Here is a 112,338-nt window from a genome sequence, read left to right as displayed (position 1 = left end):
AGGCCGCGCCGAAGAAGCGGGGCGGGTTCTTCCAGCCGCTGCGCGATCGGTGGAACGGGCTGCCCCGTGCCGTCCAGTGGCTCTGGATGCTCATCGTGGTGGCCATCGCGTTCGCACTGCCGTACCTGAACTTCTTCCCCCTCACGACGGAGCCCGGCAACGACTGGCCCCTCGCCTGCTTCGCGATGGCGGTCTACGCCCTCATCGCCGTGGGCCTGAACGTGGTCGTCGGCTACGCCGGACTGCTCGACCTGGGGTATGTCGCGTTCTTCGCGGTCGGGTCGTACACGGCCGCGATGCTGACCAGCCCGGACTCGCCGTTCACGCACATCCCGTACCTGTGGACCATCCCGGTCGCAATGGCCGTGACGATGACCTTCGGGGTGATCCTGGGCGTGCCGACACTCCGCCTGCGCGGTGACTATCTCGCGATCGTCACCCTCGGGTTCGGAGAGATCGTGCGCATCCTCGCCACGATCATCCCGGCGATGAAGGGGCAGGTCGGCTTCCAGAACGTCGGCCACCCGCCGGGCACCGACGCCAACGGCGTCCCGATCTTCTCGAACTCGAACGGTGTGCCCTGGTACTGGCTCACGCTGGTGGTCATCATCATCGTGCTGCTGCTCGTGGGCAACCTCGAACGGAGCCGCGTCGGACGAGCGTGGATCGCCATCCGCGAAGACGAGGACGCCGCAGAGATCATGGGTGTTCCCACCTTCAAGTACAAGGTGTGGGCGTTCGCGATCGGTGCATCCGTCGGCGGTCTCTCCGGCGCGCTGTTCGCGGGGCAGGTCGGGTTCGTCAACAACCAGAAGTTCGACGTGCAGACGTCGATCCTGTTCCTTGCGGCCGTCGTGCTCGGTGGCTCCGGCAACAAGGTCGGCGCCATCCTCGGTGGTGCGATCGTGGCGTACATCCCGCTGCGTTTCACCGCCATCGCCGACTACAAATACCTCATCTTCGGTGTCGCGCTCGTGCTGCTCATGATCTTCCGGTCGAAGGGCCTGATCCCGGCCAAGCAGAGGCTGCTGGCCTACGGACGGCACGCGATGGAGTACCTGAAAGCGAAACCGTCTACGACCGGGCCGAAGCCACGACCGACGGGCGATCCGACGAAGGGAGGCGTGGCATGACCGAAGACGCCGACAACCTGACCGAGGCCGGTGCCGACCCCACCGAGCTCGCAGAGCTCAACGTCGACCTCGAGGTCGCCGAAGCGGCCGCACCCGACCGCGAGATCGCGGTGGAGGTGGGCGACAAGCTCGTCGAGGTGAAGAACCTGACCGTGAAGTTCGGTGGCCTGCTCGCCCTCGACGATGTGACGTTCGACATCAAGCGCGGCGAGATCCTGGGGCTGATCGGACCGAACGGCGCAGGTAAGACGACCTGCTTCAATGCGATGACCGGGGTGTACAAGCCCACGAGCGGTGACGTGCTGCTCGAAGGACGATCGATCAAAGGACAGAAGCAGCACCAGATCACGCGGCTCGGTCTCGCGCGCACCTTCCAGAACATCCGCCTCTTCGGCGAGATGAGTGCGCTCGAGAACGTGGTCGTCGGTCTTGACGCCCGGCACCGCACGAGTGTGCCCGGCGCGCTCCTTCGGCTGCCGCGGCACACACGGGAGGAGAAGACCGCGATCGAACGCGGGATGGCGCTGCTCGAGTTCGTGGGGATCGCCGACCTGGCGAACACCGCATCCCGCCAGCTGCCCTACGGCTACCAGAGACGCCTCGAAATCGCCCGCGCGCTCGCGACCGACCCGAAGGTGCTCTGCCTCGACGAGCCGGCCGCAGGATTCAACCCGGCCGAAAAAGAGGACCTGATGGAGCTCATCCGCACCATCCGTGCCGATGGGTACACCGTGCTGCTGATCGAACACGACATGCGGCTGGTGATGGGTGTCACCGACCGCATCGTGGTGCTCGAATTCGGTCGCAAGCTGGCCGACGACATCCCTGTCGAAATCCGCAACGACCCGCGTGTGATCGCCGCCTACCTCGGAGAGCCTGAAGATGACGTTGCTTGAACTGAAGAACGTGAGCGTCGCGTACGGGCGCATCGAGGCCATCCACGACATGTCCTTCTCGGTCGACCAGGGCGAGATCGTGAGCCTCATCGGTGCGAACGGCGCCGGCAAGTCCACGACGATGAAGACCATCTCGGGCATCCTGAACCCGTCGAAGGGTAGCCTGATGTTCGACGGCGAGGACATCACGAAGATGAAGGCGCACATCCGCGTCGTCCGGGGAATCTCGCAGGCACCCGAAGGGCGCGGGATCTTCCCGGGCATGACGGTCATGGAGAACCTCGACATGGGTGCGTTCGGCCGTAAGGACCGGAGCGGCATGCAGGCGGACTTCGACCGGGTGTTCGCGTTGTTCCCGAGGCTCGCAGAGCGGCGCACGCAGGTCGGCGGCACGATGTCAGGCGGCGAACAGCAGATGCTCGCCATCGGCCGCGCTCTGATGTCGGCCCCGCGGTTGCTGCTGCTCGACGAGCCGTCCATGGGGCTCGCACCGCAGTTCATCAAGCAGATCTTCTCGATCATCACGGAGATCAACCAGCAGGGCACCACCATCCTGTTGGTCGAGCAGAACGCCAACCAAGCGCTCGCCCGGGCCAACCGCGGCTTCGTGCTCGAGACGGGTTCGATCACGCACTCGGGCACCGGCAAGGAGCTCCTGGCGAACCCCGCGATCAAAGAGGCGTATTTGGGAGTCGGCTGACGCCAAACTCGCGAGCACAGAGTTTTTCACGTTATGGCCGTCTGACAAACGGAAAAACCCTGTGCTCGCGAGCGTTCGGGCGCGTGGGCTGCGCGGCGTCGGTGCGGCGGTCGGGTACTTTAGTGCAAGGCATCGGCACGAACGACGAAAGGGCGGCAGGTGTATCTGAAGAGCCTGACGCTCAAAGGGTTCAAGTCGTTCGCACAGCCGACGACGTTCGCCTTCGAGACCGGGGTGACCTGCGTGGTCGGCCCCAACGGGTCGGGCAAGTCCAACGTCGTCGACGCCCTCGCCTGGGTGATGGGGGAGCAGGGGGCGAAGACCCTCCGCGGCGGCAAGATGGAGGACGTCATCTTCGCGGGAACCTCGACCCGTGGGCCGCTCGGCCGGGCCGAGGTCACCCTGACCATCGACAACTCGGACGGCGCGCTCCCGATCGAGTACTCGGAGGTCACGATCTCGCGCACGCTGTTCCGCAACGGCGGCAGCGAGTACGCGATCAACGGCCAGACCTGCCGGCTGCTCGACGTCCAGGAGCTCCTGAGCGACTCGGGGCTCGGCCGTGAGATGCACGTCATCGTCGGACAGGGCCAGCTCGACGCGGTGCTGCATGCGAGCCCCGAAGACCGGCGGGGTTTCATCGAGGAGGCGGCCGGCATCCTCAAGCACCGCAGGCGCAAAGAGAAGACGCTGCGCAAGCTCGAGGCCATGCAGGCCAACCTGACGAGACTCAGCGATCTGGCCGGCGAGATCCGTCGCCAGCTCAAACCTCTCGGGCACCAGGCGGAGATCGCCCGTGAGGCCCAGTCGATCGCAGCGATCGTCCGGGATGCACGCGCCCGGCTCCTCGCCGACGAGGTCGTCACCCTGCGCACCGCCCTCGACGCGCACGGCCGCACGGAGAGCGAACGGCACAGCGAACGGATCGTGCTGCAGGAGCAGCTGGAGCAGAAACAGTTGCGGGTCGCCCGTCTGGAGCAGGCCCAGGTGGGCGACGAGGTCGATGTGGCGCGCCGCGTCGCCTTCGGTCTCGAATCGGTGCAAGAGCGCCTCCGCAACCTCTACACGATGGCGAACCAGCGCCTTGCGTTGCTCGGTTCTCAGGCCGAGGCACAGGATGCGACGCCGGGTGTCAGCCCGCAGATGGTCGAGGACACGCGGCAGGAGGTCGACCGACTGCGGACGGTGGTCACCGAGGCCGAGGCCGCCTGGGTCGCGGCGCAGGCGAAGACGCGCTCCGCCCGGTCGAGCCTCGACTCGGTCGATGAGGAGATCGCTGCCCAGAGCGCGCTGGTGTCGCGCCACGACCTCGAGATCACAAAGCTCACGGGCCAGGCCGACGCCGCTGCGTCGCGCCTGGCTGCGGTGCGCGGCGAAGTGCTCCGCCAGCAGAACGCCCTCGACGCTGCCACCGAACGCAAGGAGAAGGCTCGGGCGGAGTTCGCCGCGCGCGAGTCGGAGGCGGCGATCTCGGATGGGAGCGAAGGCAACCTCGACGAGGCCTATGAGCTCGCGCAGGCCGATGTGTTCGAGGCCGAGGGCGAGATCGAGCGGCTCCGTGAGGAACTCCACGTCCTCGAGCGGGAGCGCGATGCCCTCGCCGCCCGCACCGGTGCCCTCTCGCTCGCGCTGAACCAGAAGGACGGCTCCGCCGCTCTCGTCGACGCGCGCCTGGCGGGAGTGTGCGGTCTCGTGGCCGAGCACATCCGCGTGCATCCCGGTTTCGAGGCCGCTGTCGCTGCCGCTCTCGGTTCGCTGGCGGATGCCGTGCTCGCCGAAGACCGCGACGCTGCCTTCGAGGCGGTCGCGCACGCATCCGCCGACGACCTCGGGCGCGTGGAGGTGATCATCGCCCAGGCGACGCCGCCGGAGGTCGACCTGACCGGGATCGACGGCGTCGTGCCCGCGCGTTCCGTGGTCGACGCGCCCGGGGGCGTGCTCGGTGTGCTGTCGTTCACCGCCATCGCCGACGACCTCGACGCCGCACGTGCCGCTTCTGCCGCGTTCGCGAAGCGCAAGCTGGGTGCGCCGGTGACGATCATCACGCGCGCCGGCGACGTGCTCACCGATTTCGTTCTCCGCGGTGGTTCTGGCGCGAAACAGAGCCGGATCGAGCTCATCGCCGACCGTGACGCTGCTCAGGAGCGCCTCGGCGAGGTGACGTCGCTGATCGACCGGGCGAAGTTCGCCCTGGCCGAGCAGCGCGGCGTCCTGCAGGTGGCGAAGGAGCAGTCGGCGGCGGCACTGGCCGCGCTGCGCGCGTTCGACTCGCAGCTCGCCGCCCAGACCGAGCAGCTGAACCGGCTGAAAGTGCAGCTGGAGGCCTCCCAGGCCGAGTTCGACCGCCTGGGCATCGCGCTCGGGCTCGCTGACGAACGGGTCGCGGATGCGGAGGCGGCGTCCGACAAGGCGAAGGCCGAGCTCGAGACGGCCCGCGCCCGCCCACGTCCGATCCTCGATGTGAGCGCCCGCGACGCCCTGTACGCGGAGCTCGAAGCCGCACGTGACGCGGAGGTCGAGTCGCGGCTCGGCGTGGAGACGGCCAAAGAGCGCGTTCGTGCCGAGCAGGCGAGGGGCGAGGCGCTCGCCCGTCAGCTGGAGGCCGAACGCGCGGCGGCGGAAGAGGCGGCCCGGCGTGCGGTCATCCGCAGGCGTCAGGTCGATGCAGCGACCCGGGTGCTCGAGGCCCTGCCTGCGGTGCTCGACTCGGTGGACCGTTCGGTTGCGCAGGCGCGGGTGGAGCTGGCCGCCGCGGAGGCCCGGCGCGCCAGCCAGAACGAGGAGCTCGCGGTGCTGCGCCGCGACGAAAGTGCGCTCCGGGAGCGCCTGCAGGCGATCACCGAGAACGTCCACGGCCTCGAACTGCAGATCTACGAGAAGAAACTGCACCTGTCGAGCCTGCTCGAGCGCGCGGGCAGCGAACTGGGACTGGTGGAGGACGTGCTCGTTGCGGAGTACGGTCCCGAGGTCCCGGTGCCGGTGGATGGGACTAATCCTCGCGAGCGCAGCTCGCTCGGCGCTGGCGTCGCGGAATCGCAAGGCGATTCTCTGAGCTCCAGCGCGGAATCGGATACGACTGCATTCGACCGGGAGCAGCAGCAGAAGCGCCTCGCCCAGGCGGAACGCAAACTCGCGCAGCTCGGACGCGTCAACCCGCTCGCGCTCGAGGAGTTCGCTTCCCTCGAGCAGCGCCACAAGTTCCTGACCGAACAGCTGACCGACCTGACGAACACCCGTCGCGATCTCCTCACGATCATCGAGGAGATCGACGAGAAGATGCAGTCGATCTTCCAGAGCGCGTTCGAGGACACGAAGGCGGCGTTCGGCGAGGTGTTCCCCATCCTCTTCCCGGGCGGGTCGGGGAGCATCCAGCTCACGGATCCGGACAATATGCTCACGACCGGCATCGAGGTCTCGGTGCGCCCGGCCGGCAAGAAGATCGAGCGGCTCTCGCTCCTCTCGGGCGGTGAGCGGTCGCTCGCCGCTGTCGCCCTGCTGATCGCGATCTTCAAGGCCCGCCCCAGCCCGTTCTACATCATGGACGAGGTCGAGGCCGCCCTCGACGATGCCAACCTGGGCAGGCTGCTGACGATCTTCGAGGATCTCCGGCAGTCCAGCCAGCTCATCGTGATCACCCACCAGAAGCGCACGATGGAGATCGCGGATGCGCTCTACGGCGTCTCGATGCGACAGGACGGCGTCTCCGCGGTGGTCGGGCAGCGGGTCGCGCAGGAGCAGGCCTCGTAGGAGCCGGCTCAGCGTCGACCTGAGGCGTACAGCTCCTAGGCGTACAGCTCGCGGATGCCGTCGAGCGCGACGTCGAGGCGCTCGAGTTCCCGGTTCGCCTGTCTCTCGCAGCGCGCGGCGAAGATGCCGACGCCGGTCGCGGCGGAGCGATTCAGCGCATGCCCGGCGATGGCGCGTCGCAGGTGGCGCGCGAGGAGGATCCCGTCCCGATGGTCGCCGAGCACATCCTGGGCGGTTTCGGCCGCGTAGGCGAGGCGCTGGGTCCGCGCGCCGAGTACTGCGACAGGTTCGCTCGAGACCGCGTCGGCCGCATAACGCAGGCGGCGGACCTTCTTGCGGAGCTCGTGGAGCGCGTCGAGCTGGAGGTCCGCTGCTGCCCGCGCGCGTTCGTCGACGCGCCCGACTTCTCGCCGGAGGGCCTGTCTGAACGACCGCCGGGCGGGCCGCTGCGCACGGTGGGGGTGCAGCGGGGGATCCACGGCGAACCGCGTGAGCCTGTCGAGAAGCGCCGCGTGCTCCGCACTGTCGAACAGGGCCAGCAGGCCGCGCCGCGCGTCGCGGTGCTCGTCCCGGGATTGTCCGGCCAGCGATTCCACCGCATCGATCACGGCGGGCGCCGTGTGCGCGAGAAGCAGGTCCTCTGTGGTCTTCGCCCGGACCTCCGGGTCACGGGCGGTTCCCAGTGCGGCGCCCAGCGCGCGCAGGTCCTGCCGCAGGTCATCGGTCTGCGTGCGGTCGAACAGCCGGCGGTAGACGGCGAGCACGCTGCGGATGCGCCTGACCCGGATGCGCGCCTGGTGGACCGAATCCGGTTCGTCGCGTCGCACGGCTTCCAGCTGCACGCGCAGTTCCGCGTCGAGGAAGACGAGTATGCGAATGATCGCGTCGCCGGCGCTCGCGGCCGTATCGACTTCCATGTCGAAAACGTAGCCCCCCTGCGACCGCCGCAGGAAGAGGCGCCCCACGAACAACTAGGGTGAATCCATGGCTGAACGCACCCCGTGGTCCCTCTCGAGCGCTTTGCGCGGGATGTTCGCGAAGAAGACGATCGACGACGACACCTGGGACGACCTCGAGACCGCTCTGATCACGGCGGACTTCGGTCCCGACCTGACCGAGGCGATGGTCGACGATCTGCGTTCGAAGGTCGAGCGGTACCGCACGACGGATCCTGCCGACCTGCAGCGGATGCTCCGGGAGACGCTGGAGGAGCGGCTGTCGAAGCTCGACCCCACACTCAAACTCTCGGAGCGGCCGGCGATCGTGCTCGTCGTCGGGGTGAACGGTGTGGGCAAGACGACGACGATCGGCAAGTTCGCCAAGTTCCTGCGCACCTACGACCGGACCGTCATCGTCGGCGCCGCCGACACGTTCCGCGCTGCAGCGGTCGAACAGCTGGCGACATGGGTGGAGCGGGCCGGGGCCCAGATCGTCCGGCCGCAGCAGCAAGGCCAGGATCCCGCATCCGTCGCCTTCCAGACCGTCGAGCGCGCCAAGACCGAGGGGATCGAGATCGTCCTCATCGATACGGCCGGCCGGTTGCAGACGAAAGGCGGTCTGATGGACGAGCTGTCGAAGATCAAGCGCGTGGTCGAGAAGCAGGCGCCCATCTCCGAGGTCCTGCTCGTCCTCGACGCGACGACCGGGCAGAACGGTCTCGCCCAGGCGGAGGCGTTCATCGAGCACGCCGGCGTGACCGGCCTGGTGCTCACGAAGCTCGACGGTTCGGCGAAGGGCGGCTTCGTCCTGGCCGTGCAGGAGAAGACCGGTATACCGATCAAACTCGTCGGGCAGGGCGAGGGCATCAACGACCTCACCGGCTTCACGCCCCACGTTTTCGCACAGCAGCTGATCGGCTAGGAGGATCCCATGGCGATCGAACACGACTTCTTCGGCATCATCGACGAGACCGCGAGCGGCGGTCTGGCATGGCAGGACACTGTCGAGCTCGGCGACCAGGCGGTCGAGATCGACCTGCAGGCGGATGCCGAGTCGAGGGTCACCGGATACGCGCTCGATTCCGCCGCCGCCCTTCTCCAGGCGCTCGAAGGGTTCGACGCGCGGGCCAGGGATGCGCTGGTCGCGCAGCTGAGCGACCGGGCCTCGGAGACGGTCAATTACGTCGACCAGCAGGTGGACGACATGGGCGAGAGCCTGCTCGATCTTCTCGTGCACAACTCGGGCGACCTCCAGGTCGATGTCCTGCGTTCGCTGCAGCTGATGCGCATCGCGCTCTTCCCGGAGAATTCGGACGAGGACGACGTCTTCGCCACGTTCGACTACTCGATCAGCCCGGACGACACGGACGCGATCCTCATCGTGAGCTTCGACATCCGCGGCGATGTGGTCGCCGTCGAGATGCAGGGCTGATGGGGGAGCCGTTCCAGCCGCGTCAGGACGCGCGGCCCGACGACGTCGCGTGGCCGGAGCTGTCCTGGCCGATGGATCCGGCGATCGAGCTGCGAGGGCGCGTGGTGACGCTGACCGGCGTCCGCGATCCGGAGCGCGACGCTCGCGAGCTCTACGAGGCCCTCGACGACGACCGGGTGTGGCGGCACGTCGCCGGCCGGCCGGCCGACATACCGGCTCTCGCCGGCCGCCTCGAGGATGCGCTGGTGCCCGGACCGAGCTTCCCGTGGATCGTCCGGCTCGCCACGCCGTATCGCGGTCTGCCCGAAGGCACGGTCGTCGGTCAGACCTCGTATCTCGATGTGTCGGTTCCGGATGCGCGCCTCGAGATCGGCTCGACCCTCTATCGGCACGACGTGTGGGCCTCCGCCGTCAACCCGGAGACCAAACTGCTGCTGCTCGAGAACGCGTTCGACCGGCTCGGCGCCGGTCGCGTGCAGTTGAAGACGGATATCCGCAACGAGCGTTCGCAGCGCGCGATCGACCGCCTGGGGGCTCGCTACGAGGGCGTGCTCAGACGGTACCAGCGGCGAGCGGAGGGCACGGTGCGCGATACGGTCCTGTTCTCGATCGTCGCGGAAGAATGGCCGGATGTGCGCCGTGGGCTGAACGAGCGCCTACGCTCAGCATCCGACCGTTAAACTGTCTGGACCATGGCTACTTTCGGAACCCTGTCTGACAGGCTCGCAGACACCTTCAAGAACCTCCGCACCAAGGGCAAGCTCTCGCCTGCCGACGTCGACGGCACCGTTCGCGAAATCCGTCGCGCCCTCCTCGACGCCGACGTCTCGCTCGACGTCGTCAAGTCGTTCACGGCGACCGTGCGCGAGCGCGCGCTCGGCGATGAGGTCAACAAGGCTCTGAACCCGGCCCAGCAGGTCGTGCAGATCGTCAACGAAGAGCTCGTCACGATCCTCGGCGGCCAGCAGCGGCGCCTGCAGTTCGCGAAGAAGCCGCCGACCGTGATCATGCTCGCCGGCCTCCAGGGCGCCGGTAAGACCACGCTCGCCGGAAAGCTCGCGAAGTGGCTGGCCAAGGATGGCCACACTCCCGTGCTGGTCGCCGCGGACCTCCAGCGCCCGAACGCCGTCACTCAGCTGCAGGTCGTCGGCGAGCAGGCGGGCGTGCCCGTCTTCGCGCCCGAGCCCGGAAACGGCGTCGGCAACCCGGTCAGGGTCGCCAAGGACGCGATGAAGTTCGCCGAGACCAAGCAGTACGACGTGGTCATCGTCGACACGGCCGGTCGCCTCGGTGTCGACGCCGAGCTCATGAAGCAGGCGGGGGACATCCGCAAAGCGGTCGACCCCGACGAGGTGCTGTTCGTCATCGATGCGATGATCGGCCAGGACGCGGTCGCCACCGCCAAGGCCTTCCAGGAGGGCGTCGACTTCACCGGCGTCGTCCTCACGAAGCTCGACGGCGACGCCCGCGGTGGCGCCGCGCTGTCGGTTGCGTCGGTCACCGGGCGTCCGATCATCTTCGCGTCCACGGGCGAGAGCCTCGACGACTTCGAGCCGTTCTACCCCGACCGCATGGCCAGCCGCATCCTCGACCTCGGTGACATCCTCACCCTGATCGAGCAGGCGCAGGAGGCGTTCGACGAGGAGGAGGCGCGCAAGGTCGCAGAGAAGTTCGCGACCGACACGTTCACGCTCGACGACTTCCTCAAGCAGATGCAGCAGCTCCGCAATATGGGCTCCATCAAGAAGATGATGGGCATGCTGCCGGGCGCCGGCGCCATGAAGCAGCAGCTCGACAACTTCGACGAGCGGGAGATCGTTCGCACCGAGGCGATCATCCAGTCGATGACGAAGGCCGAGCGCACCAACCCCAAGCTTCTGAACGGGTCGCGCCGTCTGCGCATCGCCAAGGGCGCAGGCTCCACCGTCACCGAGGTGAATTCGCTCGTCAACCGTTTCGAGCAGGCCGCGAAGATGATGAAGACGGTCGCCAAGGGCGGCGTGCCGAACGTTCCCGGTATGGGACCGATCCCCGGCGCGGGCTTCACCGGCGGTCGCGGCAAGCAGCAGCAGAAGAAGAAGGGTTCGCGCTCGGGCAACCCGGCCAAGCGTGCGGCCGAGAATGCGGCGCTCGCGTCAGGCGTCAAGCCGGCGACGTCGGCGGGCGGCTCTGGCTTCGGGCTCGGCGGCGGCGCCTCGGCCAAGCCGGGCGGCCCGACCGAGGAAGAGCTCGCGTCGCTGCAGAAGTTCCTCGGGCGCTGACGCTCGCCGAGCGCGCGAGCGTCGGTCAGCCGGTGATGTGGTCGGCGTCGAGAGCGCGCTCCACGACACCTGCGACCACGGACTGACCGGCGGCGTTCGGGTGGATGTGGTCCGCCTGGAGCAGTTCCGGATGCCCCGCCAGCGGCAGACCCAGGTCGAGGAATGTTCCGCCCACGCCGATCACCGCCTGCCGCACCAGCGCATCCACGGCTGAGAGGCGCACGGGCGGCCTGTCGTCGCCCCAGATCGCACTCGTGCCGACGATCGTCGCGTCCGGCAGGGCCGAGCGGATGCGGGCGAGGAGCTGGGTCGTCTTCGCGCGAAGCAGCTGGTCGCCGATCGTGAGGTCGTTCCGGGTTGCGGCGATCAGCACGATTCGCGGGTGCAGCTTCAGGGCTGTGTCCACCTGGGCGTCGTAGGTGAAGCCGCCCCAGCCCTCCTTCACGAAACCGGAGCCGCTGATGGCCACGTCGTCCAATGCCCACTTGCGGGTTGAGGCGACCTGCTCGGGCCACGCCTGGGCGGGGAGCACTCCGCGGCCGTGGGAGATCGAATCGCCGATCGCGACGGCCGTGACGGTGGCCGACGCATGGTGGACCGACGCCGCTTTCGCATCCGCTGCCGACGACCGCTCCGCAGCCACGGCGGCGCATCCGCTGAGCGCCGCGAGCGTCATCGATCCGACAACGATGACGAGCAGTCGGCGGTGAAGATTCGTCACGGTCCTCATCCTCCCGACAGTCCGTTACGCAGCTCGTGCGTGAGGGAGCCGACGACAGCTTGCAGGCTCCCGCCGTTCTGCTCGGCGACGCGCAGCTGCCGCTGGTAGCTCGCGCCGCGTTCGATGATGAGGTCGACCGTCGCCAGCTGCTCCAGGCACCCCAGTCGCTCGGCGATCGGTGAGAGGTCGACCACCAGGTCGCGCAGTTCGTCCGTCACGTGTCGCTCATCGCCTGCGGCGTTGAGGATGACGTCGGCGTCCATCCCGTAGCGAGCGCCCCGCCACTTGTTCTCGCGGACGAACCAGGGCTGCAGTGTCGCCGGCTCGATTCCGTCGTCGAGCCGGCCGGACATCCGGTCGACCAGGCAGTGGATGATCGCGGCGACGGCGCCGACCTCCTCCGCCGTCGACAAGCCGTCGCAGGCGCGCATCTCGACCGTGCCCCAGCGCGGCGAGGGACGGATGTCCCAGCGGACCTCGCTGTAGTCCTGCACGGTGCCGGTGTTGACGAGATCCTGCACATACTCCTCGTAGTCGGTCCAGTCCCGGAACTGCCACGGAAGTCCCGCCGTCGGCAGCTGCTGGAACATCAGCGCGCGGTTGGACGCATAGCCGGTCTTCGCGCCCGCCCAGAACGGGCTCGAGGCACTGAGTGCTTGCAGGTGGGGGTAGTAGGTGAGGAGTCCGTTGACGATCGGGAGCGCCTTGGCGCGATCGTCGATGCCGACATGCACGTGCATGCCCCAGATCATCATCTGCCTGCCCCACCACTGGGTGCGGTCGAGAAGTCTGTCGTAGCGCTCGTTCGGTGTGACCTTCTGGTCGAACCACTGGGCGAACGGGTGGGTTCCCGCGCACATCAGCTCGACGCCGAGCGGGTCGGTCACGGTTCGGACGAGTTGCATCAGCTCGCTCAGCTCGGCGACCGCATCCGGAACGGTGCGATGCACCCTGCTGATCAGCTCGACCGTGTTCAGCAGCAGTTCGTGGGTGATCTGCGGATGCTCCCCGCCGTCGGGCGTCCCGAGCGCCTCGAGCACCTCCTGGGCGATGTGCACGAGGTCGCCGGAAGAGCTGTCGACCAGCGCGAGCTCCCACTCGATGCCGACGGTCGACCGCTCGGATGCTGCGAAATCGATCTGCATCCGGTTCTTCCGCCCATCCGATTATTCAAAGCCCGGTGTATCTGACAGAATAGCTAGTTGAGTTCTGTTCCGCCCGACCCTCTAATCAGGCGAGAGAGAACCCCATAGACCTCCTGCCGAGTGTGCCCCCACGCTCACGGCAGTCAGTTCGTTCAAACACCTCATACAACACAGGAGAATTGTGGCTGTCAAAATTCGTCTGAAGCGCCTCGGCAAGATCCGCGCTCCCTACTACCGCATCGTCGTCGCCGACTCGCGCACCAAGCGCGACGGCCGCGTGATCGAAGAGATCGGCAAGTACCACCCGACCGAGGAGCCCTCGGTCATCGAGGTCAACTCGGAGCGTGCCCTGTACTGGCTCAGCGTCGGCGCCCAGCCGACCGAGCAGGTCACCGCACTGCTGAAGCTCACCGGCGACTGGGGCACCTTCAAGGGTGACAAGAACGCCACGAACACGGTCAAGGTCAAGGAAGCCAAGGTCGGGTTCGTCGCCGACGAGAAGAAGAAGCCGGTGCTGAAGCCCAAGGCCGAGAAGCCGGCCGCCGTGGTCGAAGAGGCCGAAGCCGTCGTCGAGGCTGAGGTCGAGGCCGAAGAGGCCGCCGAGGCCGAGGTCGTCGAGGCTGCGGAAGAGATCACCGAAGCCGCCGCCGACGGCGAGAAGGCGTAGCCTTGCTCGCTCCCGCTCTCGAGCACCTGGTCAAGGGGATCGTCGATCACCCGGCCGACGTGCACGTCGTAGCAAAGAATTCGCCCCGCGGCGAGGTCCTCGAGGTTCGTGTGAACCCCGAGGACCTCGGGCGGGTCATCGGCCGGGCCGGGCGCACCGCGAAAGCGCTGCGCACGCTCGTCGCCGCGCTCGCCGACGGACGTCGCGTTCGCGTCGACGTCGTCGACACCGACTACTGAGGTGTCCGACGCGAAGCCTGCCCAGAACCAACTTCGGGTCGGTCGCCTGACGAAGGCGCATGGGCTGAAGGGCGCCATCAAGCTCGAGCTGTACACGGACACTCCCGACCAGCGGTTCGTTCCCGGTGCAGTGTTCACGCTGCAGGTCCCGACGGGCTCGAAATGGCACGGCAAGACGCTGGAGCTCACGGAGCTCCGCTGGTACAACGGCCATCCTGTCGGCTTCTTCAAGGGCATCGACGACCGCAGTGAGGCCGAGACCCTCGTCAAGGCCATCCTCTGGGTCAACCAGGATCCGGCGGAGCTGCCCGAAGAAGAGGACGCCTGGTACGACCACCAGCTGGTCGGGCTCGCAGCCCTTCGCGACGGCGTGAAGGTCGGAACGGTCGCCCGGGTGGATCACCTGCCCGCACAGGACCTGCTCGCGATCAGGACCGACAACGGCGAGGTGCTGGTCCCGTTCGTCAAGGCCATCGTCCCAGCTGTCGATCTGGCGGCCGGAACCGTCACGCTCACGCCGCCGATCGGACTGTTCGAAGAACTGCCCGACGACGAGGAGCCGAACGACGACGGCCCGAGCGACGACAGCCCGAGCGACGACTGACGCCACGCGGGGTCATCAACTCGGCGTGGTCGTCGACTCGGCGTGGTCATCGACTCAGTGCGCTCTCCTCGTCGAGCCGGCGCAGCTTGTCGGGGTTCGCGATGGAGTAGATCCTCGACACCCGGCCATCCTCGACCGTGAGGGTCGTCACCCCGACGAGCTGTCCGTCCAGCTCCATCCGGATGGCGGGCTGACCGTTGATCCACGTTTCGGTCGCCACCAGCTCGCCCTCCGCCTTCGCCATGCCGGTGACCAGGTAGCGCGCGAGCCGCAGAGCGCCGATGACGGGGCGGCGTGCGGCGCCGCGCACCTTGCCGCCGCCGTCGGCGATCGACACGACGTCCGGCGCGAGCACGTCCATCAGCCCCTGCAGGTCGCCCGTGTTGAGAGTGGCCACGAGGCGCTGGACGACCTCTTCGTGCTCCGAGCGGACCACGCGAACCCTCGGCTGCCGGGCGGCGACGTGGTCTTTGGCCCGATGCGCGATCTGCCGCACCGTCGCCGGGGTCTTGCCGACCGCATCCGCGATCTCGTCGTAGGGCACGTCGAACACCTCGCGCAGCACGAAGACGGCTCGCTCGGAGGGGCCGAGCGTTTCGAGCACGGTGAGCATCGCTATCGACACGCTGTCGGCGAGCTCGACGTCGTCGGCCACGTCGGGGCTGGTCAGCAGCGGCTCGGGAAGCCACTCTCCGACATACTCCTCGCGCCGACGCGACACCGTGCGGAGGTGGTTGAGCGCCTGGCGGGTGACGACGCGAACGAGGTACGCTCTCGCATCCTGGATCTGCGACCGATCCAGCGCCGCCCACCGCATCCAGGACTCCTGGAGCACGTCCTCGGCGTCGGCTGCCGAACCGAGCATCTCGTACGCGACGGTGAAGAGAAGGGATCGGTGAACGACGAACGGGTCGTCATCGGTGCGCACCGTGCTGCCCATGACGGTGATCCTACGCGGCACCGGAGGCGACCGTTCGCTCGGCCAGCGGGGCCAGGCCGCACGCATCCGCGAAGCCCTCGGACCTGATGCCGAGTGCGATGTTCATGCGCGCGGTCATGTTCATGAATGCCACGCGCGCAGCGAGTTCGACGAGAGCGGCAGGGCCGATCTCGGACAGCAGCGCATCCGATAGCTCGTCCGTCACGGCGGGCGGGGTCTGGCTCGCCGCCTCGGCGTACTCCATGACCCTGCGCTCGAGTGGGGTGAAGACGGTCGACGTGCGCCAACGGGGGACTTCGCGGACCTTCGCCTCGTCGAGGCCCTGGTTGTGCGCCATGTAGTAGTTGAAGTCGAGGCAGAAACTGCAGCCGATCGTGGCGGCCGAGGCCATGCCGGCGTAGGACGAGAGGTTCGGGTCGAGTTCATGCCAGCCGTCCACTTTGCGGCCGATGCCCATGGCATCTTTCATGACCGCGGTGTTGTGCCACATCACGCCGATCGAGTCGGGCACGCGTCCGATCATCCTGCGCGCCGCGAATTTCACGAGCGTGCCATACACTCCGGTAACGGCGGTCGGGGGATGCGGGTCTCGCTGGTCATGTCTCCTCCAATGTCGACGGTGGATCAGCCTGTCGACATGGAGACACCGACGGGCGACCGGATGTGACATCCGGTCCGCGGCGCTCGACCGGGAGCGGTGGGTCGTTCAGCCCAGTTGGGCGACCGCGCCGGTGATGGTCTTCGCGACGTCGGCTGGATGGGTCTGCATGGCCAGGTGGGGGGAGGGCAGTTCGACGAACTGCGTGCCGGCGCGCTTGTAGCCGAATCGCTCCACATCCGGGTTGATGCAGTGATCGTTCGCCGAGACGATTCCCCAGGACGGCTTGGTCTTCCAGGCGGCGGCCGGTGCCGGCTCATCGAAGGCGACGGATGCGATCGGACGCTGCGAGACCGCAAGCACCTGGGCGATCTTCGGATCGAGAGTGCCGGTGAAGACGTCGGGGAACGCCGCGATGTCGACGGAGACATCCGTGCCCGCGGATCCGTCGGGAAGGGTGACCGGCGCGGTGACGAGGTGCTGTGCGAGCTCCGGTGCGGAGAATCCCGCCTGGAGCTTGGTGATCGTCTCGCCCTCGTCGAGCGCGAACGCTGCGACGAACACCAGGCCGACGACGTTCTCGGCGGTCCCGGCGATGGTGAGCACGGCGCCGCCGTAGGAGTGGCCTGCGAGAAGGGCCGGTCCGTCGATCTGCTCGACGAATTCTTTGATGTATGCGGAGTCCGTGAGGAGGGAGCGGTTGGGGACCGGGGGGACGCGAACCTGCAGGCCCTGGTCGAGGAGGATGCGCGTGACGGGTGCCCAGCTGGCACCGTCAGCGAACGCGCCGTGGACGAGAACGACGGTGGGGTCGGTTGACATGGCTCTGCCTTTCAGTGCGAACGTTCATCGGTGGTTCGGGTCTACGCCCGTGCGATGTCGTTCGTCAAGACAACCGCCGGCTCGGCTCTCCGTGCTCAGCGGACGACCGCGAGACCCCGTGCGCGCAGGACGCGCGCATCCGCGTCGAGCGAGGCGAGCAGGCGCTCGTGCGTCGCGATGATGTGGTGGTGGATGCGTTCCGCTGCGGCATCCGCGTCCCGCGCCGCCACGAGGTCCATGATCTCCCGGTGCTCCTGCCAGGCGACTCGGCGGGCATCCTCTGTCCTCACCTCGAGCCAGCGGGTGCGCGCAAGGCGGGTCATCGCCGAGGCGACGGTGTCGGCCAGGAAGTGGTTGCCGGACAGGCTCGCGAGTTCCACGTGGAAGTGCGTCCCTGCTCTGACGCCCTCGTCGTTCGGCAGCGTGAGATCGAACTCGCCGAGCCGCTCGCGAAGGGATGCGATCGCGTCGGCGGGCGCGCGCTCGCAGCTGAGGCGCACCGCTGACGTCTCGACGGCATCCCTCAGTTCGCTCAGTGCGCCGATCTCGCCCAGATCGATGGGTGTGACCTCCCACGCCCTTCCGGTCCGCTGCACGAGGCCTTCGCCTTCGAGGCGCATCAGGGCTGCGCGAAGGGGGGTTCGGGATGCGCCCAGTTCGGGTTCGAGACCGCGCTCGGTGAGTCGAGCACCCGGCGTGCGCTCGAGGTCGAGGATCTCGGCGCGGAGCCGCTTGTACACGTGCGATTGTTCGGGCATCGTCTCGCCTTCCGCTGGTATACCGCCGTGGTATACCGCTAGGGTATACCGAAAAGGCTCGATTCTGCCGGAAGGAGCAGCCATGACTCTCACCAGTACGCGCACCCGAACCGCCCGGCCGTGGCTCATGCTCTCCCTCGGCGTCGTCGCCCAGGCGAGCTCGACCGTCTTCGTCAGCGCGCCGGCCTTCCTCATCCCGCTCCTCCACACCGAACGCGGCCTGAGCCTGGCGCAGGCGGGCCTGCTCGCGTCCGCGCCGACGCTCGGAATGGTGCTGACGCTCATCGCGTGGGGTGCGCTGAGCGATCGCATCGGCGAACGCTGGGTGATCGCATCCGGGCTGGCGCTGACCGCCCTGGCCGCCATCGGTGCCGCGTTCGCATCCGGCTACCTCGGGCTGGGAGCATTCCTGCTCATCGGTGGGATGGCGTCGGCGAGCCCCAACGCGGCGAGCGGGCGCGTCGTCGTCGGCTGGTTCCCGCGGGAGCGACGCGGCCTCGCCATGGGCATCCGCCAGATGTGCCAGCCGCTGGGTGTCGCGGTCGCGGCCGTGACCATCCCGGTCCTCGCGTCGAGTGCGGGAATCCCTGCGGCGCTCGCGGTCCCCGCCGTCCTGACCGGCATCTCGGCCGTGCTCTGCGCGATCTGGATCGTCGATCCGCCGCGGCCGGAGCGGCGGACGTCGGACGAGGTCGAAGCGTATCCCCAGACCGGGTGGAATCCATACCGGTCGACGTCGCTGCTGTGGCGCATCCATGGTGTCTCGATCCTGCTGGTCGTGCCGCAGTTCGCGGTCTCGACCTTCGGGCTGGTCTGGCTGGTGACCGAGCTGGGCTACCCCACCCTCGCCGCGGGCCTCGTGATCGGAGGCAGCCAGTTCGTCGGGGCGGTCGGCCGAATCGGAGTCGGAGTACTGAGCGACAGGGTCGGCAGCCGGCTCGGGCCGTTGCGCTGGGTGGCGGTCTCGGCTGCGGTCGTCATGGTGCTGATGGCCGTAGCGGCCTCGCTCGGCGCGGTGTGGGCGGCGGTGATCCTGATCGTCGCCGCAGTCGTCACGGTCGCCGACAACGGTCTCGCCTACACGTCGGTGGCCGAGATCGCCGGTCCGTTCTGGGCGGGCCGCGCGCTGGGCGCACAGAACACCGGGCAGTTCCTCGCCGCCTCCGTCGTCGGGCCCGCCCTCGGCGGACTGATCGCCCTCGTCGGGTTCCCCCTCGCGTTCGCGTCGGTGGCGCTGTGCCCCCTGGCGGCCATCCCGCTCGTCCCGCGCGACCGGGAGCTCGCCATCGTGCCCCAGTAGGCCGCCCGATTAGAATTGGCCTCCATGCGCATCGACATCGTCACGATCTTCCCCGGGTTCTTCGATGTGCTCGACATCTCGCTGCTCGGCAAGGCGCGGCAATCGGGGATCATCGACCTCGGCGTCCACGACCTCCGCGACCACGCGCACGACCGGCACCGCACGGTCGACGACACCCCGTACGGCGGCGGAGCCGGGATGGTCATGAAGCCGGAGCCGTGGGGTGAAGCGCTCGACGGCATCCTCGCCGACAGCCCGGGGGATCCGGTCGTGATCTTCCCGTCCCCGGCAGGGGACGTATTCACGCAGGCCACCGCCAGGGAGCTGGCGGCCGAAAGGCACCTGGTGTTCGGATGCGGCCGCTACGAAGGAATCGACCAGCGCGTCTTCGACGACACGGCATCCCGCGCCCGGGTGCGGCTGATGAGCCTCGGCGACTACGTGCTCAACGGGGGAGAGGTCGCGACGATGGCGATGATCGAGGCGATCGGGCGCCTCATCCCCGGTGTCGTGGGAAACCCGGAGAGCCTGGTGCAGGAATCGCACGAAGACGGCCTGCTCGAATACCCGAGCTACACGAAACCCTCGACCTGGCGAGGCCGCGAAGTGCCTCCGGTGCTGCTGAGCGGCAACCACGGCGCCATCGACGCGTGGCGCCGCGAACAGCAGCTGGAGCGGACCCGCCGCGTGCGCCCCGACCTGCTCGGCTGAGCCCCGTGCCTCAGTCGCGGGCGGTGAGGACGATCGGGTCTCCGTCGGTGATCGCGATCGTGTGCTCGGAGTGGGCGCCGCGGGAACCGTCGGCGCTTCGCAGAGTCCAGCCGTCCGCATCCGTGACGATCTTGTCCGTGGTCTCCAGGAACCACGGTTCGATCGCGATCACCAGCCCGGGGCGGAGCGGATAGCCGCGCCCGGCGCGACCGTCGTTCGGCACGTGCGGGTCGCCGTGCATAGTGCGGCCGACGCCGTGACCGCCGAAATCGGTGTTGATCGAATAGCCCTCGGCGTGTGCGACCGCAGCGATGGCCGCCGAGAGGTCGCCGATCCTGTTGCCCGGATGCGCGACCGCGATCGCGGCGTCGAGAGCGCGACGCGTCGTGTCGATGAGGCGCGGATCGGCGGCGCGCGGTGAGCCGACGATGAAACTCACGGCCGAATCCGCCACCCAGCCGTCGACGGCTGCTGCGAAATCGAGGCTGAGCAGGTCGCCGTCGCGCAGCCGGTAGTCGTGGGGGAGCCCGTGGAGCACCGCGTCGTTGACGGAGGTGCAGATCACCTTGCCGAACGGACTGGCGCCGAACGACGGGTGGTAGTCGATGTAGCTCGACACGGCTCCGGCCTTGCGGATGAGGTCGTGGGCGATCCTGTCGAGTTCGAGCAGGTTGACCCCGACCTTCGCTGCCGCGCTCGTCACGCGCAGCACCTCGGCGACGAATAGGCCTGCCGGCTTCATGGCCTCGATCTCGGCCGGTGTCCTCAACTCGATCATGGACACAGTTTTTCATGCCGTCAGCGAACCTGCAGGCGCTGCACAGCCCGGCGAGGCTACTCTGGTGCCGTGATCCTCCGCAGGGCGTTCTACTGGTGGCTGTTCCCGTCGGCCGTGATCCTCCCTGCCTGGCTGCTGGTCGGCTGGGCGATCTTCGGAGGCGGCGGCTGGACGTTCCTCGGGCTGCTCATCGCGTGCCCGGTCCTCTTCATCGCCATGCTCGTCATCGGCGGCATCGTCCGCGCACGCAGGAGTGTGAGGGATGCGAAGGCCGTGTCGTGGTACGACGTGGGCCTGCTGGCCGCCTGGCACCTCTCGATCATCGCGTTCGGGTTCTTCATCGCGGGCGTCTCCGGCTGGATCGCCGTTCTCGGCATCCTCCTCGGACTGGCGACGTTCTGGGTGTCGCTGTGGGAGCTGCTCGTCGAAACCCGTGAGCGGGTGCAGCAGACCTTCGATGCCTACGAACGCGCCGCTCAGCCCGGCGCGATGGGGCGCCCCGACCCCGGCGTCGTCGACGGTGGCGAGTACATCGTGATCGAGGAACGCCGCGACGACGAGTGACCCGCGAGTGCCGAGTGGGCTGGCCGCCCGCTTTGGTAATGGCCGCCGGTTCATGACACAATAGATGTTTGTGCCGCGGCCGGGCTCTGCCACAGGGGAGCCAGCATTCTTCGCGGTCACCCCATAACTGACAAATCCGCCGCTCGTGCTCCCCGCACGACGGCCCAAGTCCGTCCTCGACCTGTGGCGGGTACAGAGAGCGAACACACATGCACATTCTCGATGAGCTGGACGCCGCGTCCCTCAAGCAGGACATCCCGGCCTTCCGCGCCGGCGACACCGTCAAGGTCCACGTCAACATCGTCGAGGGCAGCCGCTCTCGTATCCAGGTCTTCCAGGGCGTCGTCATCGGCCGCTCGGGCGAAGGCGTGCGCGAGACCTTCACGGTCCGCAAGGTCAGCTTCCAGGTCGGCGTGGAGCGTACCTTCCCGGTGCACTCCCCGATCATCGACCACATCGAGGTCGTGACACGCGGTGACGTTCGTCGCGCCAAGCTGTACTACCTGCGCGAGCTCCGTGGCAAGAAGGCCAAGATCAAGGAGAAGCGCGAGAACTGATCCTGCCGCAGCCGACCCGCGGTCGGCTCCCGGTAAATCCTGAGCTCCCGATCCCATAAACTGGGTCGGGAGCTCAGGCGGTTAAATGACAGAAGACACTTTGCCCACGCGGACAGACCGCGCGGCGGCAGACAAGCGCCGTAAGCAGCGCAGCGTCAAGCTCTTCATCCGTGACATCCTCATCATCTTCGTGGTGGCTGTCCTCGTCTCCTTCCTCATCAAGACGTTCGTCGTCCGGTCCTTCTACATCCCGTCGGCGTCCATGGAGAACACTCTTCAGATCAACGACCGCATCATCGTCAACGAGCTGGAGCCGAACCTCGTCCCGATCGAGCATGGCGACGTCGTCGTCTTCCGTGATCCGGGCGGGTGGCTTCCGCCGTCGGTTCCGACCAACCAGAACCCGATCGCTGCGGCATGGGATGCTGCGCTCTCGTTCGTGGGCCTTTCGGCGCCGGACAGCAACGACCACCTGATCAAGCGCGTGATCGGTCTGCCCGGTGACCACGTCACCTGCTGCAACGCTCTCGGCCAGATGAGCGTCAACGGAGTTCCGCTCAAAGAACCGTACGTGCTTCTGCCGCCCGGCTCGCAGGCGGTCTCGGGAATCACCTTCGACGTGACTGTTCCGAAGGGATCGCTCTGGGTGATGGGCGACAACCGGTACAACTCGGCCGACTCTCGTTACCATGTGAATGATCCCGGAAAAGGATTCGTGCCGATCAGCAACGTCGTGGGCCGTGCGTTCGTGATCAGCTGGCCGATCAACCGCTGGTCATGGCTCGACAACTACCCCGACGTCTTCCGAGGCGTGGAGGACGACCAGAAGTAATGCCCGCAGATCCGACCCTGCGATTCGAGCGCTCGCTGTTCCGCAACGGCGTGGAGTCGATCATCGCCTGCGATGAGGTCGGACGCGGCGCGCTCGCCGGCCCGGTGGCGGTGGGCATGGTCGTGATCGACCAGAGCGTCAGGCGGATGCCCAAAGGCCTCCGGGACTCCAAGCTCCTGCCCGAGCCGCACCGCGAGGCGCTGGCGCCGCTCTGCACACGATGGGTCCTCTATTCGGCGGTCGGCCTGGCCTCCGCAGACGAGATCGATTCGCTCGGTCTGAGCCGCTGTCTGGGCCTCGCCGGGAGGCGGGCGCTCGAAAGCCTCGAAGCGATGGGTGCTCCTATCGGGTCCAGCACGCTGGTGCTCGATGGCAACTGGGATTACCTCAACCCCGTGCTCGACACGCGCGTCGACGTGGTGACCAGGATCAAAGCCGATCGGGATTGCGCGTCGGTCGCTGCCGCATCCGTCATCGCGAAGGTCCACCGTGACCGCCTCCTGATCGACCGCGACGTCGTGACGCCCGGCTATGGGTGGGCATCCAACAAGGGGTACGCCAGCCGTGCGCACTTCGCGGCCATCGACCTGCTCGGACCCAGCGACTACCACCGGCTCAGCTGGCTCAAGGGCGACGTGCCGCTCGAACAGGTCGAGTGAATCCGGCATAGACTTGTCGGACGATGGATGAAGACGAGTTCGACGACTACGACCGTGAGGTCGAGCTGGCACTGTACCGCGAATACCGCGACGTCGTCTCACAGTTCAAGTACGTGATCGAGACCGAGCGGCGTTTCTACCTTGCCAACGAGGTGGAGTTCGTACGTCGAGACACGGAGCACGACTTCTACTTCGAGCTGACCATGAACGACGTCTGGGTGTGGGACGTGTACCGCTCCGACCGGTTCGTGAAGTCCGTTCGCGTGCTGACCTTCAAAGACGTCAACATCGAGGAACTGTCGAGCAAGGACTTCGAGTTGCCGAAGGAACTCGCGCTCGACGAGTGAGCCACCCCCAGCCCTTCACAACCCGGCCGTAACGCTCGCCCTCCACAGATTTCCTGATCGTCTGCTCGTCGGGATGCTCCTGCCGCGAACCTTGTAGCGGAGGCAGCAATGGCAGACAAAGACGACCTGGGCCGACGCGGCGAAGAAATCGCGGCGACGTGGCTCGAGGGGCAGGGCATGACCGTGATCGCGCGCAACTGGCGGTGCGCGTCCGGCGAGATAGACGTGATCCTGAGAGACGGAGACACGACGGTCTTCGCGGAGGTGAAGACGCGCACGTCGACCGCGTACGGGCATCCGTTCGAGGCGATCACGGCCGCCAAGGCGGGGCGGCTGCGGCGGCTGGCGGCCGAATGGTGCCGGGCGAACCCTGCCGCGGCGGAGATCCGTATCGACGTCGTCGCCGTGCTCGGTGCCTGGAGTCCGCGCCCGACCGTCGAGCATGTGAGAGGGGCCGTCTGATGGCGGTCGCGAGGACGTTCGCGGTCGCACTCAACGGGCTGGACGGCCATGTCGTCGAGGTCGAAGCCGACATCGCTCCCGGGCTGCCGGCGTTCGTGCTCATCGGGCTGCCCGACACCGCGCTCGGCGAGTCGCGCGAACGCGTCCGTGCTGCCGCTGTCAACGCGGGCTGCCCGCTCACGCAGCGCAAACTCACGATCAATCTCTCGCCTGCCGCCCTGCGCAAGCAGGGCTCCGGCTTCGATCTCGCCATCGCCGTCGCGGCACTCGCTGCGTCAGGCGATGTCGGTGTGGAGTCCGTCTCGGGCGTGGTGCATCTCGGTGAACTGGGGCTCGACGGCCGGCTCCGACCCATACCGGGAGTGCTGCCCTCGGTCGCGGCCGCGCGTCGAGCGGGATTCGCGAAGGTGATGGTTCCGACGGCGAACGCCGAAGAGGCCGAACTCGTCGAAGGGATCCGGGTGATCGCCGTAGCCTCGCTGCGTGACGCCGCGATCTGGCACGGCGCCGGCTTCTCGCCCGAGCCGGTCGACCCGGTCGGTCTTCCGGCTGCGGGCGCTCGCTCCAACGAGGACGACGGCGCACTCGACATGATCGACGTGCTCGGCAACGATGAGGCGATCGAGGCGCTCACCGTGGCGGCGGCCGGTGGGCACCATGTCTCGATGGTCGGGCCGCCCGGAGCAGGCAAGACCATGCTCGCGGCGCGGCTGCCGGGAATCCTTCCCGACCTGACCGACGACGAGGCGCTCGAAGTGACCTCGATCCTGTCCCTCGTAGGTGCGCCCATCGGGCGGGAGCTCATGCGGCGGCCACCGTTCGAGGCGCCTCATCACACGGCATCCGCGATTTCGATCGTCGGCGGAGGCAGCGGCCGCATCGTGCCGGGGGCGGTCGTCCGTGCGACCAACGGCGTGCTCTTCCTCGACGAAGCCCCCGAGTTTCCCGCGCGCGTGCTCGACGTTCTGCGTCAGCCCCTCGAAGCAGGAACGATCACGGTTCATCGGGCGAACGGCGTCGCTGCGTTCCCCGCCCGGTTCCAGCTGGTGCTCGCCGCCAACCCGTGTCCGTGCGGGCGGTACGGTTCGCCGGACGACGAATGCACCTGCACGCCGATAGCCCGCCGCCGCTACCTGGCCCGGCTGTCCGGGCCATTGCTCGACCGGGTCGACATCCGGCTGAGCGTCCGACGGCTGAGCGTTGCAGCCATGCGGGCCTCGAGAGCCGGTGGATCGCCGATCAGCGGGCACGAACCCGAGTCGACCTCAGGTTCCAGCGCAGCCATCCGGCAGAGGGTCGTCGAAGCGCGAGCCGTCGCGGCGGAACGACTGGCCGCGACGCCGTGGACCCGCAACGCGCACGTGAGCGGAAGCTGGCTGAGGACTGGCCCGAGACATCTTCCACATGCCGTCACGTCCTCTCTCGACCGGGCATTCGAGCGCGGAGCAATCACGATGCGGGGATTCGACCGCACGTTGCGATTGGCGTGGACGCTCGCCGATCTCGACTCGGCGTCGACACCGACGGCGCATCACGTCGGCGCGGCGCTGTTCCTGAGGCGGGGGATGGGATCGTGACCTATCTCGGACTGACCGATGGAGAACTCGCCGCCCATGTTTCTCGTGTCCTGGCGCCGGCCCCAGAAGCGAGGGAGGATGAGGGGCCGGACCGTCGTGAGCAAGAGCCACCTTCACTGCGAACCCGTTTCGCCCGGGCCGTCATGAGCGCGCTGGCCGAACCGGGCGACTCCGACGCCGGTGCGCTGGTCGGTGCGATCGGACCGGTCCGTGCCCTGCAGGCGATCGTGGAACGGTGGGCCGCGTCTCGTGTTCTCGCCATCGTGCGCGAGGCGGACCCGGCGGTCGCCGAGCTGCTCGGGCACCGACTGGAGAACGCCCTCGAACGGTGGCGACCGCGCGCCTCCCTGAGAACTGCTGTTCGGGCATTCGAGTCGGCCGGACATTTTCGCGCGGCGCTCGTGACACCCGAGGACGACCTCTGGCCGAGAGCGCTGGACGACCTGGGCGATGGGGCGCCACACGCCCTCTGGGTGCGCGGCGACCTCGCCCGGCTCGAGGAGTTGGTTCGCTCGGTCGCCCTCGTCGGCGCGCGCGCGGCGACGGGGTACGGCGAGCACGTCGCCATGGAAGCGTCCGCGGGGCTCGCCGACCGCGGGTTCGCCACCGTGTCGGGCGGAGCCTACGGAATCGACGGAGCAGTGCACCGGGCCGGCCTGGCGAGCGATGCGACGACCATCGCCTTCCTCGCCGGAGGCGTCGACCGGCTCTACCCGGCCGGCCACACGGATCTCCTCCGACGGGTCGGTGAGCGTGGCCTCCTCATCGCAGAACTGCCGTGCGGATCCTCACCGACGCGCTGGAGGTTCCTCATGCGCAATCGGCTGATCGCGGCCGCGAGCACGGCGACGGTGGTCGTCGAAGCCGGACGCCGGTCGGGCTCGCTCAACACCGCAGGTCACGCAGCCGCGATCGGCCGGCCGCTCGGGGCCGTTCCCGGACCAGTGACCTCGCCGGCTTCCGCCGGCTGCCATCGTCTCATCCGTGAATACGGAGCCGAATGCGTGACGACGCCCGACGAGATGGCCGAACTCACAGGCGTCGCCGGGCAACCGAAGATCGATGTGGGGGAACCGCAGGGGCGCGATGCGGGCTCGACCGACAACGCGGAAACGGTTCGCCTCCTCGACGGCTTGAAGACGCGATCGCCGCTCACCGTCTCCGAGCTCGTCGTTCGCACCGGCATGTCCGCTCGGGACGTCATCGGCGCGCTCGGTGCCCTCGAAACAACAGGTCGTGCATCGGAGAGGAGCGGCGGCTGGGTCAAGACCGCGCAAGGGTGAAACCCGACCGACCGGCGTCGATACCGCGATCCGGCGCTCGGCGCGCGAAGCTGGGATCGTGCATTTCGACCAGGCGATCGAGGACTACGCGGTCCACCTCGCGGTCGAGCGCGGCTACTCGCCGCAGACGGTGCGGGCCTACCGGTCGGACCTCAACGCCCTCGCAAAATACGCGCACACGCGCACCATCGACACGACCGACGGGGTGACGCTCGAACTGCTGCGCGACTGGCTCTGGAAGGCCTCCCAGGCCGGACTCTCCAAAGCCACGCTTGCGAGACGTTCGGCCTCGGCCAAAGGGTTCAGCGCGTGGCTGGCCCGGGCCAGCGGCATCAACGACCCGGCTGCCCGATTGCGTGCCCCCAAACCCGACAAGACGCTGCCGCGCGTGATCAACCGGCAACAGATCACCGGGCTGCTCGACACCCTGATCGTGCGCAGCGAAACGGGAGACCCGGCGGCGAAACGCGACCTCGCCGTCATCGAGCTTCTCTACGCGACCGGGATCCGCGTCTCCGAACTCACCGGACTCGACACCGACGACGTCGACCTCGAACGGCTCACGCTGCGGGTGCTCGGAAAAGGCTCCAAAGAGCGCGTCGTTCCGTTCGGCGTACCGGCCCGGACCGCGCTCATCGACTACCTCGGGAATGCGCGACCAACGCTTGCGGTCTCCACCTCGGGGCCGGCGCTGCTGCTGGGGGACCGGGGCGGCAGGCTCGGAACCCGTGCCGTGTACCAGCTCGTGGCGTCTCTCCTCATCGACCTGCCGGGTACCGGACCTGCCGGCCCGCACGCCCTGCGGCACACCGCCGCCACGCACCTGCTCGACGGAGGAGCAGACCTGAGGGCAGTCCAGGAGCTTCTCGGCCATGCCAGCCTAGGCACAACCCAGATCTACACCCACGTGTCGACGGAACGACTGAAAGAGAGTTACCGGATGGCGCACCCGCGCGCCTGACCGCATCCCCCCACTGACCGCATCCCCCCACTGATCGGATCACAGCAGTACGGACCGGATCACGGCAGCGGAAGGAGAACCGCTCGCGGCACCCGGTCGAAGAACAGCAGCGGCGAAATGTAGGCTCCGCGGAGCCGCACTCCGACATGCAGACACCCGGCGGCGCAGTGGCCCCCATCGGCGACCCGGCCGATGAACTCGCTTCGCGCCACGTGGTCTCCCTTCGCAACCACGCTCTCGATGGGCTCGAAGCTCACCAGGAGGTCGTTGCCGACGTCCAGCGTGAGAACAGGCCGATCGACGACCACGCCGGAGAACGTCACCGTGCCGTCCACGGGCGAACGCACCTCGGCGCCCGGAATGACGGTGAGGTCGATACCGCGGTGACCCGCCGAATACGCCGTGGCGGGCGCGACGAATGCGCGACCCACGACGACGGGCGGGGCGATCGGCCACGGCCACCGTGCATCCGCCCGAACAGTCGAAGCCGTCGTCGCGGAGCGGACCACCTGGTGCGGGCGAACGTCGCCGGAGCAGGCAGCCGCCGCGGAGGGGAGTGCGAGAGCGAGCGAGGTCAGGACAGCGACCGCGGCCAGATCTACCGCAGCCGCCGCCCACCGAGAAGGGGTATGTCGCCTCATGACAACCATCGTGGCTGACCGCAGACCTCGGGAAAGAGGTTCCCGCCGGTTATGGGGAGGGCCGTGAGTCAACCCGGATTGTGAGGGGGGAGGGTGCCCGACCGCCCAGCAAAATGGGGGTACCGTGTGCGCAAATGGCATCATCCAAGGGGGTCACGATGTCAGATGCTCAGGACGGCACGCAGAACACCGACAGGTCAGCGTCCTCGGACAACGAGGAATGGGAGGGGGCGAAACCCACGCCGGCGATGCGACGAAAGGTGACCGGTCTCGCGCTCGCGGCGGCCGTCGGCGGATTCCTCTTCGGGTTCGACTCATCCGTCATCAACGGTGCTGTGAACTCCGTTCAAGGGCATTTCGCGCTCAACGCTTTCGTCACCGGCTTCATCGTCGCCATCGCCCTGCTCGGCTGCGCGGCCGGAGCCTATATCGCGGGACGGCTCGCCGACCGGTGGGGCCGGCTCAAAGTCATGCTCCTCGGCGCCGTGATGTTCCTGGTCAGCTCGATCGGCGCCGGCCTCGCCTTCTCCGCCTGGGATCTGGGGTTCTGGCGCATCGTGGGCGGCCTCGGCATCGGAATCGCCTCGGTCGTCGCGCCCGCCTACATCGCCGAGATCTCACCCCGGCAGTCCCGCGGCAAGCTCGCGTCCCTCCAGCAGCTCGCGATCACCGTCGGCATCTTCATCGCTCTGCTCTCGGATGCTCTGCTCGCCGGAATCGCGGGCTCGGCTTCCAGCCAGCTCTGGCTGGGCCTCGAGGCATGGCGGTGGATGTTCCTGGTCGGCGTCATCCCGTCCGTCGTCTACGGGATCCTCGCGCTCAGGCTCCCGGAGTCGCCACGCTATCTGCTCGCGACCGGCCGGCGAGACGAAGCGAGGGAGATCTTCTCGACGCTGGTCCCCGAAAGCGATCTCGACCGCCAGATCGGCGACATCGAACGATCGATCGCCGAGGACAAGGAGGGCCTGAAGGCCACGTTGCGCGGCAAGGCCTTCGGCCTGAAGCCGATCGTATGGATCGGCATCACTCTGTCGGTCTTCCAGCAGTTCGTGGGCATCAATGTGATCTTCTACTACTCGACGACGCTCTGGCGTGCGGTCGGTTTCACGGAGAAGAACTCCCTGCTGATCACTGTCATCACCTCGGTGACCAACGTGCTGGTGACGATCGTCGCCATCATGCTCGTCGATCGGGTCGGGCGCAGGCCGATCCTGCTCACCGGCTCGATCGGGATGACGATCTCGCTCGGCACGATGGCGCTCGCCTTCAGTTTCGCCGACAAGGTCCATGGTGCAGTGACCCTTCCGAGCCCGTGGGGGCCGATCGCCCTGGTCGCCGCGAACGTGTTCGTCGTGTGTTTCGGAGCATCGTGGGGTCCTCTCGTCTGGGTGCTGCTCGGCGAGATCTTCCCGACGAAGATCCGAGCCAAGGCGCTCGGTGTCGCCGCAGCGGCGCAGTGGATCGCGAACTTCCTCGTCACCGTCACGTTCCCGCCGCTCGCCGACTTCTCGCTGGTGTTCACCTACGGGATGTACGCGGTGTTCGCCGCCCTGTCCTTCATCTTCGTCTTCTTCACGATCCCGGAGACGAACGGCATGGCGCTCGAGCATGCGGAGACCCTTTTCGCGAATGCCCGCAAGTCCCGCGGGGTGTCCGTCACCAGTTCGGGAGACAGCATCGGGTAGCGGCCTCCGGCGCCGGCGAAGGCGGGCGAAAGTGACGTCCTCCGCCGGATGGTAGTATTCATGGAGCACCCCGCTCGCCGGGGTGACTACGCGTGCCCACTGCGCTGATCACAACTGCTGATCGCAACTGCTGATCGCAGCGCCGCGTCGCATCCACACGGTCCATCACTGGAAACAGCGGTGGCGGATGCGCGCCGGGCACCAGGAGTGGCGGCCGTCCGGTCGTTGCTGAAAACCGATTGGCATCCGCGCTGAGAGCGCGGCGTGCCGGAACAGGAGTACGGCAAATGGCCGTCGTAACCATGCGCCAGCTGCTCGACAGCGGCGTCCACTTCGGACACCAGACCCGCCGGTGGAACCCGAAGATGAAGCGCTTCATCCTCACCGAGCGTTCGGGCAGCTACATCATCGACCTCCAGCAGTCGCTGGCCTACATCGACAAGACGTACGAGTTCGTCCGCGAGACCGTCGCCCACGGCGGCACGATCCTCTTCGTCGGCACGAAGAAGCAGGCGCAGAACGCGATCGCCGAGCAGGCGACCCGCGTCGGCCAGCCCTACGTGAACCAGCGCTGGCTCGGTGGTCTCCTGACCAACTTCCAGACGGTCTCCAAGCGCCTCGCCCGCATGAAGGAGCTCGAAGAGCTCGACTTCGAAGGCACCACGAGTGGTTTCACCAAGAAGGAACTCCTCATCAAGAAGCGCGAGCTCGACAAGCTGCACAAGTCGCTCGGCGGTATCCGCAACCTGACGAAGACCCCGAGCGCCCTCTGGGTCGTCGACACCAAAAAGGAGCACCTCGCGATCGACGAGGCCAAGAAGCTGGGCATCCCGGTCATCGGCATCCTCGACACGAACTGCGACCCCGACGAAGTCCAGTACCCGATCCCGGGTAACGACGACGCCATCCGCTCGGTCGGCCTGCTCACGCGCATCGTCGCCGACGCTGCCGCCGAGGGCCTGATCCAGCGTCACCAGAAGCCTGAAGAGGGCGCCGAGCCGACCGAGCCGCTCGCCGAGTGGGAGGCAGAACTCCTCGGTGCGTCCGGCCAGGAGCTCCAGTCGAGCCCCGAGACCGCGAAGTCGGTCGACGCCGACCTCAAGGAGGCCAAGGCCGAGCTCGGCACGACGACCGACGAGGCTGTCGCCCTCGAAGAGGCCGTCGAGGAGACCGAGGCTGCATCTGACGAGGCCGTCGCGGTCGACGCCGCCACCGAAGCGGTCGTCGAGGCAGAGGCTGCCGAGACTGAAACAGTCGTCGAGGCAGAGGCTGCCGAGACCGAAGCAGAAGCCAAGTAACTCCGGCTCAACTCTCGTACATTTTCGACAGAAGGTTCTCAGAAGAACATGGCAAACATCAGCATCGCCGACATCAAAGCACTGCGCGAGCAGCTCGGTACGGGCATGGTCGACACCAAGAAGGCGCTCGAGGAAGCCGACGGCGACCTCGACAAGGCCACCGAGATCCTGCGTCTCAAGGGTGCGAAGGGCAACGCGAAGCGTGCCGACCGCTCCACGAGCGAGGGCCTCGTCGCCGCCAAGGAGAACGACGGAACCGCGACGCTGATCGAGCTCGCGTGCGAGACCGACTTCGTCGCGAAGGGTGAGAAGTTCATCGCCCTGGCCGACAAGGTTCTCGACGCCGTCTCTGCGGCCGGCGCGACCACGGTCGAAGAGGGCCTCGCGGCGCCCGCCGGAAGCCAGACCGTCGCCGACCTGATCAGCGACGAAGCGGCCATCCTCGGTGAGAAGATCGAGCTCCGCCGTCTCGCCGTCGTGTCGGGGGAGCACTTCGCGATCTACCTGCACAAGACCTCGAAGGACCTGCCCCCGCAGGTCGGCGTCGTGGTCGGATACTCGGGTGACGACGCTGAGACCGCTCGCAGCATCGCGCAGCACATCTCGTTCGCCAACCCGGAGTACCTCGCCCGCGAGGACGTCCCTGCGTCGGCCGTCGAGAACGAGCGCCGCATCGTCGAGGAGATCTCGCGCAACGAGGGCAAGCCCGAGGCCGCCCTGCCCAAGATCATCGAGGGTCGCCTCGGTGCCTACTTCAAGCAGGTCGCGCTCCTCGAGCAGGACTACGCCAAGGACAACAAGCTGACCATCAGCGCTGTCCTGAAGGATGCGGGGCTGACCGTCACGGGCTTCGCCCGCTTCAAGGTCGGCGCCTGACCAACGTCTGAAGGAGTCCGGATCGTTTCTCGATCCGGACTCCTTTTCTCTGCCCGCAGCAGCTAGCTTTAGAAAAACCGGAACGGAAGGACTCCAACACGCATGTCTGATTCGCACAAGAGGCGCCGGGTCCTGCTGAAGCTCTCCGGTGAAGCGTTCGGAGGAGGACAGCTCGGAGTCAACCCGGACATCGTCAGCTCGATCGCCCGGGAGATCGCCCAGGCGGCGACCGATGTGGAGGTGGCGATCGTCGTCGGCGGTGGCAACTTCTTCCGGGGCGCGGAGCTCTCGCAGCGCGGCATGGACAGGGGGCGTGCCGACTACATGGGCATGCTCGGCACCGTGATGAACTCGCTGGCCCTCCAGGACTTCCTGGAGCAGGCGGGAGCGGAGACCCGGGTGCAGTCGGCGATCTCGATGACGCAGGTGGCCGAGCCCTACATCCCTCGCCGCGCAGAGCGGCACCTCGAGAAGGGCCGCGTCGTCATTTTCGGCGCCGGCGCGGGGCTCCCGTACTTCTCCACCGACACGGTCGCCGCCCAGCGCGCCCTCGAAATCGAGGCCGACATCGTGCTCGTGGCCAAGAACGGTGTCGACGGAATGTACAACGACGACCCGAAGAAGAACCCCAACGCGCGAATGATCGAGCAGATCTCGCACCAGGAGGCTCTCCAGCAGAACCTTCGGGCGGTCGACTCGACGGCGCTCAGCCTGTGCATGGACAACGGGATGCCGATGCGCATCTTCGGCATCGAGCCGGCGGGGAACGTCACCGCAGCGATCCTCGGCGCAGAAATCGGCACGCTGCTCAGCGCGGGCGTGCGCTGAGCGCGACGGTAAGCTTGACTGACGCCCACCGATTGAAGGAGTGACCGTGATCGCGGATGTGATTTCCGACGCCCGCCAGCGCATGAGCAAGACCGTCGAGGCGGCCAAGGAGGACTTCGGGACGGTCCGTACCGGGCGCGCGAACCCCGTGCTGTTCCAGAAGATCCTGGTCGAGTACTACGGCTCGCCCACCCCTCTCGCCCAGCTGGCTTCGCTCCAGAATCCGGAGGCGCGCGTGCTGCTGGTGACGCCCTACGACAAGTCGGCGCTCAAAGAGATCGAGCGGGCCATCGTCAACACGCCCAACCTCGGCGCCAACGTCGGAAACGACGGTGAGATCGTCCGGGTGACGCTCCCGGAACTGACGGAGGAGCGTCGGCGCGAGTTCGTGAAGATCGTGCGCGGCAAGGGCGAGGATGCGAAGGTAGCGATCCGCAACATCCGACGCAAGGCGAAGGACGACCTGGATGCGCTGAAGAGCGAGGTCGGCGACGACGATGTGTCCCGTGGCGAGAAGGAGCTCGAGCAGATCACGAAGACCCACGTGGATGCGGTCGACGAGGCTCTGAAGCGCAAGGAAGCCGAACTCCTCGAGGTTTAGGGCCCCTTCTATGACCGCAGTTCCTCCGGGCGAACCCGGTCCGCCCATCCCACCGCAGCGCGGCCGGGCGTCGCGCGCAGAGTTCCGGGCCCAGGTGAAGGCGACCCGTGCCGACATCGAGCGCCAGATGCAGGCTCGCAAGGCCCAGCTCGACGCGACGAACGAACGTATCGAGGCACGCACGGGCCGCAACCTGATTCTCGCGATCCTGATCGGGCTCGCGTTCGGGCTGCTGATGCTGTTCAGCCTGATCCTGATCAAAGAACTGTTCATGCTGGTCGCCGCCGCGACGATCGTGTTCTCGGCTTTCGAACTGACCCAGGCGCTGCGCGCGGCCGGTCGGGATGTGCCCCGGGTGCCGACGATGATCGCGTCTGTCGCCATCGTCCCGGCCGCTTTCTACGGTCATTCCGTCGGCCAGCTGGTGGCTCTCGCGGCCGGAATCGCGCTCGTCTGGGTGTGGAGACTCATCGAGGCGGCGGTGAAGCGCCCTCGCGTGTCGGGGAGGCTCCTCATCCGCGATCTCGGCTCCGGTGCTCTGATTCAGCTCTATGTGGTCTTCCTCGGCAGTTTCGCCGCTCTGCTCCTGGCCGAGGACGGCGGCCAGTGGTGGACCCTCGCCTTCCTCATCCTGGTGATCGCGATCGACACGGGCGCCTACGCGACGGGCCTCTCCTTCGGGCGGCACCCGATGGCGCCGACGATCAGCCCGAAGAAGACCTGGGAGGGTTTTGCGGGCGCGGCCGCGGCGAGCATCGTGGCGGGCATCCTCCTCTCGATCTTCATGATCGGCGAACCGTGGTGGTTCGGGATCATCTTCGGCATCGTTCTGCTGTGTACAGCCACCCTGGGCGACCTGGCGGAATCCCTGATCAAGCGCGATATCGGAATCAAGGACATGAGTTCGTGGCTTCCCGGGCACGGCGGATTCCTCGACCGGCTCGACTCGATCCTCCCGTCCGCGGCCGCGACCTACGCGCTGTTCCTCATCTTCAGATAAAGCATTTGGCAGAATAGGCGAGTGAGTACCTTCCCCCGCACCCGCAAATCGAAGCTCGGCTACGACGTCGACCAGGTCGAGGAGTTCCTCCAGCAGGCGAGGCGCGCCTATGACGCCGACCCCGACGGAGTGACGCTCCTGACGGCGGCCGACATCCGTCACACCGCCTTCACCATGCAGAAGGGTGGATACTCCACCTCGCATGTCGATTCGGCCCTCGAGCGGCTCGAGGACGCCTTCGCATCCCGTGAGCGGGAGGCCGCCCGCAGTGCGCTTGGGGACAGCGCGTGGTACGACGAAGCGCGCACGACGGCCCAGGTCATCCTGAACCGCCTCGACCGTCCGGAGGGGCACCGTTTCTCTCGCACCAGCGTCCTCACCTTCGGTTACAACCGGGCGGATGTCGACAAATTCGCGGGGCGTCTTGTGCGGTATTTCCAGGATGCGCGACCCATGAGCGTGGACGAGGTCCGCACCGTCACCTTCCGGCCACAGCGCGGCGGATACAAGGAAATTCAGGTTGATCTGCTGCTCGACAGCGTCACCGATGTGATGCTGGCCGTTCGCTGACAGTAACCGCGTCGTCTTGGTATCCCCGCGGATGTCCGTTATGGTTTTGTGATCGTGGGTAGACGAGAAGCCGAACTAGTACCACTCACGCCGTCCAATCCGGTCGGGGTGGCTGTCAGGCGACCCCATGTCCGTTCGAGGGCGAGCCTCTGGACCTTCGCGTTCACCGCAGCTGTGGGCTTCCTGCTCGTCAATGTCGTCGACCCGTATTCGGGCGCGACCGCCGCGACCTTCAGCCCGACGACCTCCCGTTTCGGCACCCAGCCGATCCAGCAGCTGTCGGTGGAAGGGTCGTACACGACGACGGTCACGCGTGAAGCGGTCTCGGTGAAAGCGAAGCCGAAGCCTCCTCCTCCGCCGCCGAAGCCGGCGCCATCGTCGTCCAGCGGCGGCAGCAGCAGCAACAACAGTGGCGGGGGCGGCGGAGCGCCCGCCGCGGGAACCCCCGATCCGGGCTCTGCGCAGGCGGTCGCCTACAAGATGGTCCACGACCGCGGCTGGGGCGACGATCAGTACAACTGCCTCGTGTCGCTCTGGAACCGCGAATCGGGCTGGAACGTCTACGCGTACAACGCAGGCAGCGGTGCCTACGGCATTCCGCAGGCGCTCCCCGGCAGCAAGATGTCCTCTGCGGGGCCTGACTGGCAGAACAGCGCGGCAACGCAGATCACGTGGGGTCTCGGTTACATCACCGGCCGGTACAGCACACCGTGCGGCGCGTGGGACCACTCGCAGAGCACTGGCTGGTATTGACGCCGTAGCTGGTACGTACGCCGTGCTGGCACTAACGCCGTAGCGTAGGGCCATGGAGATCGCACTGATCGCTGTGGTCGGGGTCGTCACCGTCGTCGCTGTGGCCGCCTTCTCGAAGCAGCTCGGCGTCGCGGCGCCGCTGGTACTCGTCGTCGTGGGTGTCGCCACGTCGTTCCTGCCGGGCTTGCCGTCGTCGCTCCAGGTGCCATCGTGGGTCATCCTCGGCCTTGTCCTCCCGCCGTTGCTGTATTCGTCGGCGGTGCAGGTGCAGCTCACGGACTTCCGTCGCAATCTGGGCACGATCTCGATGTTGTCCGTCGTCCTTGTGATCGCGACCGCTTTCGCTGTCGGCTTCCTGCTGCATGCTCTCCTGCCTGCGCTCGACCTGGGTTCGGCGATCGCGCTCGGTGCGGTCGTGAGCCCCACGGATGCGGTGGCCGCGACCTCCGTGGCGAAGCGTCTCGGCCTTCCCACGCGCCTCGTCGCGGTGCTCGAGGGTGAGAGCCTGGTGAACGACGCATCCGCCCTCGTGTTGCTGAAAGCCGCCATCGGGGCGACGGGCGCCGGGCTCAGTCTTCTGGCCATCGGCGGCGACTTCCTCTATTCGGTCGTCGTCGCGATCGGCATCGGCCTGCTCGTCGGTGTGATCAACGTGTGGGTCCGTGCGAAGCTCAAGGATTCGGTGCTCGAGACCGCGATCTCGTTCGTGGTTCCGTTCGTCGCCTACATCCCGACCGAGTCGCTCGGCGCATCCGGAGTGCTCGCTGTCGTCGTGGCCGGAATCTATACCGGGCACAGCGCCGCACGTTCGTTCTCCCCGCAGGCCCGCCTCAGCGAGCAGATCAACTGGCGCACGATCAAATTCCTGCTCGAGAACGGCGTCTTCCTCCTGATGGGAATCCAGCTGCATGAGATCATCAGCAAGGCGCAGGACAGCGTCCTGGGCGCCTGGGGTGCCTTCGGGATCGGGCTGCTGCTCTGCGTCGTGCTGCTGGTCATCCGCGCCCTCTTCGTCTTCCCGATCGTCTGGCAGCTCAAAGAGAACCAGAAGCGGGCGCCGGAGGTCAGCGAGCGCCTCTCCGACGGCCTGGAACGTGTGCGCACCGAACGGGAGAAGCGGCCGCCGCAGGATGAGCGGACAGAACGGCGCTGGAACCGGTTCACCCGCTACCTCGAACGTCGTGAGGCCGACGTGAGCGACCTGCAGGATTCGCCGATCGGCTGGCGCGGGGGAGTGGTGATCACCTGGGCGGGCATGAGGGGCGTCGTCACTGTCGCGGCCGCCCAATCGCTGCCCGACTCGGCGTATCGTTCCCCGCTCATCCTGATCGCCTTCACCGTCGCCATCGTCACACTGCTCGTGCAGGGCGGAACGCTGCCGGTGCTGATCCGGAGACTGGGCATCACGGGTTCGGACGCCGCCGCCGACCGGCGGGAGCTCGCGGGCCTGCTCGAGGAGATGAGCAAAGCCGGCCTGGCCGCTATCGACCACCCCGACGACGAGGCGCCCGAGGCCCGTACCTACGACCCGGACGTCGTCGAACGCGTGCGACAGGACACGATGCTCCGGGTCGAGGCGCAGTGGGAGCGGGCCGAGCGGGAGGAGTCCGACACACCGGTGTTCGGCCCTCATCAGCAGTACCAGGCGCTCAAAGAGCAGGTTCTCGAGGCCGAGCGAAACGCTCTGCTGGATGCGCGAAGCCGGGGCAGCTATTCGTCACGGGTGCTGCTCCATGCGCAGGTCATGCTCGACTTCGAGGAATCCCGCCTCTCCCATCGCGACAACGAGGTGTGAGAGCGCCCCGCCCTAGACTTGATGCATGCCGCGCAGCAACCGTCCACGAGGTCGAAAGCCCGGTCAGGACGAAGAGGAGGCTCTCGACCTGGCGCGGGTGACGCAAGGCTGGCGACGGACCGAGGTTCGACGGGGCTTCGCCTGGAACGTGCAGCCGGTCTCGCCCATCCAGGCGGTGAAGGTCTACATCTGCCCGGGATGCGGCCTCGAGATCGAACCTGGGGTCGCTCATCTCGTCACGTGGCGCGCAGACGGTCTGATGGGCGACGCGGCTGACATCGCCGCGCGGAGGCACTGGCACACGCACTGCTGGAGGATCAGTTGACGATCGAGATCAGAGGGGGCGTCGAGCTCCCCGCGCAGCGCGAGGACATCGAATTGCACACCAGTGACGGGCTCACGCTCGTCGGAGAGCTGGCGACCCCGCTCGATCGCCCGCCGGTGGCGACACTGGTGACCCTGCATCCGCTGCCGACCGGCGGAGGGTTCATGGACTCGCACATCCTCCGCAAGGCGGCTGCGCGGCTCCCTGCTCTCGCCGACCTCGCTGTGCTGCGCTTCAACACCCGGGGGACGCGCTCCCCGCGCGGCACGAGCGGCGGACAGTTCGACGGGGGGATCGATGAGCGCTACGACGTCGACGCCGCCATGGCGTTCGTTGCGGAACGCGGGCTGCCCCATCCCTGGCTGGTCGGATGGTCATTCGGCACGGAGCTCGCACTCATGTACGGCCGGGATCTGCCCGTGGACGGCGTCATCCTGCTCTCTCCGCCGCTCCACCGCGCCACCCCCGACCAGCTGGCCGCGTGGGCGGGCGACAGCCGGCCGATGGTGGCGCTGATCCCGGAGCACGACGACTACCTGCGACCTGCCGCTGCCGCGGAGCGCTTCGCCGGCGTGCCCCAGATCGACCTGGTGAACGTCGAAGGCGGCAAGCACCTGTGGGTGGGGGAGAACCAGACGCGACGCGTCCTGACCGAGATCGTGCGGCGGGTCAACCCGGCTGCGCTGCCGCTCGCGACCGAATGGTCGGGCCCGGTTGGTCAGGAGCCTCCGGCGGGGGCCTGAGGGCCCGCCTCAGAGTTCGTTCTGCCGCGGAATCACGACCTGCTTGATGATGAGCAGGATGGAAGCCGCGAACGGGATGGCGATCAGCGCGCCCAGGATTCCGAGGAGCGATCCGCCGGCGAGTGCGGCGATCACGACCACGGCCCCCGGGACCTGAACGGCGCGGTTCATGATGCGCGGGCTGAGGACGTAGGCCTCGACCTGCATGTAGATGAGGTAGTAGATCGCGGCGGCGAGGGCCGTCTGCCAGCCCGAGAGAAGGCAGATCGCCACGATGATGACCGAGCCGGTGATCGTACCGACGAGGGGGATCAACGAGAAGAAGAAGGCGATGAAGGCGAGCAGGATGGGGAATTTCGCCCCGATGATCGTCAGGAAGATGGCGCTCAGGGCGCCGTTCACGAGGGCGAGGGAGACCTGGCCCATGACGTACTTGCCGACCGAGTCGGTGATCTGGTCGGCCAGGTCGGCGAAGCGGGCGCGCTTCGAGGCGGGAACCAGCAGGTAGCTGGCGCGCTTGATGCTGGGCAGGGATGCGGTGAAGTAGACCGTGAGGATGATCACGATGATCACGCCGAAGATACCGCTGGCGATGCCGATGCCGGTCTGAAGGATGCCGTTGGTGATGTTGCCGACGTTGCTCTGCAGCCAGTGGGTGACGTTGTTGATGTTGTCCTGGTTGACGATCGTCGGGAACTGCCGCTGCAGCTGCTCGAACCACTTCTGGGCGTCGCCCTTCTGAACCCAGGTGACGACGCCCTGGACGAGCTGTGATGCCTGGCCGACCGCGATCGGCACGATCGCCCAGATCAGGGCGGTGAAGGCGCCGATGATGATGACCAGCACTGTGACGAGCGCGGCCCACCGGGGGAACTTGCGCCGTTCGAGGAACGAGATCAGCGGTTCGATGCCCAGAGCGATGAACAGTGCGGCCCCGATGTACGTGAGGATCGTCGACAGCGTGACGATCGACATCAGGATCAGGAGACCCAGGCCGACGCCTAGAGTTCCGATGAGGCCGAATCTGAACGCGTTCTGGATCTTCATCCGGACCTCCCCGTGGTCTAACCGTTGTTGTCCGCCGTCACCTTCTCAGCCTGCTGGAGTACACCACGCAGGTTCTCGAAGTAGCCGGCGACGGCTTCTCGCTCGATCCTAATCTGCGCGAGGCGGTCCTCCGCGTCAGCCACGAGGCGTTCTGTGCGCGTCTCGGCATCGGCGAGGAGGTCCGAGGCCCGCTTCTCGGCGTCGCCGACGATCTTCCGCGCGGTCGCTTCGGCCTCTTTGCGCGCGGCCTTGACCTCGGCTCGCGCTTCTGCCTCGATGGCGTCGGCCTCTTCACGTTTCGCGGTGGTCCGCTTGATTGCGTCGGCGAGCTGCTGGTTGGCCTCGTCCAGGTATTTCTGCGTCTGGGCGACGGCTTCCTGGTGGCGGGCGAGGTATTCCTTCTCGGCCTCGTCGCGTCGCGCCTTCAGTTCGACATCGAGGTCGATGCGGGCCTGCTCCAGCTCGCGGGTTCCAGCCTGTGCAGCATCGAGGGCCTCCTTGCGGACCTTCGCCAGCTCGGCTTCGAGTGCGGCTCTGGCCTCGGCGCTCTCCGCGGCGAACGAGGAACGGGTCGACGTGATCTCGTCTGCGAGGTCGGCACGCGCCTGCTCGAGGTCCCGTGCCAGTTCGGCCCGTGCTTCGGATGACTCCTTCTCGAGATCGACGCGAGCCTGCTCCGTCTCCTCCGCCAGGGCGACGCGAGTGTCTTCGGCCTCCCGTGTCAGGGCGATACGGGTCTGCTCGCGCTCGTTGGCGAGCTCGAGCCGGGTCGCTTCGCGTTCTTCGGCGAGGGTCGCCCTGGTCGTCTCGACCTCGTCGGCAAGCGCCGCCTTGGTCGTTTCGACCTCTTCGGTGAGTGCGCTCGTCTTCTGCCCGACCTCGGCCGCAAGCCGGCTCTTCGTACGCTTGACCTCGGTGGCGAGGCGGCTCTTCGTCTGCTCGACCTCGGTGGCGAGCGCGCTCTTGGTCGTCGTCACCTCTGCAGCGAGGTTCGCCTGCGTCTGCTCGACCTCGGTCGCGAGCGCCGTCTTCGTCTGCAGGACTTCGTCGGCCAGCGCAGCACGCGCGCCGTCGACTTCGGCGGTCAGGGCGTTGCGCGTCTCCGCGACCTCGTCGGCGAGTGCGTTCTTCGTCGTGCGCACGTCGGTCTCGAGTTCGGTCTTCGTCTTCTCGACCTCGGTCGCCAGATCGGCGCGGGCCTTCTCGACCTCGGCTGCGAGGCTCGCACGGGTGGTGGTGACCTCGTTCTCGAGCGCGGTGCGCGTCGAGGTGACCTCGCTCTCGAGGGCGGCCTTCGTGGTGGTGACCTCGGTCTCGAGGGCGGCCTTCGTGGTGCTGACCTCGGTCTCGAGGGCGGCCTTGGTGGTGCTGACCTCGCTGTCGAGCGCAGCCCGTGCGGCGTTGACCTCGTTGGCCAGCTCCGCACGTGTCGTCGTGACCTCGTTCTCGAGGGCGGCCTTCGTGGTCGTGACCTCGTTGTCGAGATCGGCCTTCGTCTTCGCGACCTGCGCCGTGAGGGACGTCGTCGTCTCCTCGACCTCGGTGGCGAGCGCGCTCTTGGTGCTGTCGACCTCGGCGGCCAGGGCGTTCCTCGTCTGCTCGACCTCGAGGGCCAGCGCCCTCTTGGTCTCCTCGACCTCGGTCGTGAGGGCGCTCTTCGTCTGCTCGACCTCCGCTGCGAGTGCGCTCGTGGTCGCGGTGACCTCGGCGGCCAGCTTCGCCTGGGTCTGTTCGACCTCGGCAGCAAGGCCGGTCTTCGTCTGCAGGACTTCGTCGGCGAGCGCGCTCCGGGTCTGGACGACGTCGTCCTCCAGCGCGCTCCTGGCCTGCTCGACCTCGGCCGTGAGGGCGGTTCGCGTCTGCTCGGCCTCGGCGGCCAGTGACCGCTTGGTCTGATCGACCTCGGTCTCGAGCGCCAGCTTCGTGGTCTGCACCTCATTGGCGAGGTCGGCACGCGTCTGGGATGTCTCGCCGGCCAGTGCTGCACGGGCACGTTCCGTCTCGGTGGCGAGGTCCGCACGAGCCTGCCGGGTTTCGTTGGCAAGGGCGGTACGTGCCTCGAGTGTCTCGGCCTCGAGTGCAACCCGCTTCTGCTCGATGTCGCGTGCGAGCGCAAGGCGGGCCTGCTCGGATTCCTTCTCGAACGCCGCACGGGCGGCGTCGAGGTCCGCGGTCGCCTCGGCACGTCGCTGGGCGAGCTCTCGCTCGATGTCCTCGGCCTCGGCCCGGGCCGTGGCGGCCTCACGGGTCGCGACGACCTTGAGCTCGGCCGCTTCGCGCTCGGCTTCGGCGCGCACAGCCGCCGATTCGCGTTTGCTGGTCGCGCGGAGTTCGGCGGCCTCCGTGGCGACGGCGCCCCGGATGGCGGCAGCTTCGCGCATGGCGTCCTGTGTGAGGTTCTCTTTGTCCTGGGTGGCCTTGGCGACGAGCTCGGCCGCCTCGATCTGTGCATCCTCGAGGGCGGTCGCGGCGCGGGCGCGGGCATCGGCGAGCACGCGCTCCGCCTGCTGCGCGGCGGCCTGCTTGATCTTCTCGACCTCTGCCGCCACGCCGCTGCGGAGTTTCTCGGCGTCGATGTCCGCCTGCGCGATCAGTCGCGTCGACTGTTCTTCTGCAACTCGAAGCGTGTTCTCGAGTTTCGTGCCGAGGCCGGAGAACGTCGGGCTCCCGACCTCCTCGATCTCTGCGTTGAGCTCCTCGACGCGGATCTGGAGACGCTTGATCTCCTTCGTCGATTCGGCAAACTGCGTGTTCGACTTGATGAGCTCGCGTCGGAGCCCCTGGATGGCCTTGTCGACCTCGTCCTTGTCGTAGCCGCGGAATACCTGCGTGAAGTTCTCGTCGTCGGTCGCCACTGTTTCTCCTGGTCACTTGACTGCAGGCATTCGGGGGGTGGGGCGCTGCAACCGATCCGATCTTAGCGAGCGCTTCTGGGTGTCGCATTTGAACCGTTCGCAGGCAACGGTTAGCAGGCTCTCAGGGTGGTCCGGTATCGTGGGGTGACTTTGTTGTTGCCGTTCGCCGGCGGTGTGTCCGCTGTGAGTGGTGTGGTCCAGAAACCCGATGAGGGCGGCAACCGCCGTCCGGCCGCATCACGGAATCGCTCAGCGAGAGCGGGCAGCACAGGAGGAGCTTTTTTGCGTTTCGTACTCGCCATCGTCGCCTTCGTGGTGGCCGCCGTGATGATCGCTGCCGGCATCGCCCAGCGCACGGTGTTCGCACCGCCGTCCCAGGTGTCCGCTGCTGCGACCGTCAGCGGGGAGCCGCGATTCATCGTCATCGACGGTTCCGTGCTCAATTCGCATCCCGGTCAGCAGACCCTGTACGTCGACGGCGCCAAGAACGAGTTCGTCGCATACGGCCGCACCGCCGACGTCACCGCCTGGCTGGGCGACCAGTCGTACGCGACCATGAAGTACGACGTCGCGAGCGGCAGCCTGACGAGCAAGAATGTGACGCCCGCGACCGAATCCCAGAAGCCGGCTCCGCTCCCGACAGCGACCCCCGGGGCGACGACGGGAAAGGCTTCCGCCACCGCGAAGGGTCCGAGCCCCGCCGGTTCCGACCTGTGGCTCGAAGAGTTCGACGGTACGGATGCGAACGTGACCCGGATGAACGTCCCCGACAACATCAGTGTGATCATCGCAAGCGACGGCACCGCGCCCGCACCGAACCAGATCCGGATCGTCTGGCCGCTCGATTCGAGCACGCCGTGGGCGGGCCCGTTGATCGTCGGCGGTGGGGCGCTCCTCGTCATCGGCCTCGTCCTCTATCTCTGGGGGCTGTACGCGCTGCGCCGATCGCGAGGACCCAGGCGTAAGGGTGGACCCAAGATGCCGAAGCTGCCGAAGGCGCCGAAGTACAAGCCGACGAAGGCGATCGAGACGACCCCCAAGGGGCGCCGTTCCTCGAGACGAGCCATGGTCGCCGTGCCGATCGTCCTGGTCGGCGCACTCGGCCTGTCCGGATGCTCGGGCGACTACTGGCCGCATCTGGGAGCGTCCACGCCGGTGGCGACCTCGACGCCGATCACCACGGAGCTGCCGAAGGCGAAGGATGTCCAGTCTCCCGCAGTGACGGGTCCGCAGCTCGAGCGGATCATGGCGAAGATCTCAGCCGTCGCGGCGGCGTCGGATGCCAAGCTCGACTCCAAGGGGCTCGCGACACGGTTCGCCGGCCCCGCGCTCGAACTGCGCCAGGCGAACTACGCCCTCCGCGCGAAGAAGTCGGACGAGCCCGCGCTCCCGGCCATCGCCCCCGGTCCGCTCGCACTGACGCTTCCGCAGGCGACCGACATGTGGCCGCGTGTGGTGTCGACGGTCGTCGAGGGCTCGAGCAAGACGCAGGCCCCCCAGGCGATCACGCTGGTGCAGGAGACCCCACGCTCGAACTACCTCGTGAACTACGCCGTCTCGCTGGAGCCCAAGGCGAAGGTCCCCGACCTCGCACCGGCGAGCATCGGAGCAGCCGTCGTGCCCCCGGACTCGAAGTTGTTGCTCCTCCCGCCGCAGCAGGTCGCGGCGGCGTACGGCGACATCCTCATGAAGGGTCCGAAGAGCACGTACTACCCTCTCTTCGAGGCTCAGGGCGACACTCTTCGCCCCGCCGTCGGCCTCGACTACAAGGTCAAGAAGCAGGCGCAGATCCCGAAGACGGCCTCGCTCACCTTCACCAACAGTGTGGGGGCGGGCAAGCCCATCGCGATGGCCACGAATGATTCCGGGGCGATCGTCTGGACGAATCTCGATGAGACCGAGACACTGAAGGTGGTCGAAGCCGGAGCCGAGGTCAATGCAGGCGCCAGCGCGGCCGCATTGAGCGGGGTGGCGTCCAGCAAGAAGGGCATCGCCTCGACCTACGGGTACCAGCTGGCGTTCTACGTTCCGCCTGCGGGATCCAACCAGAAGATCACGTTGCTCGGGTTCGCCCAGGGCCTCGTCTCAGCCAAGGAGGTTCAATGAGCCAGATTCCTCCCGCGCACCTGCGCGGGGCAGTCGATCTCTCGTCCCTGGTCAACCGTGCCGCGACTGCGGGTACCGCAGCCACCGGTGCGACGCCGGATTCGCCTCCCCAGTCGCTCCCTCTGCCCAGCCTGTTCTTCCAGGGCACGGACGCGAACTTCAACGACTTCCTCGATCTGTCGATGACCGTTCCGGTCATCGTCGACCTCGCTGCATCATGGGCTGAGCCGTCGCAGCAGCTCTCGAGCGTGCTGGAGCGCGTCATCCGCGACTACGACGGCCGATTCGTCCTCGTGACTGTCGACGTCGAGACGAATCCGCAGCTTGCGCAGGCCTTCCAGGCGCAGTCCGTGCCGGCCGCAGCAGCGGTGATCGCCGGTCGACCAGTGCAGCTCTTCGCCGGTGTCATGCCGGAGGCGCAGATCCGCGACGTCTTCGAACAGCTTCTCCAGCTGGCCGCACAGAACGGCGTGACAGGTCGCGTGACGGTCGAGGGCGATGGCTCCCCGGCTCCGGAGACCGATGCTCAGGCCGAACCGCAGCCGGAGCCGCTGCCGCCGCATCACGCGGAGGCGTACGAGGCGATCGAGCGGGGCGACTTCGAAGAGGCGATCGCCGAGTACAAGCTCGCCATCGCTCAGGACCCGCGCGACACGATGGCGGTCGCAGGTCTCGCCCAGGTCAGCCTGCTCGCCCGCCTCCAGGGCAAGACGGCCGACGAGATCCGCTCCGCCGCGGCCGCTGACCCTGACAATGCCGCGGCGCAGGAACTCGTCGCCGACCTCGACATCTCCGGTGGTCATGTCGATGACGCCTTCGACCGGCTGCTGACCCTCTTCCCACGGCTCGCCCCCGAAGAACGGGATTCGGTTCGCGCTCGCCTGCTCGACTATTTCGAGATCGTCGGTGTGGACGACCCGCGTGTGATGAGGGCCCGGGCTAGGCTGGCGTCGCTTCTGTACTGAACCACGCCAGACCTGACCCCGGGAGGCCCCGCATGGCGCGCGTCCTCGTCGTCGGCGGGACCGGGCTCGCCGGTCGCGCGATCGTGGCCGAAGCCGTCGGACGCGGCCACGATGTGGTCGTCGCAAGCCGGCGCGTGCCGGACGACGACAACCCGTCCTACGTTCCTGGCGCTGTCTACACGACCGCCGACCTGGTCACCGCGGACGGCCTGGAAGAGGCGGTCGACGGCATGGATGTGCTCATCGACGCGTCGAACGGAGCCGGGCGCGAAGCGGGCCACACCTTCACGATCGGTTCGCAGAACCTCCTGCACACGGCCGCACGTTTCGGTGTCGGCCACGCTGTGCTGCTCTCGATCGTCAACGTCGACCGTTCGGGCTACTCCTATTACCGGGCCAAGGCGGCGCAGGAGCGCACGTACCACGATTCGCCCATCGAAACCCGGATCGTCCGGACGACGCAGTTCCACGATTTCATCGCGTCGCTCTTCGCCGCCGGCGCACGGGCGGGGATCATCCCGGCGTTCTCGAAGGTGCGCTTCCAGACGATCGCGGTGTCCGACGTGGCGACGATCCTGGTGGATGCGGCTGAGGGCAACGGGCCGTCGAACTCGACACGCGCCGTCGGAGGTCCGCGCATCCAGTCGTCCAGGGCGCTCGCGGAGGCCTGGAAGCAAGCGACCGGCTCGCGGGCGGTGATCGCCGGCATCCGGCAGCCCGGCGCGCTCGGCGCCGCATGGCGTGCCGGCGACAATCTCGCCCCCGATCAGGCGATCGACGGGCTGGACTTCGAAAGGTGGCTCAGCTCGACGGTTTGAGCCACAGTCCTCCGAGCGGTGGCAGGGTGACCAGCGCGGATGCCGGTCGTCCGCCCCACGGCTCGGCGGCGGCCTCCACGGCGCCCAGGTTTCCGACACCCGATCCGCCGAAGACGACCGCGTCGGTGTTGAGCAGTTCCTCCCAGCGTCCGGCGATCGGAAGCCCGACGCGGTAGTCGGTGTGGGGGTTCCCCGAGAAGTTCATCAGCACCGCGATCGGGTTGCCATCCTTGTCCCAGCGCAGGAACGAGACCACGTTTCCGGCTGCGTCGCCGCCGTCGATCCACTCGAAACCCGCGGGGTCGTTGTCGAGCGCCCACAAGGCCGGGTTGTCGCGGTACACGCGGTTCAGCTGGCCGACCAGGTCGAACAGTCCACGGTGCGTCGGCTGGTCGAGGATCCACCAGTCGAGTCCGCGCTCTTCGCTCCACTCCGAGGGCTGGCCGAATTCCTGGCCCATGAACAGCAGTTGCTTGCCCGGATGCGCCCACATGAACGACAGGTAGGCGCGCACATTGGCGAGCTGCTGCCAGTGATCGCCGGGCATCTTGCTCAGCAGCGAGCCCTTACCGTGCACGACCTCGTCATGGCTGATGGGGAGGAGGAAGTTCTCGCTGAACGCATACACGAACGAGAACGTGATCTCGTTGTGGTGGTACGAGCGGTACATCGGGTCCTCCTGGATGTACTGGAGCGAGTCGTGCATCCACCCCATGTTCCATTTGAACCCGAAACCGAGTCCTCCGCTGGAGGTGGGCTGGGTGACGCCGCCCCAGCTGGTCGACTCTTCGGCGATCATCACGGTGCCGGGGTTCCTCTTGTACGACGTCGCCGTGACCTCCTGCAGGAAGCCGATCGCTTCGAGGTTCTCCCGGCCGCCGTATTTGTTCGGCTCCCATTCGCCGTCTTCGCGGGAGTAGTCGAGGTAGAGCATCGAGGCGACGGCATCGACGCGCAGACCGTCGACGTGGAACTCCTCCAGCCAGTAGAGCGCGTTCGCGACGAGGAAGTTGCGCACCTGGGAGTTCCCGAAGTCGAAGATCAGGGTGCCCCAGTCCTTCTGCTCGCCCCTGCGCGGGTCGGAGTGCTCGTAGAGCGGCTGCCCGTCGAACCGTGCGAGGGCCCAGTCGTCTTTGGGGAAATGGCCCGGCACCCAGTCGACGAGGACGCCGATGCCCGCGCGGTGCAGGCGGTCGATGAGGTACTTGAGATCGTCCGGATGCCCGAAACGGCTGGTCGGTGCGTAGTACCCGGTCACCTGGTAGCCCCAGGAACCGCCGAACGGATGCTCGGCGAGCGGCAGGAACTCGACATGCGTGTACCCGAGCTCACCGATGTAGTCGATGAGCTGGTCGGCGAGCTCCCGGTAGCCGAGACCCGGCCGCCAGCTGCCGACATGCAGCTCATAGACGCTCATCGGGCCGTTGTGCGGGTCGTGCGACGACCGCGCCGTCAGCCAGTCGCCGTCAGCCCACTCGTAGTGGCTCTCGCCGACGACGGATGCGGTCGCAGGCGGACGCTCCGTGAAGCGCGCCATCGGGTCGGCTTTGCGCACCCAGTTGCCGTCCTGACCGAGAAGGTCGTACTTGTAGATCGTGCCGGGCGCGATCCCGGGAATGAAGAGCTCCCACACCCCGGTGGTCCCCATGTTGCGCATGGCGTGCTGGGTGCCGTCCCAGTCATTGAAGTCGCCGACGACCCGCACGGCCCGGGCGTGCGGCGCCCAGACGGTGAAACCGGTTCCGACGGTTTCGGTCGCGACGCCGAAGTGGGCTTTGTGATGCGAGCCGAGTGCATCCCAGAGCCGTTCGTGGCGGCCTTCGCCGATGAGGTGCAGGTCGAGGTCGCCTATCGAGGGGCGGAACCGGTACGGATCGTCGGCCGTCCACGATGGAGCGTCGGGGTAGTGGGTCTCGAGCATGTAGTCCTGGGGCCCGAGCAGGCTGAATCCCTGCCAGATGCCGTGCGCGAGGTGCCCGAGCTCGACACGCGAACCGTTCGAGAGCACCGCGACGACCTCGCCGGCGAGCGGGCGCAACGCGCGGATCACCGTGATCGGGTCGTCGATGCCTTCGGCGCGGACGACGTGCTGGCCGAGCACCGAATGCGGATCGTGGTGGCTGCCGGTCGCGACTGCTGCGAGCAGCGAGTCGGGCAGCTTCGGGAGGGCGATCGCGGCCGCGCCTTCGGGGATCGGGCTCATCAGGGGGTCCCCTTCACACTCAGGATATGGACGGGCTCGGTGAACGCATCCAGTCGCACGTAGTTGTCGGCGCCCCAGGTCCATTTCGCACCGGTGACGATGTCTTTCACTTCGAACAGGCCGCCGAGGGGAACCCCGAACTGCGTGACGTCGAGGTGCACGGTCGTCTCGCGCACCGAGTGGGGGTCGAGGTTCGCGACGACGATGATCGCGTCGGGCCTTCCGCTGCGCGTGAACGCCCCCGAGAGGTATTTGCTGTAAACGAGGATCGCGTCGTCCTCGCTGCGGTGGATGTGGAGGTTGCGGAGCTGGCGGAGCGCCGGATGCTCGCTCCTGGCCCGGTTCAGCATCGTCAGGTACGGCGCGAGCGATTTGCCCAGGTTCTGGGCCCGCGCGTAGTCACGGGGGCGGAACTCGTACTTCTCGTTGTCGATGTACTCTTCGGCGCCGGCGCGGGCGACATTCTCGTACAGCTCGAATCCCGAGTACACGCCCCAGGTGGGCGCCGCGGTCGCGGCCACGGCCGCCCGGATCTTGAAGGCGGCCGGCCCGCCGAACTGCAGGTATTCCGTCAGGATGTCCGGTGTGTTCACGAAGAGGTTGGGCCGCAGGAAGTCGGCGGTGTCGTGGGCGAGGCCGTCGAGGAACTCGGCCAGCTCGTCCTTCGTGTTCCGCCAGGTGAAGTACGTGTACGACTGCTGGAATCCCACCTTCGCGAGCGTCTGCAGGATCGCGGGCCGGGTGAAGGCCTCCGCGAGGAAGACGACGTCAGGGTAGTCGGCGTTGACGTGGTGGATCAGCCACTCCCAGAAGGCGATCGGCTTCGTGTGCGGGTTGTCGACGCGGAAGATTCGCACGCCCAGGGAGATCCAGTACAGCACGATGCGGAGGATCTCGTCGCGCAGCCCGATCGGATCGTTGTCGAAGTTGATCGGATAGATGTCCTGGTACTTCTTCGGCGGGTTCTCCGCGTAGGCGATCGACCCGTCCGGAAGCGTGGTGAACCATTCGGGATGCTGCTTCACCCAGGGGTGGTCGGGCGCGGCCTGGAGGGCGAGGTCGAGTGCGACTTCGAGGCCGGCCTGCTTCGCCTTGCCGACGAAGAAGACGAAGTCCTTCTCCGTACCGAGGTCGGGATGGATCGCGTCGTGGCCGCCCTCTGCGCTCCCGATGGCCCACGGCGACCCCGGGTCGTTCGGCCCCGCGTTCAGGGTGTTGTTGGGGCCCTTGCGGAACTCGCGCCCGATCGGGTGGATCGGGGGAAGGTACACGACGTCGAACCCCATCGCCGCGACCTCGGGCAGGCGCTTCGCCGCCGATCGGAACGTGCCCGACTTCCACGACCCGTCCGGTTGCTTCTTGGCGCCCTCGGAGCGCGGAAAGAACTCGTACCAGCTGCCGACCCCTGCGCGAGAGCGCTCGACGAGGATACTGCGGGTCGGCGACAGGGTGGGAAGACTCACCACCGGACGGGCGTCGAGTACGCGCACGACACGGGTGTCGCCGGCCGCGGCCAGTCGCTCCTCCGGCGTCTTCGACGCGTCGGCGACGACCTTCGCGGCCTCGCCCAGGTGCCGGCGCTCGGCAGGGCTGCGGCGCTCGTCGTCGGCAGCCCTCTCCAGGATTCCGCGGCCGATCGTGAACATGAGCTCGACATCGAGCCCGGCGGGGACCTTCACCTCGGCGTTGTGGAGCCACGTCGCATACTCGTCGCCATACGCCTGGATCCGGTACCGCCACAGCCCCTCGGTCTCGAGCTGGACCTCGGCCTCCCACCGGTCGGTTCCGGGGGCGATCGGCTTCATCCGGTACTCGATCTGCTGACCATGAGGGTCGAGGAGCAGCAGGTCGACGCCGATCAGGTCGTGCCCCTCACGGAAAGCCGTCGCCCGGAACGGGACGACCTCGCCGCTGAACGCCTTCGCGGGCCACGCGCCATCGTCGACCTGGGGCGACAACGCAAGAATCGGGATTCGGCCGATCGCCGGGGTGAACGCTGAGGGCGCAGGCCCGTCGGCGGCCGGTGCAGCGTCCGCGCGGGCCTGTTTGCCCACCTTCTGATTCTCCGCAGTCTTTCCCACACCCTGACCGTACCGCGATGGCCCGCGACTTGGCACCCTTCGCTCCCGAGCCGGCATCCGGGGCTTGCGCGCATCCGATGCGACTCGCCTAGGCTGTTGGGGTGAAGGCGATCCGAAGGTTTACCGTTCGCGCAGTCCTCCCTGAACAACTCGGGGCGCTGGAAGAGCTCGCAGGCAACCTGCGGTGGTCGTGGCACGAGCCCACCAGACAGCTTTTCGCCCGCATCTCACCCGAGCTCTGGCAGCAGACGGGCCATGATCCGATCGCGCTCCTCGGTGCGGTCCATCCCGCCCGGCTTTCGGAGCTGGCGAACGACTACGGCTACGTCGAGTGGGCGAACCGGCTTCGCGACGACCTGCATGCGTATCTGAGCGAGCCGCGCTGGTATCAGGGGCTCGACGGGTCGGCCCCGCAGTCGATCGCGTACTTCTCGCCTGAGTTCGGCATCACCGCGGCGCTGCCGCAGTACTCGGGCGGACTCGGCATCCTCGCCGGAGACCACCTGAAGAGTGCCTCCGACCTGGGTGTGCCACTGGTCGGCGTCGGCCTCTTCTACCGCTCCGGCTACTTCTCGCAGGCGATCTCTCCGGACGGCTGGCAGCTGGAGAGCTATCCCGTGCTCGACCCGGACGGGCTGCCGCTCGCCGTCCTCCGGCAGCCGGACGGCACGGCCGTGCAGATCACGCTGGCGCTGCCGGAGGGCCGTGCCCTGCACGCGCGGGTCTGGCAGGCGGCCGTCGGACGCATCCGCCTCCTGCTCCTCGACACGGACATCCCCGCGAACGAGGACGCCCTTCGCTCGGTCACCGACCGACTGTACGGCGGCGGGGGAGAGCACCGGCTGCTTCAGGAGCTCCTCCTCGGGATCGGCGGGGTGCGCGCGCTCAAGGTCTGGGCCGAGCTCAGCGGCACACCGGTGCCCGAGGTCTTCCACACCAACGAAGGCCACGCGGGATTCCTGGGCGTCGAGCGGATCTCCGACCTGATCGGCGAAGGCCTCACCTTCGACGAGGGACTCCAGGTCGTTCGCGCCGGCACCGTGTTCACCACCCACACCCCGGTCGCGGCAGGCATCGACCGGTTCGAGCGCCCGCTCGTCGAGCGGTACTTCTCGACCGACCTGCTCCCCGGTGTCCAGGTGTCGGATGTGCTCGCGCTCGGCTGTGAAGACTACCCCGGCGGCTCGCCCGACGTGTTCAACATGGCGGTGATGGGCCTGCGGCTCGGCCAGCACGCCAACGGCGTCTCCAAACTGCACGGCCAGGTCAGCCGGCAGATGTTCCGGGGCCTGTGGCCGGGATTCGATGTCGACGAGGTTCCCATCGACTCGGTCACGAACGGTGTCCACGCGCCGACCTGGACCGATCCGATGCTGCGGGCGCTCGCCGAGGAACGTCTCGGTACGACGGACACGACAGCCGCCGACTGGTCATCGGGTGGCCTCGGCGACCTCGACCTCTGGTCGGTCCGCACCCGGATGCGCGAACAGCTCGTCGGCGACGCCAGACGCCGTGTCTCGGAAGCCTGGGAGAAACAGAACCCCGGCGGCGTCGCGCCCTCGTGGATGTCCGACTTGCTGGACCCCTCGGTGCTGACCATCGGCTTCGCGCGACGCGTGCCGACGTACAAGCGGCTCACCCTCATGCTTCACGACCCGGAGAGGCTCCGCGCCATCCTCCTGAACCCGGAGCGCCCGGTGCAGATCGTGATCGCGGGCAAATCGCATCCGGCCGACGAAGAAGGCAAGCGGCTCATCCAGAGGCTCGTCCAGTTCGCCGCCGAGCCGGACATCCGCACACGGCTGGTGTTCCTGCCCGATTACGACATCGGTATGGCGCAACTGCTCTACCCGGGTACCGACGTGTGGCTGAACAACCCGCTGCGGCCGCTCGAGGCGTGCGGGACCTCCGGTATGAAGGCCGCACTCAACGGAGCGCTCAACCTCTCCATCCTGGACGGGTGGTGGAACGAGTTCTACGACGGCGAGAACGGCTGGGCCATCCCGTCGGCGGATGCTGCGGGCGACGGCAGCGAACGCGACGCGCTCGAGGCGGAAGCCCTCTACGACCTCATCGAGAACCAGATCGCGCCGCGGTTCTACGAGCGCAACGGCGACGGGGTGCCCGAGGGTTGGCTGCACCAGATCAGGCACACGCTCTCGACCCTCTCGCCGGAGCTGAGTGCGGACCGGATGGTGCGCGAATACGTCGAGCGGATGTACGTGCCGGCCAGCGGGTTCGAGCGGCGCGTGAGCGACGACGGCTACGCGGGGGCGCGGGCACTGTCGGCGTGGAAGGCGCGCGTCCGGAGCGCCTGGCCAGGCGTCGCGGTCGTGCATGTCGAATCCGGCGGTGTGGATGCGATACCGCAGGTCGGCGACGAACTGCACCTGCGCGCGCGGGTCCAGCTGAACGGCCTGAAGCCGGAAGACGTCTCGGTCCAGGTCATCTACGGGCGGAGCCAGAACGGCGATCAGCTGACCCATGTGCGCATCCGCGACCTCGAGGTCGAGGAGAAGTCGGCGATCGGCGGCGCCTACGAGTACGTCGGCACCGTCGCACTGAGCCGCGCAGGCTCGTTCGGTTACACCGTGCGCATCGTACCGAGGAACGACCTGCTGCTCAGCTCTGCCGAGCTGGGCCTCGTCGCCATCGCCGGCTGACCTCCCACTTCCTGCGGCGAGTGGTCGCAAACTCCCCTTCCCGCCGCGATTTTCGGTGAGTTAGTGACGACTCGGCGAGCTGAGGGCGGGCCGCGTCCGGCTAGGGGCGAGCGATCGGGGCGACCGTGGCCGACGTCGCGGAGATGAGGTCGGCCGGGGTCAGTTCGACGTCGAGACCGCGCCGCCCGCCCGACACGAACACGGTGTCGAAGAGTTCAGCGGTCTCGTCGATCACCGTGCGCAGGAGTGTCTTCTGCCCGATCGGGCTGATCCCTCCCACGACGTAGCCGGTGCGGCGCTCGGCGACGGCAGCGTCCGCCATCACGGCGCGCTTCGCCCCCACCGCGGTCGCGAGTGCCTTGAGGTCGAGCCTGCCGTCGACCGGCACGACACCGACGACGAGACCGGCGTCCGTGTCGGCGAGAAGCGTCTTGAACACGCGTTCGGGCTCGACGCCGAGCGCCTCGGCAGCCTCCAGCCCGAACGACGGCGCCGACGGATCGTGCTCGTACGCGTGGACGGCGAACGGGATCCCGGCTGCGGTCAGGGCGACCGTCGCGGGCGTCCCGGCGGAGGTGCGCTTCGCCATCAGCTGGGCAGCGGGTCCGTAATCGGGTGCGGGCTGGGCGCTGCCCCTGGAGCGGCGACGACACGCGGGCCGTTCGCGCGGAACAGCTGCATCGAGGTGCCGCCGACCAGCCGCTCGGACCCCGGTGCGAGCAGCGTCGGGTCCTCGTCGATCGGAACCTCCGTCGCGCTGTCCCACAACAGGTTGTACGACTCGACCCCCGGCGCGACCGGCAGCGAGACGGTCACGTCGTCCTCCACGCCGTGGACGATGAGGAGGATCCGGTTGAACTCCTCCTTGTCCGGCGTGCTCGCCGCAAGGTACTGCAGGGTCCGGTTCTCAGGGGAGTTCCAGTCCTCGTCGTCCATCAGGGCGCCGGTCGCATCGAACCAGTCCATATGGCTCGCGTTCTTCGTCGTCTCACCGAACACGGCGTACTTGCTGGGGCGCAGGGCCGGGTTCGTGCGGCGGAGTTCGAGCAGCCGCCGCGTGGTCTGGTGCAGTTCGCGCTGCTCGCGCGTGCGGAGCCAGCTCAGCCAGGTGAGCTCGCTGTCCTGGCAGTACGCATTGTTGTTGCCCCGCTGGCTTCGCCCGAACTCGTCGCCGGCGGTGAGCATCGGCACGCCCGCAGACAGCAGGAGTGTGCCCAGGAGGTTACGCATCGCCTTGTGGCGGTCCAGGAGGATCGCTTCGTCGGTCGTCTGGCCTTCGACACCGTGGTTGAACGACCGGTTGTTGTCGGTGCCGTCACGGTTGTTCTCGCCGTTGCCCAGGTTGTGCTTGACGTCGTACGAGGTGAGGTCGGCGAGGGTGAACCCGTCGTGTGCGGTGATGAAGTTCACCGATGCGAGCGGACCGCGCTCGGGCGAGAAGGTGTTGGACGAGCCCGCGAGCCGTGTCGCGAATCCGCCGATGCCGGTCGGGGCGGCGCCCTTCGCGCGCGCCTCGGCGACGTCGGCCAGCCAGAACGCGCGTGCGCGGTCGCGGTAACGATCGTTCCATTCCGACCAGCCGAGCGGGAAATTGCCGGTCTGCCAGCCGCCGATACCCACATCCCAGGGTTCGGCGATCATCTTCACGTTCGCGAGGTCCGGGTCTTCGAGGATACCTCTGAGCAGCGGATGGTCGGGGGAGTAGTGCACATCGGCGTCGCGGCCGAGAGTGGCGGCGAGGTCGAAGCGGAATCCGTCGATCTGGACCTCGTTCGCCCAGTAGCGGAGGGAGTCGAGCACCAGTCGCACCGGCACGTCGTGACCGAAGTTGATGGTGTTGCCGCACCCGGTCACGTCGATATAGGCGCCGTGCTCGTCCTGGCGGTAGTAGTTCGCGTTGTCGATTCCCCGGAAGCTCGAGCGGGGGCCGCCGAGTCCTTCTTCGGCCGTGTGGTTGTAGACGACGTCGAGGATGACTTCGAGTCCCGCCTCGTGCAGGAGCTTGACCATCCCCTTGAACTCGGCGAGCACCGCATCCGGTCCTGCCGCCTGCGCCGCCCGCGAGGCGTACGGCGCGTGCGGCGAGAAGAAGTTCAGGGTGTTGTAGCCCCAGTAGTTCGTGAGTCCCTGGTTGATCAGCCGCTGCTCGGAGAGGAACGCCTGCACCGGGAGGAGCTCGACGGCAGTCACCCCGAGGTCACGCAGGTAGCGGGTGGTGGACTCGTGGGCCAGGCCCGCATAGGTGCCGCGCAGCTCTTCGGGGATGTCGGGGTTCAGCTTGCTGATGCCCTTGACGTGGGTCTCGTAGACGACGGTGTGGTCGAGAGGGGTCAGCGGTTTGCGGGAGTCGCCCCAGTCGAAGCCGTCCTCGACGACGTAGGACAGCCATCCGTTCGACCCGGTGTGCAGGAGCCCCCGCGCATAGGGGTCGATCAGCATGGTCTCCGGGTTGAACGTGTTCGTCGGGCTCGCCGGTCCTGACACGCGGATCGCGTATCGCCGCCCGGGAGTGAGCGAGCGCGACCGGCCGACCCACACGTTGTGCGAGTCCCTCGTCATGCTTACGGTCTTGACCAGCCAGTTCGCGTCCTTGTCGTCGAACAGGCAGAGTTCCATCCCGTCGGCGTTCTCCGACCAGACGCGCAACTCGCCGCCGCGTTCGGTGACGCGAACGCCGAGATTGCGCAGGTGATCGGCAGAAGTCATGCGATCTAGAGTAGTGAATGCAGGCTGAACGAAGAGGGAGTGGTGGTCGTGGCCGTCTACCTGGACCATGCGGCGACGACGCCGATGCTGCCGGAGGCGATCGCGGCGTACGCCGAGGCGATGGGCGTCGTCGGGAACCCGTCGTCGATCCACAGTCAGGGCCAGCAGGCGAAACGGATGCTCGAGGAAGCCAGGGAGACCGTCGCAGCGTCGCTCGGCTGCGACCCGATCGAGGTCGTGTTCACGTCGGGGGGCACGGAAGCGATCAACCTCGCGCTGAAGGGACTGTACTGGGCGCGCAACGACACGCGGCAGCCCGTGCGGCCGCGGATCCTGGCGCCGGGCGGTGAGCACCACGCGACCGTGGACACGCTCGAGTGGCTCGAGCGGTATGAGGGCGCGTCCGTCGAGTGGCTTCCGCTCGACGACCGCGGTGTGCTCGACCTGGATGCCGCGCAGGAGGCGTTCGCGCACGACAGCGACGCGATCGCCGTTGCGACGTCGCTGTGGGTCAACAACGAGGTCGGGACGATCGAACCCGTCGCAGAGCTCGCCCGGATCGGGCAGGACCAGGGCGTCCCCGTGCACCTGGATGCCGTGGCCGCCTACGGGCACCTGCCCATCGACTTCGCGGAACTGCGGCGTCGGACCGGGAGCACCGCGGCCGGACTCGTCGCGCTCAGCGTCTCCGCGCACAAGATCGGCGGTCCGGTCGGCATCGGAGCGCTCGTCCTCAGCCGCAGCGCGACGGTCGTCCCGCTCGTTCACGGCGGCGGCCAGCAGCGGAATGTGCGCAGCGGAACACAGGATGTCGCTGCTGCAGTGGCATTCGCCGTCGCGGCGGAGCGGGCGGTGCGCGACCTCGACGCCGAGCGGGCAAGGCTCGAGGGCCTGCGCGACCGACTCATCCGCGGCGTCGCCGAGGCCGTGCCGGAGGCCGTGCTGAGTGGAATGCCCGCGGGAGACCCCGGGCGCGTCGCATCCAATGTGCACTTCGTGTTTCCCGGAGCGCAAGGGGATTCGCTGCTCTTCCTGCTCGACGTCGCCGGCATCTCCGTCTCGACCGGGTCGGCGTGCCAGGCGGGAATCCCGGAGCCGTCGCACGTGCTGATCGCCATGGGGCGAAGCACCGAGGACGCCCGCGGCGCCCTGCGAATCACTCTCGGCCGCACGACGAGCGAAGCGGACGTGGATGCGGTCGTGGCCGCGATTCCCGGAGCGTACGCGCAGGCTGCGCGCGCGGGGCTGGCCGAACGGGCCACCCGGCTCGGCCGCTGAGCGCTCTCTCGGCGAGCGGCCAGCAGCGCCACGTAGACTTGCCGGGTGAAAGTTCTGGCAGCGATGAGCGGTGGAGTCGACTCGGCAGTGGCGGCGGCGCGTGCCGTAGAAGCCGGCCACGATGTCGTCGGCGTCCATCTGGCTCTGAGTCGTATGCCGGGAACCCTGCGCACCGGCTCACGGGGCTGCTGCACGATCGAGGATTCGATGGATGCGCAGCGTGCCGCGAACCTCATCGGCATCCCGTACTACGTCTGGGACTTCTCCGAGCGGTTCAAGCTCGACGTGGTCGACGACTTCATCGCCGAGTACTCGGCCGGTCGCACCCCCAACCCGTGCATGCGCTGCAACGAGAAGATCAAGTTCGCGGCACTCCTCGAGAAGGCGCTCGACCTGGGCTTCGACGCCGTCTGCACCGGTCACTACGCCTCGATCGTGACCGATGACGACGGCAATCGCGAACTGCACCGCGCGAGCGCGTGGGCGAAAGACCAGTCGTACGTGCTCGGCGTTCTCACCGCCGAGCAGCTGGCGCACGCGATGTTCCCGCTCGGCGCGACGCCGTCGAAGGCCGAGGTCCGGGCGGAGGCGGCCGCGCGTGGCTTCAGTGTCGCGAACAAACCGGACTCGCACGACATCTGCTTCATCCCCGACGGCGACACGCGCGGCTGGCTGGCGGAGCGCGTGGGAGCGGAGATCGGCGACATCCTCGACCGTGCCGGCAATCGGCTGGGCAGCCACGAGGGCGCCCATGCGTTCACGGTCGGTCAGCGCAAGGGCCTGAACATCGGCTTCCCGGCAGACGACGGCAAGCCCCGGTTCGTGCTCGAGGTGCGCCCGAAGGACAACACGGTCGTCGTCGGCCCCAAGGAGGCGCTCGACATCGCCGAGATCGCCGGCTCACGCTTCACCTGGGCCGGCCGGGCGCCGGAGGACCCGGCCACGCCGTTCGCGTGCGAGGTGCAGATCCGCGCCCACGCCGACCCCGTGCCGGCCGTCGCCGTCGTTCGTGACGGCGAACTGGTCGTACGCCCCGACGAGCCCCTCAACGGCGTCGCTCCGGGCCAGACCGCTGTCGTGTACGTCGGGACGCGCGTGCTCGGCCAGGCGACCATCGACCGCACCACCTCGGCCGTCCCGGCCTGACCGGAGGCAACGGCTCGCTCGGTAGCCGGGCCTCCCGACGTCGGCGGTGGTTTATATGCTTGCAGCGTGGCGATCGAGACGACGACGGACGACCTCGCGCAGGCGCGCGCCGAGGCCCAGCAGCTGACCACGCGCATCCTGGAACTGCGGGACGCGTACTACGAACGCGACACCGTGCTGGTGAGCGACGAGGAGTACGACCGCATGATGCGGCGGCTCGAAGAGCTCGAGCGGCTGTTTCCCGAACTCCAGAGCCAGGACAGCCCCACCCAGACCGTCGGCGGCCGCGCCCAGACCACGCTGTTCGCCCCGGTGCAGCACGCCGAGCGGATGCTGAGCCTCGACAACGTCTTCTCGCTGGGGGAGTTCGAGGCCTGGGCGGCAAAGGTGGAGCGGGACGCCGGCCGACGTGTCGACTACCTGTGCGAACTGAAGATCGACGGCCTCGCCATCAACCTCCGCTACCAGAACGGGACCCTCGTGTCGGCCGCGACCCGCGGTGACGGTGTGGTGGGCGAAGACGTCACGGAGAACGTGCGGCTCATCCCCGCCATCCCGACCCGGCTCGCCGGCGACGGGCCGTTCCCGGCGCTGGTGGAAGTGCGCGGCGAGGTGTTCTTCCCCGTCGCGCAGTTCGACGAGCTCAACGAGCACCAGCAGGAGGCCGGCGAGCGCGTCTTCGCCAATGCGCGCAATGCTGCGAGCGGATCGCTCCGCCAGAAGGCCGAGGGCAAGAACGCCGCCCAGCTCGCGCTCATGCACGACCGGCTGCGCCGCCTGCACATGCTCGTCCACGGCATCGGCGCCTGGCAGAACCCGCCGGTCGCCTCGCAGTCGCAGATCTACGAGCTGCTGGCCACGTGGGGGCTGCCCACCTCGACGCATTACCGGGTGCTCGACGCGGCCACGAAGGTCGACGAGTTCATCGAGTATTTCGGTGCACATCGTGGCAGCGTCGAACACGAGATCGACGGCATCGTCATCAAGGTGGACGAGCTGGCGCTCCACGACGAGCTGGGGGCGACCTCACGGGCGCCGCGCTGGGCCATCGCCTACAAGTACCCTCCGGAGCAGGTGAACACGAAGCTGCTGGACATCGTCGTCAGCGTCGGAAGGACCGGACGCGCCACGCCCTTCGCGGTGATGGAGAAGGTGCGCGTCGCCGGGTCCGAAGTGCGCCAGGCCACCCTTCACAACCAGGACGTGGTCAAGGCCAAGGGCGTGCTGATCGGCGACACCGTCGTCCTGCGCAAGGCCGGTGACGTCATCCCGGAGGTGCTCGGCCCGGTCGTCGAGCTGAGGGACGGCACGGAGCGGGAGTTCGTGATGCCGGAGTTCTGCCCGGAATGCGGCACGCGCCTGGCGCCCGCCAAGGAGGGCGACATCGACCTCCGCTGCCCGAATGCCGAGTTCTGCCCGGCGCAGGTGCGCGGCCGGGTGGAGCATATCGGCTCGCGTGGAGCGCTCGACATCGAGGCTCTGGGGGAGGTGGCCGCGGCGGCTCTCACCCAGCCGAAGTTCCCAGAGCGAGCGCCGCTCCCGACCGAGGCGGGGCTGTTCGGGCTGACGCTTGCCGACCTGTTCCCGATCGCGGTCGTCGTGCGCGACTCGGAGACCGGCCTGCCCAAGCTCACCGAATCCGGGGAGCCGAAGGTGGACACGCCGTTCCGTCGCCGCCGCCAGAAGAAAGACGGCGTCTACGACCCCGAGGCAGGCGGTTTCGACGGAGATGAGATGTCCGTGCCGTCGAAGTCGGCGATCGAGCTGCTGAACAACCTGTCGGGCGCTCGCACGAAGCCGTTGTGGCGCATCCTGGTCGCACTGAACATCCGGCACGTCGGGCCGGTCGCGGCACGTGCGCTGGCCGACCACTTCGGTTCGCTCGACGCCATCCGGTCCGCGACCCGCGAGGAGCTCGCAGCGGTGGACGGGGTTGGCGGAATCATCGCGGATGCGGTGCTGGCCTGGTTCGACGTGGAGTGGCACCGCGAGATCATCGAACGCTGGGCGGCCGACGGCGTGCAGTTCACCACCCCCGATCATCCGGGGCCGGGTGCCGCGCAGGCGGCGGGCGGCACACTCGCCGGGCTCACGATCGTGGCGACCGGAACGCTCGAAGGGTTCACCCGCGAGGGCGCGCAAGAGGCGATCATCGCTGCAGGGGGAAAGTCAGCATCGAGCGTCTCCAAGAACACCGACTACGTCGCGGCGGGTCCGGGGGCGGGCTCGAAGCTCGCCAAAGCCGAGCAGCTCGGCATTCCGATCATCGATGCCGATGGCTTCCGCCGACTGCTCGATGGGGGGCCGGACGCACTCTGAGACCGCGAGATCCCTGCTAAAATGCGGGTTCTACTCCCGAACAGGGGGTAGAACGAGTATCTGGCAGACGTTGGCCGACCGATAGCATCGAAGAGCACGCCTCGCCAGAGGCGGAGCAAGGGCTCTGCTCGTCGCTCTCGGAGGGACCCGGACGGAGTGCTGGTCGGCTTTGCAGCAATACTTTCAATTACCTCGGCGCTAACGGGAGTGGCCGGGGCCGGTGCTGTGCCCGGCGAGATGACGCACCAGACGCTCGGCCCGGCGGGCATCGTCTCCCACGACACGGCCCCTCAGTCCGGCATCGGCGACGCACCGGCCGGCAGCACCCGGACGGGGCTCCTCGCGGCCGGCACCCTCCGGGTCCTCAGCCGGCTGAGCGCCTCCGACATCCCCTCCTACATCGAATCGCACCGGGCCGCGCTCGATGCGATGCTCGTCAATCCGCCTCGGGCGAGTGACGTCGCCGCACTCTGGAAACTGATCGACCCTCGAAAACAGGAGGCACTCGTCAAGGCTGCACCGCACGTCATCGGCAACCTCGAGGGAATCCCGTATGCCGTGCGCGGCCGTGCGAACGTACGCGACCTGAAGCAGACCATGGCGGAGACCCGCGAAAACCTGTCGAACGAGTCAGGCAAAGCCGAGCGCCTCACGATGAAGCGAACGCTCGACACGCTCCAGAACATCACGAAGGCGCTCGCCCGGCACGACGGAGTCAGGCGGACCCTCATCGGTCTCGACGCCTCGTCCGACGCCCGCGCCGCGATCGTCATCGGCGACCTCTCCAGGGCGCACTTCATCAGCTACCTCGTGCCCGGGATGTACATGTCCGTCGACGAACAGATCGTCGACTGGGCGAAAGTCGGACAAGAGCTCTACGACTCGCAGACGGACTGGCTCCGACGACTCCTCGGTCCGCGCGGATCACAGGCGACGCCCGGCGTCGCGACCGTCGCCTGGATCGGCTACCAGACCCCGGAACTGATGAACATCGGCGGCCTCGACCTCGCGACCCAGGGCGCGAACAACCTCGAGCGATCCCTCGAAGGGCTGCAGAGCATCCGGCAGAACGATCCTCCCTACGTGAGCGTCTTCGCCCACTCGTACGGCTCGACGGCAGCTTTGCTGGCGCTTCAGCGGCACTCGGTGACCATCGACGCACTCGCACTGCTCGGTTCGCCGGGCAGTGACGCGCAGTCGGTGGCGCAGTTGAGCGTCAGGGATGGCAACGTTTTCGTTGGCCAGGCGCCGATGGATCCCATCGTGCACAGCGCATTCTTCGGCAGCGACCCCGGGGCCGCGACGTACGGAGCACAGAAGATGGGCGTGGCGGGCGGAGTCGACCCGATCACCGAGAAGACGCTCGCAGGCTCGTCGGGTCACAACGAGTACTTCGCGACTGGGAGCGAATCGATGCGCAACCTCGCGCTCATCGGGATCGACATGGGCGAACTGGTCATGGGCGGGGCGTCGGCCGGCAGCCCGACGGCGACCACGGCGTCGGGCGGCTCGAATAGGATTGAGGGATCCAAACACTGACGCAGCAGACGGAGACCCATGTCCGAAATTAGCGCCGAACAGGTCGCGCACCTGGCGAGTCTGGCCAGGATCGACCTGAGCCCCGAAGAGATCACCAGCCTGACCCGCGAGCTGGGCCAGATCGTCGACGCAGTCGCCAAGGTCACCGAGGTCGCCGGGCCCGACGTTCCCGCCACGAGCCACCCCGTTCCCCTCACGAACGTCTTCCGCGAAGACGTCATCGTCCCCGGCCTCACCGTCGAGCAGGCGCTCTCCGGCGCGCCCGACCGCGAAGGCGACTGGTTCCGCGTTCCGCCCATCCTGGACGAGGAGTAGCACATGACCGACCTCACCAGGCTTTCTGCATCGACCCTCGCCGACCTGCTCGCGACCCGCGACATCTCGTCGGTCGAGGCCACCCGTGCCCACCTCGATCGCATCGAAGCGGTCGACGAGGACGTCCACGCATTCCTCCACGTCGCCGGCGATGCAGCCCTGGCGACGGCGGCGGACATCGACGCCCGACGGGCCGCCGGCGCCCGGCTCTCGCCCCTGGCCGGCGTGCCGATCGCGATCAAGGACGTGCTGGCGACGAAGGACATGCCGTCGACGTCGGGCTCGAAGATCCTCGAAGGCTGGCTGCCGCCGTACGACGCGACCGTCGTACGCAAGCTCCGCGAGGCCGACCTCGTCCCGCTCGGCAAGACCAACATGGACGAGTTCGCCATGGGATCGTCGACCGAGCACTCGGCCTACGGTCCGACCCGCAACCCGTGGGACCTCGAACGGATCCCGGGAGGCTCGGGCGGCGGTTCTGCCGCCGCGGTGTCGGCGTTCGAGGCACCACTCGCCCTCGGCTCCGACACCGGTGGGTCCATCCGCCAGCCCGCGGCCGTGACCGGGTCGGTCGGCGTGAAGCCCACCTACGGAGGGGTCAGCCGGTACGGAGCGATCGCGCTCGCGAGCTCGCTCGACCAGGTCGGCCCCGTGTCGCGATCGGTGCTCGATGCCGCGCTTCTTCACGATGTGATCGGCGGACACGACCCGTTCGACTCCACCTCGCTCTCCGACACCTGGCCGTCCATGGCCGCGGCTGCCCGCGTCGGCCTGGCCGGGGGAGCCCTGAAAGGCGTCCGCGTCGGTGTCATCACCGAGCTCTCGGGCGACGGGTTCCAGGCCGGTGTGAAGCAGCGCTTCGACGAGTCGCTCGCGCTGCTCGAGTCCGCCGGCGCCGAGATCGTCGAGGTGGCCGCTCCCAGCTTCGAATACGCCATCGCCGCGTACTACCTGATCCTGCCGGCCGAGGCCTCGAGCAACCTCGCTCGTTTCGACTCGGTCCGCTTCGGTCTGCGCATCGACCCCGCCGATGGGCCGGTGACGGTCGAGCGAGTCATGGCGGCCACCCGCGACGCCGGATTCGGCCCTGAGGTCAAGCGCCGCATCATCCTCGGCACCTACGCACTGAGCGCAGGCTATTACGACGCCTACTACGGCAGCGCGCAGAAGGTGCGCACGCTCATCCAGCGCGACTTCGCCGCAGCGTTCGAGAAGGTGGATGTGCTGGTCAGCCCGAGCGCGCCGACGACGGCTTTCCGTTTCGGCGAGAAGCTGGCCGATCCGATGGCGATGTACCTCAACGATGTCACCACCATTCCGGCCAACCTCGCCGGTGTCCCGGGCATGGGCCTTCCGATCGGCCTGGCGCCCGAGGACGGGCTGCCGGTTGGCATCCAGCTGATGGCGCCGGCACGGGCCGACGCCAGGCTGTACACGGTCGGCGCCGCGCTCGAGCAGCTCCTCGAGCAGCAGTGGGGGCACACCCTCCTCAGCCAGGCGCCCGACCTGTCAGCCACCGAGATGTTCGCGAGTGAAGAGGGAGCCGTCTGATGGCCGCAGCGAAATTGATGGACTACGACACGGCCCTCGAACTCTTCGAACCGGTCCTCGGCTTCGAGGTGCACGTCGAGCTGAACACGACGACGAAGATGTTCTGCGGGTGTTCGAACGCATTCGGGCAGGGTGCGAACACCAACACGTGCCCGACCTGCCTCGGGCTCCCCGGCGGGCTGCCGCAGGTCAACAAGAAGGCGATCGAGTCGAGCATCCGGCTCGGGCTCGCGCTCGGCTGCAGCATCGCCGAGACGAGCAGGTTCGCGCGCAAGAACTACTTCTACCCGGACACGCCCAAGAACTTCCAGACCTCGCAGTACGACGAGCCGATCGCGTACGACGGCAGCATCACCATCGAGCTCGAGAGCGGTCGCGCCGTCACCGTCGCCATCGAACGCGCGCACATGGAGGAGGACGCCGGAAAGCTCACCCACGTCGGCGGCTCGACCGGTCGCATCCAGGGCGCGGACTACTCGCTCGTCGACTTCAACCGCGGCGGTGTTCCGCTCGTCGAGATCGTCACCAAGATGATCGAGGGCGCAGAAGCGGACGCACCCGAGGTCGGACGCACCTACGTCGCCGTCATCCGGGAGCTCGTCAAGGCGCTCGGCATCTCGAACGCCCGGATGGAGGAGGGCAATGTGCGCTGTGACGCCAACGTGTCCCTCCGCCCGCGCGGATCCTCGGTGCTCGGCACGCGCACGGAGACGAAGAACGTGAACTCCCTCCGTTCCGTCGAGCGTGCGGTGCGCTACGAGATCCAGCGCCAGGCGGCCATCCTCGCCGCGGGCGGCACCATCACGCAGGAGACCCGCCACTGGCACGAGGACAGCGGCACGACCAGCGCCGGCCGGCCGAAGAGCGACGCCGACGATTACCGGTACTTCCCCGAGCCCGACCTCGTGCCGGTCGCTCCGTCGCGCGAATGGGTCGAAGAACTCCGCGCGACCCTGCCCGAGCCGCCCGCAGCGCGCCGCAAGCGCCTTGCGACGGACTGGGGTTTCACGGCCCTCGAATTCCAGGACGTCGCGAACGCCGACCTGCTCGATGTCGTCGAGGCGACCGTGGCCGCCGGTGCGAGCCCTGCCGCGGCCCGCAAATGGTGGACCGGTGAGATCGCGCGGCTGGCGAACGCGCAGGGCGTGGATGCGTCCACGCTCGTCTCTCCGGAGCACGTGGCGGCTCTCGCCCGGCTCATCGACGACGGCACCCTCACCGACCGGCTGGCTCGGCAGGTGCTCGAAGGCGTCATCGCCGGCGAAGGATCTCCCCAGGAGGTCGTCGACGCCCGCGGACTGGCGGTCGTCTCCGACGATGGAGCCCTCATCGCCGCGATCGACGAGGCGCTCGCCGCCCAGCCCGACGTGCTCGAGAAGATCCGCGACGGCAAGGTGCAGGCGGCCGGGGCGGTGATCGGCGCGGTCATGAAGGCGATGAAAGGCCAGGCCGACGCGGCCAGGGTGCGCGAACTCGTCCTCGAGCGGGCGTCCGCCGGAGTTTGACAGAATCAGGTCATGGGAGTCTTCACACTCGGCGGCCTGACCACTGTTCCCGCGGCGACGCGGCCTGACCTGCTCAGCGGCCCGACGGCATCCGCTCTCGCCGATGCCGGCCTGCTGGCCGAGGTCGGGGTCGTCGAGATCGACCCCGACGTCTCGGACACCGCCGCGACGAAGGAGCGGTTCGGCCTCGACGCCGGCACGCTGGCGAACTGCGTCGTCGTCGCCGGGAAGCGCGAGGGCGTCGAACGGATCGCTGCGTGCGTGGTGCTGGCGACGACGCGTGCCGACATCAACTCGGCCGTCAAGCGGCTTCTCGACGTGCGCAAGTGCTCGTTCCTGCCGATGGATCGTGCGGTCGAGCTGACAGGCATGGAGTACGGCGGCATCACACCGATCGGCCTCCCCGAGGACTGGCGGGTGTTCGTCGACAGCCGCGTGGCGGCGACGGATGTGGTCATCATCGGGTCGGGCGTGCGCCGGTCGAAGCTGCTCCTCCCGGGCGCTCTGCTCGGCCAGGTGCCCGGGGTGCGCATCGTCGACGACCTCGCAATGGACGCGCCGGCCGGATGACGCGCCTCACCGACCCCATCCGTGTCCGGCTCCTCGAGACTCTTGCCGGGCAGCGCAGCGGCGTGCCGGGGTGGGTGCAGGAATTCGAACGCGGCGAGGATGTCGGGTTCTTCGGTCCGGACAGCGCCGCCTGGGCCGTCCACGGTGCCATGCCGACCCTCGTCGCGGGCATCCGTGCCCTGCTCATGCAGGCGCTCCACCCGGGGGCGCTCGCCGGCGTGCGGGACTGGTCGCGCTACCGGGAGGATCCGCTGGGCCGGCTCGCGGGGACCATCCGCTGGATCCACACCGTCACCTACGGCGACACGATGCAGGCGAGGCAAGGCTCGGAGTGGGTCCTCCGGCTCCACGAGCGCGTCGTCGGGACCTACATTGACGCACGCGGGGTCACCCGGGACTACGCCGCCAACGACCCCGACCTTCTGTCGTGGGTCCACCTGGCCTTCACGGATTCGTTCCTCTCGGCCCACGAGCTCTGGGGACCGCCGGTTCCGGGCGGCTCCGACGGCTATGTGGCCGAGTGGGCGACCGCAGGCGAACTCATGAACGTGCCGAACCCGCCCCGTACGCGGGCCGACCTGAAGGCGCAGCTCGCGGCTTTTCTGCCCGACCTCCGCGGCGGCGCGGATGCGGACGAGATCGTGCGTTTCGTCCGTCAGGCTCCGCTGCGGCGCGCCCTCCGGCCGTCGTACGCCGTGCTGTTCGCCGGCGCCGTGCACTCCCTGGAGTCGCCGTACCGCGAACTGCTCGGCCTGCGGGAGCCGCGACTCGGCCCGATTCCGCTGCCGATCACCGGTGCGACGTCTCTCGTGCTCCGCGGGGCGGGCCGGATGCTCGGCCCGAGGAGCGCAGGCGAGATCGCCGCCCGGCGTCGGCTGGAACGATTGAGCGCTAGCGCTTCTTGAGCGCTAGCGCTTCTTGATGTCGGAGACGGCGTCGAGGTGCGCCTTGGCGTCCGACTTGGCGTGTTTCTCCAGGCGCTTCTCTTTCAGGGTCTTGGACGCGGCCGTTTTCGAACTGTTCTTCTTCGGTGACTTGTCAGACATGGTGACTCCCTTGATCGGGAGCCGAACGGCTCCGTAATGCTGACCTTATGCCTTTTCCCTGAGTGCCGCTCCGACTCGCAGGCAGTCTTCAGAGGTGATGCGTGAACGGCGGAAAAGGCGTAGACATATCTCGTCGGGCTGTTCACCGATGAGCAGCCGTTCGCGACCCGTTCCGGCCGGCACGTCGGCCGCAGTGTTGGGAGACCCGATGACGAACACTGTTCCCGGTTCACGCCCCGAATCCGTCGACAGCAAGGGGCTGAAGTCCGGCGCTCTCGGACTCGTCTCGAGTGTGGTGGTGGGCGTCGCATCCACGGCACCCGCCTACAGTCTCGCTGCGAGCCTCGGATTCATCGTCGTCGGCGGCACGCTCGCTGCGGGCGTCCACGCACCCGGTATCGTGCTGCTCGCCTTCGTACCGATGTACCTGATCGCCGTGGCCTACCAGGAACTGAACAAAGCGGAACCCGACTGCGGCACCACCTTCACCTGGGCGTCGAGAGCGTTCGGTCCGATCACCGGCTGGATGGGCGGCTGGGGGATCATCATCGCCGACGTGATCGTCATGTCCAACCTGGCCCAGATCGCCGGTTCGTATACATTCACGTTCGTCGGCACGCTCTTCTCGCTGCCGGCGGTGACGGCGCTGGCGTCGAACACGGTCGCAACTCTCATCGCCGGCCTGCTGTGGATCGCCGCCATGACCTGGATCTGCTACCGCGGTATCGAGATCTCGGCACGCGTGCAGTACGTCCTTCTCGGGTTCGAGGTCGTCATCCTGCTGTTCTTCGCCGGATTCGCGCTGACCAAGGTGTACACGGGCAACGCCGAGCCGTACTCGCTGATACCGCAGTGGAACTGGTTCAACCCGTTCGGGCTCGACTTCGCGCAGACGATCGCGCCGGCCATGCTGACCGCGATCTTCATCTACTGGGGTTGGGATACGGCAGTCTCGATCAACGAAGAGACGAAGAACCCCGAGAAGACCCCGGGTCGCGCGGCAGTGATCAGCACCCTTCTCCTCCTGGTCACGTACGCCGTCGTCACGGTCGCCTCCATCGCGTTCGCGGGGGTGGGCGACAAAGGCATCGGCCTGGCGAACCCGGCCAACTCGGCAGACGTGTTCTCGGCCATCGGACCGACGTTGTTCGGTTCCGGCCCGGTCGGCACGATTCTCATGACCCTGCTCGGCTTCTCGATCCTGACCTCTGCGTCGGCGTCGACCCAGACGACCATCCTCCCGACTGCACGCACGGCCCTGTCGATGGCCGTCTACAAGGCCATTCCCGAGCGGTTCGCACGCATCCACCCGCGGTTCCTGACGCCGACCTGGTCGACGATCGGCATGGGACTCGTCTCGGCACTGTTCTTCGTGCTCTTCACATGGATCAGTCCGAGCCTGCTGCTGGCCCTGATCGGTTCGATCGGCCTGATGATCGCGTTCTATTACGGTCTGACCGGCTTCGTCTGTGTCTGGTTCTATCGCAAGACGTTGTTCAGGTCGTTCCGCACCGTGATCTTCCGTGGCGTGTTTCCGTTCGTGGGCGGCGTCATCCTGCTCGCCGTGTTCATCTACGGCCTGATCCAGTTCGTCGCCCCCGACTGGCTGCAGGATGCGAACGGCAACAACGTGACCATCTTCGGTATCGGGGCCGAAGCGGTCGTCGGCGTCGGCGGTCTGCTGATCGGCCTGGTGCTGATGGGCATCTGGTGGCTCATCAAGCCCGACTTCTTCAAGGGCGAGACGCTCCCGATGCGCTCCGACGACCTCGTGCTCGCGAATGTCGAGGGCGGTCTGGCCGGGTTCGGTCTTCCCGATTCGGGTGAGTTCGCAACGGTCATCGCTCCCGACCTGTCGAACCTGCCTCCCGGGCAGACGGCGATCAACATCGAGACGGGTGAGCGGGTGAACACCCCGTCGGAGCTGCCTCCGACCGACACGCACTACGGGAAGGCCCCGGAGGAGCGCGAGTGAGCTGTGCATAGGCTGTCTGCATGACGATGACGCCACCGAGCGAGCCCGAGGGAACCGAGCCGGCGGATGCAGCGCGCCGCCGCGTCATCGAGTGGGAGGATCCGGCGCCCGGGTTCGCCGTGATGCCCACCATGTCGGGGCTCGACTACCTGAGGACGCTGATCCGCGGCGAGCTGCCGCCTCCGCCGATCATGGCTCACCTGAACATGGCACTGGTGGATGCAGACGTCGGTACGGCCGTGTTCGTGTGCGAACCTGACGAGTCGCATTACAACCCGATCGGCACGGTGCACGGCGGCGTGGTCTGCACCCTCCTCGACTCGGCACTCGGATGCGCGGTGCAGAGCACGCTCGCGCAGGGCCAGGGCTACACGTCGATCGAGATCAAGGTGAACTACCTGCGACCCGTGTTCGCCGGGACAGGGCCGCTCACGTGCGTCGGAACGGTCACCAAGCCCGGCAACCGCGTCGCGTTCGCCGACGGGGTGGTGACGGATGCGTCGGGCAAGGCGGTCGCGACGGCCACCGGTTCGCTGCTCGTCTTCCCGATCTAGTGCGGCGACGGCTGCTCAGCCTGGTGCTTGAGAAGCTGCTCCCGCACTTGGCGCCGCATGACCTTGCCGATCAGCGACCTCGGCAGCTCGTCGACCTGGGTGACGTGCTTCGGCACCTTGTACGCCGTCAGGTTCTCCCGGGCGTAGGCGCGGATGGCGGCCTCGTCGAACGAGGCGCCGGGCTTCATGACGACCGCAGCCACCACATCCTCACCGCCGCGCCCGTGAGGGACACCGACGACCGCGACGTCCGCGACGCCCTCGACGGTCCGCAGGCAGTCCTCGACCTCGGTCGGCGCCACGTTGAAGCCGCCGGTGATGATGAGCTCCTTGATGCGGTCGACAATCCTCACGAAGCCGTCGTCGTCCATCGTCACGATGTCGCCGGTGCGGAACCAGCCGTCGGCGTCCAGAACTTTGGCTGTCTCGTCGGGTTTGCGCCAGTACCCCGAGAACACCTGCGGGCCACGCGCGACCAGTTCGCCCTCTTCGCCGAAGGGCCGATCGGTCTGCGGGTCCTCAGGATCGACGACGCGCAGTTCTGTGCTCGGCATGGCGAGCCCGACCGTGCCCGCCTTCCGTGTCGTCCCGACCGGGTTAGCCATCAGCACGGGGGAGCATTCCGACAGCCCGTAGCCCTCGACGAGATAGCCGCCCGTCTCCTTCTCCCACATCGACACGATCGTGTCGGGCAGGTTCATCGCACCCGAGATGGCGATGTCGATGCCGCTGAGCGACACCTTCTTCTCTTTCGCGGCAGTGGCCAACCGCTCATAGATGGGCGGGACAGCCGGCAGGAACGTCGGCGGCCGCTTCTTGATGACGTCGAGCACGAGGTCGGGGTCGAACTTGGGGAACAGCACGAGCCGGGAACCCATGCTCATCGCGAACGTGAGGCAGAGGGTCAGGCCGTACGCATGGAACAAGGGGAGGACCGCGTAGACGACCGAGCTGCCGCGCTCGATCGCGGGAACCCAGGCGCGAGCCTGTGCCGCGTTCGATCCGAGGTTCCGGTGGCTGAGCATCGCACCCTTCGGCACGCCGGTCGTCCCGCTGGTGTACTGGATCAGGGCGAGATCTTCGGCCTCGGGGCGCGGGTGCGTCGCCTGGATCGCACGGTTGTCGAGGAGCTTCTCCCAGGGGATGGTGCCGCGCACCTGCGTGGTCAGCTGGCCGCGGGCCTTGCGCGCGGCCGCGACGGGTAACCGCAACGCGAACCGCTTCGTCGCCGGCATCGCGCGGGTGATGTCGACAGAGATGATGGTGGCGACGCCGAGATCGGCGGGAAGGTCCTGCACCATGGCGCTCGCCTTGTCCCAGACGATCGCGAGCTCCGCGCCGTGGTCCTCGAACTGGTGCCGGAGCTCGCGGGGGGTGTAGAGCGGGTTGTGCTCCACGACGATCGCCCCCAGCCGCAGCACGGCGTAGAAGGCGACGACATGCTGAGGACAGTTCGGGAGCACGAGCGCCACCCGGTCGCCCTTCCGCACCCCGAGATGCCGCAGGCCCTCGGCCGCGCGGGCGATCTGGTCGCCCAGGGCGGCGTAGGTCGTGGTCGCCCCGAAGAACTCGAGCGCGACGTTCCTGCCGTAGGTGGCGACGGAGTCGTCGATCAGGTGCGAGAGCGAGCCCTCGGGGAGAACGATCTCGTCAGGGACATCAGGGGCGTAGCTGGCCCGCCACGGCCGATCGGCATACGTAGTCACGAGCAGAGCCTACGCGTCGCGCACGGCCTCGGCGATGGGCGTCTCCCCTTCGATGACCTCCCACTGTTTCCCGATCGAGTGCGGTTCGTCCATGCAGGCGGCGATGAGTGCGGCGACATCCGCACGGGCGATCGAACCCCGCGGCACGGTCGGACCGAGGCGGACCCGACCCGTGCCCTCGTCGTACGTGAGAGCGCCGGGTCGGAGGATGGTCCAGTCGAGGCCGGACTGCCGGAGCACCGCATCCGCGTCGCGCTTGGCGGCGACGTACGCCGCCCACTGCTCGTCCGCATCCTCGGCGACGGGGTTGTCGACTCCCCACGCCGAGACCTGGATGAAGCGGCGCACCCCGGCGATGATCGCCGCCTGCACCGACTTCACCGAGCCTGCATAGTCGACCGTGCGTTTCCGCTCCACGCCCGAGCCGGGGCCGGCCCCCGCGCTGAAGACGACGACATCGCAGCCGGCGAAGGGAACGGCGAGCTGCTCCGCCGAAGCCGCCTCGATGTCGAGGAGCGCGCCCTCGCCGCCGAGACGGAAGACATCTTCGCCGTGCTCATCGTTCCGCACGACGCCGACGAATTCGTCGCCCCTGTCGTAGAGGATGCGCATCAGCTGCTGCGCGACTTTACCGTGGGCACCGACGATGGCAACGCGAGTCATGGCACCATCTTCCTCCCCACGGTCCGCTGCGCCCAAGGCGAACATCCTGTCGCGCGGATGCGCAACCTTGGTAGCCTCACGAATGATCGCGGGTTCACGCGGTTCGTCCTGAGACCGTTCCGCTGCTGACACCGTTCCGCCGCTTACACCGGGAGAGCATCCGAATGCTGCAGTTCCTCGACCTGCTGACGCGCTTCGTCGCGCAGTCGTTCGACCTGCTGCGCGGCGCATCGACGCCGGGCGCTGCGCTCGCCGTCGCCGGTGCGGTCGGAGCGATCGGGCTTGCGACCCTCCTCGTCGTCGCCTCGGTGCGGTACATCGTCGCGCTCGCCGCATCCCATGTCATCGGTGACGCGCTCGCGCATCCGATCGAACCCGCGGACCGCGGTGAACTGCTCAGCCAGTCCGATCCGGACGCCGACGGGCATGCCCGCCCCCGAGCGCCGGCACTGTCCCTGTCGGTCGCATAGCGCCACCCTCGCGCGCCCGGATGCCGGGCCCTGCCTGCGCGCGCCCGTGCGGCCATACGGTACCCACCCATCCGTAGACCCAGGGACACCCTCACATGGACTTCTTCTCATTCGCGCCCGTCGCGGCCATCCTCGACGGGGCGTATCGCTTCGTCGCCTCACTCGCCGCGGCGGTCGAACCCGCCGTCGGACCGGCGAGCGGCCTCATCGCCGTCGTCATCCTCACCCTGCTCGTTCGTGCACTGCTGATCCCGGTCGGGCGCTCGCAGGTGCGCGCCGAGTTCACCCGCAGGCGCCTCGCCCCGAAACTCGCCGAACTCCAGAAGAGGCACGGCAAGGACCGCGAGACGCTCGCCCGCAAGACCATGGAGCTGTATGAGAGGGAGAAGGCGTCGCCGCTGGCGGGCTTCGTTCCGCTGCTGCTGCAGATCCCGGTCATCACCCTCGTCTACGCGCTGTTCACGCACGCGCAGATCGCCGGCCACGCCAACGCCCTCCTCGCCGAGCAGGTGCTGGGCGCACCGCTCGGGACGAGTTTCGTCGGCCTCGCCGGGGCGGTCGGGTCGGTCTGGCCGTCGATTCTCGTCTACGTCATCGTGCTCGTGCTCATCGCCGGCGTGACCACGGTCTCGCGCCGCGTGCTCGCGCTCCCGCTGCCCGACGGTGCAGCGCCGGGCGGGTTCGCGAAGGCGCTGTCGTTCCTGCCCTACGTCACGGTCGTGTTCGCGGCCTTCGTGCCGCTGGCGGCCGCGGTCTACATCCTGACCTCGACGGCGTGGACGGTTGCGGAACGCTTCACGCTGCGACGGATGCTCGACCCGGATCGCGGCGCCCGTTCCCGTCCGGCAGTCGGGTGAGCCGGCACGACCCCTGCGTCCGCCCTCTGCGGTGGCACAATGGGCGCCATGAGGAGAAGCAAGACGCGTCCCGTCCACGACCCGCACGATCATCCGTTCGGGGTGGGCGTGCAGGTCCATGTGCCGGAGGCGGCGTGGGGCGAGCTCGATGCCTGGGAGGGTGAGCCGACCGGGGTGATCGTCTCGACGGGCACCGCAAGGCCGGACGGCGCGAATGTGCCCGGTCCGTCCGGACCGGTCTGGGTGGTCGCCTTCGATGAGCCGCAGTACCGGCGTGACGGTCGCGGGCCGTTCGACCAGGCCGAGATTCCGCAGTCGAGGCTGGTGGCCGCCGACCCGATCAGCGACGACGCCTGGCCCGGCGCGTGAGCACGGGCAGCGAGTTCGGCGTCGGTCTCGTTCGGGGCATCAACGTCGGCCCGACGACGGCCGTCGCGATGTCCGACCTGGCCGCGTCGTTCGAGGTGGCAGGCTTCTTCGGCGTGCGCACGATGCTGCGCAGCGGCAACGTCGTCTTCGAGGCGCCGGGTGTGGTGGGAGGTCCGGGGGACGACCGTGCGGGCGTCGTCGAACGGGAGCTGGCGAAGCGCTCGGGCGTGTCCGCCCGGGTGCTGGTCGTTCCGGAGAAGGAGTTCCGGCGTATCGCCGCCGAGAACCCGCTGCTCGATGCGGGGGACGACTTCTCGAAGCAGGTCGTGACCTTTCTCGGTGGCGAACCGATGCCGAAGGCGCTCGACGTGCCGGCCGCGGAGTCGATCGCGCCGGAAGTGGTCGCTGTGGGTCGTCAGGCCATCTACCAGTGGTGTCCTCTGGGGGTCTCGAAGACCCGGCTCACCGCATCCTTCTGGCGACAGCTGAGCCCGGCGGCGACGGCCCGCAACTGGCGTACGGTCCTGCGGATCCTGGAGGAGCTGGACGCCCGAGGCTGAGGGGGGTGAGGAGGCTGAGGACGCCGAGGAGGGCTGCCCGCGTCAGGCCTGCGAGAGCTCGGCGATGGCGGCGTCGGCCGGCGGGTCGGATGCTGCCGTGGCGGATGCGGCGGGCAGCCGCACGACGACCTCCAGTCCGCCCCTCTCCAGCGCCGTCGCTCCGACGGTGCCGCGGTGGGCGGTCGCAATGGTCTCGACGAGTGCCAGGCCGAGGCCGAAGCCTTCGGTTCCGACCCGTTCGTCGAGGCGCGTGAACGGCTGGAAGATGTCGCCGACCCGATCCGTCGAGACGGGTGCCCCGGTGTTGATGACGCGCAGGGTGGCGAAGCCGTCCGACGTGCTGAGCTCGATGCGCACGTCACCGTGCGGGACGTTGTAGCGGATGGCGTTCGAGACCAGGTTCGACACCAGACGCTCGAGGAGCAGGCGATCGCCGTCGATGGTCGTCGCCTCGACCCGTTCCTCGTGCGAGAGCGTGCCGAAGTCCGAACGCTCCACGACGCCGTCCACGACCGCGCCGAGCTCGACCGGCTCGGGCGAGCGGATGGTGCCTTCGTTCTGGGCGAGAGCGAGCAGGGTGGTGATCAGCGCATCCGCGTTCGCCACCTCGGCCCGCACATCCTCGCCCATCTCGACCAGCTCGGCGTTCGACGGCGACCTCTTCGCGAGGACGACGTCGAGCGTCGTGCGCATGATGGTCAGCGGCGTCCGCAGCTCGTGGCTGGCGTTCGCGATGAAGCGACGCTGAGCGACGAAAGCGAACTCCAGGCGGTCGAGCATCGCATCGAAGGTGTCGCCGAGTTCGCGCAGCTCGTCGTGCGGACCGGAGAGGTCGAGGCGCTGGCTCAGATTGTTCTCGCTCGCGTTTCGGGCAGCCTCGGTGAGGCGGTGGACGGGCCGGAGGATGCGCCCGGCGATCAGCCAGCCCACGAAAGCGGCGACCACGGTGGTGGCGACGAGGGTGATGGCGGCGTAGAACAGCAGATCGTCGAGCATCGCACGGCGCTGGGCGTTGGCCGCCGCGGCCGCCCCGAGCTTGACGCTCGTCGCGCACTTGAACTTCAGGTTCTCGTCCAGGGGTCTCGTCGACGTCGCGACGTTCGCGCACGCCTTCTGGAAGGCCGCATCCGACGACGGGCTGTTGATGTCGGCCACCGAGACGTTCTGGGCAACGAGCACATAGGTGATCACGAGGAGGATGGTGCCCCCGACGGCGAAGAGCGCCGCGAACACAATGGTGAGGCGGGCGCGTGCGGTGAGCCGGAGCCGTCTCACAGCCGGTACCCCGCCCCCACGACGGTCGTGATGAGCGGCGGCTCGCCGAGCTTCTTGCGCAGCCGGGCGATCGTCACGGCCACGGTGTTGGTGAAGGGGTCCGCGTTCATGTCCCAGACGTGCTCGAGGAGTTCTTCGGCGCTCACGACGGCGCCGTCCGCGGAGGCCAGATACTCGAGCACGCCGAACTCCTTGTGCGTCAGGACGAGCGGGCTGCTGCCGCGCGAGACGCGCAGGCGCGCGCGATCGATGGTGAGGTCGTCGCGCACGACGATCGCCGGCTGCGACGGTTCGCGCCGGGCGAGCGCGCGAACCCGCGCGATGAGTTCCTCGAAGGCGAACGGTTTGCAGAGATAGTCGTCCGCGCCGAGCTCGAGGCCCGCGACGCGGTCGTAGATCTCGCTGGACGCCGTGAGCATGATCACCCGGGCCTTCGCCTCGCCGCTCGTCAGCTCCCGGCACACCCGATCGCCGTGGATGACCGGAATATCGCGGTCGAGCACGACGACGTCGTAAGGGGTGACCTTCGCCTGTTCCAGGGCGCTCGCACCGTCGTAGACCACGTCAGCCGCCATGCCGGCATCACGCAGGCCTTCACCGATCCGGTCGGCCAGCAGCTGGTGGTCCTCGACGACAAGTATCCGCACCAATCAATTGTGCGTCCAGCGGGATGACAACGGTCTAACACGTCCTGTTCGGCTCGTGTAACCGGCCGCGTTCTAGAAAAGGATCGAAGCCGGACGCGACCGCATCCGGCCGGGATCAGAAGCCAGGAGACCGATCATGAAGATCATCGTCACTGCAGCTGCGGCGTGCGCGCTCGTCCTGCTGCTGGCCGGATGCACCGCCGGCAACACGAGTGACGTGCCGCACCTCGGCGGTGCGTCGTCGAACACGGGCGGGGCGGCAGCCCAGCCGGACAAGCTGCACGCGGCGGCGGACTGCATCCGCTCGCACGGCGTGCCCAGCTACCAGGATCCGGTCGTCGACTCGGCGGGCCACGTCTACACCGACTCCCGCAGCATCCAGAACCTGAGCAGCACGCAGTCGCAGGCGATCGAGCAGGCCTGCTCCTCGCTCATCGCGGCGGCGGGCTTCTCGCCCGCGGATGAGCCGCCGGCGCCTCCGGCGCTCATCGCCGCCGGAGTGAAAGCCGCGCTGTGCCTGCGGGCCAACGGGCTTCCCGACTACCGCGACCCGACGAGCAGGACGCCGTTCACACCGGGACACGGGTTCGGCCTCACGGCGAACGAACTCCCGAACAACGGAGCGCTCGGCAAGCAGGACCCCGCACTGCAGAGGGCCTTCAAGGCATGCAGCAAGCAGCTCGAAGCCGAGGTGCGGGCGTCGACCCTGAGTTCGCTCGCTCGTGGCTAGGCGCGCCCTGCTGGGCATCGCGATCGCGTCCGCGGTCGTCGTCGGAGGGTCGCTCGCTGGCTTCCTGATGCTGCGCGGGAACGCCCCGGGCTCGACGCCGTCGACCGGCGTGCCGGTGGCGACCGCCGTCGTGACGCGGACGACCCTGTCGAGCTCGACCCAGCTGTCGGGGACGCTCGGCCACGGGCTCCCGTCTCCCGTATTCGGCGGTCGGCCCGGGGGGACCGTGACAGCGCTGCCCACCCCTGGAACGATCGTGAAGCGCGGCGCGGAGTTGTTCGAGGTCGACGGCGCGCCGGTCACGCTCTTCTACGGCGCGCGTCCCGCGTGGCGGGACCTCCAGCAGGGGATGACCGACGGCCCCGACGTCACCCAGCTCGAACAGAATCTGGTCGCCCTCGGCTTCGCCGCAGGACTCGATCTGACCGTCGACGACGTCTTCACGTCCGTCACGGGGATCGCCGTCGAGCGCTGGCAGCACGCGACCGGGCAGGCGCAGTCCGGCGTCGTCGCACTCGGCAGCGTCGTCTTCGAGCCTTCCGGCGTCCGTGTCGCCTCCACTGCGACCGCTCTGGGCTCGCCGGTGCAGCCGGGCAGCCCGGTGATCACGGTGGACTCGTCCGCGGTCGGCGTGGTGGCCCAGGTGCCGACGACGCAGACGTTCCTCGTGCATCCGGGGGACGCGGTCTCGGTCACCCTCCCGTCGGGCGTCGCGCTGAACGGTCACGTGACGGCGCTGGCCCGTGTCGCTACCGCGAACGACGACGCGGGATCCGGTGGGCCGCCGTCTCCGGGCAACCAGCAGCCGGGGAACGTGACGGTTCCCGCGTCTGTGACGCTCGACGATCCGACCGCCGCCGGCGGACTCGACCAGGCGCCCGTGACGGTCCATGTCACCGACAAGACCGTTCGGAATGTGCTCGCCGTCCCGGTGACCGCCCTGGTCGCCCTGAGCGAGGGCGGTTACGCGGTCTATGTCGTGCACGGCCGCACGCGGCAGCTCACCGCGGTGACGCCGGGGCTCTTCGCATCCACGCTCGTGCAGGTGACATCGGCGGGGCTCCACGAAGGCGATGTCGTCGAGGTGCCTGCATCATGAGCTATGTCGTGGAGCTCGCTGCCGTGAGCAAGTCATACCCTCCGCCCACGCCCGTCGAGGCGCTCGTCGACGTCTCGCTGCGGATCGGGACAGGGGAGACGGTCGCCATCACGGGTCCGTCCGGATCCGGAAAATCGACGTTGCTGAACATCCTCGGGACACTGGAGGCGCCGACCAGCGGACAGGTCACCATCGACGGCATCGACGCGTCCAGCCTCGGCGACGATTCGCTGTCCGCGCTGCGCGCCAACCGAATCGGCTTCGTGTTCCAGCAGTTCCATCTGTTGCGCCACCTGAGCATCCTCGACAATGTGGCGACGGGGCTGCTGTACCGCGGCGGATCGACGAAAGAGCGGAGAGCCGCCGCTCGCGACGCCCTGGACCGGGTCGGACTCGCCGGGCGCAGCGGACACCGTCCGGCGCAGCTCTCCGGCGGAGAGCAGCAGCGCGCGGCGATCGCGCGCGCCATCGTCGGCAGCCCGTCGATCGTCCTTGCCGACGAGCCGACCGGAAACCTCGACTCCGTGAGCGGCGACCTCGTCATGGAACTGCTTCGCGGCCTCGCGGGGCTGCACACCACGGTCGTGGTGATCACCCACGATGCACTGGTCGCATCCGCCATGCACCGCCGGGTCGCTCTGCGCGACGGGCGCATCGTCGACGATTCGGCGGCTGCGTGATGCGGCGCACGAATGAGGAGCGCAGGCTCCGGTCCCGGATGCGGGCGGGGGAGGCGATCCGGCTGGCGGCGGGCGGACTCGCGGCTCGCCGGACACGCTCGATCCTGTCGGCGCTCGGGATCGCTGTCGCCGTCGCGGCGCTCGTCTCGGTGCTCGGGCTCTCGGACTCATCGCAGGCGCGGCTGCTGGCGCAGCTCGGAGCCGAAGGGAATCTCCTGACCGTTGCGACAGGCCAGACGTTCAGTGGGAACATCACCCCCCTGCCGTCGACCGCGGAAACGATGATCGGGGCGATCCCGCCCGTCGAAGACGTCACAGCGGTCGGAACGATCGCGGGCGCGACAGTGCGCCGAAGCGCGGCCGTGCCGGAGATGGACACCTCGGGAATCAGTGTCGTGGCGGCCCAGGGCTCCCTGCTCCCGGCACTCGACGGGAGGCTCATCCGCGGGCAGTACCTCGGCAGGGCGGCGACGACGTACCCGGAGGTCGTGCTCGGCTTCAGTGCGGCCCAGAACCTCGGTATCGCTACGCTCGGACCGCAGACGCAGGTCTTCATCGACGGGCGCTACTTCGCGGTCGTCGGGATCCTCGCACCTGTCGTGGTGGCGCCGGAACTCGACGACGCGGCGCTCGTCACCTTCCCCCTGGCGAAGGCGGAGCTCGGCTTCGATGGAACGCCGACGCGGATCTACCTGCGGACCGACCCGGATCGGACGGCGGCCGTGGCCGCCGTCCTCCCGTTCACGGCGTCGCCGGATGCGCCGGACCAGGTGGAGGTCAGGCGACCGTCGGATGTGCTGGCCGCACGCCTCGAGGCACGCAACACGTTCGTGGACCTGTTCGTCGCGCTCGCTGGTGTCGCGCTGCTCGTCGGTGGGGTCGGGATCGCGAACATCATGGTCATCGCGGTCTTCGAGCGCCGCACGGAGATCGGCCTGCGGCGTGCGCTCGGTGCCCGGTCACGTCATGTGTCCGTGCAGTTCTTCCTCGAGTCGATCCTCCTCTCAGCATGCGGCGGGGTCGCTGGTGTCGCGCTGGGAGCCGCGGTGACCTGGGTGGTGGCAACGGTGCAGGGGACCCCGCCCGTCGTCTCCCTCGGGGTCGCCGGCCCCGCCGTCGCGGCCACGATCGTGGTCGGCGCGGTCGCGGGGATCTACCCGGCAGCGCGGGCTGCGCGGCTGGCGCCGGCGGACGCTCTGCGATCGGCGTGAAGCGCCCGTCGGACGATCGTGTCCGAAGCGTGCCGATCGTCCCCACAGCGTGAGGGTCGGGCACTGGCGGCTGTCAGGGGTGGAATCTATGCTGACACCATGTTCGTCGAGGGCACCCTTCGATGGCAGGTCACGGAGGATTGTCCGTGGGACCTGCTGATGGCCCTCGCGCTCCGCGACCTCGCCGGCCTCACGGCTGTCGAGAGGCCGCCCATCCCACGGGTCTTCCCGCCCGTCGCGCGCGTGATGCACCCGGCGTCGGGGTCGCATCCGCTGCCCCGTCCGACGGTGCAGGGACACACCTCGAACACCGACCGTGCAGCACTGGCCGAGCAGTGGCGCGCGTGGTGGGAACTCTCGCTGCAGCGCGAACGACGCCCGATCGTCACGCAGCTGAAGCCCCCGCATTTCGAGGTGTTCGACCGGGCGATCGAGCTGCAGGACCTCGTCACGGAGCACTATGAGGAGGCGTTCGACTGGAGTGCGGAGCGTCACGCGGAGTACGCACGCCTGAGCCTGCTGCAGCATTCCCGCCGTGCGGCCGACATCGTCGACGTCGTGCGCGACCGCGAGCATGAACTGCGTCGGCAGGCCGGCTATTTCCGCCTCGACATCTACGTCCTGCCGCTCGCCGAGCCCGGGGCCTGGATCGTCGCACCTCACACCGTCGTCGCGAGCACGTCGCTCAGGGACGACTCGGCCGCGTTCCGCGAGTGGTTCACCCCGGTGGTCGCCGCGCTCGTCTGAGAACGGCGACCACCGGGGCTGCCCGGCGCGGCTGGGCCCGGCGCGGCTGGGCCCGGCGCGGCTAGGCCGGGCGCCTGTCGGGTGAGACGGTCTGCTCGGGGTCGGTCTCCGCGACGTCGCCGACGGCCTGGTCGATGCGGGCGAGCACGGCCGCGTCGAGCTTGATGCCCGCGGCCTTGGCATTGGATGCGACCTGTTCCGGACGCGAAGCGCCGACGATCGCGCCCGCCACATTCGGGTTCTGGAGCACCCACGCGACGGCGAGCTGCGCCATGGTGATTCCGAGCTCGTCGGCGATCGGCTGCAGTTTCTGCACCGCGTTCAGGATGTCGTCGCGCATGAAGCCCTTGATGGTGTTCGCACCGCCCTTGGCGTCGAGCGCACGACTGCCCTCCGGCGCTCCAGCCCCCGGCTTGTACTTGCCGGTGAGGACACCCTGGGCGACCGGCGACCAGACGATCTGCGAGATGCCGAGCTCAGCCGACGTCGGGATGACCTCGGATTCGATCACACGCCAGAGCATCGAGTACTGCGGCTGGTTGGAGATCAACTGGATGCCGAGATCGCGCGCGAGCTTGTGCCCGGCGCGCAGCTGGTCGGCGTTCCACTCCGAGACACCGATGTACAGGGCCTTCCCCGCGCGCACGATGTCGGCGAACGCCTGCATGGTCTCCTCGATCGGAGTCTCGTAGTCGAAGCGGTGCGCCTGGTAGAGGTCGACGTAGTCGGTTCCGAGCCGTTCCAGTGAGCCGTCGATGGATTCCATGATGTGCTTGCGCGACAGACCGACGTCGTTGTGCCCCTTCGGACCCGTCGGCCAGTACACCTTGGTGAAGATCTCGAGAGATGACCGCCGCTGGCCCTTCAGAGCGTCGCCCAAGACGCGCTCCGCCTCGGTGTTCGCGTACGCGTCTGCCGTGTCGAACGTGGTGATGCCCGAGTCGAGGGCGGCCTGGACGCACTTCTTCGCAACGTCGTTCTCGACCTGCGATGCGTGGGTCAGCCAGTTGCCGTAAATGATCTCCGAGATCTTGAAGCCGGAGTTTCCGAGGTATCTGAATTCCATAGGTGAAACGCTACTCGCTCCCACGCGTGGCAAGCTGGGGGAGTGGGACGAGCGGATGGCAGCGATCGGCGGGTGACGACCGATGCGGTCGACGACGCGACGGCGACCATCCTTCACGTCGATATGGACGCGTTCTTCGCGGCCGTCGAGCTCCTCGACCATCCGGAGCTGCGGGGCCTGCCGGCGATCGTCGGCCATCCCGGCCCGCGCTCCGTGGTCACGAGTGCCACCTATGAAGCCCGCCGGTTCGGTGTGCGCTCGGCGATGCCGGTGTCGCAGGCGCTGCGGCTCTGCCCGAGCGCGATCATCCTGCCCCCGCACATGGAGAAGTACCGCGAGTACTCCGAGCGCGTGATGACGATCTTCTCCGAGGTCACTCCGCTCGTGGAGCCGCTGAGCATCGACGAAGCCTTCCTCGACGTGTCGGGAGCCCGCCGGCTGCTCGGGTCTCCCCGTCGCATCGCCGAACTGATCCGTACGCGGGTCCGCGACGAGACCGGACTCACCTGCTCGGTCGGTGCGGCGTCGACCAAATTCGTCGCCAAGCTGGCGTCCGGGCGCGCCAAGCCCGACGGACTGCTGGTCATCCCTGCATCCGAGACTCTCGCCTACCTGCGGCCGCTTCCCGTCGGGGCTCTGTGGGGTGTGGGTGAGAGCACCCGGCAGTCCCTCCAGCGACTGGGGCTGCGCACCGTCGCCGATCTCGCCGATACCCCCCTCGCCGTGCTGCAGCGCGCGGTCGGCGAAGCCTCGGGCCGCAAGCTGCACGACCTCGCGAACGGTGTCGATCCGCGGAGTGTCGTCGTCACGACCCGCGAGAAGAGCGTCGGCCACGAGATGACGTTCGAGCAGGACGTCTCCGACCCGGTGAGGCTGCGCCGGGAACTGCTGCGGCTGTCGACCCAGGTCGGGGCGCGCCTGCGCAAGCACGAGCTCGTGGGCCGGACGGTCGCACTCAAACTCCGGTTCTCCGACTTCCGCACCGTCACCCGGTCGCGCACCCTTGCCGAGCCGACCAACGTCGGCCGCCGGATCTTCGAGGAGGCGACCTCGATCTACGATGCGCTCGACCTCGGCCGGACGCCGATCCGCCTGATCGGGGTGCGGGTCGAACAACTCGACGACGCCGGCGGCAGCAGGCTGGGCCTCTGGGATCCCGATGAGGAATGGCGCGAGGCGGAGCGGACGCTCGACCAGGTCAGCGCCAAGTTCGGCCGCGGGGCGATCGGCCCGGCTTCCCTTGTCAGATCGAGCGGGCGGGTCGTCGGCGAGACGGCGAACCCGCGTGCGATGCCGGACGACTGACCGATCAGTCGTCACCAACTCACCGAAAGCTTTGCAAATGAGGGGAGTTGGCGACGACTGGGTGCGCTCGCGGGGCGGGCTCGGGGCGCGGGCTCGCGGCTCGCGCGTCAGCGCAAGCCGACGAGGATGCCCCGGTGGTCGCTGCCGTTGTCGGGGAGCACGGTGTTCGTGACCGTGGTCATCCCGCGGGTGAGCGCGTGGTCGAGCCGTGCGATGGGGAACTCCGCCGGCCACGTGAACCCGAACCCGAGGTCGCTCTGGGACGCTTCGTGGACGACGTGCGTCAGCGGGGTGAACTCGCGGTCGGTGGATGCGCTGTTGAAGTCGCCGACGACGACCACCCTTGGCGAACGGTCGGCCTTCAGCGTCGCCGTCAGGTTGGCGAGCATCGTGTCCCGCTGCTGGTACTGGCCGGGGCGCACCGACGCCAGGTGGACGGCGTAGACCCTCGTCGGAGTGCCCGGCGTATCCAACTCGACCCAGAGCGCACGGTCCCAGCCGAGCCCGAGGTCGAGCTTCTTTTCCCCGGTGATCGGAATGCGGCTCCACACTCCGACCGTCCCGACGACCTGCGAGTACGGGTATTTCGTGCCGAGCGTGGCCGCCACCGCCGTGCGCGATGCGGCATCGAGCTCCTGCAGCGCGATCACATCCGGATTCTTCGCGGCCAGGTCGGCCGCAATCGCGCCGGCAGCCGAGTTCGGCGCATGGATGTTCTCGCTCGCGACGGTCAGCGACGTCGCGCCGGTCGCCATTCCGGGAAGGAAGGCCGGGCCGAACGTGAGCGACCAGATGGCGGCTGCGACCGCGACGCAGATGCCGCCGAGCAGCGACAAGCGCAACACGGCTGCGACGCCGAGCACCAGGATGGCGCCGCCGAGCCACGGGAGGAACGTCTCGATCAGCGAAGCCGCCCCGCCCACGTCGGGCAGGAGCCCGTGCCACAGGATCAGCGCACCGGTCAGGAGCGCCAGCACGCCGACGGCGAGACCGCGGGTCCCGCGGATGGCTCTGGCGTTCGACACCCGACGATTATTCCCCGCCCTCTGGTGAGAACCGTCCGCAAACGCTGGGCGCAGCCTGTGGATGCGGTCGACGTGCCCTGTTCACCGGCCGCGTCGGCGGGTAGCGTGGCACCATGACGAACACCTCGCTCCGACTTGCGGAAACCCTGACGTCCAACGGCATCAGGTCGGTCTACGGTGACCCGATCGAACTCGACGGCGTCACACTCATCCCGGTCGCACTCGTGCAATACGGGTTCGGCTCGGGCTCGATGGGCGGCGACGAGGATCGGAGCGCAGGGGGCGGCGGCGGGGGCGGTTACAGCATTCCGCTCGGCGCATATGTGCGCGACGCCGACGGTCTCCATTTCAGGGCGAACATCATCACACTGATCGCGGTCGGCATCCCGTTCGTCTTCGTCGCCGGCCTCGCCTGGACCCGCATCATCCGCGCACTGAAGCGTTAGTCCGCTAGACTTCTCCACGAACACGGGAGTCCGGTGAGCCGGGCTGAGAGGAAGCTTCTCAAGCTTCGACCGTCGAACCTGATCTGGATAATGCCAGCGCAGGGAGGCCGCAACATCTCAATCCCGTGCCCTCTTTTCCTCGAGTGAAAGGGCACGAACAGTGCATGCAACAATCGCATCGACAACCACCCGACCGGCGCGCACCTTCAGGTGGAGGGTTGTCGACATCGTCGTGGCTAGCGTCGTCGCCGTCGCGAGCGGCGTCATCTTCTGGGCCTGGGGCATCGCCTGGACTCCGATCAGCGCGCCCGTCACGGCCGCGCTGCCCGGTCTGCAGGGCATCCTCAACGGGCCGTGGCTGTTCGCCGGCGTCCTCGGCGCGTTGATCATCCGCAAGCCCGGCGCCGCCATCTTCACCGAACTGGTCGCCGCCGTCGTCTCGGCGCTGCTCGGCACCCAGTGGGGTCTCACGACCCTGCTCTCCGGTCTCGTTCAGGGTCTGGGCGCTGAGATCGTCTTCGCGCTGTTCCTGTACGCGAACTGGCGGCTCTATGTCGCCCTGATCGCGGGGGCCGGCGCCGGGCTCGCCGAGTCCGTCCTCGACCTCATCTACTCCTACCCGGGAGCGAAGCCGGAGTTCGCGATCATCTACACGATCTCGACCACGATCTCGGGCATCCTCTTCGCGGGCCTCGGTTCGTGGCTGATCGTGCAGGCACTCGCGAAGACGGGTGCGCTCAGCCGGTTCGCCGCCGGTCGGTCGGCGTCGGCGCGGGTCTGAGCATCCCGGACATGGAGATCCGTCCCGCGTCGGTCACGAGCGAAGGCTGGGGCTGGCGGTACGGCGGGCGCGCGGCATGGGCCGTTCGCGACCTGTCGGTGCGCATCGAACCGGGCGAGCGGGTGCTGTTGCTCGGCGCATCCGGGTCGGGCAAGAGCACGGTGCTCGCAGCGCTTGCGGGTGTACTCGGAGGCGACGACGAGGGTGAGACTCACGGCAGGCTCCTGGTCGACGGTGAGCCGGCGGGCGCGCGGCGCGGCCGGGCCGGACTGCTGCTCCAGGATCCGGATGCCCAGGTCATCCTCGCGCGCGTCGGCGACGATGTCGCGTTCGGCTGCGAGAACCTGGGTGTTCCGCGCGACGAGGCCTGGCTTCGCGTGCGCTCATCCCTCGACGCGGTCGGGCTGGGGCTGCCACTTGACCATCCCACCTCGACATTGTCGGGTGGTCAGAAGCAGCGTCTCGCCCTCGCCGGCATTCTCGCCATGCGTCCGGGGCTGGTTCTCCTCGACGAGCCGACGGCGAACCTCGATCCCGAGGGCGTGCAGGAGGTGCGTGACGCTGTCGGCGGCGTGGTCGCATCGACCGGCGCCACGCTCATCGTGGTCGAGCATCGCGTCTCCGTCTGGCGCGACCTCGTCGACCGGGTGATCGTGCTCGCAGCGGACGGCGGCGTCCTCGCAGACGGTGCACCGGATGCGGTGCTCGCCGACAACACGGACACCCTGCGCCGTGCCGGTGTCTGGCTCCCGCACGACACGGTGGCGACGCCCCAGCGGCCGACCCTCTCCGGCAGCGCGACGCTGCTGAGCGCATCCGGTCTCGTTCTTCGCAGGGGGCGAAGCGATCCGCTGCCCCACACCGTGGACCTGGCCGTCGATGCCGGGTCTGCCACTGCTCTCACGGGGCGAAACGGGGTCGGCAAGTCGACGCTCGCCCTCACGCTCGGCGGTCTGATCCCCGCGGCGGCCGGATCTCTCGTGGCGACCCCGGCGCTCGCGCAGGGAGCCGTGGCCAGCCCGATCCGATGGAAGTCGGCGCAGCTCCTGACCCGCATCGGCAACGTCTTCCAGAACCCGGAGCACCAGTTGCTCGGGGCCAGCGTTCGCGCTGAACTCGAGGTCGGCCCGCGGGCGCTGGGCATGCATCCGGCCGAGCGGTCGCGTCGGGTCGATGAGCTGCTCGAGCGGCTCAGGCTCAGCACGCTGGCCGATGCCAACCCGTTCACGCTCTCAGGCGGCCAGAAACGTCGCCTGTCCGTGGCGACCGCGCTAATCACCCGCCCGCGGGTGCTCGTCTTCGACGAGCCGACGTTCGGGCAGGACGCCCTCACCTGGGCAGGACTCGTCGAACTGATCGCCGAGTTGCGCAGCAGCGGACACGCGATCGTCGCGGCGACCCACGACCTGGATTTCATCGCGGCGATCGGTGCGACCCGGCTGCTGCTGCAGTCGGATGCCGACCGCCCCGCCGAGGCGACCGCCGGGAGGACCCGATGACGGTCATCAGCCCCTACCGCCAAGGCCCCCTCGCCCGCGTGAACCCGGTGGCGAAGCTCGGCTTCTCCCTGGCCGTCACTCTCGGGCTTCTCCTGACCATCGACTGGGTGACCGCCGCGGTCGCACTTGTGGCCGAACTCGTCCTGCTGGCTTTCGTGGGACTCCCGCCGAAACTCGTCGTCGTGCGCACGGCGCCCGTGTGGATCGCCGCTCCGCTCGCCGGGCTGACCACCGTGCTCTATGGACGGACCTCGGGCACCGTGTACGCGCACTGGTCGCTCATCGAGGTCAGCGACGGGTCGATCGCCCTCGGGGCGGCGACAGCGTTGCGCGTGCTGGCCATCGGCATCCCCGCGGTGCTGCTCTTCGTGACGATCGACCCCACCGATCTCGCCGACGGCCTCGCGCAGGTGCTGCGGCTTCCTGCGCGGTTCGTGCTGGGCGGTCTCGCCGGTCTGCGCCTCGTAGGCCTGTTCGTCGACGACTGGCGCGCGCTGGGTCTGGCCAGGCGCGCGCGCGGGGTCGCCGATCGAGGCGCGGTGCGGCGATTCTTCGGGCAGTCGTTCGCGCTGCTCGTGCTCTCGATCCGCCGGGGAAGCAAACTGGCGACTGCGATGGAGGCACGCGGGTTCGGCGCCTCGACGGGTCGCACCTGGGCGCGCCCATCCCTGTTCCGCCTCCGGGACTGGATGGTGGTCCTTCTCGGCGTCGCAGTGGCGCTGCTCGCGACCGGGGTCGCGGTCGCTGCGGGAAGCTGGAACCTTGTCGGCGCATCCTGAGATCGAGACGCTGCTGGAACGTGTTGCGAGGGCGGATGCGGTCGGTCGCGCATCCGGGCACGCCGCGGTCGTGCTCATCGATGGACCGGCCGGCGCGGGAAAGAGCACCCTCGCCGACCTGCTCGTCTCGCGCTGGCCGGGCGGCGCCGAACCCACGCTCGTGCGCATGGATGACCTCTACCCGGGCTGGGGAGGACTGGACGAGGGCAGCGCCGATCTCGGGACGGAGTTGCTGGCACCGAGGCGCGCCGGCCGGACCGCGCGCTGGCAACGGTACAGCTGGACGCTCGGGCGGCTCGACGAGTGGACCGTCGTCGACGGTTCGCGTCCGCTCGTGGTCGAAGGATGCGGCACCCTGTCGCGGGCGAACGCGCCGCTGGCGGACCTGCGCATCTGGCTCACGGCCGAAGACGACCTGCGCAAGGAGCGCGCCTTGCGACGGGACCACGGCGGCTTCGACGCCCACTGGGACCATTGGCAGGCCCAATTCGACGACTATCTGGCGCGTGAGACGCCGATCGAGCAGGCGGACGTCGTGCTCGACGTGACCGACTGGCCGCTCGTGGCACGCGACAGGTGAGCCCGAGCGGGGTTAACGTTGTGGCATGAGTGATGCAGAGCGGGTCAGTGAAGAGTACGTCGTCGAGTACGTCGACGGACCGCTGGCCGGAGAGACCGATCGGCGTGTGCTGATCGGCGGGCGCTACGACGACCGCCTCGGCGCGGTCGCGGCGGTCGAAGGTCTCGAATCGCTGTTCTGGTACAACGCGGGCTCGTCCCGTGAGATCCAGGGAGAGCTTCACGTCCAGTACACCTTCGACGCTCCGGACAGCGATCCCGTGGAGGCCATCCGCGACGACGAGTGAAGCGCAGGCGATGCGTCGACGGGCAATTCGTCGACTGGGGGTTCAGTCCCAGCCGAGTTCGTGGAGTCTGTCGTCGTCGATGCCGTAGAAGTGCGCGATCTCATGGACGAGGGTCACATGGATCTCGTCGCGCAGTTCGTCGACCGTATCGCAGATCGACAGCAGCGGCTCGCGGTAGAGGATGATGCGGTCCGGCATCTCTCCGAACCCGTACTGTCCGCGTTCGGTGAGGGCGACGCCGTCGTACAGCCCGAGCACGTCGAGTGAGCCGTCCTCCGGGCGGTCCTCGACGACGAATACGACATTGTCGAGACCGTCCACCATGTCGTCGGGGAGCTGATCGAGCTCGTCGGTGACCAGGGTTTCGAATGCTTCCTCGTCGAGGATCAGCATCGTCTACGACCAGGCGTCGGCGACTGCAGTGTGCAGGTCGAGCAGTGGGCCGGTCCGCTCGCTCGGGCCTCGGCCGAAACCGCATTCGGTGGCGACGCCGAAGTGCGGCTGTGCGGTCGCCGCTGCGCGCGAGCGTCGCAGGGCTCCTTCGACCCCGTCTTCGTGGTGAATGAGGCCGAGGTACAGTTCGGTGCTCTCGGGCAGCTCGACGCCGGCCAGGGGAGCGAAGTAGTCGTCGTCGTCACGCTCGATCGGGACGGGGAGGTGGACCCAGTTCACGTTCCGCGGACTCGTTGCCAGGAGACGTGAGGTGAACGTCGCCAGGTAGCCGGCGTCGGTGGGCTGCACGAAATGCGCCTCTTCGACGTCGCCGTAGCAGAGGTGGTAGCCGAGGTCGACGCCCTCGGGCACCTGCGAGGCCTGTCGCACTGCGCGCTCGACCACCCCACCCATCACATCGTCGAACCACGGCGTGACCGCGTGGTGCGAGCGGATGTTCGACGATTCGAGCAGCGCGAACTCGACGGCGGTGTCCCACTGGATGGCGAGCTCTCGGTGCGGAACGGCTTCGAGGATGCGGTCGAGTTCGGCGTACAGCGCACGCTCGAAGGCGGGCTCGAAAGCCGCGCGGTCGTCGGCCACGACGAACGCTCCCACCACTGCGGCCGGGGTCGGAAGGGACACCTGGAAACGTGTTCCCTGGGCGATCGCGCCCTGGCTCTTCAGGTCGGCGAACGTGGCGTAGGACTGGATCGCGGCATCCGCATACCCGAGGCTGGGGAAGACGAGGTCGTCAGCGTCGACGCCGTCGTCGATCGTGAAGGGCCGGCCGTCGAAGATTCCGCGGATGTAGAACGGCTCGACGGGGATGCGGGAGATGCCCGCCATCGTGTCGAAACGCTTGGTCTGGAACTGGATCCAGTAGAACCGCTCACCGACTTCGCCATCGGGGATGCGCTTCAGGCGATCGCCGAGGTGTTCACTGACCGTTCGGAAGGTGGTCGCCGCATCGGGAAGGTTGATGCTGCCCACGAGATGGGCGCCCTGGATCACTGTTTCACTCATTGTCAGGAGTCTAATCGGCACGAGGGGGAGCCCGGCGTATCGCTGGCCGACGGGTGCTCGAGCGTACCGGCGTTGCCGGACGTGGGATGGTTGGTCGTCGGGGCGTCGGGTCGTCGGGTCGTCGGGGCGTCGGGGCGTCGGGTCGTCGGGTCGTCGGGTCGTCGGGTCGCCGGGTCGTCGGGTCGGCGGTCGTCAACGGACTGGGCCGCCGCGACCGGGAGCCGCGAGCTGGCGCCGTGGTGGCACTGGCGCTGGGCGCGGGGGCGTCAGGTCATGGTGGTGGTCATCGTGATACGAGTCTCATGGTGGTGCCTTGTCGGGCAGGCGGATGCGTCCGCCTTTGCGGGGCGTGCGGGTCGGGTCGAGGTGCGCCGGTGGCGTGAACCAGGGGATGTGATCACGGACCTGGATGTCCCAGCCGTCGTCGTGCACCCGATGGTGGTGGTGCGAGCAGAGCAGGATCCCGTTCTTCAGATCGGTCGGTCCGGTGTCTCTGTCCCACCAGCGGATGTGGTGCGCCTGCGTGTAGGAGGGTGGGTGTGGGCAGCCGGTCCAGGCGCAGCCGCCGTCCCGTTCGGCCAGGGCGTGTTTCTGCGCCGGGGAGAACAGTCGTTGCTTGCGGCCCAGGTCGAGGACTTCGCTGTCACGACCTAAGACCATCGGGATGAGGTTCGCGTCGGCGGCGAGCCGCCGTGCCGTAGCCGCGCTGACCGGGGTGGGTACCTCGTCGATCTCCGCCGCACCTTTCCCACGGCGCAGGTCGGCCAGGCTGACTCTTACGATCATGGTCACCGGCGGACTGCTGATACCGGACGTGCAGCCGGCTCGGTGCCGGAACACCTCGACCGCCCCATCCGACCGGAGTTGGGCCATGCTCCGGGTCTCCGGCATCGCGGGAGTGTCCGGTGTGTCGGGTTCGGGGTCTTCGAACCGCACCCCCGCCAGCCGGGCCGATGCATTACGGGCGTCACCGGTGTGACCGGACTCGCCAATGTCGCCAGTGTCGCCAGTGTCGCCAGTGCCCCGGGAGTCGCGTAAGTAGTGACCGTCGAAGGTGTCGCCAGTGTCGCGGGATTCGTCTACGTCGTGACCGTCACTGGTGTTGCGGCCGTTGCGTTTGTCGTGGAAGTCGCGGGTGACGTAGGCGGTGATCTGCGGTACCACATGGCCGGCGGATTCGGCGTCGAGGCGCCAGTCGATCCGGGTCATCCCGTCCCGGGTGGTGGTGATCGTCAACGACCGCCGCCGGCGCTGGATCTGCTCGCGGGGTTCGGTGCCGTCCTCATCCAGCCGGTCGCGGAGCTGGATCGCCGACCGGCGCATCTGCTCGACGGTCAGGGCCGGTGCATGTTCGACCAGCAACCGCTCACCCCTATGGCGTTGCTCCAGGCTGCAGCCGTCGCCGGTCTTGCCCAGTTCCCGGATGATCACTGCCGCCTGCTCCACCGATACGTGACCGGTGGGCGCAGCGCCGGTCTTGGGGTCGCCCGAGGCTTCCGGGTCGCCCGGATCACCAGAATGGCCCGGGTCACCGAGCAGTGCGGCAGCCAGTTCGGGGAACTCCGGTGGTAGTTCTTCGCCGGTGAGCGTGTGTTTCGGTGCGGTCGCCCTGGCCACCGCACAGAGCTGGCGGGCGTGCGGCAGGCTGGTCCGCCACAGTTCCGCCAGGAACGACCCGATATCACCGTGCCCGCCGGCCCGCACCGGATCCGTGGCTGGGTCGAGGCTGCCGGCCCGGTCCAGGGCGGCGATCCGCCGCAACGCCACCCGCTCCAGCGCCGCCCGCACTGCGCCGATCGCCGCCAGCGACCGGGCGTGCAGTTGCGCCTCACTCAGACCGGATGCACCCGCATCCGCCACTGCACCCGCATCCGCCCCCGCCACCACTGCACTTGTATCCGCCACCGGATCCGCTTCGAGCGCACGCAACGCGTCGAGCGCAGCAGCGACCGTGTCGAGATCGTCGGCGGGTGGGAAGGTCATGGTTCAACCTAACCAGCAACCACCGACATTCGGAGCCGCGAATAAACAACCTTTGATCAGCAATTTCCCTGTGGATAGATTCCGAGAACACCCAATTGTGGAGGACTCGACGAAACCCCCGATCACACTATTGTTCAGGCAGGCTGCAGGCTGCAGGCAGCAGGCGGCAGGCAGCAGGCGGCAGGCGGCAGGCGGCAGGCAGCAGGCAGCAGGCAGCAGGCAGCAGTCCGCAGGCAGCACAAGCAGCAGGATCCGGGACAAAGAAAGGGACCGGCAGCACCGAATAGGCGCTGCCGGTCCCAGGCGTGAATCAGTACCAGTGAATCAGTACCGGCGAATCAGTACCGGCGAATCAGTACCAGTTCATGGCCTGCGAGTGCGACCACGCGCTGCACGGAGTTCCGTACGAGCGGGCGATGTAGTCGAGGCCCCAGCTGATCTGCGTGGCGGCGTTGGTCTGCCAGTCGGCGCCGGCGCTCGCCATCTTGCTGCCGGGCAGCGCCTGGGGAATGCCGGTCGCGCCGCCGCCCGGGTTGTAGGCCGTGTACGACCAGCCGGACTCCTTCTGCCAAAGGTTGCTGAGGCACTGGAATTCGCCGTCGCCCCAGCCGTACTTCTGCGCCATCATCGTGTGCGCAGTGGCACGGGCGCCGTCGGGCGTGTTCGCGAGGCGCTTCGCCTCGGCCGCCGCAGCGGCCTGGCGCACCTGCGCGGCCTTCGCAGCGACCGTGTGGATGGCGGCGTTCGCGGCGTCGATGCGTGCCCGCACGGCCGTGTCGGGGAGCTTCTCGTAGCTGGCGAGCTGGGTGAGCGCCTGGCTCGCCGCCGCCGTGCTCACCGTGGAGCTGTTCGCTTTGACGGTCTGCGAGCCGGCGGAGATCGTCTTGGCGGCCTCGGCATCGAGACGGTCGCGCACGATACCGGCGTAGACGGAGAGCTGGTCGTGGTGCATCCCGGTCGAAACGGAGAGTTCGTGCGCCGCAGCGACGCGCTCCGATGCCTGGGCGTTGTGGGCGATGAGGGAGGGCACGACGATCGCAGCGGTGAGTGCTGCGGCGGCGACGCCCTGGATGATGTGCTTGACGGACAGGATGGACGAGGCGGAGCTGAGCATGTACTTCCCGGGTTAGGATTTCCCCGCTGCGCAGAACTGGCCGTGGCCGATTGCGGGCGTGGTCGTGTCCGCCGTGATGAGGGCGTGGACCATGAGCGGGCTGGACGCCGCGGAAGATCGTCAGCCGGCCAGGGTCGGGGTCGTTCAGGGGAGGCCGGCGCGAGGTGTCTACGCGACGAGGCGGCGTACTGTGCCACCAACCCTGATACCGTACGAAACGGATCTGGGCGATCCGGTGACAACCCATGGCAAAGTCGTGCGCATTGGCTGGGAGTCTCATCAACGCGCATCCGAAACTAACGCGCATCCGAACCTACAATGGCTACATGTCGACGGATGCGCGCGACATTGGTGTCGTGAATGAGAGTCGTGAGGCCCGCCTCATGGCGACCTTCGTCACGCTCGCGGACACCCTGGTCGCGGGCTACGACGTCGTCGACCTGCTGCACACTCTGGTCGAGGAGTGTGTGGAGATCCTCGGGATCGAGGCCGCCGGGATCGTGCTCTCCGACCCCGCCGGAGCGCTCCATCCGATCGCATCGTCCGACGGCTGGAGCGAACGGGTCGAGGTCGCCCAGGTGGATGCGGGCGAAGGCCCGTGCGTCGAAAGCTTCCGCACCGGTGCGGTCGTCGTCGTCGATGACATCGACGCATATCGTCCGTCGCGCTTTCGCGAGGCGGCGATAGCGGCGGGTTTCCGGTCGGTTCTTGCGGTCCCGCTCCGTCTGCGAACGTCGACGATCGGTGCGATGAACCTGTTCGGCCGCTCGGCCGGTGCACTGCAGGGCGAGGATGCGGCGGTCGCCCGTGCGCTGGCGGATGTGGCGACCATCGGCATCCTGCAGGAGCGCGCGATCCGCGACGGCCGGGTGCTGTCCGACCAGCTGGAGCATGCGCTGGGCAGCCGGGTCCTGATCGAGCAGGCGAAAGGCGTCGTGTCGCAGACACGGCAGGTCCCGGTGGATGAGGCGTTCGCGATCCTGCGCTCCTATGCGCGGCAGCACAACGAGCGGCTGAGGGACGTCGCCGAACGCGTCGTCGAACGCCGGCTCAACTTCTAGGGCATCTTCTAGGGCATCCCCGCGAGACGCGACGCCGATAGCACGCTGTGAGTCGGCCCCCGGCGCCGCAATGCCGAGTAGCATGAAGGTGTTGCTCAAGACCCCGGCAGCGGTTCGAATTCGACCGCACGGGAGCGCTCATGAGTACCATCGTCACCCCGGCCGGGGCTCGCAGCCCGCGGTCGACCGACGTCTACGTCGAGCTGGCGGGAACGATCAGGGAGTCCGGCCTCCTGCGCCGCCGCTACGGGTATTACTGGACCAAACTCATCGCGGTGCCCGTCTCCGTCGCCGCGTGCGTCGCCCTGTTCATCCTGATCGGCGACAGCTGGTGGCAACTTGTCACCGCGGTCGTCTTCGCCTTCGTCTTCACCCAGATCGCCTTCCTCGGGCACGATGCCGCCCACCGCCAGATCTTCCGTTCCGGGCGGTGGAACGACTGGACGAGTCTCGTCATCGGCAACCTCTTCGTCGGTATGAGCTACGGCTGGTGGCAGCACAAACACACCCGCCATCATGCGAACCCCAACAAGGAGGGTGTCGACCCCGACCTCGACCTGCCCGTCGTGTCGTTCACCGCCGCGCAGGTCAGGGTCCACACGAACCCGCTGGTGCGGTGGCTCATCGGTCATCAGGGCTGGTTCTTCTTCCCGGTGCTCCTCCTCGAAGGGCTCTCGCTCCACGCCTCCAGCGTGCGACGCGTGTTCGCGCCTGCGCCGATGCAGCGCAGGCCGGTCGAGATCGTCTTCCTCCTCACCCGGATCATCGCGTTCCTGGCGCTCGTCTTCATCGTGCTCTCGCCGGGCGTCGCGGCAGCTTTCCTCGGTGTGCAGCTCGGACTCTTCGGCATGTACATGGGGCTGTCCTTCGCGCCGAACCACAAGGGGATGCCGATCGTCGGCAAAAACGTGAAACTCGACTTCCTGACGCGGCAGGTGCTGATGAGCCGGAACATCCGGGGCAGCAGGCTCATCGATTTCATGATGGGAGGGCTGAACTACCAGATCGAGCACCACCTCTTCCCGTCGATGCCGCGACCCCACCTGCGGCGCGCGGCGCCCACCATCGCCCAGTTCTGCCGCGACCATGATGTCCCGTACACGCAGACCGGCCTGGCCGAGTCGTACGGAATCGTGACCCGCTACATCAACAGGGTCGGCCTGGGGGAGAAGGACCCGTTCGCCTGCCCGCTCCTCGAACAGCGGAGCGCCATCAACCCCTGAGCCGTCCTCGCAGCGCGCGTCGAACACCCGGTCGTCCGATCGGCGTATGGTTCAGACATGGACGATGTCGCCGCCCTTCTCGGTGCCTGGATGATGCGGCAACGCTGGTATGCGACGAAGGGCCGGACCCCGCGCATCCGCATCATCGGGACCGCACGGCTCGGTGACGCGACAGACGGGGCCCGCAGCTTCATCCACCTGGTCGTCGACGAGGCACCCGAGGTGCCCGTTCTCTACCAGGTGCCCGTGGTGGGCCGGGCCATGCTCGTGCCCGACTCTCCCGCGCTGATCTGTGAGGCGGGCGGAGAGTACCTCTACGACGGACCCCACGACCCGGCTTTCACGGCAGCACTCCTCGATGCGATCAGCGGTGAGCGCGCCATCGCCGGGGACGACGTCAGCATGGTCGGCACGGCCTTCGGCGCTTCCGGGCGCGTCGTGGGCTCGCGTGTCCTCGGCGGCGAGCAGTCGAACACCTCGATCGTGTACGACCTGGAGGGTGGTCCGTTGCCGTTCGTGATCGCCAAGGTGTTCCGGGTGCTGCACCACGGAGAGAACCCGGATGTGACGACGCAGGCGGCCCTCACCCAGGGCGGCTCGCACCGGGCGCCGCCCCTCGTCGGCTACCTGACGGCGACCTGGCCGGACCCGGGGCGAGACAGCGGTACGGCGACCGGACAGCTCGCGTTCGCGCAGGAGTTCCTGCCGGGGCTCGACGACGGCTGGCGTGTCGCGCTGCGCGCAGCAGTCGACGCGGAAAGCTTCGCCGACCGGGCCTACGACCTGGGGATCGCCACGGCCGAGGTGCATGCGACGCTGGCGCGCGTGCTGCCGGCGACGGCCGCCGGGCCCGACGACATCGCGGATGCGCTCGTCAGCATGGGCGCACGCCTGAGCGTCGCGACGAAGGAAGTCCCCGGGGTCGCAGCGCTCGCCGAGAGCATTTCGGCGGTCTATTCCGCCGCTGCGGAGGGCGACCTGCCTCCGCTGCAGCGGATCCACGGCGACCTGCATCTCGGCCAGGCGCTGCTCTCACCCGAACGCGGGTGGATGCTCATCGACTTCGAGGGTGAACCGCTGCGCCCGATGGATGAGCGGTCGCGTCCGGATTCGACCTTGCGCGACATCGCCGGCATGCTGCGCTCGTTCGACTACGTCGCCGGAGCGCTCGCGAACACCGACGGCACGGATGCGCGCGACTGGGCCTCCGAGGCGCGACGCTCCTACGTGGACGGTTACATCGCTTCATCGGGCTTCGATGTGCGGGGTCACCGGCTCCTGCTCGACGCGTTCGAACTCGACAAGGCGGTGTACGAGGCCGTGTACGAATCGCGGAGCAGGCCGACCTGGGTGGGCATTCCTCTCGCTGCGATCGAGCGCCTCATCGCTCGTTCGGCGCCGATGCCCGGCTGAGCGGCGCAGGGCTAAGCGCCGGCCTCTTCGAGGACCTGTTCGAGCGCGTGCAGGCCGATGCGTCGCATGGCGGGCGCATCGCCCGAGTTGGCGAGCAGCGCGGTCGCCATGGTGACGGCCCAGCCGCGCGCGCGTGACCAGGTCGCGTCGTCGTAGGCGGTCGCGTCGTCGGCGAGTTCGCGGATGAACGTCCGGCGCCCGTCTGCGTCGAACGTGAGCCAAGCGGTCGCCAGATCGGTGGCGGGGTCACCGGCGGTCAGGTCCCCGAAGTCGATCACGGCGGCCAGTCCACCGTCGCGGACGATGATGTTCGCCGGGTGCAGGTCGCCGTGGATCCACAGCGGTGGCCCCTCCCAGCGCGGTGTCCCGAGGGCGGATTCCCAGGCGGCGGCGATAGCGGGGGCGTTCGGGACCCGGCCAGATGCGAGACGTGAGGCGACCGCATCCGCCCGCGTTTCGAGCGGGACGCCGCGCACCGGGTTCGCCGGTGCCTCCGGGGGAGCGGCGACGTGGAGTTCTCGCACGAAGCGGGCGAGCTCGACCGCTAGGGTTCCATGCTCGTCGAACGGCGTATCGGCGGCGAGCTCTCCGTCGACCCACCGGGTCACACTCCATTGCCAGGGGAAGATGCGACTCGGCAGGCCGACGCGCACGGGGAGCGGGATGTCGACGTGGACGAGTGTTCCGATCAGGGGGAGCCAGGTGTTCTCATGCTCGACGAGCTGTGCCGCTATGGTGCGGCGCGGGACCCGCACGGCATAGTCGAGACCGAGCCGGTAGATGACGTTGTCCCATCCGTTCGCGACGAGGCGCAACGGCAGGTCGGCCAGATCGGGATGCTGGTCGGCGAGGAGCTCGCGGACGAGCCCCTCGTCGACCTCGATGTCGGCGGCCGGCGTATCCACACGATCAGGCTACTCGGCCCGGCCCCCGGGCGACGTTGTCAGCGCCGCCCGGCTCCCGTCTCACCAGGTCGACGGCGCGGGGGGAGCCACCACCGGTGGACGGTCATCGCACGTGATGGTGTTCGGGAGCTCCCACGGCGCGAACCAAGGGCCCGTCGTTCCACCACCGTCGTTGCCGCCGAGGTCGATCGCCGAGAACTCCGAACCGGCGGGCGTGAAGTGGAACGACCCGCAGTTGTTGATGCCGACGGCGCCGACATTGCGCGCATCCACGTTCTCGAACGAAGCCGAGCCTGCCGACCTCGCACTCAGCACCGACGTTCCCGTGCCGTCGACCCTGACGTCCTTGAAGTGCACGTTCGTGATCGAGAACTGGTCCTTCACCGGGAAATCGGTGACCAGCATGATCGCGTTGTAGGTGTTGTCGAGGAAGGAGTCGCCGACGACCTGGATGTCGGCGTCGATATTGCGCTCGAGGGCGTAGAACCAGATCGCGCCCAGCCCGATGTTCCAGTTCAGCTCGTACGTTCCGGCCCGGACCGTCGTGTTGTCGGTGATCCACAGGTGGCCGGTGAAGGCTACTGCACCGAAGCGTGACCCGACCTGGATGCCGCTGCCCTCACGCAGAGGGTCCGCGACGAGGTTGTTCGAGACGGTGTTGTCCTCTCCGCCGTAGATCGCGATGCCGTTCGCCAGCGTGGGGGTCTGCACCGTGTTGTGGTCGAACGTGTTGCGTGCATCCGCCGTCTTCTCCGACCACATCGCGAGACCGTCGTCGCCGGTGTTTCGCACGAAGGTGTTCGACACGCTCGAGTCGGTGACTCCCGTGTGGAAGTTGATGCCGTCGGCGATCTGGTCGACGATCACACTGTTCGTGATCTTCAGGTTCGTCATCGGGCCGTCGAACCACATGCCCACCTTGGTGTGGTCGATGTACAGGCCGTCGATGGTGGAATCGCTGAGTGCTCCGCCGATGCCGTTGACCTGGTCGGTGTCGATGCGTTCGCGAACGTCGCCGATGATCGAGAAGCCCGACAGATGCACGTTCGTGCTGCCTCCCGCCGAGGCGTCCTTGCCGTAGAAGCCGACGCCGGTGTGCACGGAGCCGTCGGGCGCGGGTGTCGACAGGGTCACCTGCTTGCCCGTGATGATCGTGTACCAGCTGCCGGCACCCTCGATCGTGACGTCGTCGACGATGATGTGGCGGTTGACCTGGTAGGTCCCCGGCGGCACGTACACCGTGATGTGGAGCTTCTTCGCTGCCGCGATCGCCTTGTCGAACGCGGGGGCCGAGTCGCGCTTGCCGGAGGGGTCGGCGCCGAACAGCAGCACGTTCGCGGCGACGTGGTCGACCTTGGGAAGACCCACCAGCTGCGAGTCGAGCAGGTCGATGACGGTCCACGCGGCCGCGCCGGTTGCGGGTACGGCGAGACGGACCGTGTCGCCGGCCTTGAGCGTCTTGCCCAGCAGCAGGCGCTGCTCGTCGTAGAAGTGCATGGGACGGAACGGCGTCGTGATGACCGGCGCGGGCGTGGTCTGGCTCGGAACGCAGCCGCATTCCGTGATCCACCAGTCGGGGTGCAGCAGGCCGGCCCCAGGGTCGTTAGAGAACGGGTACTGGTTGTAGAGCCACGAGTACTGGGAGGTGAGCGTCATCGTCTTCGAGACGCCGTGTGCCGTCACCCTCAGGGGCGAGGTAATTCCGCCGCCCGTCGCGGAGTCGGGGATGCTGTACCTGACGGTGATCGCATTCGTCGCCTTGGGCAGGGTGAACTCGACGTACTGGCCCGCAGTGAGTTTGACGGCCGAACGGCCCGAGGCCTCAGCAGGCAGGGTGTAGGCGGTTCTGTCCGGACCGATGACCGTGCCGTTCGTCGCGGCCTTCTCGGCCTCCTGCTCCACGAAGCCGAGGTCGGCGCCGCGGCCCGCGACGAGCGCCGGGTCGAGTGCCGCCCGGGTGGCCGCCGGGGCGGGCGGCGGGGTCTGTGCCACGGCCGCCCCTGTGCCCGCGACGATGGTGATCGTGACGGCGAGAGCGGCGGCGGATGCGATGGCTGTTCGAGCGATGTTCCGTGTCATCGTTGACGGGTTCCTCTCGGGGATGATGGACGCCTGAGCGCACTCGACGCGGAGCGATGGCCAGTCGAGTGAGGCGACTTTATGGCTCTTGTCCGCAAGAGCACAAGGGTTCCCGAGGAAATGTCAACGATTTATCGAATTCTTGCGTAATCCTTTGAAAGTCTTTGCAGATCCTGTGAGCTGCGTCGAAAGATTTTCGGCAAGCGCCGCATTTCGGCCCAGGTCAGCGCCCGGATTCGCGCGCGCCCTGCGCCGCCTGGAGGTCGCGGAACATCCGCTCGGTGTCCCTGTTCGATTCGCCGCCGCGTGCTCTGATGGCGGCAGCCATGAACTCGCTGATCGGATGCTTGCGCTGTGCGGGGGATGCGGTCCGTCGCGTCTCGTGTGCCGCCATCCGGTGGCTGTGTCCTAGTGTGAGCGTTCCCTGTGTCATGGCATCAACGATACGGAAGTATATATTCGGCCACGAGGTGGCTTTGGGACTATCTTCGCAAACATTCGGCCAGTAGGCTTGTCGCATGATGAAGAGACTCGTCTCATGATCAAGACCGTCGCCGTACCGCTGATCGACGACTTCGCGATGTTCGAATTCGGGGTCGTCTGCGAGGTCTTCGGACTCGACCGGAGCTATGCGGGCATCCCCGCCTTCGACTTCCGCGTGTGCGGGGTCGAACCCGGCGTGCCGATCACGAATCCCACCGGAGCGTCCATCACCCCGCCATATGGGCTGGAGGCGATGGACGACGCGGACCTCATCGCGGTGCCCGCCGCGCGCATCCGCGACGAGTACCCTGCTGAAGTGCTCGAGGCACTGAGACGCGCATCCGCCCGCGGAGCCATCCTCCTCAGCGTCTGTTCGGGTGCATTCGTGCTCGGCGCGGCAGGTCTGCTCGACGGGCGGGCGTGCACCACGCACTGGCGCTACGCCGACGAGCTGAAGAAGCGCTTCCCCCTGGCTCGCATCGATCCGGATGTGCTCTTCGTCGACGACGGCGACCTGATCACCAGCGCCGGCACGGCTGCCGGCATCGACGCGTGCTTGTACCTGGTGCGCCGCGAACTGGGCAGCGCTGTGGCGAACACCATCGCCCGCAACATGGTCGTTCCACCGCAGCGCGACGGCGGCCAGCGGCAGTACGTCGACATGCCGGTGCCCGAAGTCGAAGGGGATGCGATGGCCGAGATCCTCGAATACCTCACCGAGCGGCTCGACGAACCCCACACCATCCCGTCGCTCGCGCAGCGCGCCCGGATGTCCACGCGCAGCTTCTCGCGACGGTTCCGCGCGGAGACCGGCGTGTCACCGATGCAGTGGCTGAACCGGCAGCGCATCCTCCACGCGCGACTGCTCCTCGAGACGACGGGCATGTCCATCGACGAGATCAGCGCGCGCTGCGGGTTCAGCAGTCCGACGCTCTTCCGGCACCATTTCGACCTGGAGGTCGGTGTCGCCCCGACCCGCTACCGCAGCGCCTTCGCCGGTTCACCCGTCCCGGCCTGACGCGCCGACGTCGCTGCGGCGGTTGCCCGCCGCGGCTCGTTGCGGGATACTCAGGTCATCGGTGGCGGGCGCCATGGCGCGGTGTCACCCCTCCAGCCGGAGGCGGTCATGGATGCTTTGCGAAATCGGGGGAGCGCATTCAGCGTGGTCCTCGCGGCGGTCATCGTCTGTGCGGCGAGCCTCGCCGGATGCGTCGGCACTGCACAACCCGAGGTCACTCCCGGCGGCGTGAACACGTCCGCTCCCGAGACGGGGACGACCGCGCCGCAGCCGGACAACCAGTCCCAGGCCGTCTCGGTCCAGCTGGCGCAACTTCCGATCGGCGGGTCACCGAGTGCTCAGGACGACGCCGGCGCCGACACCTGCGTGACGATCAGCTGGGTTGGCCAGCAGGATGCCGCCATTCCGTCCCGGGTCACCGTCACAATCACGGGCGGGTCGTTCAGCACCGACGTCTATGCCCATGCGGACCAGGGATGCTCCAGCGGTCCGGACTGCGTCGGCTTCGTGTTCGAGGCGGGCAACCAGGGCCAGCAGTGCAACCTCGCGATCGCACCGACCGGGTCGCAGGACGCCACCGGCACCGAGCCCGCGGTCAGCCTGACGGGCAACGTCACGTGCCTCGACGGGAAGACCGCCGAATGCGACACGTTCCTCACAGCGGTCCAGAACGATCCCAACGTCAGCATCAGCCTTGATCCGCCGCCCGCAGCCCCGGCAACCGGTTCCGGCGCGACCGGGCCGCGTGGAGCCCTCGTGTGACCGCGGAGGCGCCGAAACAGGCCGACGACGATTCGGCCGGCGCTCCTCAGGTCGAGCGCTGGGTGAACATTCTCGGGAGCGTCATCGCCCCCGCAACCCTCCTCGGCGCGCTGCTCTTCTACTTCGGATACGTCTCGTCGCGGGCCCAGTACGACTATTTCGGCATCGACGTCGACGTGATCGGGCTGACCACGCAGAACTATGTCGCGCGGAGCCCCCAGCCGTTGCTGGTGCCCTTGCTGGTGCTCGCTCTGCTCGGCGCCGCGCTCGTGGCGCTCCATGCGATCATCCGTCGGCGTTCGCAGCGTCCGGGATTCGTGAGCGCGGTCCGGCGGGCGATCATGGTGGGCCTGATCATCCTGGGTGCGGGGATCATCCTCCTGTTCGCGTACCCGCTGCTGTCCGGCTGGCCCTACTACCCGCTGGTGACCCCGCTGGTGCTGGCCATCGGGGGCGCCGTGTCGGCCTACGGACTCGCGACGCTGCGGTTCGTGGCGCGGCGCGACAAGACCGGATCAGGACCCCGGGTCGGCGTGGTGGTGCTGCTCTGGGCGGCGACGGCCGCGTGCGTCTTCTGGGCGACCGCGACGATCGCGCAATGGTCGGGCCTGGGTCTCGCACAGCAGCAGGCACGCCACCTGGACACCCTTCCGAGCGTGATCGTCGACACCCAGGATCGGCTGTTCCTCCCGGCCGAGTCGCATGTCACCGAGATCGCCCTCCCTGACACGGAGAGCCAGAAGTTCCATTACCGGTACACGGGCCTCCGCCTGCTGATCGTCGGCAGCGACCACATGTTCCTCGTACCGAACCGGTGGGACCCGCACGACACGACCCTCGTGCTGCCGGTCGACAGTTCGACGCGGCTGCAGTTCCAGTTCCGCAACCTGGCGCCGTAGGCCGCCGTCTCGGCGACGCTACGCTAGCCGTCAGTCGACGTCGACGGTCCAGATCACCAGACCGGTCGCCGTTCGCCTCGCCGTCTCCAGGTAGGTCGCGGTTCGCCCGTTCTCGTCGGTGAGCTCCGCCTGGAGCACGAATTCCGTGACATCCCAGGTGCGCCCGTCGAACGGTCCGCCTTCCAGTTGTGCGATCGTCACTTCCATAGCTGAACCGTACTCCGCTCCGCACCGGAACGGGATGCCCTGTCGATCAGCCGCTGTCACCAGCCACCACCTCCACCGCCCCCGCCCCCGCCGCCGGAGTACCCGCCCCCGCTGGAACCGCCCCAGCTGCTGCCGGTGCCGGACGAGGGCGGCGGGGTGACAGCGAACGGCGAGCCTTCGTACAGCGAGCTGAACGCGGCGATCTGGAGCGGAAGAAGGGAGGCGTTCATCGTGCCCGCCGTCCACTCGGGTTGCGTGTTGGTCGCCTCATAGGAGTGCGAGAGTTCGCGCATCCACTCCTTCTCCACACCCCAGACGATCGCGTAGGGCAAGAGCTTCTCGTTGAGTTTCACGATCGCCGAGCCGTCCGTCACGTCCACCCGGTCTGCACCCTGGGGGCTCTGCAGCACGCGGAAACGCTCCGCCTCGGCGAGGGTGAGGTAGTCACGGAGGCCGAGCAGGTGATCCCGCACCTCGACGCCTTTCGCGGTCATCAGGTCGGGCACGCGCGCGAGCAGGAAGACCAGCACGGCTATCACGATGACCGCCCAGAACCCGAACGAGATGACGTCGGTGGTGGCATTCTGGGTGGTCGCCCACCAGATGAGAAGAAGCCAGGCGACGACGACGACCACGATGCCCGACGCGAGGATGCGCGGAAGCGCGCTCTTCGCCCGACCGCGAAGGCCGCGCGCATCGACGACGCGTGCCAGCTCGGAGTCGAGGCTCGCCATCCGGTCGCCGAGCGCATGATCGCTCGGGTCGAGCAGCACTTCGGTCCCCGGTTCGTCGGTGACGAAGATGCGGTTCAGGATGGCGCGCTCATCCGGGTCGGCCACGCTCGCTGAGGGCGCCAGCAGCCGCAACCCGAACAGCTGGTCGACGGATGCGCTGGAGTGGTCGATGAGGGCCGCGACCTTGTCGACGGCGAATCCGATGAGCTGCGCAGGGACGGCTCGGTCGCCGCGATTCAGGAACTGCGCCGCCAGCGCCGGGAACATCCCGGGCGGGGGAGCGTACTGCGGGATGATGATGCCGCGCCCCTTCGGCGTGCGCCACACGTACAGCCGGGCGACGACGACCGCTGCGAGGATCGCGACGGCGAGGCCGAGCAGGATCCACGGGAGGACGGCGGCCGGGAAGGATTGCCGCGGGTCCGGTGGGGTGGCGAAGGTTCGGGGCTTGAAGCCGACGGCGATGGTGACGTTCTGCCCGGGTCCCAGGTTCGAGTGGGTGGCGGTGATCACTGTCCCACCGGCGGTCGGGGTCGAAGTGATCGTGCAGCGGTCGGCGCTTCCCAGATCGCCGACGTAACACGCCTGGTCTCCGCTGAGCGCTGTGGTGAGAGTGCTGTCGAGGTGGAGTCGGGCCGTCACGACACCGAACGGCTGGGCCCAGCCGGTTCCGTTGACGTCCCAGTAGAACTCGTCGGCACGAGTGTCAGCGAAATACCGCACGACGTTCTGCTGCGTGTAGGTGATGATGTAGGTCTGCTTGCCATGCACGAACGTCTCGGCAGAGCCGATCCGCAGCTGGGCGAAGCCGTCCTGGTCGGAGCGCTCGAACGGGATGCTGGCGCCCATCGCATCCATTACCGACACGACAGAGAGTTTCAGATCGACGTTCTGGTAGGTCAGCGGGATGGCACGCACGATGCCGTGGTTCTGGTCGGATTGCGGGAACTCGGCCACGAGCGTCTCGACCGTACGAAGATGCGAGACCTTGTCCGCGCTGCGGGTGAGCGTGTAGTCGGCGGTGAACGAGTCGAACGTGAAATCGGAGGTGTCTGCGCGCACTGAGGCGGGTGCTTCCGCGGCGGTGGCCGATGCCGCGGATGCGGATGTCCCGGCTGCCGCGACAGCTCCCACGAGCCCGAGCAGAAGACCGGCGGCCGCGAGGACAGCGACGGACGAGCGGACGCGGTGGCTGGACACTGCTAGAGAGTAGCGCGCTCCGCGCGGATACCGGTGAACGAATGGACATCGGGATACGCTGGCCACGCCATGATCTTCGATTGCCTCTTTCTCAACGGAACAGTCGGTGCGGGCAAGTCCACAACGGCGGACATGGTGAGCAAGCAGGTCAGCCTGAGCGGAGTTCACAACGCGATCGTCGACCTGGACGACATTCGGCGATCCTGGCCGGCACCCGTGGACGATCCGTTCAACCATGAACTGGAGCTCCGGAATCTCGCTGCCATTGTCGCCAACTATCGTGACGTCGGCGCTGAGCGGATTATTCTCGCGGGTGTGGTGGAGCAGCGTTCGGAACTCCCGAGATATCGGGCGGCCCTGCACAGCGAGCGGATGTTCGTCGCGCGTCTTGTCGCTGATCCCGACATCCTGGTGGCACGGCTTCTGGCACGCCATGCAGCGGACGCGGAAGCCCTCGGGTGGAACCTGAACCGCGCGGGCCAATTGGCGCGCATCCTCGAGAGCGCGGGCTGCGATGACGATGTCTTCGACACGACTGGCGACAGTCCAGCCGAAGTTGCCGCCGCAATTCGAACAGCTGTGGGCTGGTAGCGAGCGATGCAGTCCACTTCGTGACTTGCGCAATCAATTGGGGTGAGTAACGGGGCTTGAACCCGCGACCTCCTGGACCACAACCAGGCGCTCTACCAGCTGAGCTATACCCACCATGCGACCTGCCCGGCACTGCTGTGTCGAGCGAGGCAACTAGGAGATTCTATTACATCCGCGGCGCCCATTTTTCCACTACGCTCGCGGCGACCGCCTGCGTCTCGTCGGTGGTGGGTCCGGGCTCGCCCACGAAAGCGGCTGAACGGTAGTAGTCGAGCTCGCGGATCGACTCCAGAATGTCGGCGAGCGCGCGGTGGCCTCCGTTCTTCGCCGGTGCGTTGAAGTACACCCGCGGGAACCAGCGTCGCGCCAGTTCTTTGATCGACGACACGTCGACGTTGCGGTAATGCAGGTGGTTGTCGAGCCGGGGCATGAACTTGGCGATGAACGACCGGTCGGTGCCGATCGTGTTGCCGGCGAGCGGTGCGGTGCGGGCGCCCGGCGCGAACTTCAGCACGTACTCGAGGACCTCGTACTCGGCTTCGGCGAGACTCACGCCGTTCGGGATCTCCTCGATCAGCCCCGAGGTCGTGTGCATCTCGCGGACGAACTCGCTCATGTTCGCCAGGGCCGACGCATCCGGCTTGATCACGATGTTGAGCCCGGGATCGAGCACGTTCAGGTCGAAGTCGGTGATGACCACCGCGATCTCGACCAGCTCGTCGACCTCGAGGTCGAGCCCGGTCATTTCGCAGTCGATCCAGACCAGTCGATCCGAGGAAGTAGGCATGCCGAAAGTCTACTGTGGGGCTCCGACGCGGCTGGGGACAGGCAGCTTGGGGCTCAGCCCGTCGCCGGCGGAGACACCTCTCAGCCGCCTGCCGGCCCACGGGATGGCGTACAAGCGCAACCAGGTGCGCAACGGAAGGGTGACCGGCGGCGTGGTCTGCGCATCCGCTGCGGTGACCGTGCGTGCAGCGATCTCGGCGTAGGGGATGCCCAGGACGTGGGCGGCGCGGGCAGCGAGCAGCCGGTGCCCCAGCGTGCTCAGGTGCACGCGGTCGGCGGCCCACATCGACGTCTGCTGGAACTCGCGGATGCCCCACACGTCGAGCACGGTCGCCCCGTTCGCGCGTGCGATGCTCCAGATGTCCGCGTTGAACACTGCCGCACGTCCCCGGAACGGCTTCAGGAAGAATGCGAACTGCGGATCGAAACAGTTCGCGAGCAGCACGTTCGCGCCTGTCGAGCGCAGGCGGCGGATGCCCGTCTCGAGCCGGGTGGCGAGCGCATCCGGATCCGCCTTCGGGCTCATCAGATCGTTGCCGCCGATCATCACCGAGACGAGGTCGGCGTGGAGTCCGATCGCTCGCGGGATCTGGTCGTCGACGACATGCGCGATCCGCCGCCCCCGCACGGCGAGGTTGGCGAACTCGAACGACGTGCGGCCCAGCCGGGCATGGCCGTCCAGGATGACGGCGAGGCGGTCGGCCCATCCGAGCCATTCGACTCCGGGTGCGGGGCCCGTCTTCGCCGGCGCAGGATCGCAGAAGCCCTCGGTGATCGAATCACCCAGGGCGACGTACCTGGTCCACGTGGAGCCGCTCACGGAACACATTCTCATTCCGCACGGGCGCGCGCAGGGGCGCGAACGTCGCTCACCGTGCAGTCGTCTCCCGTTGTTCGTCCGCCGTACACTGAACGTGGAAAGCGCGACACCGTCGGTTTGCCTGCGCGTCACATGCCGGGAGGGATTCGATGGAACTCAGGCTCTACACATCCGCCTTCTGCGAGCCGTGCATGCAGACGAGAGCGGTGCTCGCCGAGGCGGAACGTCTGGTTCCGGATGCGCGCGTCACCGAGCTGGACGTCGCACGCAACATCGACGCGGCGGAGGCCGAGGGCATCCGGTTCACCCCCACCGTGATCGTGAGCGACGCCGACGGGGTCGAGGTCTTCCGTGCCGAGGGAGTGCCGACGCTGGCGCAGGTGCTGGTGGCGGCTGCGAAGGCGATCTGACCGATCCGGTATCGTTGAGGCGGTTGTGCGCCCCCGTAGCTCAGCGGATAGAGCAGGAGCCTTCTAATCTCTTGGTCGCAGGTTCGATTCCTGCCGGGGGCACGTCTTCCTCGCGATTGGTTGCCACATAATCCGCTTCGCGGGCGCTTTGTTCGCGATTTCTTGGCAACCAATCGCATGACCGGATGCCCGATCCCTAACCGCCAGCCTTCTTACGCGTCGTGGGCTTCGGCTTGAGGCCGCTCACGTAGGTGTAGCTCGCTTCGAACCACGGCGTGAGCTGCTCCGTGTCGGCGAGGAGCCACGGCGGAACATCCGCGTACTCCTTCTGCACCACGCCGTACGCGCTCGTGAGCGACGTCTCGTATTTCGCCAGGAACTCCTCGCGCGCCGCGGACGGAAGCCGCAGCGCGAGAACGCCCTCCTTGCTCAGGTAGCTGAACATATTGCCGTTGACCGACGTGTACGGCACGGTCGCGCCCTTGCGCGGCACCCCCGGGATCGTGGCGACCAGCCGTTCGTACTGTTCGAGGATCTCGGCCGGTATCGGAGATGACGCCTTCGCCATGCCTCCATTGTGCGCGCACTCGCGTGGGCAGTGTCAGAGTTGCTCGACGCTCTTGCCGGCGCGGGTGACGATCGTGACCTGCGGTCGGACACCGCGGAGGCTGAACCGCAGGCGCAGGTGCGCGCGACGGGCGATCAGGGATGCGATCACCACCGCCGCGAGAGCGGGCACGAGACCCGAGATCAGCATCGCGGTGTGCGGCCCGAACTGTTCGACGACCCAGCCCATCAGCGGTCCGCCGATCGCCTGGCCACCGAGCAGCACGAGGATGTACAGCGAGATGACCCGGCCGCGGATCTGCACGTTCGACGACATCTGGACGAGCGAGTTCGCTCCGGTGATGAACAGGAGGTTCGCGACCCCGATGCCGACGAGCATCACGGAGAATGCGATCTCGTTCGGTGCGAGGCCCGCGATCGCCTGCACGACACCGAGCAGAACCGCCGTCCCGACCACCATCGACAGCCGGATGCTCGTGCGCCGTGTGGAGGCGATCGCACCGGTCAGCGCGCCGGCCGCGACGAGGGCGTTGAAGAATCCGTAGCCTTTGGCGCCCACATCGAAGACGTTGTTGGCGTAGGCGGCGAGGAACACGGGCATGTTGAACGCGAAGACGGCGAGCACCGCGACCATGATCACGGTCCAGAAGATGACCGGCTTGCTGCGCACGTAGCGCATGCCCTCGGCGAGCTGCCCCTTGCCGCGTGGCGCTGCCGGGCTCGCGTGGAGTTGCGACGTGTTCAGGGAGAACAGCGCCGCGACGACGGTGAGGCACGCCACGGCGTTGATCGCGAACGACCATCCCGCACCGACCGCGGTGATCAGGATGCCGCCGACCGCCGGCCCAATCAGGCCGCCCAGCTGGAAGATCGACGAGTTGAGGCTGATCGCGTTGCGCAGGTAGTGCGGACCGACGAGTTCGTTGACGAACACCTGCCGGGCCGGATTGTCGATGACGGTCACGAGCCCGAGTGCGAACGAGATCACGTAGACGTGCCAGACCTGGATCGAGCCGGTCAGGGTGAGCGTTGCGAGGATGGCCGCCAGCACCGCGGCGGACGACTGGCTGAGAATGAGCAGGCGCTGCTTCGGGTAGCGGTCGGCGATGACGCCGCCCCAGAGTCCCAGCACGAGCATCGGCGTGAACTGCATGGCGACGGTGACGCCGACGGCGGCCACACTGCCCGAAAGCTGGAGGACGAGCCAGTCCATCGCGATCCGCTGCATCCACACAGCCGTGTTGGCGACGAGGTTGGACGCCGCGAACTTGCGGTAGTTCGGCACCCGGAGTGAGACGAGCGTCTCCCGCCACGGCGGGCGCTCGCTCAGGATGGGCATGGGTCCGGTGGGCGGCGCTGCTGTGGTGTGCGGGGGAGTCACGGGCGTTCCTGCGAGTTGAGTGTCGGATGCGGTTTCGTATGGTTGTCGCGGAGACTCTTCGACGCTACGCCCCGGCCGCCCATTCCAAGGCTAAATTGAACCTATAACTCCCATTGGATTATCGAATGGATGCGCCCATGTTCGACCCCGTCCTCCTGCAGACCTTCCTCGCCGTCGCCGAGACACGCAGTTTCACCCGGGCGGCCGCTCGCCTCGGCATCAGCCAGCCCACGGTGAGCCAGCAGGTACGCCGGCTCGAGCAGGCGGCAAAACGCCAGCTCGTCGCCCGCGACACCCGCGAAGTGCGCCTCACCGACAACGGCGACGCGATGGCCGGTTTCGCACGAACGATCCTCGCCGCCCACGCCGAAGCCACCAGCTATTTCAGTGGGTCGGCGATGCGCGGGCGCCTCCGCTTCGGGGCGGCCGACGATCTCGCGATCACGCAGCTGCCGCGCATCCTGAGGCATTTCCGCCAGCAGCATCCGCAGATCAACCTCGAGTTGACGGTCGACCAGAGCGGGCCGCTGCACCGCAAGCTGAAGTCGGGGCACCTCGACCTCATCTTCATCAAGCAGAACCCGGGCACGACTGAGGGCACGGTCGTCGCGACGGATGCGCTGGTCTGGGTCGGCCAGGAGAAGACCCTGATCGACCCGGAGCAGCCGCTTCCCCTGATCGCCTACCAAGGGCCGAGCATCAGCCGGCAGATCGCGATCGATGCGCTCGAGGCGGCCGGTCGCACCTGGCGGATCACCTGCAATACGCGCGAGGTCAACGGTGTTCTGGCGGCGGTCCGCGCCGGCATCGGCGTGGCCGTCTTCCCGCAGACGCTCATCCCTTCTGATCTCGTCAAGGTGACCAACCGTTTCGGCCTGCCCGAGCTGGGGCAGGTCGACTTCACCCTGTTGTCGAATCCGCTGGCTGCGCGTGAACCGGTGGATGCGCTGACCGCTGCGATCCTCGGACGAACGCTGACGCGGACTCCGTAACGCTCAGCCCGCAACTCGCGCCTGCGGCTCAGCCTTCGGTCGGGATGTGGATGTCGGAGTCGGGTGGGCGGATCCCTCCATCGGCCGACCGCCGGCGCTGGCCGAGCGCGAGGAGCGGGAACAGCAGTACCGAGAGCATCCCGGCTCCCACCAGCGCGGTGGCCGTCCCCGCCGTGAGATCGTGCTCCTTGAGCCCGATGTTCGTGACCGCGACGATGATCGGGAGCGCTGTCGCACTGAACAGGACCATGGCGCGGCGGTCCGCCCAGGTCGATCCGACGGGCAGAGCGAGGGTGCCGGGGATTCCCCGCACGATCAGGAACAGCACGAGGAAGATCGGCAGCAGCAGGAGCGCCCGCGGGTCGGTGATGAGCGATGTCAGGTTGAACGTGATCCCGGTGTTGATGAAGAAGATCGGTACGAAGAAGCCGAACGCGACCGCTTCGAGCTTGCTTTCGACGAGTTTCGCATCCGCTTCATTAGCCCCCCGCAGGAGGATCCTGCAGATCACGCCCGCAGTGAAGGCGCCCAGCAGCATGTCGAGTCCGAGTGCGATGCTGAGCCCGACGAGAGCCGCGATCACCAGGACGACGAAACGTACGGCGAACTGGCCGCTCGTGTGGAGCGTCGCCGTGACGAGCCGGTGGAACGTCGCGTGCGTACCTCGCGACGCCAGGAAGATCGCCAGCGCAGCGACCACGGCGAACCCGACCAGCACGAGTGTGGCGACACCGGGCCGCCGACCGCTCAGGAAGAGCGAGATGGCGATGAGCGGGCCGAATTCACCGGCCGCTCCGACGGCTGTCACGGCCCGGCCGAACGGTGTCGACAGTTCGCCCGCGTCGCGCAGTACCGGCATGAGCGTGCCGAGCGCGGTCGAACACAGGGCCACACCGACGAAGACGCCGGCCGCGATCGTCGGTGCGAACAGGATGCCGATGAGGACGCCAGCGGCGAGGGAGATGAGCCAGCCGAGTCCTGCGCGGCTCAACGGGCGGCCTTTGATCGCAGAGAAGTCGATCTCGTTTCCGGCCATGAAGAAGAGGAATGCGAGGCCGAAATTGGCCAGTGCATCCACGAACTGACTGTGCGGCACCCAGCCGAGAACGCTCGGCCCGACGATGAGCCCCAGCACGATCTCGAACACCACGAGGGGGATCTTCGCGACGCGACCGATCAGGTTCGCCAGGAGCGGGGCCGCAGCTGCCAGAAGCGGCACGATCATGAGCGCGTTCAGTGAGTCGACCATGACCGCGATGCTATTGCCGCCCCGCAGCGGCGTCTACGCTGCGGTGTTCACACGACCGAAACGCGCCAGTACTACTCTGCTGCTATGCGTGACCTCCAGGCTCTCATCATCGAAGAACTCAACGTCAGCCCCGCGATCGATCCCGCGGCCCAGGTCGAAGAACGGGTCGGCTTCCTCGTCGACTACCTGAAGTCGACCGGCGCGTCCGGGTTCGTCCTCGGCATCAGCGGCGG

The 112,338-nt window shown here is 67.9% G+C and carries 110 protein-coding genes, 2 tRNA genes and 1 riboswitch (2 of these 113 only partly in view); of the genes, 75 read left to right on the top strand and 37 right to left on the bottom strand.

Annotation, left to right across the window (positions count from 1 at the left end; translation table 11 throughout):
* The 4 genes from G3T36_RS12595 to smc form a co-directional block, all read left to right on the top strand.
* Positions 1-1,133 carry the 3' portion of a branched-chain amino acid ABC transporter permease gene (locus tag G3T36_RS12595; RefSeq protein ID WP_163290093.1) on the top strand. Its footprint begins 67 nt before the window's first position, so 1,133 of the gene's 1,200 nt are visible here — the last part of the coding sequence; its start codon lies beyond the left edge, outside the window; the stop codon is at positions 1,131-1,133.
* Entirely contained in the window at positions 1,130-2,029 is a 900-nt protein-coding gene (locus tag G3T36_RS12590) for an ABC transporter ATP-binding protein (protein WP_240148447.1), read from the top strand. Before G3T36_RS12595 ends, G3T36_RS12590 begins: the two co-directional genes overlap by 4 nt.
* A complete protein-coding gene (locus G3T36_RS12585; RefSeq protein ID WP_163290092.1) occupies positions 2,016-2,729 on the top strand; it encodes an ABC transporter ATP-binding protein in 714 nt (237 codons plus the stop codon). The genes G3T36_RS12590 and G3T36_RS12585 overlap by 14 nt, the downstream gene beginning before the upstream one ends.
* Positions 2,730-2,888: 159 nt before the next feature.
* The gene (gene smc, locus G3T36_RS12580; protein ID WP_163290091.1) at positions 2,889-6,476 is read left to right on the top strand and encodes a chromosome segregation protein SMC; all 3,588 of its coding nucleotides are present in this window, start codon (positions 2,889-2,891) and stop codon (positions 6,474-6,476) included.
* Between the two features lie 35 nt (positions 6,477-6,511).
* On the opposite strand, the gene G3T36_RS12575 is transcribed toward smc, so the two are convergent.
* Positions 6,512-7,393 carry a CHAD domain-containing protein gene (locus G3T36_RS12575; protein WP_163290090.1) on the bottom strand — a complete coding sequence of 294 codons (882 nt, stop codon included), beginning with the start codon at positions 7,391-7,393 and terminating at the stop codon, positions 6,512-6,514.
* Positions 7,394-7,460: 67 nt separating this feature from the next.
* Between G3T36_RS12575 and ftsY the strand changes: the two genes are divergently transcribed.
* The 4 genes from ftsY to ffh are packed head-to-tail and all read left to right on the top strand — an operon-like array spanning position 7,461 to position 11,107.
* Entirely contained in the window at positions 7,461-8,336 is an 876-nt protein-coding gene (gene ftsY, locus G3T36_RS12570) for a signal recognition particle-docking protein FtsY (protein WP_163290089.1), read from the top strand.
* A 9-nt stretch (positions 8,337-8,345) separates the two neighbouring features.
* Positions 8,346-8,846, top strand: a complete 501-nt coding sequence (locus tag G3T36_RS12565) for a DUF2004 domain-containing protein (protein WP_163290088.1) — start codon at positions 8,346-8,348, stop codon at positions 8,844-8,846.
* Positions 8,846-9,526: a GNAT family N-acetyltransferase gene (locus G3T36_RS12560; protein ID WP_205245056.1), complete on the top strand. Its 681-nt coding sequence runs from the start codon at positions 8,846-8,848 to the stop codon at positions 9,524-9,526. Before G3T36_RS12565 ends, G3T36_RS12560 begins: the two co-directional genes overlap by 1 nt.
* A 12-nt stretch (positions 9,527-9,538) precedes the next feature.
* Positions 9,539-11,107: a signal recognition particle protein gene (ffh, locus tag G3T36_RS12555; protein ID WP_163290087.1), complete on the top strand. Its 1,569-nt coding sequence runs from the start codon at positions 9,539-9,541 to the stop codon at positions 11,105-11,107.
* Positions 11,108-11,132: 25 nt separating this feature from the next.
* On the opposite strand, the gene G3T36_RS12550 is transcribed toward ffh, so the two are convergent.
* Entirely contained in the window at positions 11,133-11,837 is a 705-nt protein-coding gene (locus G3T36_RS12550) for an SGNH/GDSL hydrolase family protein (protein ID WP_163290086.1), read from the bottom strand.
* Entirely contained in the window at positions 11,834-12,973 is a 1,140-nt protein-coding gene (locus tag G3T36_RS12545; RefSeq protein WP_163290085.1) for a glutamate--cysteine ligase, read from the bottom strand. Before G3T36_RS12545 ends, G3T36_RS12550 begins: the two co-directional genes overlap by 4 nt.
* 181 nt (positions 12,974-13,154) lie before the next feature.
* Between G3T36_RS12545 and rpsP the strand changes: the two genes are divergently transcribed.
* The 3 genes from rpsP to rimM are packed head-to-tail and all read left to right on the top strand — an operon-like array spanning position 13,155 to position 14,483.
* Positions 13,155-13,640, top strand: a complete 486-nt coding sequence (rpsP, locus tag G3T36_RS12540) for a 30S ribosomal protein S16 (RefSeq protein WP_163290084.1) — start codon at positions 13,155-13,157, stop codon at positions 13,638-13,640.
* Positions 13,641-13,642: 2 nt separating this feature from the next.
* Positions 13,643-13,879 carry an RNA-binding protein gene (locus tag G3T36_RS12535; RefSeq protein WP_163290083.1) on the top strand — a complete coding sequence of 79 codons (237 nt, stop codon included), beginning with the start codon at positions 13,643-13,645 and terminating at the stop codon, positions 13,877-13,879.
* Position 13,880: 1 nt separating this feature from the next.
* Positions 13,881-14,483, top strand: coding sequence for a ribosome maturation factor RimM (rimM, locus tag G3T36_RS12530; protein WP_163290082.1), 603 nt, complete (start codon positions 13,881-13,883; stop codon positions 14,481-14,483).
* A gap of 46 nt (positions 14,484-14,529) precedes the next feature.
* Here the strand turns inward: rimM and G3T36_RS12525 are convergent, their stop codons facing one another.
* The 4 genes from G3T36_RS12525 to G3T36_RS12510 all read right to left on the bottom strand — a co-directional run bounded on the left by G3T36_RS12525 (position 14,530) and on the right by G3T36_RS12510 (position 17,601).
* A complete protein-coding gene (locus G3T36_RS12525; RefSeq protein WP_163290081.1) occupies positions 14,530-15,423 on the bottom strand; it encodes an RNA polymerase sigma-70 factor in 894 nt (297 codons plus the stop codon).
* 10 nt (positions 15,424-15,433) lie between these two features.
* Positions 15,434-15,934: a carboxymuconolactone decarboxylase family protein gene (locus G3T36_RS12520; RefSeq protein ID WP_338031567.1), complete on the bottom strand. Its 501-nt coding sequence runs from the start codon at positions 15,932-15,934 to the stop codon at positions 15,434-15,436.
* 195 nt (positions 15,935-16,129) lie between these two features.
* Complete coding sequence (locus G3T36_RS12515) at positions 16,130-16,843, bottom strand: alpha/beta fold hydrolase (protein WP_163290079.1); 714 nt, start codon at positions 16,841-16,843, stop codon at positions 16,130-16,132.
* A gap of 95 nt (positions 16,844-16,938) precedes the next feature.
* Complete coding sequence (locus tag G3T36_RS12510; RefSeq protein WP_163290078.1) at positions 16,939-17,601, bottom strand: GntR family transcriptional regulator; 663 nt, start codon at positions 17,599-17,601, stop codon at positions 16,939-16,941.
* A gap of 82 nt (positions 17,602-17,683) precedes the next feature.
* Between G3T36_RS12510 and G3T36_RS12505 the strand changes: the two genes are divergently transcribed.
* Together G3T36_RS12505 and trmD are read left to right on the top strand one after the other, a co-directional pair.
* Positions 17,684-18,901 (top strand): MFS transporter, encoded by a 1,218-nt coding sequence (locus tag G3T36_RS12505; protein ID WP_193571085.1) that lies wholly within the window; start codon positions 17,684-17,686, stop codon positions 18,899-18,901.
* 24 nt (positions 18,902-18,925) lie between these two features.
* A complete protein-coding gene (trmD, locus tag G3T36_RS12500; protein WP_163290077.1) occupies positions 18,926-19,612 on the top strand; it encodes a tRNA (guanosine(37)-N1)-methyltransferase TrmD in 687 nt (228 codons plus the stop codon).
* Between the two features lie 10 nt (positions 19,613-19,622).
* Here trmD and map read toward each other — a convergent pair whose 3' ends face one another.
* Positions 19,623-20,390, bottom strand: coding sequence for a type I methionyl aminopeptidase (gene map / locus G3T36_RS12495; protein ID WP_163290076.1), 768 nt, complete (start codon positions 20,388-20,390; stop codon positions 19,623-19,625).
* A gap of 69 nt (positions 20,391-20,459) precedes the next feature.
* Between map and G3T36_RS12490 the strand changes: the two genes are divergently transcribed.
* The 9 genes from G3T36_RS12490 to G3T36_RS12450 all read left to right on the top strand — a co-directional run bounded on the left by G3T36_RS12490 (position 20,460) and on the right by G3T36_RS12450 (position 27,632).
* Positions 20,460-20,954: a hypothetical protein gene (locus G3T36_RS12490; protein WP_163290075.1), complete on the top strand. Its 495-nt coding sequence runs from the start codon at positions 20,460-20,462 to the stop codon at positions 20,952-20,954.
* A gap of 209 nt (positions 20,955-21,163) precedes the next feature.
* The gene (gene rplS, locus G3T36_RS12485; protein ID WP_163290074.1) at positions 21,164-21,511 is read left to right on the top strand and encodes a 50S ribosomal protein L19; all 348 of its coding nucleotides are present in this window, start codon (positions 21,164-21,166) and stop codon (positions 21,509-21,511) included.
* A gap of 85 nt (positions 21,512-21,596) precedes the next feature.
* The gene (gene lepB / locus G3T36_RS12480; RefSeq protein ID WP_163290073.1) at positions 21,597-22,343 is read left to right on the top strand and encodes a signal peptidase I; all 747 of its coding nucleotides are present in this window, start codon (positions 21,597-21,599) and stop codon (positions 22,341-22,343) included.
* Complete coding sequence (rnhB, locus tag G3T36_RS12475) at positions 22,343-23,002, top strand: ribonuclease HII (protein WP_163290072.1); 660 nt, start codon at positions 22,343-22,345, stop codon at positions 23,000-23,002. Before lepB ends, rnhB begins: the two co-directional genes overlap by 1 nt.
* A gap of 23 nt (positions 23,003-23,025) precedes the next feature.
* On the top strand, positions 23,026-23,349 hold the full coding sequence (locus G3T36_RS12470; RefSeq protein ID WP_055813042.1) for a DUF2469 domain-containing protein: 324 nt from the start codon (positions 23,026-23,028) through the stop codon (positions 23,347-23,349).
* 108 nt (positions 23,350-23,457) lie between these two features.
* A complete protein-coding gene (locus tag G3T36_RS12465; protein WP_163290071.1) occupies positions 23,458-23,811 on the top strand; it encodes a YraN family protein in 354 nt (117 codons plus the stop codon).
* A complete protein-coding gene (locus G3T36_RS12460; protein ID WP_163290070.1) occupies positions 23,811-25,388 on the top strand; it encodes a YifB family Mg chelatase-like AAA ATPase in 1,578 nt (525 codons plus the stop codon). Before G3T36_RS12465 ends, G3T36_RS12460 begins: the two co-directional genes overlap by 1 nt.
* Positions 25,389-25,531: 143 nt before the next feature.
* Positions 25,532-26,671 (top strand): DNA-processing protein DprA, encoded by a 1,140-nt coding sequence (gene dprA, locus G3T36_RS12455; protein WP_163290069.1) that lies wholly within the window; start codon positions 25,532-25,534, stop codon positions 26,669-26,671.
* 58 nt (positions 26,672-26,729) lie between these two features.
* The gene (locus tag G3T36_RS12450) at positions 26,730-27,632 is read left to right on the top strand and encodes a tyrosine-type recombinase/integrase (protein WP_163290068.1); all 903 of its coding nucleotides are present in this window, start codon (positions 26,730-26,732) and stop codon (positions 27,630-27,632) included.
* Between the two features lie 59 nt (positions 27,633-27,691).
* Here the strand turns inward: G3T36_RS12450 and G3T36_RS12445 are convergent, their stop codons facing one another.
* Positions 27,692-28,273 (bottom strand): murein hydrolase activator EnvC family protein, encoded by a 582-nt coding sequence (locus G3T36_RS12445; protein ID WP_163290067.1) that lies wholly within the window; start codon positions 28,271-28,273, stop codon positions 27,692-27,694.
* Positions 28,274-28,431: 158 nt separating this feature from the next.
* Here G3T36_RS12445 and G3T36_RS12440 point away from each other — a divergent pair, with 158 nt between their 5' ends.
* From G3T36_RS12440 to G3T36_RS12390, 11 genes are all read left to right on the top strand, one after another.
* Positions 28,432-29,958 carry a sugar porter family MFS transporter gene (locus G3T36_RS12440; RefSeq protein WP_163290066.1) on the top strand — a complete coding sequence of 509 codons (1,527 nt, stop codon included), beginning with the start codon at positions 28,432-28,434 and terminating at the stop codon, positions 29,956-29,958.
* A gap of 287 nt (positions 29,959-30,245) precedes the next feature.
* Entirely contained in the window at positions 30,246-31,256 is a 1,011-nt protein-coding gene (gene rpsB, locus G3T36_RS12435; protein ID WP_163290065.1) for a 30S ribosomal protein S2, read from the top strand.
* A gap of 48 nt (positions 31,257-31,304) precedes the next feature.
* A complete protein-coding gene (gene tsf / locus G3T36_RS12430) occupies positions 31,305-32,132 on the top strand; it encodes a translation elongation factor Ts (RefSeq protein WP_163290064.1) in 828 nt (275 codons plus the stop codon).
* 102 nt (positions 32,133-32,234) lie between these two features.
* Positions 32,235-32,960 (top strand): UMP kinase, encoded by a 726-nt coding sequence (gene pyrH / locus G3T36_RS12425; RefSeq protein WP_163290063.1) that lies wholly within the window; start codon positions 32,235-32,237, stop codon positions 32,958-32,960.
* Between the two features lie 46 nt (positions 32,961-33,006).
* Positions 33,007-33,561 carry a ribosome recycling factor gene (gene frr, locus G3T36_RS12420; protein WP_163290062.1) on the top strand — a complete coding sequence of 185 codons (555 nt, stop codon included), beginning with the start codon at positions 33,007-33,009 and terminating at the stop codon, positions 33,559-33,561.
* A gap of 10 nt (positions 33,562-33,571) precedes the next feature.
* On the top strand, positions 33,572-34,561 hold the full coding sequence (locus G3T36_RS12415) for a phosphatidate cytidylyltransferase (protein WP_163290061.1): 990 nt from the start codon (positions 33,572-33,574) through the stop codon (positions 34,559-34,561).
* A gap of 21 nt (positions 34,562-34,582) precedes the next feature.
* A complete protein-coding gene (locus G3T36_RS12410) occupies positions 34,583-35,131 on the top strand; it encodes a DivIVA domain-containing protein (RefSeq protein WP_163290060.1) in 549 nt (182 codons plus the stop codon).
* A gap of 108 nt (positions 35,132-35,239) precedes the next feature.
* The gene (locus tag G3T36_RS19840; protein ID WP_338031565.1) at positions 35,240-35,884 is read left to right on the top strand and encodes an aggregation-promoting factor C-terminal-like domain-containing protein; all 645 of its coding nucleotides are present in this window, start codon (positions 35,240-35,242) and stop codon (positions 35,882-35,884) included.
* A 52-nt stretch (positions 35,885-35,936) separates the two neighbouring features.
* Positions 35,937-37,679, top strand: coding sequence for a cation:proton antiporter (locus G3T36_RS12400; RefSeq protein ID WP_163290058.1), 1,743 nt, complete (start codon positions 35,937-35,939; stop codon positions 37,677-37,679).
* A gap of 25 nt (positions 37,680-37,704) precedes the next feature.
* The gene (locus G3T36_RS12395; RefSeq protein ID WP_163290057.1) at positions 37,705-38,004 is read left to right on the top strand and encodes an Rv1322 family protein; all 300 of its coding nucleotides are present in this window, start codon (positions 37,705-37,707) and stop codon (positions 38,002-38,004) included.
* A 2-nt stretch (positions 38,005-38,006) separates the two neighbouring features.
* Positions 38,007-38,747 (top strand): alpha/beta hydrolase, encoded by a 741-nt coding sequence (locus G3T36_RS12390; RefSeq protein WP_163290330.1) that lies wholly within the window; start codon positions 38,007-38,009, stop codon positions 38,745-38,747.
* 9 nt (positions 38,748-38,756) lie between these two features.
* Here the strand turns inward: G3T36_RS12390 and G3T36_RS12385 are convergent, their stop codons facing one another.
* Both G3T36_RS12385 and G3T36_RS12380 read right to left on the bottom strand, forming a co-directional pair.
* Positions 38,757-39,794: an AI-2E family transporter gene (locus tag G3T36_RS12385; RefSeq protein ID WP_163290056.1), complete on the bottom strand. Its 1,038-nt coding sequence runs from the start codon at positions 39,792-39,794 to the stop codon at positions 38,757-38,759.
* Between the two features lie 17 nt (positions 39,795-39,811).
* Complete coding sequence (locus G3T36_RS12380; RefSeq protein WP_163290055.1) at positions 39,812-42,649, bottom strand: apolipoprotein A-IV repeat region-like domain-containing protein; 2,838 nt, start codon at positions 42,647-42,649, stop codon at positions 39,812-39,814.
* 282 nt (positions 42,650-42,931) lie between these two features.
* Between G3T36_RS12380 and G3T36_RS12375 the strand changes: the two genes are divergently transcribed.
* From G3T36_RS12375 to G3T36_RS12365, 3 genes are read left to right on the top strand one after another with little or no spacing between them, the layout of a single operon-like run.
* Positions 42,932-44,755: a DUF8094 domain-containing protein gene (locus tag G3T36_RS12375; protein WP_163290054.1), complete on the top strand. Its 1,824-nt coding sequence runs from the start codon at positions 42,932-42,934 to the stop codon at positions 44,753-44,755.
* On the top strand, positions 44,752-45,720 hold the full coding sequence (locus G3T36_RS12370) for a tetratricopeptide repeat protein (protein ID WP_163290053.1): 969 nt from the start codon (positions 44,752-44,754) through the stop codon (positions 45,718-45,720). Before G3T36_RS12375 ends, G3T36_RS12370 begins: the two co-directional genes overlap by 4 nt.
* A gap of 32 nt (positions 45,721-45,752) precedes the next feature.
* A complete protein-coding gene (locus G3T36_RS12365; protein ID WP_163290052.1) occupies positions 45,753-46,538 on the top strand; it encodes an SDR family oxidoreductase in 786 nt (261 codons plus the stop codon).
* On the opposite strand, the gene glgB is transcribed toward G3T36_RS12365, so the two are convergent.
* Both glgB and G3T36_RS12355 read right to left on the bottom strand, forming a co-directional pair.
* A complete protein-coding gene (gene glgB, locus G3T36_RS12360) occupies positions 46,522-48,741 on the bottom strand; it encodes a 1,4-alpha-glucan branching protein GlgB (RefSeq protein ID WP_163290051.1) in 2,220 nt (739 codons plus the stop codon). The two genes, G3T36_RS12365 and glgB, sit on opposite strands and share 17 nt — an antisense overlap.
* Positions 48,741-50,822 carry an alpha-1,4-glucan--maltose-1-phosphate maltosyltransferase gene (locus tag G3T36_RS12355; RefSeq protein WP_420811043.1) on the bottom strand — a complete coding sequence of 694 codons (2,082 nt, stop codon included), beginning with the start codon at positions 50,820-50,822 and terminating at the stop codon, positions 48,741-48,743. The genes glgB and G3T36_RS12355 overlap by 1 nt, the downstream gene beginning before the upstream one ends.
* A gap of 101 nt (positions 50,823-50,923) precedes the next feature.
* Here G3T36_RS12355 and glgP point away from each other — a divergent pair, with 101 nt between their 5' ends.
* Positions 50,924-53,485, top strand: coding sequence for an alpha-glucan family phosphorylase (gene glgP, locus G3T36_RS12350; RefSeq protein WP_163290050.1), 2,562 nt, complete (start codon positions 50,924-50,926; stop codon positions 53,483-53,485).
* A 100-nt stretch (positions 53,486-53,585) separates the two neighbouring features.
* Here the strand turns inward: glgP and ybaK are convergent, their stop codons facing one another.
* Both ybaK and glgX read right to left on the bottom strand, forming a co-directional pair.
* The gene (gene ybaK, locus G3T36_RS12345) at positions 53,586-54,074 is read right to left on the bottom strand and encodes a Cys-tRNA(Pro) deacylase (protein ID WP_163290049.1); all 489 of its coding nucleotides are present in this window, start codon (positions 54,072-54,074) and stop codon (positions 53,586-53,588) included.
* Positions 54,074-56,191: a glycogen debranching protein GlgX gene (glgX, locus tag G3T36_RS12340; protein WP_163290048.1), complete on the bottom strand. Its 2,118-nt coding sequence runs from the start codon at positions 56,189-56,191 to the stop codon at positions 54,074-54,076. Before glgX ends, ybaK begins: the two co-directional genes overlap by 1 nt.
* Before the next feature lie 48 nt (positions 56,192-56,239).
* On the opposite strand from glgX, the gene G3T36_RS12335 reads away from it, so the two are divergent.
* From G3T36_RS12335 to G3T36_RS12295, 9 genes are all read left to right on the top strand, one after another.
* Positions 56,240-57,469, top strand: coding sequence for an aminotransferase class V-fold PLP-dependent enzyme (locus G3T36_RS12335; RefSeq protein ID WP_163290047.1), 1,230 nt, complete (start codon positions 56,240-56,242; stop codon positions 57,467-57,469).
* A 45-nt stretch (positions 57,470-57,514) separates the two neighbouring features.
* Positions 57,515-58,615, top strand: a complete 1,101-nt coding sequence (mnmA, locus tag G3T36_RS12330; protein WP_338031564.1) for a tRNA 2-thiouridine(34) synthase MnmA — start codon at positions 57,515-57,517, stop codon at positions 58,613-58,615.
* Positions 58,616-58,681: 66 nt separating this feature from the next.
* The gene (gene ligA, locus G3T36_RS12325; RefSeq protein ID WP_163290046.1) at positions 58,682-60,934 is read left to right on the top strand and encodes an NAD-dependent DNA ligase LigA; all 2,253 of its coding nucleotides are present in this window, start codon (positions 58,682-58,684) and stop codon (positions 60,932-60,934) included.
* A gap of 207 nt (positions 60,935-61,141) precedes the next feature.
* Complete coding sequence (locus tag G3T36_RS12320) at positions 61,142-62,473, top strand: alpha/beta hydrolase (RefSeq protein ID WP_338031563.1); 1,332 nt, start codon at positions 61,142-61,144, stop codon at positions 62,471-62,473.
* An 18-nt stretch (positions 62,474-62,491) separates the two neighbouring features.
* Positions 62,492-62,788 (top strand): Asp-tRNA(Asn)/Glu-tRNA(Gln) amidotransferase subunit GatC, encoded by a 297-nt coding sequence (gene gatC / locus G3T36_RS12315; protein WP_163290045.1) that lies wholly within the window; start codon positions 62,492-62,494, stop codon positions 62,786-62,788.
* A gap of 3 nt (positions 62,789-62,791) precedes the next feature.
* A complete protein-coding gene (gene gatA / locus G3T36_RS12310) occupies positions 62,792-64,339 on the top strand; it encodes an Asp-tRNA(Asn)/Glu-tRNA(Gln) amidotransferase subunit GatA (RefSeq protein WP_163290044.1) in 1,548 nt (515 codons plus the stop codon).
* Entirely contained in the window at positions 64,339-65,844 is a 1,506-nt protein-coding gene (gene gatB, locus G3T36_RS12305; protein WP_163290043.1) for an Asp-tRNA(Asn)/Glu-tRNA(Gln) amidotransferase subunit GatB, read from the top strand. The genes gatA and gatB overlap by 1 nt, the downstream gene beginning before the upstream one ends.
* A 12-nt stretch (positions 65,845-65,856) precedes the next feature.
* Complete coding sequence (locus G3T36_RS12300) at positions 65,857-66,414, top strand: YbaK/EbsC family protein (RefSeq protein WP_163290042.1); 558 nt, start codon at positions 65,857-65,859, stop codon at positions 66,412-66,414.
* On the top strand, positions 66,411-67,319 hold the full coding sequence (locus G3T36_RS12295) for an oxygenase MpaB family protein (RefSeq protein ID WP_163290041.1): 909 nt from the start codon (positions 66,411-66,413) through the stop codon (positions 67,317-67,319). Before G3T36_RS12300 ends, G3T36_RS12295 begins: the two co-directional genes overlap by 4 nt.
* A gap of 3 nt (positions 67,320-67,322) precedes the next feature.
* Here G3T36_RS12295 and G3T36_RS19525 read toward each other — a convergent pair whose 3' ends face one another.
* Positions 67,323-67,460, bottom strand: coding sequence for a hypothetical protein (locus G3T36_RS19525; protein WP_193571082.1), 138 nt, complete (start codon positions 67,458-67,460; stop codon positions 67,323-67,325).
* A gap of 208 nt (positions 67,461-67,668) precedes the next feature.
* Between G3T36_RS19525 and G3T36_RS12290 the strand changes: the two genes are divergently transcribed.
* Both G3T36_RS12290 and G3T36_RS12285 read left to right on the top strand, forming a co-directional pair.
* Positions 67,669-69,435, top strand: coding sequence for an APC family permease (locus G3T36_RS12290; RefSeq protein WP_163290040.1), 1,767 nt, complete (start codon positions 67,669-67,671; stop codon positions 69,433-69,435).
* A gap of 20 nt (positions 69,436-69,455) precedes the next feature.
* Complete coding sequence (locus G3T36_RS12285) at positions 69,456-69,989, top strand: PaaI family thioesterase (protein WP_240148446.1); 534 nt, start codon at positions 69,456-69,458, stop codon at positions 69,987-69,989.
* Here G3T36_RS12285 and G3T36_RS12280 read toward each other — a convergent pair.
* Entirely contained in the window at positions 69,986-71,695 is a 1,710-nt protein-coding gene (locus tag G3T36_RS12280; RefSeq protein WP_163290039.1) for a long-chain-fatty-acid--CoA ligase, read from the bottom strand. The two genes, G3T36_RS12285 and G3T36_RS12280, sit on opposite strands and share 4 nt — an antisense overlap.
* Before the next feature lie 9 nt (positions 71,696-71,704).
* The gene (locus G3T36_RS12275; RefSeq protein WP_163290038.1) at positions 71,705-72,358 is read right to left on the bottom strand and encodes an SDR family oxidoreductase; all 654 of its coding nucleotides are present in this window, start codon (positions 72,356-72,358) and stop codon (positions 71,705-71,707) included.
* A 164-nt stretch (positions 72,359-72,522) separates the two neighbouring features.
* Here G3T36_RS12275 and G3T36_RS12270 point away from each other — a divergent pair, with 164 nt between their 5' ends.
* The 4 genes from G3T36_RS12270 to G3T36_RS12255 all read left to right on the top strand — a co-directional run bounded on the left by G3T36_RS12270 (position 72,523) and on the right by G3T36_RS12255 (position 74,614).
* A complete protein-coding gene (locus G3T36_RS12270; protein ID WP_163290037.1) occupies positions 72,523-72,828 on the top strand; it encodes a DUF6412 domain-containing protein in 306 nt (101 codons plus the stop codon).
* Between the two features lie 95 nt (positions 72,829-72,923).
* On the top strand, positions 72,924-73,685 hold the full coding sequence (locus G3T36_RS12265) for a YidC/Oxa1 family membrane protein insertase (protein WP_163290036.1): 762 nt from the start codon (positions 72,924-72,926) through the stop codon (positions 73,683-73,685).
* 48 nt (positions 73,686-73,733) lie between these two features.
* Positions 73,734-74,054, top strand: a complete 321-nt coding sequence (locus G3T36_RS12260) for a hypothetical protein (RefSeq protein WP_193571081.1) — start codon at positions 73,734-73,736, stop codon at positions 74,052-74,054.
* The gene (locus G3T36_RS12255) at positions 74,051-74,614 is read left to right on the top strand and encodes a DUF1697 domain-containing protein (RefSeq protein WP_163290035.1); all 564 of its coding nucleotides are present in this window, start codon (positions 74,051-74,053) and stop codon (positions 74,612-74,614) included. The genes G3T36_RS12260 and G3T36_RS12255 overlap by 4 nt, the downstream gene beginning before the upstream one ends.
* 42 nt (positions 74,615-74,656) lie before the next feature.
* On the opposite strand, the gene G3T36_RS12250 is transcribed toward G3T36_RS12255, so the two are convergent.
* Positions 74,657-75,889: an ATP-binding protein gene (locus G3T36_RS12250; protein ID WP_163290034.1), complete on the bottom strand. Its 1,233-nt coding sequence runs from the start codon at positions 75,887-75,889 to the stop codon at positions 74,657-74,659.
* Positions 75,886-76,536, bottom strand: coding sequence for a response regulator (locus G3T36_RS12245; RefSeq protein ID WP_163290033.1), 651 nt, complete (start codon positions 76,534-76,536; stop codon positions 75,886-75,888). The genes G3T36_RS12250 and G3T36_RS12245 overlap by 4 nt, the downstream gene beginning before the upstream one ends.
* Positions 76,537-76,672: 136 nt before the next feature.
* Here G3T36_RS12245 and G3T36_RS12240 point away from each other — a divergent pair, with 136 nt between their 5' ends.
* The 5 genes from G3T36_RS12240 (at position 76,673) to G3T36_RS12220 (ending at position 81,003) form a co-directional block, all read left to right on the top strand.
* Positions 76,673-77,266 (top strand): hypothetical protein, encoded by a 594-nt coding sequence (locus G3T36_RS12240; RefSeq protein ID WP_163290032.1) that lies wholly within the window; start codon positions 76,673-76,675, stop codon positions 77,264-77,266.
* Entirely contained in the window at positions 77,259-78,365 is a 1,107-nt protein-coding gene (locus tag G3T36_RS12235) for a peptidoglycan-binding protein (protein WP_163290031.1), read from the top strand. The genes G3T36_RS12240 and G3T36_RS12235 overlap by 8 nt, the downstream gene beginning before the upstream one ends.
* On the top strand, positions 78,362-79,045 hold the full coding sequence (locus G3T36_RS12230; protein ID WP_163290030.1) for an ABC transporter ATP-binding protein: 684 nt from the start codon (positions 78,362-78,364) through the stop codon (positions 79,043-79,045). The genes G3T36_RS12235 and G3T36_RS12230 overlap by 4 nt, the downstream gene beginning before the upstream one ends.
* Complete coding sequence (locus tag G3T36_RS12225; RefSeq protein WP_163290029.1) at positions 79,045-80,256, top strand: ABC transporter permease; 1,212 nt, start codon at positions 79,045-79,047, stop codon at positions 80,254-80,256. Before G3T36_RS12230 ends, G3T36_RS12225 begins: the two co-directional genes overlap by 1 nt.
* Before the next feature lie 99 nt (positions 80,257-80,355).
* Positions 80,356-81,003: a hypothetical protein gene (locus tag G3T36_RS12220; RefSeq protein ID WP_163290028.1), complete on the top strand. Its 648-nt coding sequence runs from the start codon at positions 80,356-80,358 to the stop codon at positions 81,001-81,003.
* A gap of 61 nt (positions 81,004-81,064) precedes the next feature.
* Here G3T36_RS12220 and G3T36_RS12215 read toward each other — a convergent pair whose 3' ends face one another.
* Positions 81,065-82,069 carry an aldo/keto reductase family protein gene (locus G3T36_RS12215; RefSeq protein WP_163290027.1) on the bottom strand — a complete coding sequence of 335 codons (1,005 nt, stop codon included), beginning with the start codon at positions 82,067-82,069 and terminating at the stop codon, positions 81,065-81,067.
* Between the two features lie 42 nt (positions 82,070-82,111).
* Here G3T36_RS12215 and G3T36_RS12210 point away from each other — a divergent pair, with 42 nt between their 5' ends.
* Positions 82,112-83,374: a DNA polymerase IV gene (locus G3T36_RS12210; RefSeq protein WP_338031562.1), complete on the top strand. Its 1,263-nt coding sequence runs from the start codon at positions 82,112-82,114 to the stop codon at positions 83,372-83,374.
* A gap of 107 nt (positions 83,375-83,481) precedes the next feature.
* On the opposite strand, the gene G3T36_RS12205 is transcribed toward G3T36_RS12210, so the two are convergent.
* Complete coding sequence (locus G3T36_RS12205) at positions 83,482-84,399, bottom strand: endonuclease/exonuclease/phosphatase family protein (RefSeq protein ID WP_163290026.1); 918 nt, start codon at positions 84,397-84,399, stop codon at positions 83,482-83,484.
* A 113-nt stretch (positions 84,400-84,512) separates the two neighbouring features.
* On the opposite strand from G3T36_RS12205, the gene G3T36_RS12200 reads away from it, so the two are divergent.
* The 6 genes from G3T36_RS12200 to G3T36_RS12175 all read left to right on the top strand — a co-directional run bounded on the left by G3T36_RS12200 (position 84,513) and on the right by G3T36_RS12175 (position 88,770).
* Positions 84,513-84,845 (top strand): spore germination protein GerW family protein, encoded by a 333-nt coding sequence (locus tag G3T36_RS12200; RefSeq protein ID WP_163290025.1) that lies wholly within the window; start codon positions 84,513-84,515, stop codon positions 84,843-84,845.
* 12 nt (positions 84,846-84,857) lie between these two features.
* A riboswitch (TPP riboswitch) is annotated at positions 84,858-84,967 on the top strand.
* Positions 84,968-85,005: 38 nt separating this feature from the next.
* Positions 85,006-85,626, top strand: a complete 621-nt coding sequence (locus tag G3T36_RS12195; RefSeq protein WP_163290024.1) for an ECF transporter S component — start codon at positions 85,006-85,008, stop codon at positions 85,624-85,626.
* Positions 85,627-85,637: 11 nt separating this feature from the next.
* A complete protein-coding gene (locus G3T36_RS12190; protein ID WP_163290023.1) occupies positions 85,638-87,125 on the top strand; it encodes an ABC transporter ATP-binding protein in 1,488 nt (495 codons plus the stop codon).
* On the top strand, positions 87,122-87,904 hold the full coding sequence (locus G3T36_RS12185; RefSeq protein ID WP_163290022.1) for an energy-coupling factor transporter transmembrane component T family protein: 783 nt from the start codon (positions 87,122-87,124) through the stop codon (positions 87,902-87,904). The genes G3T36_RS12190 and G3T36_RS12185 overlap by 4 nt, the downstream gene beginning before the upstream one ends.
* A complete protein-coding gene (locus G3T36_RS12180) occupies positions 87,888-88,484 on the top strand; it encodes a nucleoside/nucleotide kinase family protein (RefSeq protein ID WP_193571080.1) in 597 nt (198 codons plus the stop codon). The genes G3T36_RS12185 and G3T36_RS12180 overlap by 17 nt, the downstream gene beginning before the upstream one ends.
* Before the next feature lie 25 nt (positions 88,485-88,509).
* Complete coding sequence (locus tag G3T36_RS12175) at positions 88,510-88,770, top strand: hypothetical protein (RefSeq protein WP_163290021.1); 261 nt, start codon at positions 88,510-88,512, stop codon at positions 88,768-88,770.
* Positions 88,771-88,812: 42 nt separating this feature from the next.
* Here G3T36_RS12175 and G3T36_RS12170 read toward each other — a convergent pair whose 3' ends face one another.
* The 4 genes from G3T36_RS12170 to G3T36_RS12155 form a co-directional block, all read right to left on the bottom strand.
* Positions 88,813-89,163, bottom strand: coding sequence for a metallopeptidase family protein (locus tag G3T36_RS12170; protein WP_163290020.1), 351 nt, complete (start codon positions 89,161-89,163; stop codon positions 88,813-88,815).
* A 3-nt stretch (positions 89,164-89,166) separates the two neighbouring features.
* Complete coding sequence (locus tag G3T36_RS12165; RefSeq protein ID WP_163290019.1) at positions 89,167-90,228, bottom strand: hypothetical protein; 1,062 nt, start codon at positions 90,226-90,228, stop codon at positions 89,167-89,169.
* A gap of 300 nt (positions 90,229-90,528) precedes the next feature.
* Positions 90,529-92,211 (bottom strand): HNH endonuclease signature motif containing protein, encoded by a 1,683-nt coding sequence (locus G3T36_RS12160; protein ID WP_163290018.1) that lies wholly within the window; start codon positions 92,209-92,211, stop codon positions 90,529-90,531.
* Between the two features lie 352 nt (positions 92,212-92,563).
* Positions 92,564-93,325, bottom strand: coding sequence for an aggregation-promoting factor C-terminal-like domain-containing protein (locus G3T36_RS12155; RefSeq protein ID WP_163290017.1), 762 nt, complete (start codon positions 93,323-93,325; stop codon positions 92,564-92,566).
* Positions 93,326-93,651: 326 nt separating this feature from the next.
* On the opposite strand from G3T36_RS12155, the gene G3T36_RS12150 reads away from it, so the two are divergent.
* From G3T36_RS12150 to G3T36_RS12140, 3 genes are all read left to right on the top strand, one after another.
* Positions 93,652-94,386, top strand: coding sequence for a GAF and ANTAR domain-containing protein (locus G3T36_RS12150; RefSeq protein WP_163290016.1), 735 nt, complete (start codon positions 93,652-93,654; stop codon positions 94,384-94,386).
* Between the two features lie 140 nt (positions 94,387-94,526).
* A complete protein-coding gene (locus G3T36_RS12145) occupies positions 94,527-95,609 on the top strand; it encodes a fatty acid desaturase family protein (RefSeq protein ID WP_163290015.1) in 1,083 nt (360 codons plus the stop codon).
* A gap of 57 nt (positions 95,610-95,666) precedes the next feature.
* Complete coding sequence (locus G3T36_RS12140; RefSeq protein WP_163290014.1) at positions 95,667-97,022, top strand: maltokinase N-terminal cap-like domain-containing protein; 1,356 nt, start codon at positions 95,667-95,669, stop codon at positions 97,020-97,022.
* 11 nt (positions 97,023-97,033) lie between these two features.
* Here the strand turns inward: G3T36_RS12140 and G3T36_RS12135 are convergent, their stop codons facing one another.
* The 3 genes from G3T36_RS12135 to G3T36_RS12125 all read right to left on the bottom strand — a co-directional run bounded on the left by G3T36_RS12135 (position 97,034) and on the right by G3T36_RS12125 (position 100,439).
* On the bottom strand, positions 97,034-97,927 hold the full coding sequence (locus G3T36_RS12135) for a phosphotransferase (RefSeq protein ID WP_163290013.1): 894 nt from the start codon (positions 97,925-97,927) through the stop codon (positions 97,034-97,036).
* A gap of 60 nt (positions 97,928-97,987) precedes the next feature.
* Positions 97,988-100,006, bottom strand: a complete 2,019-nt coding sequence (locus tag G3T36_RS12130) for a glycosyl hydrolase family 28-related protein (RefSeq protein WP_163290012.1) — start codon at positions 100,004-100,006, stop codon at positions 97,988-97,990.
* Between the two features lie 223 nt (positions 100,007-100,229).
* Entirely contained in the window at positions 100,230-100,439 is a 210-nt protein-coding gene (locus tag G3T36_RS12125; protein WP_163289154.1) for a hypothetical protein, read from the bottom strand.
* A 105-nt stretch (positions 100,440-100,544) separates the two neighbouring features.
* Between G3T36_RS12125 and G3T36_RS12120 the strand changes: the two genes are divergently transcribed.
* The 3 genes from G3T36_RS12120 (at position 100,545) to G3T36_RS12110 (ending at position 103,168) form a co-directional block, all read left to right on the top strand.
* A complete protein-coding gene (locus G3T36_RS12120) occupies positions 100,545-101,507 on the top strand; it encodes a helix-turn-helix domain-containing protein (RefSeq protein ID WP_163290011.1) in 963 nt (320 codons plus the stop codon).
* 81 nt (positions 101,508-101,588) lie between these two features.
* Positions 101,589-102,269 (top strand): hypothetical protein, encoded by a 681-nt coding sequence (locus tag G3T36_RS12115; protein ID WP_205245055.1) that lies wholly within the window; start codon positions 101,589-101,591, stop codon positions 102,267-102,269.
* The gene (locus tag G3T36_RS12110) at positions 102,266-103,168 is read left to right on the top strand and encodes a hypothetical protein (RefSeq protein ID WP_163290009.1); all 903 of its coding nucleotides are present in this window, start codon (positions 102,266-102,268) and stop codon (positions 103,166-103,168) included. Before G3T36_RS12115 ends, G3T36_RS12110 begins: the two co-directional genes overlap by 4 nt.
* A 30-nt stretch (positions 103,169-103,198) precedes the next feature.
* Here the strand turns inward: G3T36_RS12110 and G3T36_RS12105 are convergent, their stop codons facing one another.
* Together G3T36_RS12105 and G3T36_RS12100 are read right to left on the bottom strand one after the other, a co-directional pair.
* Entirely contained in the window at positions 103,199-103,375 is a 177-nt protein-coding gene (locus tag G3T36_RS12105; protein ID WP_163290008.1) for a hypothetical protein, read from the bottom strand.
* Positions 103,376-103,431: 56 nt separating this feature from the next.
* A complete protein-coding gene (locus tag G3T36_RS12100; protein WP_163290007.1) occupies positions 103,432-105,309 on the bottom strand; it encodes a DUF2207 family protein in 1,878 nt (625 codons plus the stop codon).
* Between the two features lie 33 nt (positions 105,310-105,342).
* Here G3T36_RS12100 and G3T36_RS12095 point away from each other — a divergent pair, with 33 nt between their 5' ends.
* Positions 105,343-105,900, top strand: a complete 558-nt coding sequence (locus G3T36_RS12095) for an AAA family ATPase (RefSeq protein ID WP_338031561.1) — start codon at positions 105,343-105,345, stop codon at positions 105,898-105,900.
* Positions 105,901-105,938: 38 nt separating this feature from the next.
* On the opposite strand, the gene G3T36_RS12090 is transcribed toward G3T36_RS12095, so the two are convergent.
* The 3 genes from G3T36_RS12090 to G3T36_RS12080 all read right to left on the bottom strand — a co-directional run bounded on the left by G3T36_RS12090 (position 105,939) and on the right by G3T36_RS12080 (position 107,515).
* A tRNA-His gene (locus G3T36_RS12090) sits at positions 105,939-106,014 on the bottom strand.
* A gap of 52 nt (positions 106,015-106,066) precedes the next feature.
* Positions 106,067-106,687 carry an oligoribonuclease gene (gene orn, locus G3T36_RS12085; protein WP_163290006.1) on the bottom strand — a complete coding sequence of 207 codons (621 nt, stop codon included), beginning with the start codon at positions 106,685-106,687 and terminating at the stop codon, positions 106,067-106,069.
* A 9-nt stretch (positions 106,688-106,696) separates the two neighbouring features.
* A complete protein-coding gene (locus G3T36_RS12080; protein ID WP_193571079.1) occupies positions 106,697-107,515 on the bottom strand; it encodes an SGNH/GDSL hydrolase family protein in 819 nt (272 codons plus the stop codon).
* Between the two features lie 140 nt (positions 107,516-107,655).
* On the opposite strand from G3T36_RS12080, the gene G3T36_RS12075 reads away from it, so the two are divergent.
* Positions 107,656-107,916, top strand: a complete 261-nt coding sequence (locus tag G3T36_RS12075) for a YbbN family protein (RefSeq protein ID WP_163290004.1) — start codon at positions 107,656-107,658, stop codon at positions 107,914-107,916.
* Positions 107,917-107,945: 29 nt separating this feature from the next.
* Positions 107,946-108,018, top strand: a tRNA-Arg gene (locus tag G3T36_RS12070).
* A gap of 94 nt (positions 108,019-108,112) precedes the next feature.
* Here the strand turns inward: G3T36_RS12070 and G3T36_RS12065 are convergent.
* Entirely contained in the window at positions 108,113-108,484 is a 372-nt protein-coding gene (locus tag G3T36_RS12065) for a TfoX/Sxy family protein (RefSeq protein ID WP_163290003.1), read from the bottom strand.
* A gap of 33 nt (positions 108,485-108,517) precedes the next feature.
* A complete protein-coding gene (locus G3T36_RS12060) occupies positions 108,518-109,822 on the bottom strand; it encodes an MFS transporter (protein ID WP_163290321.1) in 1,305 nt (434 codons plus the stop codon).
* Positions 109,823-110,001: 179 nt separating this feature from the next.
* Between G3T36_RS12060 and G3T36_RS12055 the strand changes: the two genes are divergently transcribed.
* On the top strand, positions 110,002-110,856 hold the full coding sequence (locus tag G3T36_RS12055) for a LysR substrate-binding domain-containing protein (protein WP_163290002.1): 855 nt from the start codon (positions 110,002-110,004) through the stop codon (positions 110,854-110,856).
* Between the two features lie 28 nt (positions 110,857-110,884).
* On the opposite strand, the gene G3T36_RS12050 is transcribed toward G3T36_RS12055, so the two are convergent.
* A complete protein-coding gene (locus tag G3T36_RS12050; protein ID WP_163290001.1) occupies positions 110,885-112,105 on the bottom strand; it encodes a cation:proton antiporter in 1,221 nt (406 codons plus the stop codon).
* An 84-nt stretch (positions 112,106-112,189) separates the two neighbouring features.
* Between G3T36_RS12050 and nadE the strand changes: the two genes are divergently transcribed.
* Positions 112,190-112,338, top strand: partial view of an NAD(+) synthase gene (nadE, locus tag G3T36_RS12045; protein ID WP_163290000.1) — the 5' end (the start) only. 694 nt of this gene lie beyond the right edge of the window; only the first 149 of its 843 coding nucleotides appear in the window; its start codon is at positions 112,190-112,192; its stop codon lies beyond the right edge, outside the window.

This window comes from Leifsonia tongyongensis, from assembly GCF_010686705.1.
GTDB classification, from domain to species: Bacteria; Actinomycetota; Actinomycetes; order Actinomycetales; family Microbacteriaceae; genus Diaminobutyricibacter; species Diaminobutyricibacter tongyongensis.
Note: the sequence above shows the minus strand (reverse complement) of the source record. Positions and strands in the feature narration are given on the sequence as shown.

Excerpts from the sequence above, each read along its gene's own strand:
- G3T36_RS12190 (WP_163290023.1), top strand. The coding sequence starts at position 85,638 with ATGGAGATCCGTCCCGCGTCGGTCACGAGCGAAGGCTGGGGCTGGCGG.
- G3T36_RS12185 (WP_163290022.1), top strand. The coding sequence starts at position 87,122 with ATGACGGTCATCAGCCCCTACCGCCAAGGCCCCCTCGCCCGCGTGAAC.
- G3T36_RS12175 (WP_163290021.1), top strand. The coding sequence starts at position 88,510 with ATGAGTGATGCAGAGCGGGTCAGTGAAGAGTACGTCGTCGAGTACGTC.
- ybaK (WP_163290049.1), bottom strand. The coding sequence starts at position 54,074 with ATGGCGAAGCGCACCTCCGCCGGGACGCCCGCGACGGTCGCCCTGACC.
- G3T36_RS12265 (WP_163290036.1), top strand. The coding sequence starts at position 72,924 with ATGGACTTCTTCTCATTCGCGCCCGTCGCGGCCATCCTCGACGGGGCG.
- G3T36_RS12545 (WP_163290085.1), bottom strand. The coding sequence starts at position 12,973 with ATGCAGATCGATTTCGCAGCATCCGAGCGGTCGACCGTCGGCATCGAG.
- G3T36_RS12200 (WP_163290025.1), top strand. The coding sequence starts at position 84,513 with ATGACGAACACCTCGCTCCGACTTGCGGAAACCCTGACGTCCAACGGC.
- trmD (WP_163290077.1), top strand. The coding sequence starts at position 18,926 with ATGCGCATCGACATCGTCACGATCTTCCCCGGGTTCTTCGATGTGCTC.
- pyrH (WP_163290063.1), top strand. The coding sequence starts at position 32,235 with ATGTCTGATTCGCACAAGAGGCGCCGGGTCCTGCTGAAGCTCTCCGGT.
- gatC (WP_163290045.1), top strand. The coding sequence starts at position 62,492 with ATGTCCGAAATTAGCGCCGAACAGGTCGCGCACCTGGCGAGTCTGGCC.
- gatB (WP_163290043.1), top strand. The coding sequence starts at position 64,339 with ATGGCCGCAGCGAAATTGATGGACTACGACACGGCCCTCGAACTCTTC.
- G3T36_RS12385 (WP_163290056.1), bottom strand. The coding sequence starts at position 39,794 with ATGAAGATCCAGAACGCGTTCAGATTCGGCCTCATCGGAACTCTAGGC.
- G3T36_RS12075 (WP_163290004.1), top strand. The coding sequence starts at position 107,656 with ATGGAACTCAGGCTCTACACATCCGCCTTCTGCGAGCCGTGCATGCAG.
- G3T36_RS12065 (WP_163290003.1), bottom strand. The coding sequence starts at position 108,484 with ATGGCGAAGGCGTCATCTCCGATACCGGCCGAGATCCTCGAACAGTAC.
- G3T36_RS12140 (WP_163290014.1), top strand. The coding sequence starts at position 95,667 with ATGGACGATGTCGCCGCCCTTCTCGGTGCCTGGATGATGCGGCAACGC.
- G3T36_RS12445 (WP_163290067.1), bottom strand. The coding sequence starts at position 28,273 with ATGAGGCGACATACCCCTTCTCGGTGGGCGGCGGCTGCGGTAGATCTG.
- G3T36_RS12145 (WP_163290015.1), top strand. The coding sequence starts at position 94,527 with ATGAGTACCATCGTCACCCCGGCCGGGGCTCGCAGCCCGCGGTCGACC.
- G3T36_RS12050 (WP_163290001.1), bottom strand. The coding sequence starts at position 112,105 with ATGGTCGACTCACTGAACGCGCTCATGATCGTGCCGCTTCTGGCAGCT.
- G3T36_RS12290 (WP_163290040.1), top strand. The coding sequence starts at position 67,669 with ATGACGAACACTGTTCCCGGTTCACGCCCCGAATCCGTCGACAGCAAG.
- G3T36_RS12415 (WP_163290061.1), top strand. The coding sequence starts at position 33,572 with ATGACCGCAGTTCCTCCGGGCGAACCCGGTCCGCCCATCCCACCGCAG.
- G3T36_RS12465 (WP_163290071.1), top strand. The coding sequence starts at position 23,458 with ATGGCAGACAAAGACGACCTGGGCCGACGCGGCGAAGAAATCGCGGCG.
- G3T36_RS12165 (WP_163290019.1), bottom strand. The coding sequence starts at position 90,228 with ATGAGTGAAACAGTGATCCAGGGCGCCCATCTCGTGGGCAGCATCAAC.
- G3T36_RS12370 (WP_163290053.1), top strand. The coding sequence starts at position 44,752 with ATGAGCCAGATTCCTCCCGCGCACCTGCGCGGGGCAGTCGATCTCTCG.
- ffh (WP_163290087.1), top strand. The coding sequence starts at position 9,539 with ATGGCTACTTTCGGAACCCTGTCTGACAGGCTCGCAGACACCTTCAAG.
- map (WP_163290076.1), bottom strand. The coding sequence starts at position 20,390 with ATGATCGAGTTGAGGACACCGGCCGAGATCGAGGCCATGAAGCCGGCA.
- G3T36_RS12510 (WP_163290078.1), bottom strand. The coding sequence starts at position 17,601 with ATGCCCGAACAATCGCACGTGTACAAGCGGCTCCGCGCCGAGATCCTC.
- G3T36_RS12300 (WP_163290042.1), top strand. The coding sequence starts at position 65,857 with ATGGGAGTCTTCACACTCGGCGGCCTGACCACTGTTCCCGCGGCGACG.
- G3T36_RS12160 (WP_163290018.1), bottom strand. The coding sequence starts at position 92,211 with ATGACCTTCCCACCCGCCGACGATCTCGACACGGTCGCTGCTGCGCTC.
- glgX (WP_163290048.1), bottom strand. The coding sequence starts at position 56,191 with ATGACTTCTGCCGATCACCTGCGCAATCTCGGCGTTCGCGTCACCGAA.
- rnhB (WP_163290072.1), top strand. The coding sequence starts at position 22,343 with ATGCCCGCAGATCCGACCCTGCGATTCGAGCGCTCGCTGTTCCGCAAC.
- G3T36_RS12440 (WP_163290066.1), top strand. The coding sequence starts at position 28,432 with ATGTCAGATGCTCAGGACGGCACGCAGAACACCGACAGGTCAGCGTCC.
- rplS (WP_163290074.1), top strand. The coding sequence starts at position 21,164 with ATGCACATTCTCGATGAGCTGGACGCCGCGTCCCTCAAGCAGGACATC.
- G3T36_RS12170 (WP_163290020.1), bottom strand. The coding sequence starts at position 89,163 with ATGCTGATCCTCGACGAGGAAGCATTCGAAACCCTGGTCACCGACGAG.
- G3T36_RS12225 (WP_163290029.1), top strand. The coding sequence starts at position 79,045 with ATGCGGCGCACGAATGAGGAGCGCAGGCTCCGGTCCCGGATGCGGGCG.
- G3T36_RS12515 (WP_163290079.1), bottom strand. The coding sequence starts at position 16,843 with ATGTCAACCGACCCCACCGTCGTTCTCGTCCACGGCGCGTTCGCTGAC.
- rpsB (WP_163290065.1), top strand. The coding sequence starts at position 30,246 with ATGGCCGTCGTAACCATGCGCCAGCTGCTCGACAGCGGCGTCCACTTC.
- G3T36_RS19525 (WP_193571082.1), bottom strand. The coding sequence starts at position 67,460 with ATGTCTGACAAGTCACCGAAGAAGAACAGTTCGAAAACGGCCGCGTCC.
- G3T36_RS12060 (WP_163290321.1), bottom strand. The coding sequence starts at position 109,822 with ATGCCCATCCTGAGCGAGCGCCCGCCGTGGCGGGAGACGCTCGTCTCA.
- dprA (WP_163290069.1), top strand. The coding sequence starts at position 25,532 with ATGAGCGCGCTGGCCGAACCGGGCGACTCCGACGCCGGTGCGCTGGTC.
- G3T36_RS12400 (WP_163290058.1), top strand. The coding sequence starts at position 35,937 with ATGGAGATCGCACTGATCGCTGTGGTCGGGGTCGTCACCGTCGTCGCT.
- G3T36_RS12240 (WP_163290032.1), top strand. The coding sequence starts at position 76,673 with ATGAAGATCATCGTCACTGCAGCTGCGGCGTGCGCGCTCGTCCTGCTG.
- G3T36_RS12105 (WP_163290008.1), bottom strand. The coding sequence starts at position 103,375 with ATGGAAGTGACGATCGCACAACTGGAAGGCGGACCGTTCGACGGGCGC.
- orn (WP_163290006.1), bottom strand. The coding sequence starts at position 106,687 with ATGCCTACTTCCTCGGATCGACTGGTCTGGATCGACTGCGAAATGACC.
- G3T36_RS12120 (WP_163290011.1), top strand. The coding sequence starts at position 100,545 with ATGATCAAGACCGTCGCCGTACCGCTGATCGACGACTTCGCGATGTTC.
- G3T36_RS12365 (WP_163290052.1), top strand. The coding sequence starts at position 45,753 with ATGGCGCGCGTCCTCGTCGTCGGCGGGACCGGGCTCGCCGGTCGCGCG.
- G3T36_RS12215 (WP_163290027.1), bottom strand. The coding sequence starts at position 82,069 with ATGGAATTCAGATACCTCGGAAACTCCGGCTTCAAGATCTCGGAGATC.
- G3T36_RS12585 (WP_163290092.1), top strand. The coding sequence starts at position 2,016 with ATGACGTTGCTTGAACTGAAGAACGTGAGCGTCGCGTACGGGCGCATC.
- G3T36_RS12525 (WP_163290081.1), bottom strand. The coding sequence starts at position 15,423 with ATGGGCAGCACGGTGCGCACCGATGACGACCCGTTCGTCGTTCACCGA.
- G3T36_RS12575 (WP_163290090.1), bottom strand. The coding sequence starts at position 7,393 with ATGGAAGTCGATACGGCCGCGAGCGCCGGCGACGCGATCATTCGCATA.
- G3T36_RS12395 (WP_163290057.1), top strand. The coding sequence starts at position 37,705 with ATGCCGCGCAGCAACCGTCCACGAGGTCGAAAGCCCGGTCAGGACGAA.
- G3T36_RS12470 (WP_055813042.1), top strand. The coding sequence starts at position 23,026 with ATGGATGAAGACGAGTTCGACGACTACGACCGTGAGGTCGAGCTGGCA.
- G3T36_RS12230 (WP_163290030.1), top strand. The coding sequence starts at position 78,362 with ATGAGCTATGTCGTGGAGCTCGCTGCCGTGAGCAAGTCATACCCTCCG.
- G3T36_RS12130 (WP_163290012.1), bottom strand. The coding sequence starts at position 100,006 with ATGACACGGAACATCGCTCGAACAGCCATCGCATCCGCCGCCGCTCTC.
- G3T36_RS12565 (WP_163290088.1), top strand. The coding sequence starts at position 8,346 with ATGGCGATCGAACACGACTTCTTCGGCATCATCGACGAGACCGCGAGC.
- G3T36_RS12295 (WP_163290041.1), top strand. The coding sequence starts at position 66,411 with ATGACGCGCCTCACCGACCCCATCCGTGTCCGGCTCCTCGAGACTCTT.
- G3T36_RS12055 (WP_163290002.1), top strand. The coding sequence starts at position 110,002 with ATGTTCGACCCCGTCCTCCTGCAGACCTTCCTCGCCGTCGCCGAGACA.
- glgB (WP_163290051.1), bottom strand. The coding sequence starts at position 48,741 with ATGAGCCCGATCCCCGAAGGCGCGGCCGCGATCGCCCTCCCGAAGCTG.
- G3T36_RS12270 (WP_163290037.1), top strand. The coding sequence starts at position 72,523 with ATGCTGCAGTTCCTCGACCTGCTGACGCGCTTCGTCGCGCAGTCGTTC.
- G3T36_RS12080 (WP_193571079.1), bottom strand. The coding sequence starts at position 107,515 with ATGTGTTCCGTGAGCGGCTCCACGTGGACCAGGTACGTCGCCCTGGGT.
- ftsY (WP_163290089.1), top strand. The coding sequence starts at position 7,461 with ATGGCTGAACGCACCCCGTGGTCCCTCTCGAGCGCTTTGCGCGGGATG.
- lepB (WP_163290073.1), top strand. The coding sequence starts at position 21,597 with ATGACAGAAGACACTTTGCCCACGCGGACAGACCGCGCGGCGGCAGAC.
- G3T36_RS12155 (WP_163290017.1), bottom strand. The coding sequence starts at position 93,325 with ATGCTCAGCTCCGCCTCGTCCATCCTGTCCGTCAAGCACATCATCCAG.
- tsf (WP_163290064.1), top strand. The coding sequence starts at position 31,305 with ATGGCAAACATCAGCATCGCCGACATCAAAGCACTGCGCGAGCAGCTC.
- G3T36_RS12460 (WP_163290070.1), top strand. The coding sequence starts at position 23,811 with ATGGCGGTCGCGAGGACGTTCGCGGTCGCACTCAACGGGCTGGACGGC.
- G3T36_RS12590 (WP_240148447.1), top strand. The coding sequence starts at position 1,130 with ATGACCGAAGACGCCGACAACCTGACCGAGGCCGGTGCCGACCCCACC.
- G3T36_RS12285 (WP_240148446.1), top strand. The coding sequence starts at position 69,456 with ATGACGATGACGCCACCGAGCGAGCCCGAGGGAACCGAGCCGGCGGAT.
- G3T36_RS12220 (WP_163290028.1), top strand. The coding sequence starts at position 80,356 with ATGTTCGTCGAGGGCACCCTTCGATGGCAGGTCACGGAGGATTGTCCG.
- gatA (WP_163290044.1), top strand. The coding sequence starts at position 62,792 with ATGACCGACCTCACCAGGCTTTCTGCATCGACCCTCGCCGACCTGCTC.
- G3T36_RS12505 (WP_193571085.1), top strand. The coding sequence starts at position 17,684 with ATGACTCTCACCAGTACGCGCACCCGAACCGCCCGGCCGTGGCTCATG.
- G3T36_RS12125 (WP_163289154.1), bottom strand. The coding sequence starts at position 100,439 with ATGACACAGGGAACGCTCACACTAGGACACAGCCACCGGATGGCGGCA.
- G3T36_RS12260 (WP_193571081.1), top strand. The coding sequence starts at position 73,734 with ATGAGGAGAAGCAAGACGCGTCCCGTCCACGACCCGCACGATCATCCG.
- G3T36_RS12550 (WP_163290086.1), bottom strand. The coding sequence starts at position 11,837 with ATGAGGACCGTGACGAATCTTCACCGCCGACTGCTCGTCATCGTTGTC.
- G3T36_RS12150 (WP_163290016.1), top strand. The coding sequence starts at position 93,652 with ATGTCGACGGATGCGCGCGACATTGGTGTCGTGAATGAGAGTCGTGAG.
- G3T36_RS12560 (WP_205245056.1), top strand. The coding sequence starts at position 8,846 with ATGGGGGAGCCGTTCCAGCCGCGTCAGGACGCGCGGCCCGACGACGTC.
- G3T36_RS12275 (WP_163290038.1), bottom strand. The coding sequence starts at position 72,358 with ATGACTCGCGTTGCCATCGTCGGTGCCCACGGTAAAGTCGCGCAGCAG.